The following is a 115,343-nucleotide window of genomic DNA, read 5'->3' as shown; positions in this document are numbered from 1 at the left end:
CAAAAGATACTGGCCATCACGATTGTCATCATGTCGATCAGTACCTTCTGTATCGGTCTGATTCCGTCTTACGCCTCGATTGGTATCTGGGCGCCGATTCTGCTGCTGCTGTGTAAAATGGCGCAGGGCTTCTCGGTGGGCGGCGAGTATACCGGTGCATCCATCTTTGTCGCTGAATACTCTCCCGACCGCAAGCGCGGCTTTATGGGCAGCTGGCTGGACTTTGGTTCGATAGCCGGCTTTGTCCTGGGCGCCGGCGTGGTGGTGCTGATTTCTAGCGTGGTGGGTGAAGAGAACTTCCTCAGCTGGGGATGGCGTTTACCGTTCTTCCTGGCTCTGCCGTTAGGGCTGATTGGTCTCTATCTTCGTCATGCGCTGGAAGAGACTCCGGCGTTCCAGCAGCACGTTGATACCCTTGAGCAGGGCGATCGCGAAGGGCTGCAGGAAGGGCCGAAGGTATCGTTCAGAGAGATTGCGACCAAACACTGGCGCAGCCTGCTGACCTGTATCGGTCTGGTGATTTCTACCAACGTGACCTACTACATGCTGCTCACCTACATGCCGAGCTACCTGTCGCATAACCTGCACTACTCGGAAGATCACGGGGTGCTGATTATTATTGCGATCATGGTTGGTATGCTGTTCGTCCAGCCGATTATCGGCATGCTCAGCGACCGCTTCGGCCGTCGTCCGTTTATTCTGATCGGTAGCGTGGCGCTGTTTACCCTGTCGATTCCGGCCTTTATCATGATTAACAGCAACATTATTGGCCTGATTTTCGCGGGTCTGCTGCTGCTGGCGGTGGTGCTCAACTGCTTCATCGGGGTAATGGCGTCCTCCCTGCCGGCGATGTTCCCGACCCATATTCGTTTTAGCGCTCTGGCCAGCGCCTTTAATATTTCGGTGCTGATTGCCGGTCTGACGCCGACTCTGGCGGCCTGGCTGGTGGAAACCTCGCAGAACCTGATGATGCCGGCTTACTATCTGATGGTGATTGCGGTTATCGGGCTGATGACCGGTCTGACGATGAAAGAGACGGCAAACCGCCCGCTGAAAGGGGCGACGCCTGCGGCTTCGGATATCCAGGAAGCGAAAGAAATTCTCGGCGAGCACTACGATAACATCGAACACAAAATCGAAGATCTCGATCAGGAGATTGCCGATTTGCAGGAAAAACGCTCCCGACTGGTGCAGCAGCACCCGCGTATTAACGAATAATCGGTTCTTGCGTTAAATCATGCCGCCGTGGGCTTCCCCGGCGGCATTTTTTATGCCAGTTTATGGCTGAGCGGGCGGCAGGCCCTGCCGGCGCTGCTGGCTGAGCTTACGATACTGCTGCGGCGGCATACCAACGTACTTGCTAAAGGTACTGTAGAAGCGGCTACTGGAGCGAAAACCGGCGGTCAGGGCAATGTCGAGGATCGTCTTATCGGTGTCGCTGAGCAGGGCGCGCACGTGGTTGATGCGCATCGCGGTAATGTACTGCTTCATGGTTTGCTGCATCACCCGCTGGAAAATGCCCATGGCGTAGTTGGGGTTCAGTTTGACATGCTCGGCGACGGCATCGACGGTCAGCGCCCGATCGTAGTGGGCGGCGATAAATTCAAGCATCTGGCTGACGTAAAACTGCGCATGCCGTGAGACGCTGTGTTTGTGGGTGCGTGAGGTTTTATTCACCAGGATCGGCTGCCAGCCGGAAAGGCTAAAGCGCTTAAGCATCAGCGCGATTTCATCGATCGCCAGCTGGCGAATCTGTTCGTTGTCGTGGTTGAGCTCCTGCTGCCAGCGCTGGACTTCAAAGACGCTGAGCTGCTGGGCGGAGAGCGATTTAATCACCATCCCGTGGGTAACGTTATTGATCAGTTCGCGATCCAGCGGCCAGGATAAAAACAGATGCATCGGCAGATTAAAGATAGCCATTTGCCGGCAATTGCCGGGGCGAGTCAGCTGGTGCGGCGTACAGGCCCAGAACAGGCTGATATAGCCCTGTTTGATGAGCACCGTTTCATTGTTAATCAGATACTCCACATCGCCGTCGAACGGCACGTTGACCTCCACCTGGCCGTGCCAGTGGCTGGTGGCCATCGCGTGGGGCGGGCGCAGCTCAATATCCATCCGCTGATATTCGGAATAGAGCGCCAGCGGGCTGCGGGGCTGTTTCTCATCGCTGCTGCTCATATGCGGGTCGTGGCGTGAAGGCGGGCGGTTTGGTTCCATGACGGCGTGGGTTCCTGAATCATCACACGTGCTGGTTTTTTGCACCGGTATGCCGTTATCTTAGCGGAATAAACGGCCCGTTTTCTCTACTTTTTCGCCGATTCGTTCCCATAAACTCAGATTTCGTGTTATCCCGCCGTCGATCTGAGTTTCCGGGAAGGCTCTGTCGGGAAGAGGGCAGCGGGAGGCGGCGCGGACATGCCACTCTGCAGGGGTTCAATGACCTGATGGAGAGAGCACTATGTCTGCCCCAAAAATTACGTTTATCGGCGCTGGCTCAACGGTTTTCGTCAAAAATATTCTCGGTGACGTTTTTCAGCGCCCGGCGTTGAAATCGGCGCACGTTGCGCTGATGGATATCGATGCGACCCGCCTGGAAGAGTCGCATATTGTGGTGCGTAAGCTGATGGATTCCGTCGGCGCCGACGGTGAAATTAGCTGCCATCGCGAGCAGAGAACTGCGCTGAAGGATGCGGATTTTGTGGTGGTGGCTTTTCAGATTGGCGGCTATCAGCCCTGTACCGTCACCGATTTTGAAGTCTGTAAGCTGCATGGCCTGGAACAAACCATTGCCGATACGCTCGGCCCGGGCGGAATCATGCGCGCATTACGCACCATTCCGCACCTGTGGCGCATTTGCGAGGACATGACGGAGGTGTGCCCGCAGGCGACCATGCTGAACTATGTTAATCCGATGGCGATGAATACCTGGGCGATGTATGCGCGCTATCCGCATATTAAACAGGTTGGGTTGTGCCATTCGGTGCAGGGAACGGCGGAAGAGCTGGCGCACGATCTCGATCTCGACCCGGCGGATTTACGCTATCGCTGCGCGGGCATCAACCATATGGCGTTCTATCTGTCGCTGGAGAAAAAACGCGCAGACGGCAGCTACGTCAGCATTTATCCGGATATGCTGCAGGCCTTTGCCGAGGGACGGGCGCCGAAGCATCGGGAGAACTCGCGCTGCCAGAATATTGTTCGCTATGAGATGTTCAAAAAGCTGGGTTACTTCGTGACGGAGTCGTCAGAGCACTTCGCGGAATATACGCCGTGGTTTATCAAGCCGGGGCGCGAAGATCTGATTGAACGCTATCAGGTGCCGCTGGATGAATATCCCAAACGCTGCGTGGAGCAGGTGGCCAACTGGCACAAAGAGCTGGAACAGTATAAAACCCGCGAGCGGATTGAGATTAAACCCTCCCGCGAGTATGCCAGCACCATTATGAACGCCATCTGGACCGGTGAGCCGAGCGTCGTGTACGGTAACGTGCGCAACGAAGGGCTCATCGACAACCTGCCGCAAGGGTGCTGCGTGGAAGTGGCCTGTCTGGTGGATGCGAACGGTATTCAGCCCACCAAAGTCGGGAAGCTGCCTGCGCACCTGGCGGCGCTGATGCAGACCAACATTAACGTCCAGACTCTGCTGACCGAGGCCATTCTTACCGAGAACCGGGACTACATCTATTATGCCACGATGATGGATCCGCATACGTCCGCGGCGCTGGGCATCGAAGAGATTTATGCGCTGGTGGACGATTTGATTGCCAGCCATGGCGACTGGCTACCGGAGTGGGTACATCGTTAGTCGGTTCTGTATGCGGCAGGGTGCTGCATTTCAGCCGGGCAGCGGCTAGCGCCTTGCCCGGCCGACAGGCTCTATGTCATCAAAGAATGTCGCGTCTTGTATCGACCTTGCCGGCCCGCGCAGGCGGGCCATGGCAGAAGAGCCTGCTGTGCTACAGGCTTAACTGTGCGCCAGAAAGCGGGCGAGCTGCTGCTGCAGCAGCCGGTTTTCGCGTGTCAGCCGCGCATTCTCATCCAGCAGCGTTAATGCCACCGCGATACCCGGCCAGTCCAGCTCCAGCTCCCGACGCAGGCGCATCGCACGGTGGACAATCATTACCGCGCTATCATCGAACAACCAGACCTCCGTCTGCGGCTGACGTGGCTCAATCACGCCCAGGCCGACGATCTCGCGCAGATCTTCTTCAGAAACGCCGGTATGCAGACAAAACTCCGTTATCGTAAAAGTCACTGCCATTTTAGCCATTATGCTTTCCCCCATGCTTGACGCGGCTCGAAGCCGGCCTCTGCATCGGCCAGCTGTTGCCAGAGCGCGCTGGCTTTCTCATTCGGTTTGGGCGGCATGACGATTTTAATCACGGCATATAAATCGCCGGTGGCCGTTTTGCTGGCCAGCCCTTTCCCTTTAATTCGTAAACGCTGTCCCGCCTGGCTACCCGGCGGGATGGTCAGCAGGATGCTCTCTTTGAGCGTCGGGATGGTCACTTTGGCGCCAAGCGCCGCTTCCCACGGTGCGAGCGGCAGAACGATTTCCAGGTTATGGCCCACAATATCGAACAGCGGATGCGGAGCGATGTGGATAACCAGCCACAGGTCGCCATTCGGCCCGCCGTTTTCTCCCGGCGTTCCCTGGCCTTTCAGGCGAATACGCTGCCCGTCGCTGACGCCGGCGGGGATTTTCACATTCAGGGTCTTCGGCGTTTCGCTTTCGACCATTCCGAAGACGTTATAGACCGGCAGTTTGTAGCTGATGGTACGCGTCTGCTCGGCCAGCGTCTCCTCAAGGAACACCGCGACTTCAATTTCTAAATCATGGCCGCGTGCGGCATGCTGGCGGCGGGACTGGTGCGCCTGCTGGCCAAACATCGACGAGAAGATGTCGTCAAAATCCTGCTGGCTGTAGCTTTGTTCACGGGAGTGCTGTTGACGGCCAAATTGCGGGTCGTTGCGGTGCTGCCAGAGCTGGTCATACTCTGCGCGGCGCTGTTCATCTTTCAGGACTTCCCAGGCTTCGGCGAGATCTTTAAATTGCGCTTCGGCATCAGTTTCTTTGCTGACATCGGGGTGATATTTACGAGCCAGGCGGCGGTAGGCGGTCTTAATTGTTTTTAGATCGTCTGTTGGCTTAACCCCTAGAATGGCATAATAATCCTTTAATTCCATGGCGTTATCTCATTTGACTTACTGCAGTGGTCACGACTTTCAGTCATAAGCTTAGGGCAAATGAGTGCAGGTGGGGAAGGAATCTGGCGGAAACTTGATGCCGTCGGGATTGACGGCGTCTGTCAGCGGCGGGCGTTCAGCTGGCCGGGCGTGCCCGGCCGTTGCGACGAAGTCCTTCCAGCAGCACCAGCGCCGCGCCGAGAGCGCCGGCGATAAGCGGTAGCGCATCGGGTGCCCGGGGAAACAGGCGTACGATGGTGGGGTCCGTAACCCACATCGAGCCGGCTATCCAGCCGATAAGGGCACCTCCCAGCAGGATAACAACCGGGAAGCGGTTAAGGATAGCCAGCACCAGTTTACTGCCTGCCACGATAATCGGAATGCTGATCAATACGCCCAGCGCGACCAGCAGCAGGTGGCCTTTCCCGGCGGCGGCGACCGCCAGCACGTTATCCATCGACATAATAACATCGGCCACCGTGATGGTGACGGCGGTCCGCCACAGGCTGCCTGAGCTGCCGATCTCTTCATCTTCATCCTGATGGGCAACCAGCTTGATACCGATCCACAGCAGCAGGAGCGCCCCGACAATTTTTAGCCACGGCAGAGAGAGCAGGTAGACGGCAATGGCCAGCAGCAGAACGCGGGCCAGAATGGCGCCGAAGGTGCCAATAACAATCGCTTTTGTACGCTGTTCGGGCGGCAGCTTGCGGCACGCCATGGCGATCACCACCGCATTATCGCCGCCCAGCAGCAGATCGATTGCGATGATTTGTAGCAAAATAACAACAACATCCCACTGATTAAATAGCGCGTTCATGCCTGACTCATATCATTTTAAAAAATGTATCCCCAAGGGAAAAACCGCAGCAAGCGTACCTCTGTTCTGGCGCATTGACCACCGCCCGGAAAAAGAGCGCGGGAGTTGCCCGTGCGCGATATTGAAAAATATAGTTACGAATCAATGCATCGTGTCGGGATGATTCACCGCAAAAGGATGGTACTTTGTTTTGTCAGATCCACCTGCCGTTTACTCATCGCAAGGATTATCCTCATGGCTGGTATGAAAAAAATATTGACTGGCGCGTTGCTGGGCACCACGCTTCTTCCGGCTTTGGCCATTGCCGCGCCGGCGCCCGCAGCAACCTTTACCCCGGAGCAGGAAGCCCGCATTGGCAAGATTGCCGCGGATTACTTAGTCGCGCATCCGGAGGTGCTGCTGCAGGCGAGCCAGAAGCTTCAGCAGATTCAGCAGGAACAGCAGGCGAGCGCGGCAACTCAGGCCGTGATTAAAAACCAGGCTGCGCTGACCCAGGATAAAAATACCCCGACCTACGGACCGGCGAATGGCAAGGTAACCGTGATCGAATTCTTTGATTATCAGTGCATTTACTGTAGCCGTCTGGCACCGGTGATGGAGCAGGTGATTAAAGAAAATCCGCAGACCCGGTTTGCATTTAAAGAGTGGCCTATTTTCGGCAGCCGTTGGGAAAGCTCGCTGACGGCGGCGAAGACCGGCCTGCAAATTTACCAGCAGAAGGGCGCAGAAGCTTACCTGACCTACCATAACGGGATTTATGCCACCGGGCATAACGAAGGGAAGCTGACGGCCGCGGATGTACAGCAGCAGGCGAAGAAGGTGAATTTCGACGCGAAGAAAGCGCCGGATGTTGAAGCTGTCCTCGAGAGCACCAACCAGCTGGCGCAGGAGATTGGCTTAAGCGGAACGCCGGGCGTGATCGTGATGCCGACCACCGGCGCGACCGAAGCCACGATCACCGTCTTCCCGGGACTGGCTGATAAAGATTCGCTGGATGCGGCGATTAAGAAGGCCGGCGGTAACTGAGGATTCAGAGCCGCAAGAGCCCACCTGGCGGTGAGTTCTTCACATCACGCTTTCGCTGTAAGGCGTCACGAAGAGTCCGTATTGCAGAAAGCAAAAAACCAGCCCTCAGGCTGGTTTCTTTAAATAAGTGGTGCCCGGACCCGGACTAGCGCCGCAGGCGTTGAACAGCGCGCTTGTCGCGCTGGCCCCGAAGGGGTGAGCGGCATGCCGCGAATAATCGAACCAAGGACACGGGGATTTTCAAAGTCCGTGTCAGATTTAGAGAGAAAATGTTAGAGATTTAAGCGTTGAATCATCCCCTGATGAGCAGGAAATTTTCAGTTTTTCATCTGGGTTTTCAACATTGTCGAGAACTCAAAATCAAAACTAGCTTCGTTACTGATAGCATTCGACATGAAATCCTGACAAGACCGAATTTCGATATATTCCTTTCGAGGAATTTTTCTCTGAGAAAATGAAGGTCCTTGGAAAATAATTGGGTGAGCTGGCTCGCATTGAAGGTGAAATGGCGATTCACATCAAGGACCATTTCAGTGAGTTATCTGATCTACTGAGTGCAGTTAAAGGTGTTGGGGCTGCGACTGTTGCTGTATTGCTGGCTGAAGTTCCTGAGCCTGGTTCGCTCTCTCGACGTGAAATTAGCGCTCTTATTGGGGTTGCTCCAGTAAACAGGGATTCCGGCACGATGCGCGGTCGCTGAACAGTATTCGGAGGGCGAGCTTCCGTGCGTACAGCTCTCTGTATGTCAGCTCTGGTTGGGACGAGGCACAACCCGGTAATAAAAGAGTTCTATACACGCCTGGTTGCCGTAGGAAAGCCTAAAAAAGTTGCACTGACGGCCTGCATCAGAAAATTGCTGACCATCCTGAACGCAATGCTGAAAAAGAATGAAGCATGGGATCCGATGTATCACCAGCATGCTTCGTAGTCGCGCTCGAAAGACAGTTGCTATGCTCAAACTATAGGGCAGGATTGTCTACCGGGGGGGCAGTCCAGACACACAAGCTCAGTGTGTTGATACCTTTGATGCGTTAAGTTTCAGGGAAAGAGTATATTTTTCCCTATTTTTTTGTGATTAACATCACCATTTTTAATAATTTTGATATATATCAGTGTATTAGTGATATCCTTTATTTTTGTAAGGAGAATATTTTTCTCCATTTTTGCCTGATTAGAGGGAAAATAGGTAAGATTTTCTTCCCTGCCTAATATACATTTTAACTGTGGTTGAAGGACGCAAATCACTATGTTGATGATGAAATGGCCATCTATTCTCTGGCTATTAAACGAGGTTTTGGTTGTTGTTTTATTCGCCAGCTTCGCTGACCACATAAATATAAGCTCACGATATTTTATGACTAATAATAGTTTGAGTGTACCCTATGAAAACCAGAACTAAAGATATTGCAACTCTGGCCGTTCACGCCGGAAATCAGTCCGATTCGGTAAATAACGCTATATTTACCCCAATTGTCACAGCCAGCTCATTTATACAACCTAATCTTCACGAAGGCGGTGATTTTTGTTATTCCCGTGTTTCTAATCCAACGAGAAAAGCCTATGAATCTGCTCTGGCAGAACTGGAAGGAGGAATTTATGCTACAGCCACGGCTTCGGGAATGGCTGCTACGAATATCGTGATGGAATTATTGCCTAAAGATGCCCATATTATTGCAATGAAAGGTGTCTATGGCGGAACCTGGCGGTTGTTTGAGAAACTAAAAACTCACACCACCGGCGCAACTATTTCCTATATTGATCTTAATGATGAGCAAAGCCTGGTTAACAGTATTCAGGAAAATACGGCCTTAATCTGGATTGAAACGCCAACTAATCCGTTGCTGGAATTAGTCGATATCGCGAAGGTTTGCTGTATTGCTAAAGAACATGCTATCACCACCTGTGTCGATAATACTTTTGCCAGCGCCTGGAACCATAAACCACTCGAAATGGGAGCGGATATAGTGATGCTCTCTACCAGTAAATATATCGGCGGGCATTCAGATTTAATTGGCGGTGCGGTAATTACCAATAATGAAGCTTTAGCGTCCCGACTCGACTTTATTAAAACGACTATCGGTTCTATTGCCTCACCTTTTGATGCCTATCTTGCCTTGCGCGGTATGAAAACGCTTGATCTGCGCATGGAACGCCAGTGCAGCAACGCTCATCGTGTTGCGGAATATCTGGAAAACCATCCGGCGATTGCCAGCGTCTATTATCCTGGCCTGCCATCGCATCCTCAGCATCAGTTGTGCAAGGCTCAAATGCGCTCAGGTGGTGCGGTGGTAACTGCGACGTTGAAGGGTGATATCCAGAGTCTTAAACGTTTTATCGGTGGGCTGCACTATTTTGTGCTGGCGGAGTCGCTGGGTGGGGTGGAAAGCATGATTAACCATTCGGCTTCTATGTCCCATGGTTCGATGTCAAAAGAAGAGCGGGAAGCCATCGGGGTTTATGACACTACGCTGCGTTTTTCCGTTGGCATTGAACATATCGATGATCTGCTACAGGACCTGGACATAGCCTTCGCTTCTATGGACATCACACAGGGTAACTATCATGCATGATTATGGAATCTGGACGATTATTACCCCGCTGGTCACCATTATTCTGGCGATCCTTACCCGCCAGGTGATCCTCTCGCTGCTTACCGGCATTTTCGTCGGCTACACGGTGATTAACCACAGTATTATTCAGGGGGTTGGCGGTACCCTGAACGGGATCATAGAAACATTTGCTTCCGCCGGTAATACGCGAACGATTGTGTTTATGGTGATGATCGGCGGCATTATGCGGCTGATTGTGGTGACTGGCGGTGTGCGTAAACTGGTGCAGTTTCTCTCGGAGAAAAATGATTTTGTCACTAATAAAAAGTCAGTACAGTTGCTGGCAATGGTGGTGACATCGTTAATATTTATCGAGAGTTCAATAAATCAGCTGATCGCTGGTGCATCCACTAAAAATCTTGCCCGACGCTACAAAGTTTCGCCAGAAAAGATGTCCTACATTATCCAGACCTCCTGCGTTTCCGTCTGCTCATCAGTGATGATCAACGGCTGGGGGGCGGCGATGATGGGGGTTATCGGCGTACAGATTGCGCAGGGTTATCTTACTGGCGAACCTTTTGAGGTGCTGGCCAGTTCGATGGTCTGGAATGTCATGGCCTGGTTCTCATTAGGTTCCGTTCTCTTTTACATCCTCTCTGGCTGCACCTGGGGACCGATGAAAAAGGCTGAAGTGAAGTTTGAAACTGCGCTGACGGAAATAGAACAAGAACATGGTGAAGAAGATGCAGATCCGGTGATTGACCACCCGGCATGTAATTCATTGCTGAACTTCTTTATCCCGATTCTTTCCACGGTATTAATGGTTCCTGTTGTTCTGTATATCACCGGTGATGGGCAGTTCTCCAAAGGCAGCGGCTCTATGTCGGTCTATTCCGGCGTAATGTTCGGTACCGTGGTCTCATTCATCTGGTTCAAAGTGCGCGGCATTCTCAACGTTGAGAACTTTTTCAAAGAGCTGTATATCGGCTATGCCAGCATGGTTAAAATTAGCTCAATCATGATTCTGGCCTTCCTGATGGGGCATATTTCTGCGGAGCTGAATACCGGGCAGTATATTGCTTCTATAACCTCCGGTGTGATTCCATCCGGCTTCTCCATCGGCTTTATCTTCCTGATTGCGGCGGTAATGTCTCTGGCAACAGGTACCTCATGGGGAACCTTTGCCATTATGATCCCGATTGGTGTTCAACTGGGTGTGTCATTAGGCATTGACCCGCATTTTATGATTGGTGCAGCTATTTCAGGATCAATTTTTGGCGATATGACTTCCCCCATCTCCAGCGATGCTATCGTCGCCTCAATGGCGACTAATTGTGACCATATTGAACATATTCGTACTCAGATGCCTTATGCGCTGGTGACCGGAGGACTTGCTCTCATTGTCTATTTAATTGTCGGTTTTACTCTTTAACCCAAACATTATTTAAGGATTGGCTATGACTGAGGTTATTACGACAGAACATGCTCCACAAGCAATTGGCCCCTACATTCAGGGGGCGCGAACCGGTAATTTTATTTTTACTTCTGGCCAGTTGCCCATTAATCCGCAGACGGGAAGCATTCCTGAGTGCGCCGAAGGCCAAACCCGGCAGAGCCTGGAAAATATTCAGGCTATTATTGAGGCCGGAGGACTGACGGTCGACAATATTTGTAAAATTAATATTTTTGTGAAAGATCTGAATGAGTTTGCCGCAATCAATAATGCTTATGCTGAGTTTTTCACCCGGCATAACGCTTCTTTCCCTGCGCGTTCTTGTGTAGAAGTCGCCCGGCTACCGAAAGATGTGAAAGTAGAAATTGAAGCAGTGGCCTGGCAAAGCTAATTCAATGTAAATACGACTCTACGGCGGCTCATCAGCCGCCGTTTTTATTTGAAGGGAAAGTTTATGTCTGTAAAAAACTATTTGCATAGCTTACCGCGCGTCTCGCTGGTGGGGGGCGTCACGCCCGTTCAGCATCTGAAGCGACTGTCGGAATATTTACAGCGAGATATTTATATCAAACGCGACGATGTTTCGCATCTTGGTATGGGCGGCAATAAGCTCAGAAAGCTGGAGTTTCTGGCGGCAGATGCCCTCAATAAAGGTTGCGATACGCTGGTGACCGCCGGGGCAATTCAATCCAACCACGTACGCCAGACTGCGGCAGTCGCCGCACATCTTGGGTTAAAATGCGTGGCGTTGCTGGACAACCCGATTCAAACCGCAGAATCTAACTATCTCTGGAACGGCAATCATCTGCTATATAGCCTGATGGGCTGTAAGGTTGAAATGGTTGATGAACTTAACGATCCAGACGCGCAGTTGCAGCAGTTTAGTGCCAGGCTTTCGGCAAATGGAGCGAAGCCCTATATTGTTCCTGTCGGCGGTTCAAACGCTCTCGGTTCACTGGGCTACGTTGAATGTGCGCTGGAGATAGCGGAACAGTGCGATCGGATGAATCTGAATGTGCAGTCCGTGGTGGTACCTTCCGGGAGTGCAGGAACGCATGCCGGGTTAGCCGTTGGTTTTGCCCATTTCCAGCCTGATGTGGAGGTCGTGGGCGTGACCGTTTCTCGCCTTGTTGGTGATCAGCAGCCCAAAGTGGAGAAGCTACAGCGCGAATTATCCGCGATGCTGGACGTGGCGTCATTGTTGCCTCTGACGCTGTGGGATGACTACTTTGCACCGCGCTACGGCATGCCGAATACCGAAGGGATGCATGCGGTGGAACTGCTGGCGCGTCTGGAAGGCATCATGTTAGACCCGGTATACACCGGTAAGGCGATGGCAGGTCTGATTGATGGCGTGAAAAAATCGCGCTTCAACGGTAGTGGGCCAGTGATGTTTATCCATACCGGCGGCGCACCAGCGCTCTTTGCTTACTATCCTCACGTCTGATTTACTGCTTTAAACGAGAATTCAAACCACTCCAGTGCCAGCGGGCCGGAGTGGTTTTTTTACGTGTCATGGTCAGGGAATATAAAACGGGGGAGTCTGAGGGGATTTCTGCCGGGCGACGACGGGCAACCTTGCCCGACCTGAAATATTTAGTGTCGCGCAAACAGTCTAATAACGCTTGTGCGCCATGATTTCGATAATTTGTCGGTCGGTGTGCTGCATGGCCTGTCCGGCGATAGCACAAAGATTACAAATGGAGTTTTCCACATCACGCTCGACAATCCCGTCGTTTCCGGAAACGACAGTATTATCCAGCGCCAGCAGAATTGCTTTCCAGGCAGAAGAGATACTGGTGGATACTTTCATTGAACAACTGCCAGAAGCACCATCGCAAATTATGCCGCTGACGTCGCCAATCATGTTATTGACCGCCATAGCTATGTTTTCATAACTGCCGTCCATTAACCAGATAATCCCCGCTGCAGCGCCCATACCGGCGGTTGTAGTGGCGCACAAAGCCGACAGCCGCGGAAGTTTACAGTGGATATAGATAGCCACCAGATGCGAGAGCGCCAGCGCACGGGCCAGTTGCTGCTGGCTGGCGTTAAGACGTTCAGCGGCCACCACTACCGGCATGGTTGCCGTTATACCCTGATTGCCTGAACCAGAGTTGGTCATTGCCGGTAGCGTTGCACCGCCCATTCGGGCATCAGACGCGGCGCTGGTCCGGTAGAGGATCTCGGTAAACAAATCATCGGAAACCAGCCCCTTGTCGACCTGGCGCTTCAGCGTCGGGCCGATATGCAACCCCCACTCCTTTGCGAGACCTTTTTTTGAAAGGGCGTTGTTCATCGATCCTGCGTCGAGAATAAAATCGAGCTCTTCCGGGGGAATATCACAAATGAAATTGTAGATATCACGCAGCGAGCTGCTGGCGACCCTGTCCAGCGGGTTAATAGTATCTTCGCAGGTATTGTTCTCTGGCTTGATAAACAGAGACTGCCCCATTTTTTCAATTGCCACCACGTTGGTATGGTCGCCAACGATAGTTACCGTGGCGTGCTGATCCCCGGCGTAAACTTTGGCACGAACGAAGATGATTTCATCACAGGGTTCCTGCAACGACACGCGCACAGCACCGACCTCCAGCAGAGCTCTGGCGGCGTTAATCTCACGCTTAGTTGCTTTTTTGAGCACTTCGAGTTTAGCCTGCGGATCGCCTGCAATAGCGCCTAAGGCGGCTGCTATGGGCAGACCGGTCATTCCCGTGCCCGGGATTGTCACACCCATACCGTTTTTCATTAAGTTTGGCGAGACTGCTACTTCGATACGCACAATTGCGCCTGGCAGCTGCTGCGCCGCTACGGCGCAGGCGAGGGCAACCGATACGGGTTCGGTACAGCCTAAAGCGGGTTTGACTTCCTGTTTCAGAGCATTAATAAACGCGTTCCATTCAACACGGTTTTCCCGGTGTGACATGACTGAGCCTCTGGGTCGGTACAGAAAAATGTCCGTCGAGTTATTGAGTGTGTTCTCGACCTTGATTTGCGTCTGCAGCCCGAGTTTGTCAGAACGACGTAGCTCCGAACGACAGAAACGATAGTAAGAATATTACCGCACCCGCCAGAGAAAAAAGTTGCATCTTTAGTTTGTGAATGTGCTTTGAGAGAGAAAAAAATTCTTTTTTATGGCTTTTTAGAGTCGTGACGCAAATTTAATGTTGTTGTGTTTTTTGTCTTCTGGGTGATTGATGGCAGGCATTGATGTAGTTCCTCCCCGTTGTTCTGAAACTCATGGTGTAATCCGAAGCGGTCATTCCAGTTCAGGCAGCTTTATCGCTGTAATTAATGCCTGAGACCTGACGGCGCTAACTTTACCTTCTATATGACCGAAGCCTGGTCTATGTCGCAGGCCTCAACCAGCCATGCTATCAGCAAAAAATACACCCAGAGAATAGAACGACATAATCTTAACCTGCTGGCTGCGGTCTGCGCGCAAGACCATCTGCTTTTCGAAGTCAGAGGCAATGCACAATAAGATCATTGGTGAGTGTAAGCATCCCTGTAACCCGCATCACTTACTGGAGAAGGGAGTAAGTTGATTGAAGGAGGGCTGGTAACTGATTGTATTGAGAACCGTGAACAAGGTTGGGAATCCTTCCCAGGGTTGTGAGGGGTTGAACAAGCCTGTCGGCACGGTAATGTTTTGCACATATCAGAATCGAAGCGATGATACTTTCCTACCCCAGACCAGACAAAGACCGGATTCTGCCTTGCTGTGATGAATCCACGAGATAGGCTATAAGTTGGAAATAGTGTTGATTGGCAGCGTGAAGACCAGCAGACGTTGGCACAGCGACCAGAAGAGCAGGGAGGTGCTAAAGGTAAAGGCTCAGGCGGCGAGTGGTGGTTACAGTGCTAAGGCGACCAGAAATCTACCGGAACCCCAGAAAGCAAAAAACCCGCCAAAGGCGGGTTCTTCTAAATAGTGGTGCCCGGACCCGGACTCACGCCGCAGGCGTTGAACAGCGCGCTTGTCGCGTTGGCCCCGAAGGGGTGAGCGGCGTGCCGCGAATAATCGAACGGAGTTCGATGGAGAGTCCGTATTGCAGAAAGCAAAAAACCAGCCCTCAGGCTGGTTTCTTTAAATAAGTGGTGCCCGGACTCGGACTCACGCCGCAGGCGTTGAACAGCGCGCTTGTCGCGCTGGCCCCGAAGGGGTGAGCGGCGTGCCGCGAATAATCGAACGGAGTTCGATGGAGAGTCCGTATTGCAGAAAGCAAAAAACCAGCCCTTAGGCTGGTTTCTTTAAATAAGTGGTGCCCGGACTCGGAATCGAACCAAGGACACGGGGATTTTCAATCCCCTGCTCTACCGACTGAGCTATCCGGGCAACGGGGCGCATTAAACCGTAATCCATCCTGTGCGTCAACCAAATTTCTTGATTTCCCTGCTGATTGCTTAACTTTGCGGCAGTTTTGCCGCGAAAGGGGCATTTTGCTGGTTCATCACATCATCCCGTTGTCACCTTCGCGGATTTTCCAGCCGCTGACGGCAGAGATAACGCGGCGCAATCCGGATACGGAGTAACCGCCGATGAGGTCTTCGTCTTCCCGCGGCGAGCCGATCATAATTTCCGCATCGACGCCGTGGCGGTAGGCGCCATGATGGCTGATGACGGTACCAATAAAGCATTTCCCACCGAGCCAGACGGGGATATAGGCCACCGTTTCATAGACGTAGTAAGAGGCGACGCCGCTGTAGTAGTTATCCGCTTCATCTGATGATGTACCGGGCGGGATAGGGCAGATGGGCCCGTCTTCCGCGTGACCTTTTTTATCTTTCAGCAGGTTGCTTTGCATCAGTTCCAGCGATTTGAGTAAATCGTCCCGCTCCTGTGCCGTGAGCGCCGGAGTCAGCGGCCGATCTTTTTCCGGTGAACTTAGCGTCTCCAGCCTGTAGCGATAGCGAATCGTCACGGCAGGACTCCTGTCCGTCGGGCTGAAGGGGCGCAGCAGATACAGGTTGTCTTCGCCGAACTGGCCGTTGTACCACAGTGCATACACCTGGCCGTTGATTCTGACCCACTGGTTCCACTGATTGGCGCCGCGGCCGTTGAGGGAAAACAGCGCCCCGGGTACGCCAGCATCGAAATCATCGTCGTCATCGGTATCGCTATGATCTACGGTATCAAACGTATTATCCCCCCGCCTCAGCACGCCGGTGTAGCTGAAGAGCCCGGTCCCGCCGATATAGCTGTCGATGATTAAATCGCGCTTACCGTCATTATCAAGATCGACCAGCGTGAAGCTGACCTTACCGTTTTCTGAGTCGGCGCTGATATCGGAGTGAAGAAAAGCCTGCCACTCATCGTCGCTGATATCGGCCGCGGGTTTGTTGGTCGATACCAGAGAGTCATCCGCGTAGGTCAGCGTAAAATTCGTGACGTGCCCGGTGAGCGGGAACTGCCCGGCAACTTTTTTCAACGCCAGTTCCGGGTTGCTCTTTTGCTCTTTCAGCACCGCGTTATACAGCGTCTTGAGCGCCAGATTATCGGCATCCTTCTGCTGTTTTGGCCGCACCTGACTGACGAACGTGGGCAGCATCCAGGTGCCGCCAGGCGTGATTTCACGGCACATACCGGTCGTGTATTTCAGACTCTGCACGAAGGTTCTGCCGTCCCACACCCGCTCCTCACCGTTGACGCAGTCGGCGATGCCGCGCCCTTTGGTGAAAAAGGTGATCACGCCATCGGCATAGCTGGATGCATCGGTGGTGATCGGCTGTGGTTTAGCGAGAGGGGTATTTTCCACCACCCACATTGCGTACCCGTCGTTATATGCGGCGCGCCAGCACAGGGCCTCGATGAGTGAATGGGTTTTATCGAGAGGGGTTGTGGTTATCTGCCGTTCCTGAGGCGGAATATCTTTATTTTGCCAGTCATCACAGCGGCTGTTCAGCAACGGGGTCAGTTCTGGCAGCAGCTTCTGCCGCTGTTTTGCCGTCAGCGGTTCGCTCTGGGCGTTGCGGAGCGTCGGGGCGGCGATAATTTCCGGAGCCGGAACGGCGCTGAGCGTGTTGTCATCGTCGGCATCGCCTTTTCGCACCAGCGCATCTGCGCTGCCCAGACGCTGCTGAAACTCATCAATCTTCAGAAACACCGCGCTGCTGCCCGCGCTGGAGAGCGGTTTACGCTGGCCGTTAAGGGCAATTTCGATACGATTATCATGCTCCAGCGCCTGAATCAGGGCGGCGGTTTGGCTGCTGTCGAAGCGAAAATGGCTGTCGTCTTTGGCCTCCAGCGTACCGCGATCCTGATTGTCGATCAGCAGGTTAACCGTGGCGTCCTGGGGAATATCATGATCGGTCTGGGCGAAGGTCACCTGAGCGCTTACGCGCTGTCCGGCGCCCGCATTACGGGTCAACAGGACGCTGATTTCCCCCATGTTGACGCCATAACCTGCGGCCCGACAGGTGCCGGTATTATCGCAGGCGACTTCCCAGTCTTTATGCGCGAAAGAAAAACCCTGAACAGGCGCGGCCAGGAGCGATGCAGGGCATAGCCCCATGATGGCAGCCCATAGGAGAGGACGCATATAAATCCCTGTAGACATATCGATGTAGGGGGAATTATACCCTTCGCACTTCAAGTTGCATCTCTGTTGACAACGGGTGCGGTACCTCATGACCTGCCGTAGGTCATGAGGACACGGCTGCCCTGACGCGTCCTCTTCCGGGGAGAGATGGGCGGCTTAACGTCGGTAAAAGCGCAATCAGGTTAAGGCGCCACCCGCCCGACATTGGGCAAAGCGCAGAATATCTTCTGCCAGGCGTTGGGCGGTATCGACATCGGCCTGACTGCGTTTTATCAGCAGACGGCTCAGGCAGCCTTCAACAATCAGCTCCATCTGTTTGGCCACCATTGCCGGGTCGTCCACTTCCAGCTGGGTCAGCAGTTCGTGGGTATTGGCCAGAGAAGCCTGCTTTTGTTGCTCCGCCAGCTGATGGATAGGGTGCTGGGCATCCGGATAAAAGGTGCAGGCGGCGATAAACAGGCAGCCGGGATAGCGATGGTTGCTCACGCATTGGGTTAATGCGCCGTAGCGCGCCAGCAGCTTTTGCTCCGGCGTGAGCGTGTCGTCGAGCAGCAGCTGACGGCGCCAGGCATCAACCTGATGACTGAGGTAACGCAGCGCATCGTACAGCAGCGCTTCACGATCGGGCCAGAAACGCTTGAGGTCAGCGAGCGGGTAAGAGACGCGTTCGGCGACCATTTCCAGCGTGGTGTTGGCAATACCTTCAATTTCGAGAATTTGTATGGCTTCACCCAGGACATCTTCACGTTGCACGGTCTTCTCCTCCATTTTTCCTCCTAAAGTGTCGTTCACGGTTGCCAATCGTGCAAATGGGCGCTGAATGTCGCCGCATCCATAAACCCGGTGACGCGCTGCGCGGGCTGCTCTTCGCCCTGCCTGTTAAAGAACAGAATGGTCGGCAAGCCGAGCACCTTCAGGTGTTTCAGCAGAGCCACATCCTCGGCGCTGTTCTTCGTCACGTCTATCTGCAACAGAACGGTCTCTTTCAGGGCCTGTTGTACTTCGGTCGTGCTAAAGGTGTATTTTTCGAACTCTTTGCAGGCGACGCACCAGTCGGCGTACAGGTCGAGCATAACCGGTTTACCCTTTGCCTGCGCCAGCGCCTGGTCGAGCTCCGCGATGTTACCGATCTGCGTAAAGGACAGCGGTGACTGCTGCCGGGCTACCGGCTCGCCAAAAGCCCAGTCCTGCAGCGGACGTGCGCTGACCAGCGCCGCACCGAGCATGATGATTTGCACGAGGCGCAGCCAGGGGCGGGATGCGCCGAGCGCGGTAATAAAAGCCCAGCTAAAGAAGGCCACGCCCAGCAGCGACCACAGGCGCAGGCCCCAGAGTTCGCCGACGATACGCTCCAGCAAAAAGACCGGAAGCGCCAGGATCACAAAACCGAATGCGGTCTTCACATGGCTCATCCACGGGCCGCTCTTCGGCAACAGACGGTTGCCAAATACGGTGACCAGGATCAGCGGCAACCCCATGCCCAGCGCATACAAATACAGCGTGCCGCCGCCGAGCCACAGGTTGCCGCTCTGGGCAATATACAGCAGGATGGCGCTCAGCGGCGCGGTGGTGCAGGGCGAACAGATCAGTCCGGCAATGGCTCCCATCGCAAAGACGCCGCCGGGTGAACCGCCCTGGCGTTTGTTGCTCATCAGCGTCAGACGGGTTTGCAGCGATGAGGGCAGCTGCAGCGTGAACAGACCAAACATCGACAGCGCCAGCAGGATAAAGACCGCAGACAGGCCAATCAGTACGTACGGATGCTGCAACGCCGCCTGAAACTGCAAACCGGCGGCGGCGACCACCAGTCCCAGCGCGGTATAGGTGAGCGCCATCCCCTGCACGTAGATAAAGGCCAGCAGCAGCGCTCGCCCGGTAGAGAGTCGCTGTTTTCCGCCGAGGACAATACCCGAGATCAGCGGATACATCGGCAGCACGCACGGCGTGAAGGCGATACCGATACCTATCAGCAGCGCCCATAGCGCGGAGAAGGGCAGGCTGGCTGGCGCATTCTCGCCGGCGTCGCTCTTCTCCTGCCGGGCAGGCTGCTCGGGTTTGGTCGCCAGCTCAGGACGCTTTTCAACCGGCAGCGGCGGATTAAATTTGGGTTGCCCGGACGAGGGGAGCGCCGGATGGGCGGGGACCGACTCGCCGTTGGATACGGCCAGTACCGTGCGAAGCGGCACCACTTTTGTCTCCGGCGGATAGCAGAAACCCGCATCGGCGCAGCCCTGATATGTCACGGTGAGCGTCGCGCCTTGTTCCGCCTCGCTCAGCGTGACCGGGATGGTGAGCCGCTGGCGGTAAATCTCACTCTTGCCGTAAAACTCATCCTCATGCCACGTGCCGGGCGGTAGCGCCGATGCGGCGAGGGTGGCATTCGCCGGCGTCAGTTTTATCTGCTGGCGGTAGAGGTAGTAACCCTCTTTGATTTGCCAGGTCAGGTTGACGTCCCGCTGGCTCTGCTGGAAATCAAAGGCAAAAGCCTGGTCTGCGGGAACAAAGTCAGAGCGCCCGGGGGCGTCAAATAATCCGGCGAAAGCGGATGTGCTGCAGAGCAGCAGAATCAGCGTAATGATGCGTTGAGCCATGAGAGGTAATCAGTGTCTCCGTGAGTGACGGGTAAAACCAGTAATTCGGGGGTTTGATACGGGTGATGGGACTTCAGGCAATCCAGTAACGCCTGCTGGTGAGCCCGGTCGGTTTTCAGCAGCATTTGCACTTCATACTCCTGCTCCAGCTTGCCTTCCCAGTAGTAGAGCGATGTCGCTCCAGGCAGAAGTGTGGCACAGGCGGCGAGCTTTTCGGCCAGCACTTTGGCCGCCAGATCCTGGGCGGTGGCTTCATCCGGCGCGGTACAGAGAACAACAACAGCATCAGGCGTAGTCATCGTGAACCTCGTATCAGCGAAAAGAGGCACTATAGCACGCACGATGAGGGGAATAATGAAACGGGCCAGGAAACTGGCCCGAATTTAAGCAGATTTACAGCATGATGCCGCCGATAATGAAACCCAGAATGACGCACAGGGTGATGGCAATCACCCCTGGGATCAGGAACGCATGGTTAAAGACATACTTGCCGATACGCGTTGACCCGGTGTCGTCCATTTCGACCGCCGCCAGCAGCGTAGGATAGGTTGGCAGCACGAACAGCGCGGAGACGGCAGCAAACGAGGCGATGGCGGTCAGCGGGGTGACGCCAAGCAGCAGCGCAGCCGGCATCAGCGCTTTGGTGGTCGCGGCCTGGGAGTAGAGCAGGGTCGCGGCGAAGAACAGCACCACCGCCAGCAGCCACGGATAGTTGTGCAGCAGGTCGCCGGCTACGGTCTGGATGTCGGTGATATGCGCTTTGACGAAGGTATCGCCCAGCCAGGCGACGCCCAGGACGCAGACGCAGGCGCTCATCCCGGATTTAAAGGTGCTGGCGTTGAGCACTTCGCTGGTGTCGATTTTGCAGGTGACGCTAATCAACGTGGCGATGGTCAGCATGAACACCACGATCGCTTCGTTACGCGGCAGCACCGGGTTCTGAATCAGCCCGACGGTATCGCTGATGGCGGTCGCGTAGAACATGACCGCCACGATGCCGATCAGAAACAGCAGCACCGAACGCTTTGCATGAGGTTTCAGCTCGAAAACCTGGCTCCCGCGCAGCTTCACTTCACCTTTTGCCAGACGTTCCTGATAAATCGGATCGTCTTTCAGTTCGCAGCCGAGGAAGTTACAGACCACCGCGGTGATCATTACCGCAATCAGCGTCACCGGAATACAGATGGCCAGCAGCGTCAGATAGCTCACGCCCAGCGGCTCGAGGATCCCGGCAAAAAAGACCACCGCAGCGGAAATCGGCGAGGCGGTAATGGCAATCTGCGAGGCGACGACGGCGATAGAAAGCGGACGGGACGGGCGAATGCCCTGTTCTTTGGCGACCTCGGTAATGACCGGCAGGGTAGAGAACGCGGTATGACCGGTTCCCGCCAGCACGGTCATAAACCAGGTGACCAGCGGAGCAAGGAAGGTAATGTATTTCGGATGGCGTCTGAGCATACGCTCGGCAAGGCTGACCAGATAATCCATGCCTCCGGCCACCTGCATTGCGGCAATAGCGGCGATAACCGCCATGATGATTTCAATGACGTCGAAGGGAATCGCGCCAGGTTTGATTTGAAAGAGGAGCGTCAGGACGAGGACGCCCAGACCACCGGCAAAGCCGATGCCGATACCGCCGAGCCTGGCTCCCAGGTAAATCGCCAGCAGGACAATCACGAGTTCTGCACCAAACATATACGCCTTCCTTGTTTTTTAACAAGTTGATATTGAATTGTTGTGATTTAGTAAACCTAAAAATGCAAAAAAGGCATGTCATTGCTGACATGCCTCTGGGTAGTTTAACCTGAAAGCTTACTGTTCGCTTTCATCGGTATAACGCTTCGCTTTATAGGCCGGATGCATCAGGTTTTGTGGCGAGAAAATATCGTCCAGTTCCGCTTCGGTCAGTAATCCACGCTCCAGAACCACTTCCCTTACGCTCTTGCCGGTTTCGGCGCAAATCTTGCCGACAATATCGCCATTGTGGTGGCCGATAAACGGGTTGAGATAGGTGACGATACCGATGGAGTTATACACATAGCCTTCGCACACCGCTTTGTTGGCGGTAATGCCGTTAATGCATTTTTCCAGCAGGTTATAGCAGGCGTTAGTCAGGATGTGGATAGATTCAAACATCGCCTGGCCAATAACCGGCTCCATGACGTTCAGCTGCAGCTGACCGGCTTCCGAGGCCATGGTCACCGTGGTGTCGTTGCCAATGACCTTGAAGCAGACCTGGTTGACCACTTCCGGGACGACCGGGTTAACTTTCGCCGGCATGATCGATGAACCCGCCTGCAGCTCTGGCAGGTTGATTTCGTTCAGACCCGCGCGCGGGCCGGAAGAGAGCAGGCGCAGGTCGTTACAGATTTTGGACAGTTTCACCGCCAGACGCTTCAGCGAGCTGTGTACCATCACGTAGGCGCCGCAGTCGGAGGTGGCTTCAATCAGATCTTCCGCCGGAACCACCGGCAGGCCGCTGACTTCCGCCAGTTTTTGTACCGCCAACTGCTGGTAGCCATCCGGTGTATTCAGGCGCGTACCGATGGCGGTGGCGCCGAGGTTAACTTCGAGCAGCAGTTCTCCGGTACGCAGAATGCTTTTGATTTCTTCATTCAGCAGCACATTAAACGCGTGGAACTCCTGGCCGAGCGTCATCGGCACGGCGTCCTGCAGCTGGGTACGCCCCATTTTCAGGACATCCTGGAATTCGACGGCTTTATTCTGGAAACCGTCACCCAGCTGGTTGATGGCGTCGGTTAATTTCAGCAGGGACGCATAAACCGCGATACGGAAACCGGTCGGGTAGGCATCGTTGGTGGACTGGCATTTGTTAACGTGGTCGTTCGGGTTCAGGTACTGGTATTCACCTTTCTGATGACCCATCAGCTCAAGGCCAATGTTGGCCAGCACTTCGTTGGTGTTCATGTTGACGGAAGTGCCTGCACCGCCCTGGAACACATCAACCGGGAACTGGTCCATGCATTTACCGTTATTCAGAACTTCATCGCATGCGGCAATAATGGTGTTCGCGACGCTTTTAGGAATGGTTTGCAGTTCCTTGTTGGCCATCGCGGCGGCCTTTTTGACCATCACCATGCCGCGCACGAACTCAGGGATATCGCTGATTTTGCTATTGCTGATGTAGAAGTTTTCAATCGCTCTCAGAGTATGAACACCATAGTAGGCGTCAGCTGGAACTTCCCTGGTACCCAACAGGTCTTCTTCGATACGAATGTTGTTTAACATGTGAACCTTCTTTTTCAAGCTGCCAATGAATTCACCAAATACGCAGAATTTATGGGATTTTGCGCATTTTCTTGCCGAAGATTATTTCCTTAATCGGCCCGGTGCCCACGATCATATGCTGATGATAGCGAATGTCAGCAACCTTGATCACTTATTATGTCGAGAAGGGTATAAGAATTATTAATCTGTGAAATGAGTCACCGCTTTGCCGTTCTTGAAAAAAAATAAGCGCTTCTGCCGATTGAAATGCGCTGTTTTAGCCCAATATTGATGTGATGCGAAAAGCACACCGATGACTGCGGGGGCCGATAGTGAACCCCGCTAATGAAGGAGACGCCAGTGCGTTGGATTCCGTTTATTGCCATTTTTTTATACGTTTACATTGAGATATCGATCTTTATCCAGGTGGCTCACGTGCTTGGCGTTCTGTTGACGCTGATTCTGGTGATCTTTAGCTCGGTGGTCGGTATGTCGCTGGTGCGCAACCAGGGCTTTAAAAACTTTATGCTGATGCAGCAGAAAATGGCGGCTGGTGAAAGCCCGGCTGCAGAAATGATTAAAAGCGTATCGCTGATTATTGCCGGTCTGCTGCTCTTGCTGCCGGGGTTCTTTACCGATTTCCTCGGCCTGCTGCTCCTGCTGCCGCCGGTGCAAAAACACCTGACCCTGAAGCTGATGCCGCACCTGCGCTTTAGCCGGATGCCCGGCGGTGGTTTTAGCGCCGGAACCGGAGGCGGTGAGACCTTTGACGGGGAGTACCAGCGCAAAGATGAAGAGCGCGACCGTCTGGATCACAAAGACGACCGCTAAGCCATCAGCCCCGGCATGGCCGGTCTGATACGGTAATAAAGATGATGAGCCGGATATGCGTTGCGCTATCCGGCTTTTTTTATGCGATGTTTCATTTCCGATGAGGGGAGGGCAGTGCTGCCGCACGGCGCTTTGGCAGCCACAGCCACAGCGCGGCCATAACCAGCAGGGCGTACAGGCTTTTCCAGCCGACCATCGCCAGTAACAACAGGCAGAGCAGGCTCCCGATGAACGCCAGAACCCGATAGCGCCCCCGCAGCAACCGGCAGCCCGCCAGCATGCACAGCAGATAAATCATAATAAAGATGCCGTTGGCATAGACGATCAGCGCATCAAGGTCGATATCCAGCCAGTAGATGCCTAGCGTGCTGATGACACAGCAGCCCAGCACCACGTTGAGCGCATTGCGTGGGATTTGCTGCGGCGAGAGGCGGGCGAGGTAGCTTTCTGGCTTGTACTGCGCCTGCGACCAGACCAGACGGGCAAAGCTCTGAATATAGATATTGAGGCTGGCGAAGCAGGCAAGATAGCCAATGACGCAGGCGATCCACAGCGCCTGCACGCCAAACAGACGCACCACGATATTGGGCAGCGATGCGGCGGCGGCCATATCGCTGCCGAAGGCGTGAAAATGCAGGACCAGTACGGTACAGGCCCAGTAAACGGAGCCCGCCAGCAGCAGACCGATCATTAGCGCACGGGGGAAATCGCGCTCCGGGCGTTTAAATTCCGATGCCAGGTGGGCGAAGGCTTCAAGGCCGACGAAACACCAGAACATCACCGACAGGGCGGCAAAAAGCCGGGAGCGATCGATATCTTCCGGCGCCGGAAAGGGAATTTGCGCCGGGCTAATCCCGCCGCGCCACCAGATAGCGGCGATCAGCGCGACGATCAGAACCGCTACCAGCGTTTGTAGATTCGCGCTGGAGCTTGCGCCCCGCGACCCGACCCACCAGACGATGGCCAGCGTACCCAGCTCCGCGAGCAGCAGCTGGCTGTCGTGCCAGCCAAACAACGCCTGACCGAAGCCGGTGGCGATATGCAGCGCCGCCGGTAGCCCAACCGGAATGACCGACAGGAACAGCCAGCCGGTGACGCGTTCCATATGGCCACCAAACGCCATATTGACGAAGTGCGCCACGCCGCCCGCGCTGGGGAAGTGGCGACCAAGAACGGCAAAGACGATCGCGATCGGGAAGACCAGCAGAATAAGCGCGGGCCACGCCCACAGGCTGTTATCTCCCGCAACCAGCGCGGCAAGAGCGGGAACGGCGAAAACGCCGGTGCCAAGTAGCGACGTAGAAAGCAGCCCCACTCCCTGAGCCAGACCTAACTCCTGTTTTAAACCACTCATGATGCCATCCTGCCGTGACAAAAGATCGATGGTATCACAATCGTTTTTGCTTATGACGGTGGCAGACCTGCATCTGTTTCTGTGCGTTAGCGCACGCGGAAAATTTTTTTTTAACTTCCCCCCTTGAAGCGCGAAAACCCACCCCCATCTCTCAGGCACTAGCCGGAAAACCGTATACGGGCCGGTGTCACCCATAACTGATAATGACTTTCTCAAAGGAGAGCTATCAATGAGTATTCGTCCGTTACATGATCGTGTGATCGTCAAACGTAAAGAAGTTGAAACCAAATCTGCAGGCGGCATCGTTCTGACCGGTTCTGCGGCAGCCAAATCAACTCGTGGCGAAATCATCGCTGTCGGTAAGGGCCGCATCCTGGAAAACGGAACTGTGCAGCCGCTGGACGTTAAAGTTGGCGACATCGTTATTTTCAACGACGGCTACGGTGTGAAATCTGAAAAAATCGACAATGAAGAAGTGCTGATCATGTCTGAAAGCGACATTCTGGCAATTGTTGAAGCGTAATTCGCGCGCGAAACTGAACGAATTTGAGGAATAGAAAAAATGGCAGCTAAAGACGTAAAATTCGGTAACGACGCTCGTGTAAAAATGCTGCGCGGCGTGAACGTACTGGCAGATGCAGTGAAAGTGACCCTGGGCCCGAAAGGCCGTAACGTGGTTCTGGATAAATCTTTCGGTGCACCGACCATCACCAAAGATGGTGTTTCCGTAGCGCGTGAAATCGAGCTGGAAGACAAGTTCGAAAACATGGGTGCGCAGATGGTGAAAGAAGTTGCCTCTAAAGCGAACGACGCTGCAGGCGACGGTACCACCACCGCAACCGTACTGGCTCAGGCTATCATCGCAGAAGGCCTGAAAGCCGTTGCTGCTGGCATGAACCCGATGGATCTGAAACGCGGTATCGACAAAGCTGTCGTGGCTGCCGTTGAAGAACTGAAAACGCTCTCCGTACCGTGCTCCGACTCTAAAGCTATTGCTCAGGTTGGTACCATCTCCGCTAACTCCGATGAAACCGTAGGTAAACTGATCGCGGAAGCGATGGACAAAGTCGGTAAAGAAGGCGTTATCACCGTTGAAGATGGTACCGGTCTGGAAGACGAACTGGACGTCGTTGAAGGTATGCAGTTCGACCGCGGCTACCTCTCCCCGTACTTCATCAACAAGCCGGAAACTGGCGCTGTTGAACTGGAAAGCCCGTTCATCCTGCTGGCTGACAAAAAAGTCTCCAACATCCGCGAAATGCTGCCGGTTCTGGAAGCCGTTGCGAAAGCAGGCAAGCCGCTGGTTATCATCGCTGAAGATGTTGAAGGCGAAGCGCTGGCAACTCTGGTGGTCAACACCATGCGCGGTATCGTGAAAGTCGCTGCTGTTAAAGCACCGGGCTTCGGCGACCGTCGTAAAGCTATGCTGCAGGATATCGCTACCCTGACTGGCGGTACCGTTATCTCTGAAGAGATCGGTATGGAGCTGGAAAAAGCGACTCTGGAAGACCTGGGTCAGGCAAAACGCGTTGTGATCAACAAAGACACCACCACCATCATCGATGGCGTGGGTGAAGAAGGCGCAATTCAGGGCCGCGTTGCTCAGATCCGTAAGCAGATCGAAGAAGCGACTTCCGACTACGACCGTGAAAAACTGCAGGAGCGCGTAGCGAAACTGGCTGGCGGCGTTGCGGTAATCAAAGTCGGTGCAGCTACCGAAGTTGAAATGAAAGAGAAAAAAGCGCGCGTTGACGATGCTCTGCACGCAACCCGTGCTGCGGTAGAAGAAGGTGTTGTTGCTGGTGGTGGTGTTGCGCTGGTTCGCGTTGCCGCTAAACTGGCTGGCCTGACCGCTCAGAACGAAGATCAGAACGTCGGTATCAAAGTTGCGCTGCGCGCGATGGAAGCTCCGCTGCGTCAGATCGTGTCCAACGCCGGCGAAGAGCCGTCTGTTGTTGCTAACAACGTGAAAGCGGGTGAAGGCAACTACGGTTATAACGCGGCAACTGAAGAATACGGCAACATGATCGACTTCGGTATCCTGGACCCGACTAAAGTGACTCGTTCTGCTCTGCAGTACGCTGCATCCGTTGCTGGTCTGATGATCACCACCGAGTGCATGGTGACCGACCTGCCGAAAAGCGACGCAGCCGATTTAGGCGCTGCTGGCGGCATGGGTGGCATGGGCGGTATGGGCGGCATGATGTAATCGTGCGCTATACCCCTTAGAAACAAAGAAACCCCCGGGCAGAAATGCTCGGGGGTTTTTCTTTTTCTCATCTTTTTAGTATAAGGTGTACATCCGGGCCAGCGCGTCCAGCTCATTGATCATGGGGAATAACATGCAGGTAAGATATTTAGCAGGGATTGTCGGCGCAGCATTATTGTTAGCGGGTTGCAGTTCCAGCAACGAACTGAGCTCAGGCGGACAGAGCGTACGCTTTGTTGAAGATAAGCCGGGTGCGGATTGCCAGCTGTTGGGGACCGCGACGGGCAAGCAGAGCAACTGGCTGTCCGGGCAGAACGGTGATGAAGGCGGCTCCATGCGTGGTGCAGCTAACGCGCTGCGCAACCAGGCTGCGGCGATGGGCGGCAACGTGATTTATGGCGTGAGCAGCCCGACGCAGAACCTGCTGTCGAGCTTTGTGCCAACCGATAGCGAAATGAACGGCCAGGTCTATAAGTGCCCGAACTGATGTGATTCCGGGCCTCTTCCGACGAGGGTAAGAGAGGCTCGGGCGATCTCCGCGCGTTCAGTCAGGCTGTGAATCGGAGGTCTGCCAGCTTTTCCCCGGCAGACCTTTTCACGAATGTTGTTTTAAGCCCAAATCCAGCGGCGTCTTACTTGGCTCACCGCCGATTTCCCGTGCCAGTCTTGGTACCATATAACCTGAAACCAACGTCAGCAGTTCGCGCATAATGGCCCGGGCCTCTTCATCTTCGACCATAAAATGGGCCGCGCCCTGGACTTTATCCAGCACGTGCAGGTAATAAGGCATGACGCCAGCATCGAACAGGGCATTGCTCAGAGCGGCCAGCGTGTGTGCATTGTCGTTGACGCCGCGCAGCAGAACGCTTTGATTCAACAGCGTGACACCGGCTTGACGCAAGCGCGCCATCGCAGCGCGGAAATCTGCATCAATTTCATTGGCGTGGTTAATATGATTGACCAGCAGCACCTGCAGCGATGAGCTGGCAAAGCGTGCGGCCAGCGCATCGGTAATCCGCGCCGGGATGACGACAGGCAGGCGGCTGTGAATGCGCAGACGCTTAATATGCGGGATAGCTTCCAGCTGGGTGAGCAGCCAGTCCAGCTCATGGTCTTTCGCCATCAGCGGGTCGCCGCCGGAAAAAATAATTTCATCGAGCTGCGGATGCGCGGCAATGTACTCCAGCGCCGCCTGCCAGTTACGCTTATTGCCTTGATTTTCGGCATAAGGGAAGTGTCTGCGGAAGCAATAGCGGCAATTTACCGCGCAGCCGCCCTTGACCAGCAGCAGCGCCCGGTTGCGGTATTTATGCAGCAGACCGGGTACCACGCTGTGCTGTTCTTCCAGCGGATCGGTGGAAAAACCCGGTGCTGAAATAAACTCATCTTGCGAGGTAAGTACCTGACGAAGCAGGGGATCGTTGGGATTCCCCGGCTCCATACGGGCGATAAATGCCCGCGGCACGCGCAGGGCGAAGAGGCGTTTTGCCTCGCGTCCCGCCAGCAAGTTCGCGTCAGCGTCTACATTTAAAAGATGCAGCAGTTCATCGGGACTGGTCACAACATCTGCAAGTTGCGTTAACCAATCTTCTCTGGATGGGGTATTTAGGGTTACAATATGCGCCATTTTGTGGCTTAGCTACCAATTAACAAATTTAGAGGGCCTTATGGCGACTTACTATAGCAACGATTTTCGTGCCGGTCTTAAAATCATGATGGACGGCGAACCTTATGCCGTTGAAGCCAGTGAATTCGTAAAACCAGGCAAAGGCCAGGCTTTTGCCCGCGTTAAGCTGCGCCGTCTGCTGACCGGGACTCGCGTAGAGAAAACCTTCAAATCTACCGATTCCGCCGAAGGCGCAGACGTTGTTGATATGAACCTGACCTACCTGTACAACGACGGTGAGTTCTATCACTTCATGAACAACTCCACTTTCGAGCAGCTGGCTGCCGATGCGAAAGCCGTAGGCGATAACGCAAAATGGCTGCTGGATCAGGCTGAGTGCATCGTGACCCTGTGGAACGGCCAGCCTATCTCCGTCACCCCGCCGAACTTCGTTGAGCTGGAAATCGTGGAAACCGATCCAGGCCTGAAAGGCGATACCGCAGGTACCGGCGGTAAACCGGCGACGCTGTCTACTGGCGCAGTGGTTAAAGTTCCGCTGTTCGTTCAGATTGGCGAAGTCATCAAAGTGGATACCCGCTCTGGCGAATACGTATCCCGCGTGAAGTAATTCATGCCATAGAGGGTTGGCGCAGCAGCGTGCTGCGCCTGCTATAGCCGTTAAGGAAATAGCCGTTAGGGAAACCGCAGGTCATTAACCGCAGGCAGGGAAGATGAACAACGCGATAAAACTTCTGCTGGTGCTCTCTCTGAGCGCAACGTTGCTTACCGGATGCAATACCGCCCGCGGCGTTGGCGAAGACATCCAGGGGCTGGGGCATGCGATTTCGCGTGCGGTCAGCTAAGCGCCTTTTTGGCCGATCTTTTGCTTTGATCACCGCTTCGCTGTACCGTTTCGCTTACACCTTCCGCTAATTCTCTCCTTTTCTCTTAAAAAACGCTGAGATTCCGCCATCCTGGGTCAGGTTGTCTATGCTTATAGGGCACGATAACTAAAACTGGTAATAAGGATGACATTATGGTGAAAAAAGCAATTGCAGCGTTCTTTACGGTTTTGGCCCTCTCTTCTGTGCTGACCGCATGTAATACAACACGTGGTGTGGGTCAGGATATTTCAGAAGGCGGCAGTGCCATTTCTGGGGCTGCGACAAAAGCTCAGCAATAGACCCTGACGGTACGGTGACTGGCCGTACCGTTCTTTCCATCGTCCCTGCTGCTGGTTATAATCTCCGTGCTTTCATCCACACCTTACGGGACGACCTGTAAGCGTATCGCATTCGGGGACGGCCCCATCAAGGGGGTTTTGTGTCCTGGTTTATCTTGTTTATCGCCGGTCTGCTGGAAGTGGTCTGGGCGGTTGGTCTGAAATACACCCACGGTTTTAGTCGCCTGGTGCCAAGCGTGATCACGATTGTGGCTATGGTACTTAGCATGGCGCTGCTGTCATGGGCGATGAAAACGCTGCCTGTCGGCACCGCCTATGCGGTGTGGACGGGAATTGGCGCAGTAGGCGCGGCGATCACCGGGATCGTCCTGCTGGGCGAGTCCGCCAGCGCCATGCGTATTGCCAGCCTGGCGTGTATCGTTGTCGGTATTATCGGGCTGAAAATCAGCGCGCACTGACTAATAGCGCTGGTTAACCCAGATAAGTTTGCTGACGTCGAAGCCCTGTCGGGTGGCGATGTCCAGCATCTGCTGTTTCACTTCCGGTGAGACTTTCGGCGAGCGGGCCAGTAGCCAGAGATAATCGCGGTCTGGCCCGCAGACCAGCGCGTAGCGATAATCTTTATCCAGGGCGATCACGTTGTAGCCGCCGTAGAAAGGGCCGAAAAAGGAGACTTTCAGCGCTGCTCGGGTCGGCTGGCCGGTGAAGTAGGCCACGCCATCGGTTTTCTGCCACATGCCCCGGTCGGGGTTATAGCCTTTGTTTACCACATCTAGTCCGCCATCATCGCGCAGGCTGTAGGTGGCGGTCACTTTTTCAAGACCACTTTCAAACTGATGGTCGAAGCGGGCTATTTCATACCAGGTGCCGAGATAGCGCTGGGTATCAAATGGACTGACCACCGTTACGCCTGGTGGCGGCGTTGGCGTGCTACAGGCAACAAGCAGAAACGAGGCGGCAACAACCGCAATAACAGGCAGCACACGCATAGCATTTTCCTTGCTGGCTTTTTAGCTAAGTGTAGATTCTGTCTGGAGAAAAGTGGGGATATTTTCTGCAAAAGAGAGCCCGATAACAGAATGCTACCGGGCTTCAGGGAGGTTAAATGAATAACACGCCAATCAGCGTCACAACGGTCAGGATCGCGGCCAGGCCGTAGAAGACCCACTTACCATTCGGAACGTGAATTTTCAGGTCGTGCATGGCGTGATGGATGCGGTGTAGCCCGCACCACAGCGGCAGGACGATCATCAGGAAGATAAAGGCGCGGCCCACAAAGCTCTGGGCAAAGCCCAGCACGCGTTCGTAGCTGAATGCATCGCCTGGCGCCAGGCCTAGCGGCAGCAGAATACCGACCAGTAGCACCATGACCGGAGCGACAATCGCGCCCCACATGCCACCTGCGCCAAACAGCCCCCAGAATACCGGTTCATCGGAACGTTTCGGGTTGGGATTGATCATTTCAGCCTCCTTACCAGAACAGGGCAACAAACAGGATCACCACGGTCACCAGCGCGGTCACCACCCAAAGCCCTTTAATCACCGGCTCTGGCCCCATTTTTTCACCCTTAATAATGATATTGGCGGCTTTCGGCGCCAGCTCAAACCAGGTTTTTGTGTGCAGCAGGGCGGCACACAGGGTGATAAGGTTCAGGACCACCACCACCGGGTTTTGCAGGAAGCCCACATAGCCAGCCCAGCTTTCTGCGCCATGCTTCAGGGCAAACAGACCGTAAATCAGCACGATACTGAACCATACCGTTGGCACTGCGGTTCCTTCACGCACCATATAGAAGCGATAAAACGGCAGTTTTTTCCACCAGGTGGACGTCATCGGCCGCACGTAGGGTTTGCGTTTAGTCGTCATCATGCACTCCTTAGCGTGGTTTCAGGGTCGCGATAAGAAAGTCTTTCGAGCTTTCTACCTTGCCCTGCTGAATGGCGGCTGCCGGATCGACATGCTTCGGACAGACTTCCGAGCAATAGCCCACGAAGGTACAGGTCCAGACGCCGTTCTGACCGTTAAGCTGCGCCATGCGCTCCTTCTTGCCGTGGTCGCGACTGTCTTCGTTGTAGCGATGGGCGAGGGTGATGGCCGCCGGGCCGATAAACTCCGGATTAAGACCAAACTGCGGGCAGGCGGCGTAGCACAGGCCGCAGTTGATACAGCCGGAGAACTGATGGTATTTGGCCATTTGCGCCGGAGTTTGCTTGTTTGGCCCCTGATCCGGTGTGCGCGGGTTGCCAATAATATAGGGCTTAATGGCCTCCAGGCTCTCGATAAAGTGGGTCATATCGACCACCAGATCGCGCTCAATCGGGAAGTTGGCCAGCGCCTCAACCTTAATGCCCTTGGTGTATTCGCGCAGGAAAGTTTTACAGGCCAGTTTCGGCACTTTATTGACCATCATCCCACAGGAACCGCAGATCGCCATGCGGCAGGACCAGCGATAGCTGAGATCCGGCGCAAGGTTATCTTTGATGTAACCCAGCGCGTCGAGCAGCGAGGTTTGCTCATCATAAGGCACTTCATAGAACGCGCTGTGCGGTGCGGCGTCCACTTCCGGGTTGTAGCGCACCACTTCAATTTTGAGGTTCTTCATCTCAGCCATTTGCCGTCTCCTTCTTCTCGGCTGCTTCCGCTTCTGCGCCATATACGCGTTTCGCCGGCGGCAGAGTGGTGATTTTCACCTCGCCGTACTCCAGGCGTGTGGTGCCATCTGCATCGCGGAAAGCCAGCGTATGTTTGAGGAAATTGACATCATCACGTTCGGTGCAGCCTTCATCCAGGCGCTGGTGCGCGCCGCGTGACTCTTTACGTGCAATAGCGGAGTGCGCCATACATTCGGCAACGTTCAGGCCATGGCCCAGTTCGATGGTGTAGAGCAGGTCGGTGTTGAAGACGCTGGAGTTGTCGGTAATGCGCACGCGCTTAAAGCGCTCCTGCAACTCCGCCAGCTTATCGATGGTTTTCTGCATCAGTTCCGGCGTGCGATAGATACCGCAGCCTTCTTCCATCGACAGCCCCATTTCATCGCGAATTTTCGCCCAGTTCTCGTTACCTTCCTGATTAACGAGATCTTTCAGTCGTTTTTCTACATCGGCGGCCTGCGCATCCAGCGCCGCAACGTTCATTTCACCGGCTTGTGCGGCGCGCTTCATCGCTTGTTCACCGGCGAGGCGGCCAAATACCACCAGCTCTGCCAGCGAGTTGGAGCCGAGGCGGTTGGCGCCATGCAGGCCGACGGAAGAACATTCGCCAACCGCGAACAGGCCTTTAATCCGCGTTTCACACTGCTGGTCGGTTTCAATGCCGCCCATCGTGTAGTGGGCGGTCGGACGGACCGGAATCGGCTCTTTCACCGGGTCAACGCCGACATAGGCTTTGGCCAGCTCGCAGATAAACGGCAGGCGTTCAAGCAGCTTTTTCTCACCGAGATGCCGCAGGTCGAGATAGACCACGTCGCCGCGCGGCGTCGGGATGGTGTTACCTTTACGCCATTCGTGCCAGAAGGCCTGGGAGACTTTGTCGCGCGGACCGAGCTCCATATATTTGTTTTTAGGCTCACCCAGCGGCGTTTCCGGACCCATGCCGTAATCCTGCAGATAGCGGTAGCCATTTTTGTTAACCAGAATACCGCCTTCACCGCGACAGCCTTCCGTCATCAGAATACCGGAGCCGGGCAGGCCGGTTGGGTGATACTGAACAAACTCCATATCGCGCAGCGGTACGCCGTGGCTCAGCGCCATGCCCATCCCGTCGCCGGTAACGATGCCGCCGTTGGTGTTGTAGCGATAAACACGTCCCGCGCCGCCGGTCGCCATAACCACCGCATTTGCGCGGATTTGGACCAGCGAACCTTCCATCATATTCATCGCCACCAGGCCACGGGCCTGACCATCGTCGACCAGAATGTCGAGGACGAAGTGTTCATCGAAGCGTTGGATTTGGGGGAACTGGAGGGAGGTCTGGAACAGGGTATGCAGCATATGGAAGCCGGTCTTATCGGCGGCAAACCACGTACGTTCGATTTTCATCCCCCCGAAGCGGCGCACGTTGACGCTACCGTCCGGACGGCGGCTCCACGGACATCCCCACTGCTCAAGCTGGGTCATTTCCGTGGGGCAGTGGTGGACAAAGTAATCGACGACATCCTGCTCGCAGAGCCAGTCGCCACCGGCGACGGTGTCGTGAAAATGGTACTCAAAGCTGTCATGATCCTGTGCAACGGCAGCAGAACCTCCCTCGGCCGCAACGGTATGGCTGCGCATGGGATAGACTTTTGAAATCAGTGCGATTTTGGCATGTGGATTTGCCTGCGCCGCGGCAATAGCGGCGCGAAGACCAGCTCCGCCAGCGCCAATAACAGCAAGATCGGCTTGAAAAGTTTGCACGACATTCCTCCAGTTTTTGTATATTTCGCCGCCGGACTGGCGAAAAAGTATCACTGCTCCTTTATAGGTAAAGGAGTATAGCCGTAGGGTTGATGGGGAAAATTGATGTGTTCGATTTTTTTGTCAATATGTGCGCCGGTTTATCAGTTCTGGTGATGAATTCTCTTCGGCAACACCTTTCCCGTCGGTCACAGGGGGGCCGGTTCGCACAAAATTTGTTTCACCCGACGGTTACGAGTAGACTTCGTGCCCTTGTATGAAATCGGAGAAAGTAACATGAGCGAGACGGCAACCTGGCAGCCGAGCGCGTCCATTCCAAACCTGTTGAAACGCGCGGCGATAATGGCGGAAATTCGCCGTTTCTTTAGCGATCGCGGCGTGCTGGAGGTGGAGACGCCTTGCATGAGTCAGGCAACCGTGACGGATATTCACATGTTTCCGTTCCAGACCCGTTTCGTCGGCCCTGGCTATTCGCAGGGGATGGATCTCTATCTGATGACCAGCCCGGAATACCATATGAAGCGCCTGCTGGCCGCGGGCTGTGGCCCTGTGTTCCAGCTGTGTCGTAGCTTCCGCAATGAAGAGATGGGGCGTCACCACAATCCGGAATTCACGATGCTGGAGTGGTATCGTCCGTGCTATGACATGTATCGGCTGATTAACGAAGTCGATGACTTGCTTCAGCAGGTGCTGGAGTGCCAGCCGGCGGAAAGCCTCTCGTATCAGCAGGCGTTCCTGCGTCATCTTGAGCTTGATCCGCTGTCGGCCGATAAGACGCAGCTGCGTGAAGCGGCGGCGAAGCTCGATCTGAGCAACATTGCCGATACGGAAGAAGACCGGGATACCTTGCTGCAGCTGCTGTTTACCATGGGCGTCGAGCCGCATATTGGTAAAGATCGCCCGACCTTTGTCTATCACTTCCCGGCCAGTCAGGCGTCTCTGGCGCAAATCAGCACCGAAGATCATCGCGTGGCGGAGCGCTTTGAGGTCTATTACAAGGGTATTGAGCTGGCGAATGGTTTCCACGAGCTGACCGACGCGCGTGAACAGCAGCAGCGTTTCGAGCAGGATAACCGCAAACGAGCGGCTCGCGGCCTGCCGCAGCAGCCTATCGATCGGAATCTGCTTGATGCGCTGGCCGCCGGACTGCCGGACTGTTCCGGCGTGGCGCTGGGGGTCGATCGCGTGGTGATGCTGGCGCTGGGCGCCGAAAGCATCGGCGAAGTGATTGCCTTTACCGTCGATCGCGCCTGATTTGCCCGGCCGCTTCCCTTACCGAACGGGCTAAGGGAAGCGTGGTGATGGGGGAACGGATATCGCGCCGTACCGGCGCGATGGGTCTTACAGACTCCCCGCCGTGCGGCTGGATTTCCCGGCCGACGTCAGCGCCCGACTGCTTTTTCTGCCATCAATGCTTTCCAGACGCATCTGGAACGGCGGGAACGGCATATCGATACCGTGTTCGCGGTAGCCGGCCAGAATCAGCTGGTGGAGTTCGTGACGCAGCGGCATGCGATGCCCCATTTCGGCGGCGTAGATACGCAGCTCGAAAATCTGAATCCCCTGCTGCAGGTCGACGAGGAACGCTTCCGGTGCCGGCGTATCGATTACCAGCGAACAGCGGTGGGCGGCGGCGATCAGGATCTGCGTGACCTCTTCGGTGTTGGCATCCGCCGGTGCCGGGATGGTTAACACCACGCGAGTGACCGAGTCAGAGAGCGACCAGTTGATAAACTGCTCGGTGATGAAGGCCTTGTTAGGCACGATAATCTCTTTACGGTCCCAGTCGCTGATGGTGGTTGCGCGGGTATTGATGCGGGTGACGCTGCCGGTCAGATCGCGGATCGTGACCGTATCGCCAATACGTATCGGCTTTTCAAACAGGATGATCAGGCCGGAGATAAAGTTGGCGAAGATCTCCTGGAGACCAAAGCCCAGCCCCACGCCGAGGGCGGCGACCAGCCACTGCAGCTTGGCCCATTCAATCCCAATCATCGAGAAGCCCATCAGGCCGCCAATCAGCATCAGCAGATATTTGGTGATGGTGGTGATGGCATACCCGGTCCCCGGGGTGAGATCGAGGTGCTGCAGAATCGCCAGCTCCAGCAGCGCCGGTAAGTTTCGCACCAGCTGGGTGGTGATAATCAGCACCAGAATGGCAATCAGCACGGCGCCGAGGGTAATCGGCTCCAGACTTTCAACGCCCTGCACCGTCGAGGTGACATCCCACAACGAGATATTCTCGAGGAAGCCGAAGGCAGAGTGAATTTCTGACCACAGGACGATGACCGAGACCAGCGCGATCAGCATCAGCAGCGAACGGACCAGGCGCAGGGACTGCGTACTGATCGCATCGAGATCGATTTCACTCACTTCGTTCTCTGCGGAACCCTCAGGACTGCTGGAATGGGCGACGTCATCTTCCCCGCGAGCACGCTGAGCGAGAATTTCCGCCCGTCGATGTTTCGCGCGGTCGAAGGCCAGCCGGCGGCGTTGGATCAGCATCCAGCGGCGAATGATGTGGTAGACCACCAGCAGCAGGAACCAGATAGCAACGGAGGTTTCCAGCCTTGCCAGCAGCGCCTGGGCGGTGGCCAGATAGCCGATCGCCGCCGCCAGCATGGCGATTAACGGCGCGCCGAGCAGCAGGTTCCACAGCATGCGGTTAACCATATTATCGCCGTTCCCGGCTTTATCGAGATAAAGCGGGATCCCGGCGTGCTTCAGGCTCAGGGTGACCAGCGCCAGCGCCCCGCAAATCAGCAGGAAGCAGAGGCGGCCGAGCGAAGCGGAAAACTCCCGGTCGTTAAGATTATCAAACATGATCAGCGCGATAATCAGCGGCACGATCAGGCCGATGCTCATCAGGTAGTAGCGCATGGCTTTGCTGACGCGACTGCGCGGCCAGCCGAAATGCGCGATAAACAGGCCGTTCGGACGTGCAAAGGTGGCGCAAACCATCACCACCCACAGCAGCGGTACCGTGGCAGTGACGCTTTCGCCGATCGCCACCGCCAGCGGGAAGGGCCATGCCGATTGCAGACCGTAGCCCAGCGTCATCCACAGTACGGGGAGGGGAGAGGCCACCAGAATCGACCAGAACACCGTGCGCAGCGTGAGCCAGAAATGATCCTGCGTGACTTTGCCGACGCGGGCGCTGGAGCGTTCGAGGAAACGGGTAAAGTGACGGCGCGAGCTGATGCTGAAGCCCACCAGGATCAGCGCGCCAAACAGCGGCAGCAGCGTCTCCTTGCTGGTTAACATCATGGCGCTGGCTTTGCCAAGCTGGCTGACGGTATCGAGAGAGACCAGGCGGCGCAGGTCGTGGACGATTTCCAGCGGCCACGAAAAACCGATCGGGCTGACGTCTGACGTCCAGAACAGATAGCGGTGCGTTGCTTCATTGATCTCTTTCAGCGCATCTTCCAGCTGACCGTTGGAGACTTTCAGCTTGGTCAGCTCCAGAATCAGCGTATCGCCGCCCTGGAGCAGCGAATTAAGCAACTCAGTTTGCGTGCGCAGCTGCGCTTCCAGAATGCGGCTTTGTTCGCTGGTGAGCGGCTCGCCGTCCGCCTGGCGAATCAGACGCAGCTGCGGCTGGCTGCTGAGCAGATCCTCATAATGCAGACGCTGCACCCGTAGCTGCGCCATCTCGGTATCCAGCTGCTGCGGCTTCGGCGTTTCCGGCAGACGGGCTACCTGGGCACGCAGGGCTTCGCCCAGCAGGTTGGAGGATCCCAGCCATTGCGACTGTTCGCGCAGGGTATTCAGCGCCTGGCGCACCTGCAGCGTCTGGTTGGCCGCCTGACGCTGCTGCGAGGCCACCAGATCCATACGCTGGGCCTGCTGGTTCAGCGCCTGTGACAGCTCACGGTTGACTTTAAACTGGGCCACGAGCTCCGGCGGCAGGTTTTCACTGTTCTCTGCCAGCAGCTCGGTGCTTTCCAGCGCTTTCTCCGCTTCACGTTGACGCTGGCTGTTGAGCTGATTACGCAGCGCCTGCAGATAGCCGTCGAGCAGCTTGCCCTGTTTCTGCGCCAGATCGCCGCGCATCCGCGACAGCTCCTGACGATTGTTCGCCGAGAGCTGGGCCAGATCCAGTTCGTTCACCAGCGCTTTCAGGCGCGCAGATTCCGCCTGCAGACCAAGATTCTGTGCCTGCGCCAGCGGCGTATTGCTGGTTTGCGTGCCGACGCGGCGCTCAACTTCATTGAGCTGGCGACGCGCGTCGCTCTGCTGCTGCGGAAGCTGGTTAAGCGAGTCGGCGATATCGCGGGCGCGTTCCTGCTCCTGCTGGGCCTGGCGACTGGCTTCGAGCAGCTGACTGCTGACCTGCAGGATTTCCTGGTTCAGCGCATCCGTGGAGAGGTTGGTTGCGACCTGGCGCGGCTCATCGGGCAGATTGCCGATCTGCGAACGCAGCGTCTGGAAAAGTTTGGGGAAATTATCGATAACCTGCTGGTACTGGCGCGCGCGCTCAAGGGAGGCGCTGCGTTCCTCGAGCGCGTTCAGTGCAGATTGTAAGGCTTCAACGGTACCAGGCTGAGCGGGTTTTGCCGCCTTCGCCTGTTCCAGTTCCTGAGCGATCTGTTTCGCATCGGGGGCTGTCGCTGCGTACGCCCCCAGACTGAGGCTCCAGGCCAGCAGGAAAATATATATCAGGCGCACGGCATAACCCTTTTTTGTCAGGAATTAACCTTCGTCTTGCGTCGCGTCGCTCAGTGGGCTGACGCCATCTGCGGTCGCGGACATCGTCTCTACGGCAGTCGCCAGCGGCTGGCCGAGTCGGGTGGCGGAGAGGCTTTGCAGCTGTTCAACCAGCTTTACTTTACCCGGAGCAAACAGGTTGATTACCGTAGAACCGAGCTTAAAGCGGCCCATCTCCTGGCCCTTCAGCAGCGCGACGGAACCTTCGCTGTCGCCCGCCGGCCAGGTCCAGCGTTTGATAACGCCTTCCCGTGGCGGGGTCACCGTACCGGACCAGACGGTTTCAATGCTGCCAACAATCGTGGCCCCCACCAGAATTTGCACCATCGGGCCAAATTCAGTATCAAACAGGCAGATAACGCGCTCGTTACGGGCAAACAGATTCGGAACGTTCTGTGCGGTCAGGTGGTTAACGGAGAACAGATCCCCCGGGACGTAGATCATTTCACGCAGGATACCGTTGCACGGCATGTGTACACGGTGATAGTCACGCGGCGACAGGTAGGTGGTGGCGAAGGTGCCGTTGCGGAACAGATCGGCCATCTGGTAGTTCCCTGCCAGCAGCGCTTCCAGCGTGTAGTTGTGGCCTTTGGCCTGCAAAATTTTGTCGTCTTCGATGGCGCCCAGCTGGCTGATTACGCCATCGGCAGGCATGACCAGCACGTTAGGGTCGGTATTCAGCGGACGGGCGTCTTCGCGCAGCGGGCGCACGAAGAAATCGTTAAAGGTGCGGTAGCTGGCGGTATCAGGCTTTTGCGCCTCTTTCATATCGACCTTGTAGCATTTCACGAACAGATCGATGACCAGCTTTGTCAGCCAACCCGCTCGTTTGCTCGCACCCCAGCCTGCGAGGCGGGTGAGCCACAGTTTAGGCAGAATGTATTGCAGTGAAAGTTTAAGATCGTTTAACAAGGTAGCCTCCAGGCCATGATTTGTCGTTCCTGACCCCGTCAACGTGCGGGGTCCTGAAAAAAGGGGACGATTCTAACGATGCTCAGCTTAAATGTCAGTCATCGGATGATGAAAAGCTTTTACGCGTTTTTACCTGTACCTGAGTCATGCTTTCCAGAATGCGGTGATAGTTTGCAAAACGGCTCTCGGCGATGTGGCCATTTTCTACCGCTTCACGAATGGCGCAGCCCGGATCGGTATCGTGCTTGCAGTCGCGATATTTACAACGGCCTAAATAATCATGGAATTCGACAAAGCCGTGGGTAATTTGTTCCGCCTCCAGGTGCCACAGACCGAATTCGCGAACGCCGGGGGAGTCAATGACATCGCCGCCGTGCGGGAAGTGATAGAGGCGCGCGGCGGTGGTGGTGTGCTGGCCAAGTCCTGAGTTGTCAGACACGTCATTGGTCAGGATCTGATCCTCATGCAGACCCAGCAGCGCATTCAGCAGGCTGGATTTCCCTACCCCGGACTGCCCGGCAAAGATACTGATACGGTCAGTGAGCGCTTCCTCAAGCGGCTTGAGGCCATCCTGAGTACGGCTGGAAACCATCAGCACGCGATAGCCGATGCCGCGGTAGATATCCATCTGCTCGTTCACGAAGGCCATGCCGTCGGCATCCAGCAGATCGGTCTTATTGAGCACAATCAGCGGTTCAACGTCCAGCGTCTCGCAGGCGACCAGATAGCGGTCGATAATGTTCAGAGACAGTTCGGGCAGGATCGCGGAAACAATGACGATTTGATCGATATTGGCGGCGATGGGTTTGACGCCATCGTAAAAGTCTGGACGGGTCAGGACGGAGGTGCGGTCATGTACCGCTTCGACAATCCCTTTCACATTGACGCCGTCGGCGGCATCTTTACCTGGTCTCCAGACGACGCGATCGCCGGTAACCAGCGAACGGATTGTGCGGCGAATGTTGCAGCGGTGAACGCTACCGTCGGCGGATTCGACATCGGCATGCATGCCAAAGCGGCTGATGACGATCCCTTCAGAGGTTTCACCAAACAGGTTGTCATCGTAATCGGCCTTCTCCGAAGTCGTTTTCAGGCGGCGCTGGTGGTTGGCCTTCACGCGGCGCTGTTGGCCTTTGGAGAGTTTATTTTTACTCAATCGGACTGGCTCCTGGTCGCCCTAAGTGGGCAAAACCTCTATGATACACGCTATCTAAGATGAATATCGACCCGTCATCTTGCAAGATGCTGGTACGTTGCTTTGCCTGCATCCTGAAGCTTTACGGGCCAGAATTGTAAAATTATGGGTGGAAAATAGCATGAGTGCAGATGAAAACAACCTGATTTGGATCGATCTCGAAATGACCGGGCTGGATCCTGAGCGCGATCGCATTATTGAAATCGCCACTCTGGTGACCGATGCGCACCTGAATATTCTGGCGGAAGGGCCGACGATTGCGGTTCACCAGTCCGATGCGCAGCTGGCGCTGATGGATGAGTGGAACGTGCGCACCCATACCGGGAGCGGGCTGGTCGAACGCGTTAAGGCCAGCACCCTGGGCGATCGCGAAGCGGAACTGGCCACCCTCGAATTTCTTAAACAGTGGGTGCCGGCGGGCAAATCACCGATCTGCGGCAACAGCATTGGTCAGGATCGCCGTTTCCTGTTCAAATATATGCCTGAGCTGGAAGCTTATTTCCACTACCGCTACCTCGACGTCAGCACGCTGAAAGAGCTGGCGCGCCGCTGGAAGCCGGAAATCCTTGATGGTTTTAAAAAGCAGGGTACCCATCAGGCGATGGATGATATTCGCGAGTCGGTAGCGGAACTGGCTTACTATCGCGAGAACTTTATCAAGCTGTAATGCCGGCGCCGGGGTCAGCTGGCCCCGGCGTTGCTATCTTATTTAAACCACTTCTGTTCCATCGCCTGGAAGTCAGGCGACGCCTTAACCACCTCCAGCGCGGCATTCATGGCATTGAGCAGCTCCGGATCGTCTTTACGTAGCGCAATGGCATATTGCTTGCCGTAATATTTCGGGTCGGTCGCTCGCTCATCCATCATGGCGTAGTCAGGATTCTCCTGCAGCCACGGGTCGAGGGTCGTCTGGTCGCCCATCACGGCATTCACGTTCCCCTCTTTCAGCGCGGCCAGAGCGCTGGCGTCATTGTCATACTCGATGACGTTGACCCCTTTTTGTTTATCGTGCAAATAACGCTGGTGGACGGTGCCTTTAACGACGCCGAGCTTCTTGCCCTTCAGATCGGCGAAGCGGTGGGCGGCCCCTTTTGTCGTCACCACCACGCCGGAGAGCGTTTGACGATAGGGCTGGGTAAAGGCAACCTGCTTTTCGCGCATGGGAATGACTTCAATACCGGCAATGATGGCATCGAATTTTTTAAAGCGCAGCGCGGGAATCAGCGTATTGAAGTCCTGCGGGGTAAATTTGCATTCGGCCTGCATCTGTTTGCACAGCGCTTTGGCCAGATCGATATCAAACCCCGAGGGCTGGTTTTTCGCATTCACGGTTTCAAAGGGCGGATTGGCCGTCGTGGTGCCGAAATGCAGCGTCGTCGCAGATGCTGTCCCTGCAGCAAGCAGCGTGGTCAGCAGCAGGACGGAAAGCGCTCTTGTCATCTGAATTTCCCTGTTTGTCATGGTTGTTGACCGTTAGCGGGTATCGCGACCCGGAAATCTGAGCGATTTTGCGCCTTTAGCGCGGTTGGAAAAAGTTATTTTGCCTTGTCCGATGCTTATTTGTACAATTTGGCGGTGTGTCTGGCGATAAAATGTCCATTCAGACAAAAAACACAAAAAAGTGTTCGCAGGGGGGTTGCAGGTAAATCGAATTCTCGTATAATGCGCCTCCCGTGACGAAGCAGAAATGCACATCACGGCGCCGTAGAAATATGGCAAGAAGTACGCGGGAATAGCTCAGTTGGTAGAGCACGACCTTGCCAAGGTCGGGGTCGCGAGTTCGAGTCTCGTTTCCCGCTCCAAAATTTGAAAGCACCATACCCAAGCGGGAATAGCTCAGTTGGTAGAGCACGACCTTGCCAAGGTCGGGGTCGCGAGTTCGAGTCTCGTTTCCCGCTCCAAAATTTGAAAGTCACCATACCCAAGCGGGAATAGCTCAGTTGGTAGAGCACGACCTTGCCAAGGTCGGGGTCGCGAGTTCGAGTCTCGTTTCCCGCTCCAAAATTTCTTCTCATCTCCAGTTTATCCACAGTGCAAAATCGCACCGGGGATGCTTTCCGCCGTCGCAAGAAAAATACTGTAAACAGAGTTATCCACAGGTTAAACGCTCGCCGCCTGACGTCGAAAAACTTCACTTCTTGAATGATATCTCTCTATCTATCTGATATTTAATAAATAAATTTCATTTCAAAGTGTTAATCCGATCACTTGACGAACGTCTGCGTGTTGAAACGCAATGTATTTTTGTTTTTATTCACAGCCTGTGAATGAATCAGGCATCCCTCGGTAACCCTTTCTCAATCACCCGGACCAGACGCTGTTTCTTCGGCAACTGCACTTCAATGACGTTGGCATTACGTTTCTCAATTTGTTGCGCGACCGCCCACTCAATGTGTTCATCGAGTAGTGGGTGCTCACCTCGGCGACTTTCCAGTGCCGTCAGATGCGCTTCATCCCAGGGCGCATTGCCCAATGCAACGGCAATATTCCGTAGCCAGCGCAGATGGCCAATCCGGCGAATGGCAGAACCCTCCGTCACCTTCAGAAAATGCGCTTCGCTCCAGGCAAACAGTTCTATCAGCGGCGGCGCATGCAGCGCTTTGCGAGGGCTGAAATCCGTTTCGTCCGTTAACTGCGAGAAGCGGTTCCACGGGCAAATCAGCTGGCAGTCATCGCAGCCGTAGATACGGTTGCCGATAAGCGGGCGAAACGCCTCGGGAATGGCGCCTTCCAGCTCAATGGTCAGATAAGAGATACAGCGACGGGCATCCACGGTATAGGGTTCGACGATCGCGCCGGTGGGGCAGATAGTCATGCAGGCCACGCAACGGCCGCACTCTTCCGTCACCGGGCTGTCGATAGGGAGCGGAATATCAACGAGCAGTTCGCCGAGAAAAAAGAACGATCCGGCATCGCGGTTGAGAATAAGCGAGTGCTTGCCGGTCCAGCCAAGCCCGGCTTTTTCCGCCAAAGGGCGCTCCAGAATGGGCGCAGAATCGACAAACGGTCTAAAATTGAGCGAAGCACACTGTTCCTGAATCATCTCTCCGAGTTTTTTCAGGCGGTTACGCAATAGCTTATGATAATCACGCCCGAGGGCATAGCGGCTGACGTAACCCAGCGAGGGATCTTTCAGGGGGCGGGCAAAAGCGGCGTTGGCGGGAAGATAGTTCATCCGCACGCTGATCACGCGTAACGTACCGGGCTGAAGCTCATGGGGACGGGCGCGCATCATTCCGTGACGCGCCATCCATTCCATCTCGCCGTGGTATTGTTTATCCAGCCATGCCTGCAGTTTAGGTTCGCTGGCGCTGAGATCGGTATCGGTAATCCCGACCTGCTGGAACCCCAGTTCAGTGCCCCACTGCTTGATTTGCTGCGCTAACTTATTGAGATCGAGGGGCTGAGACATGATGGACCATACGATGACGAAAAACCCTGTGAGTATACCACACTTCATCTGGCCTGCAGATGCGCTGCGGCGCGCGGAAAAAGCGGCGGCGGACAGTCTGGGGCTGACGCTGTTTGAGCTGATGATGCGGGCCGGGGAAGCGGCTTTTCAGCGGGCGCGAGCCGACTACCCTGCCAGCAAGCACTGGCTGATCCTCTGTGGTCATGGCAATAACGGTGGTGATGGCTACGTGGTGGCGCGCCTGGCGCAGGCCGACGGCATCGCGGTCACGCTGCTGGCCCTCGAGAGCGAGAAACCGCTGCCGGAAGAAGCCAGCGCCGCCCGTGATGCGTGGCTGAACGCCGGTGGAACCATCCACGCCGCAGATATTCCCTGGCCACAGGATATTTCTCTCATTATCGACGGGCTTCTTGGCACCGGGCTGCATAGCGCTCCGCGGGAGAACATCGCGACCTTAATCCAGCGAGCGAATGCGCATCCTGCGCCGGTTGTGGCGCTGGATATCCCCTCGGGACTCAATGCGCAAACCGGGACCACCCCCGGGGCGGTGATAGATGCGGCCTGCACGATCACCTTTATTGGCCTCAAGCCCGGGCTGCTGACGGGCAAAGCCCGGGATGTGGTTGGCCGTCTGCACTACCACGCGCTGGGACTCGAAAGCTGGTTGGCTGCGCAGACGGTGCCGCTGCGGCGATTCGATGCGTCACAGCTGGCCGACTGGCTCCCGCCAAGACGTCCGACGTCGCATAAAGGCGATCACGGGAAGCTGGTGATTATCGGTGGCGATCGCGGTACCGCTGGCGCTATCCGCATGGCCGGTGAAGCGGCGTTACGGGCGGGGGCGGGTTTGGTGCGAGTGCTCACTCACAAAGAAAACATTGCCCCTGTCGTCGCCGCCAGGCCTGAATTAATGGTCCACGAGCTGACCACGCAAAGTATTGATGACAGCCTGCAATGGGCCGATGTGGTGGCGATTGGCCCCGGCCTTGGGCAAAACGAATGGGGAGCCCAGGCCCTGCGCCAGGTGTGGGATTGCCGCAAGCCGATGGTATGGGATGCGGATGCGTTGAACCTGCTGGCAATCAATCCCGATAAACGTCACAATCGTGTGTTGACGCCGCACCCCGGTGAAGCCGCCCGTATGCTGAACTGTAACGTGGCAGAAATTGAAAGCGATCGCTTACTTTCTGCGCAACGTCTGGTAAAACGTTACGGAGGCGTGGTGGTGCTGAAAGGCGCGGGCACGGTGGTGGCCAGCGAAGCAGGCGAGATGGCTATTATCCATGCCGGCAACGCCGGTATGGCCAGCGGCGGAATGGGCGATGTACTGACCGGTATTATCGCCGCACTGTCAGGACAACGGCTGACGCCGTATGATGCTGCCTGCGCCGGCTGCGTGGCGCATGGCGAAGCCGCTGACCGACTGGCTGCCCGCTATGGCAGCCGCGGGATGCTGGCGACCGATCTCTTTTCCACGCTCAGGCGTGTTGTTAACCCGGATGTGATTGACCTGAACCATGATGAACCGAGTGATTCCTTTAGCCGATGAGCAGGCAACTTTAGACCTTGGTGACCGTATTGCGCAGGCCTGTACTGGCGCGACGGTTATCTATCTGTATGGCGATTTAGGGGCGGGGAAAACGACCTTCAGCCGCGGCTTTTTACACGCGCTCGGCCATCGCGGGAATGTCAAAAGCCCGACCTATACGCTGGTGGAGCCCTACACGCTCGACAATCTGATGGTGTACCACTTTGACCTGTATCGTCTGGCGGACCCTGAAGAACTCGAATTTATGGGGATCCGTGATTATTTTGCTAACGATGCCATCTGCCTGGTGGAGTGGCCCCAACAAGGTGCGGGTGTATTGCCTGAGCCGGATGTCGAAATCCATCTTGCCTATCAGGCACAAGGGCGTGAGGCGCGCGTAACGGCGGTCTCTGCATTGGGTGAGTCTATATTGACGCGTTTAGCCTGAAGGATAACGGGATGATCTATCGCATAACCAGTTGGCTGGCCGCGACGCTGATGCTGTTTAGCATTCAGGCCACTGCGGCAAGTTTATCCGATATCCAGGTCGCAAATGGAGATCAGCAGGCCCGTATTACGATTAGCTTTATCGGCGATCCAGAATATTCGTTCAGTCCACAGGGCAAGCGTACCGTGGCGCTGGATATTAAGCAGAGCGGTGTGCTTCAGGGGCTACCGCTGCAGTTTAGCGGCAACAACCTGGTGAAAAGCATTCGGGCGGGAACACCGCAGGATACTCAGACTCTGCGCCTGCTGGTGGACCTGACGGAAGATGGTAAAACCCGCGCGGTGAAGCAGCAGAATGGCTCAAACTACACCGTGGTTTTCACGATTAATGCCGATGCGCCGCCTCCGCCACCTCCGCCTCCGCCGGTAGTAGCTAAACGGGTCGAAGCCCCGCTGCAGCCTGTACGCCCGGCTGAGCCCGCACGGAATCCGTTCAAATCGTCGGGCAGCGAGCGACAAACGGCGATGACCAGCAGCCAGAGCGTGACGCGCCCGGTGAGCCGTGCGGTGGCGTCGGATGATAAGGTGATTATCGCTATTGATGCCGGTCACGGTGGGCAGGATCCCGGTGCGATTGGACCGAACGGCACCAAAGAGAAGAATGTCACGATTGCTATTGCCCGCAAACTGCGCGCGCTGTTAAATGCCGATCCACTCTTTAAGCCCGTATTGACCCGCGATGGGGATTACTTTATTTCGGTGATGGGGCGTTCGGACGTGGCGCGTAAGCAGAACGCTAACTTCCTGGTATCCATTCATGCCGATGCGGCACCGAATCGCGATGCTACCGGCGCGTCGGTATGGGTGCTCTCCAACCGTCGCGCGAACAGCGAGATGGCCGGCTGGCTCGAGCAGCATGAGAAGCAGTCTGAACTGCTTGGCGGGGCGGGCGATGTGCTGGCGAACAGCCAGTCCGATCCCTACCTCAGCCAGGCGGTACTGGATTTACAGTTCGGCCATTCCCAGCGCGTTGGCTATGATGTGGCAACCAACGTATTAAGCCAGCTGCAGCGGGTAGGCGATCTGCATAAACGCCGTCCTGAGCATGCCAGCCTTGGCGTATTGCGCTCGCCGGATATCCCGTCGATCCTGGTGGAAACCGGTTTTATCAGCAACACCGGGGAAGAGCGCCTGTTGGGCAGCGACAATTATCAGCAGCAGATTGCCGAAGCCATTTATAACGGCCTGCGTAACTACTTTATGCAACATCCGCTTCAGTCGGCACCGCGCGGAGAGACAGCCCAAACCGCCAGCGCCACTTCGCCTGGCAGGACGTTGATCAATTAAGGAGTCAGTCATGCCGATTCAGGTTCTACCGCCGCAGCTCGCCAACCAGATTGCCGCAGGTGAGGTGGTGGAACGTCCGGCGTCGGTGGTGAAGGAGCTGGTCGAAAACAGTCTCGACGCTGGCGCGACGCGCATTGATATTGATATTGAGCGCGGTGGCGCAAAGCTTATCCGCATTCGCGATAACGGCTGCGGGATCAAAAAGGACGAGCTGGCGCTGGCGCTGGCGCGTCATGCCACCAGTAAAATTGCCACGCTCGATGACCTGGAAGCGATTATCAGCCTCGGTTTTCGCGGCGAGGCGCTGGCCAGCATCAGCTCGGTTGCCCGACTGACGCTGACTTCCCGCACAGCGGAGCAGCAGGAGGCCTGGCAGGCCTACGCCGAGGGGCGCGATCAGGAGGTGACCGTCAAACCGGCGGCGCATCCGGTTGGTACCACGCTGGAAGTGCTGGATCTGTTTTACAATACCCCGGCGCGACGCAAGTTTATGCGCACCGAAAAGACCGAGTTTGGTCACATCGATGAAATTGTCAGACGCATTGCGCTGGCGCGTTTTGACGTCACCATTAACCTCAGCCATAACGGCAAAGCGGTGCGCCAGTATCGTGCGGTGCCTGAGGGCGGCCAGCGCGAACGGCGGCTGGGCGCGATCTGCGGCATGCCGTTTCTCGAACATGCCCTGGCGATCGAGTGGCAGCATGGCGATCTGACTCTGCGCGGCTGGGTGGCCGATCCTTTACATACCAACCCGACGCTGGCGGAAATTCAGTATTGCTACGTCAATGGCCGCATGATGCGCGATCGTTTAATCAATCATGCGATTCGTCAGGCCTGCGAAGATAAGCTGGGGGCCGACCAGCAGCCGGCATTTGTGCTTTACCTGGAGATCGATCCGCACCAGGTGGATGTTAACGTCCACCCGGCGAAGCATGAAGTCCGTTTCCACCAGTCGCGTCTGGTGCATGATTTTATCTATCAGGGCGTATTGAGCGTGCTCCAGCAGCAGCTTAACGCCCCGCTGGCAGAAGAACACGAAGCTGAGCCGGTGCGCCCGACGGTCCCGGAAAACCGGGTGGCGGCGGGCGGCAACCACTTTGCCCAGCCGGCGGCGGCTCGTGAGCCCGCCGCACCACGCTATAGCAGCGAGGCGCCGCGCCCGTCGCCGGGAGCCGCGGCTGCGGGCGCAGCCAGCTGGCCGCATGCGCAGCCCGGCTATCAGAAACAGCAGGGGGCGCTCTATCGCCAGCTGCTGGAAACACCGGCGGTGGAACGCAAAAGCAGCGCGCCGGCGCCTGCAGCGGACGGCCTCTCCGGGCACAGCCAAAGCTTTGGCCGCGTACTGACTATCGTGGCTGGTGATTGCGCCCTGCTGGAGCGAGACGGCAAGCTGGCGCTGCTGTCGTTGCCGGTTGCTGAACGCTGGCTACGGCAGGCGCAGCTGACGCCGGAGGTTGAGCCGGTGTGCGCTCAGCCGCTGCTGATCCCGCTGCGGCTGAAAGCGTCCGCCGCGGAGAAAGCGGCGCTGGATAAAGCGCAGTCGGCGCTGGCGTTACTGGGTATCGATCTGCAGTCTGACGCGCAACATTTGACGGTTCGCGCCGTGCCTTTACCCTTAAGACAACAAAATTTACAAATCTTGATTCCTGAACTGATAGGCTACCTGGCGCAGCAAAAGGCATTCGACGTCGGCAACATCGCGCAGTGGATTGCGCGTAATCTGGCGAGCGAACATGCGCAGTGGAATATGGCGCAGGCGATTACCGTGCTGGCCGACGTTGAACGTTTGTGCCCGCAGCTGGTAAAAGCGCCGCCGGGTGGTCTGTTACAACCTGTTGATTTACATTCGGCGATGACTGCCCTGAAAGATGAGTGATACCACCACGGCGAGCCTGCCTAAGGCAATATTTTTAATGGGCCCGACGGCCTCCGGTAAAACCGCCTTAGCGATTGCTTTGCGTAAAATTTTACCGGTAGAGTTGATTAGTGTTGATTCCGCCCTTATCTATCGAGGAATGGACATTGGCACTGCCAAGCCAGATGCCGCGGAGCTGAGCGCTGCGCCGCATCGGCTGCTGGATATTCGCGATCCGGCAGAGGCTTATTCCGCGGCGGATTTTCGCCGCGATGCGCTGGCTGAAATGGCGGAGATCGTCGCAGCCGGGCGTATTCCGCTACTGGTTGGCGGAACAATGTTGTATTTCAAAGCGTTGCTGGAAGGATTGTCGCCGTTACCGTCGGCGGATCCACAGGTCAGGGCTAAAATTGAGCAGCAGGCAGTAGAGCAGGGGTGGCACGCGTTGCACCGGCAGCTACAGGAGATCGATCCCGTTGCCGCCGCGCGTATTCATCCAAATGATCCGCAAAGACTTTCCCGGGCACTGGAAGTTTTTTTCATTTCGGGTAAAACTTTAACGGAACTGACGCAAACGTCAGGAGACGCTCTGCCGTACCAGGTGCATCAGTTCGCCATCGCCCCGGCGAGCCGTGAACTGCTCCATCAACGCATAGAGCAGCGTTTTCATCAGATGTTAGCTTCGGGTTTTGAAGCAGAAGTACGGGCGCTTTTTGCCCGCGGAGATTTGCATACGGATATGCCTTCCATTCGTTGTGTCGGATACCGCCAGATGTGGTCATATCTTGATGGCGAGATCCCGTATGATGAAATGGTTTATCGAGGTGTTTGCGCCACGAGACAGTTAGCGAAACGTCAGATGACCTGGTTACGTGGCTGGGAAGATATTCACTGGTTAGATAGTGAACATCCTGAACAGGCGCTCAACAAAGTATTACAGGTAGTTGGTGCGAGCCAGGACTGAACGTGTACAATTAAACGGTATCGTGCGTAATTTTTTTTAAGAATCGTAAGGTTCTGAGTACAAAACAAGCATACATATAAGGAAAAGAGAGAATGGCTAAGGGGCAATCTTTACAAGATCCGTTCCTGAACGCTTTGCGTCGGGAACGCGTTCCGGTTTCTATTTATTTGGTGAATGGTATTAAGCTGCAAGGGCAAATTGAGTCTTTCGATCAGTTCGTGATCCTGTTGAAAAACACGGTCAGCCAGATGGTCTACAAGCACGCAATTTCTACTGTTGTCCCGTCTCGCCCGGTGTCTCACCACAGCAATAATGCTGGCGGCGGTACAAGCAACTATCACCACGGTGGTAGCGCGCAGGGTTCATCTGCGCCGCAGCAAGACAGCGAAGACACCGAATAAGGTTGATGCTGTTTTTCCATGCCGGGGAGCCAGGTTTATTCGATGCGTTTCAGGTTGTAGAAAGGCGGCGCGTAGTGACTCCCCAGCCATTTGCGTAAGTAGATGACTGGGGTGAATAACAAATTTGCCAGGGGCAGATTTGAACGACGCGTGTGGCGGCCCGGCCAGAGTCGGGCAAGAAAGCCAACGTCCATGCGGCCTGAAAGACAACGGGTAACTGTGTTCCCCGCTGGTATTTTATAAGGGGTTTACGCTTGTTTGACCGTTATGATGCCGGTGAGCAGGCGGTGCTGGTACACATCTATTTTTCGCAAGACAAAGATATGGAAGACCTTCAGGAGTTTGAATCCCTGGTCTCCTCTGCCGGTGTCGAAGCAATGCAGGTGATTACCGGTAGCCGTAAAGCACCGCACCCAAAATATTTTGTTGGTGAAGGTAAGGCTGTCGAAATTGCGGAAGCCGTAAAAGCGACCGGCGCGTCAGTCGTGCTGTTCGATCATGCCCTGAGCCCGGCTCAGGAACGAAATCTGGAACGCTTATGCGAATGCCGGGTTATCGATCGCACAGGTCTTATCTTAGATATTTTTGCCCAGCGCGCGCGTACCCATGAAGGGAAACTGCAGGTTGAGCTGGCACAGCTGCGCCATATGGCCACGCGCCTGGTTCGCGGCTGGACCCACCTTGAAAGACAGAAAGGCGGGATTGGTTTGCGCGGCCCGGGTGAAACCCAGCTCGAAACTGACCGTCGACTCCTGCGCAATCGGATAATGCAGATCCTGTCGCGACTGGAGAAAGTGTCAAAACAGCGTGAGCAAGGACGGCGGTCACGGGCCAAAGCCGATATTCCAACCGTCTCGCTGGTGGGGTACACCAACGCCGGAAAATCAACGCTGTTTAACCAGATAACGGAAGCCGAGGTCTACGCTGCGAACCAGCTGTTCGCGACGCTGGATCCGACGCTGCGCCGCATTGATGTTACCGATGTCGGCGAGACCGTGCTTGCGGATACCGTGGGCTTTATTCGCCATCTGCCGCACGACCTGGTCGCGGCGTTTAAAGCCACTTTGCAGGAGACGCGTCAGGCGACGCTGCTGCTGCACGTGATTGATGCAGCCGATGTTCGGGTGCAGGAAAACATTGATGCAGTCAATACGGTCCTCGCGGAAATTGAGGCCGATGAGATCCCGATGCTGCTGGTGATGAACAAAATCGACATGCTGGATGATTTTGAACCGCGTATCGATAGAGATGAAGAGAATAAACCGATTCGGGTCTGGCTCTCCGCCCAGACCGGGGTTGGCGTACCACTGCTTTTTCAGGCTTTGACGGAACGGCTTTCCGGTGAAGTAGCGCAGCACACGTTGCGTCTACCGCCACAGGAAGGGCGACTGAGAAGTCGGTTCTATCAGCTTCAGGCGATAGAAAAAGAGTGGCTGGAGGATGACGGCAGCGTGGGTCTGCAGGTGCGCATGCCGATCGTTGACTGGCGTCGCCTCTGTAAACAAGAGCCAGCGCTGGTTGATTACGTGATTTGACCTTGCAGCTTGCCTGAAGATATTAACCCCTGTGGGGATATCAAAAACAAATATGGAGCATATACATGGCGTGGAATCAGCCCGGTAATAACGGACAGGACCGCGACCCGTGGGGGAGCAGCAATAACCAAGGCGGCAACTCCGGGGGAAATGGCAATAAAGGTGGTCGCGAGCAGGGGCCGCCCGATCTGGATGATATCTTCCGCAAGTTAAGTAAAAAACTTGGCGGTCTCGGTGGCGGCAAAGGGGGCCAGGGGAGCGGTAGCAGCTCTCAGGGACCACGCGGCCCGATGGGCGGACGCATTGTCGGCATCGTGGCGGCTGCCGCGGTTATTATCTGGGCTGCCAGCGGTTTCTATACCATCAAGGAAGCTGAACGTGGTGTGGTCACTCGCTTTGGTAAATTCAGCCATCTGGTTGAGCCTGGTCTTAACTGGAAGCCAACCTTTATCGATAACGTTCAGGCCGTTAACGTTGAGTCGGTACGTGAACTGGCGGCTTCTGGCGTCATGCTGACGTCCGATGAAAACGTCGTGCGCGTTGAGATGAACGTCCAGTATCGTGTGACCGATCCTGAGCGCTACCTGTTTAGCGTGGCCAGCGCGGACGATAGCCTGCGTCAGGCCACTGACAGCGCCCTGCGCGGCGTGATCGGCAAGTACACGATGGACCGCATTTTGACCGAAGGTCGTACCGTTATTCGTAGCGATACCCAGCGTGAGCTGGAAGAGACGATTCGTCCGTACAACATGGGGATCACCCTGCTGGACGTCAACTTCCAGACGGCGCGTCCGCCGGAAGAAGTGAAGGCGGCATTTGATGATGCAATTGCGGCGCGTGAGAACGAGCAGCAATACATCCGTGAAGCCGAAGCTTATACCAACGAAGTTCAGCCGCGAGCCAATGGTCAGGCGCAGCGTATCCTTGAAGAGGCGCGTGCGTACAAAACTCAGACCGTTCTTGAAGCGCAGGGTGAAGTTGCGCGCTTTGCGAAGATTCTGCCTGAGTATAAAGCTGCACCGGAAATCACCCGTGAACGTCTGTATATCGAAAGCATGGAAAAAGTGCTGAGCCATACCCGTAAAGTGCTGGTGAACGATAAGGGTGGCAATCTGATGGTTCTGCCTCTGGACCAGATGCTGAAAGGCGCCGGAGCCCCGGCGGCAAAGAGCGGTAGCAGTGGCGCGAGCGATCTGCTGCGTCTGCCGCCTGCATCCAGCTCAAGCAGTGCCAGCACCACGCCGACCACCACGGACGGCAACATTATGGACCAACGCCGCGCTAACGCGCAGCGTAACGACTACCAGCGTCAGGGGGAATAACGATGCGTAAATCTGTTATTGCGATAATTGTCATCGTGCTGGTAGTGCTTTACATGTCGATCTTTGTCGTCAAAGAAGGCGAGCGTGGGATTACGCTGCGCTTTGGTAAAGTTCTCCGCGATAGTGAAAACAAACCGCTGGTCTATTCTCCGGGTCTGCACTTCAAGCTCCCGTTTATTGAATCAGTGAAAACGCTGGATGCGCGCATTCAGACCATGGACAACCAGGCCGATCGCTTTGTCACCAAAGAGAAGAAAGACCTGATCGTTGACTCCTACATCAAATGGCGTATCAGCGACTTCAGCCGCTACTACCTGGCAACCGGCGGCGGCGACGTCTCCCAGGCCGAAGTACTGCTGAAGCGTAAGTTCTCTGACCGTCTGCGTTCTGAAATTGGTCGCCTGGACGTGAAGGATATCGTGACCGATTCCCGCGGTCGTCTGACGCTGGAAGTGCGTGATGCGTTGAACTCCGGTTCAGCGGGCACAGAAGACGAAGTCAGTACGCCGGCGGCCGACGATGCTATCGCTAAAGCGGCGGAGCGCGTATCGGCAGAAACCAACGGAAAGGTGCCGGTTATTAACCCGAACAGTATGGCGGCGCTGGGTATTGAAGTTGTCGACGTACGCATCAAGCAGATCAACCTGCCGGCTGAAGTGTCCGAAGCGATTTACAACCGTATGCGCGCCGAGCGTGAAGCGGTTGCCCGTCGCCATCGTTCACAGGGCCAGGAAGAGGCTGAGAAGCTGCGCGCAACGGCGGACTATGAAGTCACCAAGACGCTGGCTGAAGCGGAACGTCAGGGCCGAATCATGCGTGGTGAAGGTGATGCGGATGCCGCGAAGCTGTTTGCCGATGCGTTTAGCCAGGATCCGGGCTTCTATGCCTTTATCCGTAGTCTGCGCGCCTATGAGAATAGCTTCCAGAGCAATCAGGACGTGATGGTTCTCAGCCCGGACAGCGATTTCTTCCGCTATATGAAATCGCCGGATTCGGTTCGCAAGTAAGTTATATTGTGAGTAAAAAGGCGCCTTGAGAAAGGCGCCTTTTTTATAGGTGCGGGTTTATAAATAACTTGTAACACAATAAGTTATGGGCTTTTTTGTACGATACCAGTTCATAATGAACGTGAAATACCGGACAATGCCGCAAAAGGTCTGTTTCCGCATTGCTCTCCCGTCGATGCCTCTTGTGGGTGGGGACGCTTTCTTTCTAAGGGTCAATAATGAACGCAACAATCTGGCTGGCACTGGCGCTGGTTTTAGTACTCGAAGGGCTCGGGCCGCTGCTTTATCCGCGCGCCTGGCGTCGGATGGTCGCGACAATGAGCCAGCTGCCGGATAATTTATTACGCCGTTTTGGCGGTGGTCTTGTGGTTGCCGGGTTTGTCATCTACTACATGTTGACGAAATCGATGACTTGATCAAAAAGTGGTCAGACTTGCCTGGAATTGCCTGCAAAAAGTGCTGTAACTCTGAAAAAGCGATGGTAGAATCCATTTTTAAGCAAACGGTGATTTTGAAAAATGGGTAACAACGTCGTCGTACTGGGCACCCAATGGGGTGACGAAGGTAAAGGGAAGATCGTCGATCTCCTGACTGAACGGGCTAAATATGTTGTGCGCTACCAGGGTGGTCACAACGCAGGCCATACTCTCGTAATCAACGGTGAAAAAACCGTCCTCCATCTTATTCCATCAGGTATTCTTCGCGAGAATGTCACCAGCATCATCGGTAACGGTGTTGTGCTGTCTCCGGCTGCGCTGATGAAAGAGATGAAAGGTCTGGAAGACCGTGGTATCCCTGTTCGTGAGCGTCTGCTGCTGTCCGAAGCCTGTCCGCTTATCCTCGATTATCATGTCGCGCTGGACGTTGCGCGTGAAAAAGCACGTGGTGCGAAAGCTATCGGTACCACCGGTCGCGGCATCGGCCCTGCTTACGAAGATAAAGTCGCACGCCGCGGTCTGCGCGTTGGTGACCTGTTTGATAAAGCAACCTTCGCTGTCAAACTGAAAGAAGTGATGGAATATCACAACTTCCAGCTGGTGAACTTCTATAAAGCAGAAGCGGTTGACTATCAGAAAGTGCTGGATGATGTCATGGCGATTGCCGACATTCTGACGGCGATGGTTGTTGATGTTTCCGATCTGCTGGACCAGGCGCGTAAGCGCGGCGACTTCGTGATGTTCGAAGGCGCGCAGGGGACGCTGCTGGATATCGACCACGGTACCTATCCGTACGTGACCTCGTCTAACACCACCGCGGGTGGCGTGGCGACCGGTTCCGGTTTGGGGCCGCGTTACGTGGATTACGTTCTGGGGATCATCAAAGCCTACTCGACTCGCGTCGGTGCAGGTCCGTTCCCGACTGAACTGTTTGATGATATCGGCGAGTTCCTGTGCAAGCAGGGTAACGAGTTCGGCGCCACTACCGGCCGTCGTCGTCGTACCGGCTGGCTGGATATCGTTGCGATCCGTCGCGCGGTGCAGATCAACTCCCTGTCTGGCTTCTGCCTGACTAAGCTGGATGTTCTGGACGGCCTGAAAGAAGTGAAACTCTGCGTTGCCTACCGTCTGCCGGACGGCCGCGAAGTGACGACCACTCCGCTGGCTGCTGACAACTGGGAAGGCATTGAGCCGATTTATGAAACCATGCCGGGCTGGTCTGAAACCACCTTCGGCGTGAAAACGCGCAGCGGTCTGCCGCAGGCAGCGCTGAACTATATCGCGCGCATTGAAGAGCTGACCGGCGTGCCGGTTGATATCATCTCTACCGGTCCCGACCGTTCTGAGACGATGATTCTGCGCGATCCGTTTGACGCATAATCATCTCCTGGGGCGCCGCTAAGGCGCCCCTTGTTTTTGCTGTTCACCCGCCCCATTTCAAATAAATTAGCGGCCTGAGCGCTGGCTGGTTTATCATCAATACAGTATCAATACGGTCTTACCCGAGGATTAATACACACAAGCTTTCAGGATGCGTCCGATCGCACAACGCAGCAGTGACCTGAATGATGAGTGTATGCCGCTTTCCCCCTTACCCTGAGGTTGATGTGCAGTTAACGAGTTTCACTGATTACGGATTACGGGCGCTGATTTATATGGCCTCGTTGCCGGATGGAAGAATGACCAGTATCTCCGAAGTGACGGAGGTTTACGGCGTTTCCCGTAATCATATGGTAAAAATAATCAATCAGTTAAGTCGTGCTGGCTATGTCATGGCCGTGCGGGGTAAGAACGGGGGGATTCGCCTGGGTAAGCCGGCGAAAACCATTCGGGTTGGCGATGTCGTCCGCGATCTGGAACCGCTGTCGCTGGTCAACTGCAGCAGCGAATTTTGCCATATTACACCCGCCTGTCGCCTGAAAAAGGCGCTGGCTGAAGCGGCGCAAAGTTTTCTCAAGGAACTAGATAACTACACGCTGGCTGATTTGGTTGAAGAAAATCAACCGCTTTATAAATTATTACTGGTGGAGTGACATAAACTCTCATCAGAGATGACAACGGAGGAACCGACATGTCACAAGATCCTTTCCAGGAACGCGAAGCTGAAAAGTATGCGAATCCAATCCCAAGCCGGGAATTTATCCTCGATCATTTAGCAAAACGTGAAAAACCGGCCAGTCGCGACGAGCTGGCGACAGAACTGAATATCGAAGGAGAAGAACAACTCGAGGGGCTGCGACGCCGCCTGCGCGCCATGGAGCGTGACGGGCAGCTGGTCTTTACCCGCCGCCAGTGCTACGCATTGCCGGAGCGTCTCGACCTGCTCAAAGGCACCGTTATCGGCCACCGCGACGGCTATGGCTTCCTGCGCGTCGAAGGGCGTAAAGATGACCTTTATCTCTCTTCCGAGCAGATGAAAATGTGCATCCATGGCGATCAGATCCTCGCGCAGCCGCTGGGCGCGGACCGTAAAGGCCGCCGCGAAGCGCGCGTCGTGCGCATTCTGGTGCCTAAAACCAGCCAGATTGTCGGCCGCTATTTCACCGATGCCGGCGTGGGCTTTGTCGTACCGGACGACAGCCGTCTGAGCTTTGACATCCTGATCCCACCGGAAGAGGTGATGGGCGCGCGAATGGGCTTCGTAGTGGTCGTGGAGCTGACCCAACGCCCGACCCGACGTACTAAAGCGATCGGTAAAATCGTCGAAGTGCTGGGTGACAATATGGGCACCGGCATGGCGGTTGACATGGCGCTGCGCACCCATGAAATCCCTTACACCTGGCCGCCGGCGGTAGAGAAACAGGTTTCGGTGCTGAAAGAGCAGGTGCCGGAAGAGGCGAAAGCGGGCCGCGTGGATTTGCGCGACCTGCCGCTGGTGACTATCGATGGTGAAGATGCCCGCGACTTTGATGACGCCGTTTACTGCGAGAAAAAACGCGGCGGCGGCTGGCGTCTGTGGGTGGCGATTGCCGACGTCAGCTACTATGTCCGTCCTGGTACGCCGCTGGACGCTGAAGCACGCAGCCGCGGTACTTCGGTCTACTTCCCGTCTCAGGTCGTACCGATGCTGCCGGAAGTCCTCTCCAACGGCTTATGTTCCCTGAACCCGCAGGTCGATCGCCTGTGCATGGTCTGCGAGATGACCATTTCGTCCAAGGGACGTCTGACCGGCTACAAGTTCTATGAAGCGGTGATGAGCTCACACGCGCGTCTGACCTACACCAAAGTGTGGCATATGCTGCAGGGTGACCAGGAGCTGCGTGAGCACTATGCGCCGCTGGTGAAGCATATTGAAGAGCTGCATGCGCTTTATAAAGTGCTGGATAGCGCCCGTGAAGAACGCGGCGGGATCTCCTTTGAGAGCGAAGAAGCGAAGTTTATCTTTAACGCTGAACGTCGTATTGAGCGCATTGAGCAGACGCAGCGTAACGATGCGCACAAACTGATCGAAGAGTGCATGATTCTGGCGAACATCTCCGCCGCACGCTTCGTTGAGAAGGCGCTGGAGCCGGCGCTGTTCCGTATCCACGATAAGCCGAGCACCGAAGCGATTACCGCATTCCGTTCCGTACTGGCGGAGCTGGGGCTGGAGCTGCCTGGCGGCAATAAACCAGAGCCGCGTGATTACGCTGAGCTGCTGATCTCGATTGCCGATCGTCCGGATCATGAAATGCTGCAAACGATGCTGCTGCGTTCGATGAAGCAGGCGATATACGACCCGGAAAACCGCGGCCACTTTGGTCTGGCGCTGCAATCTTACGCGCACTTCACTTCGCCGATTCGTCGTTATCCGGACCTGTCGCTGCACCGTGCGATTAAGTACCTGCTGGCGAAAGAGCAGGGCCATAAAGGCAACAGTACCGAAACCGGCGGCTGGCACTACAGCATGGATGAAATGCTGCAGCTGGGGGCACACTGTTCGATGACCGAACGTCGTGCCGACGAAGCTACCCGCGAAGTCTCCGACTGGCTGAAGTGTGACTTTATGCTGGATCAGGTGGGTAACGTCTTTAAAGGTGTGATTGCCAGCGTGACCGGCTTTGGTTTCTTCGTGCGTCTCGATGAACTGTTTATCGATGGTCTGGTGCACGTCTCCTCGCTGGATAACGACTACTATCGTTTCGACCAGGTCGGGCAACGTCTGATCGGTGAGTCGGGCGGCCAGACTTATCGTCTGGGCGATCGCGTGGAAGTCCGCGTGGAAGCGGTCAACATGGACGAACGTAAAATCGACTTCTCGCTGATCTCCAGCGAGCGTGGACCGCGTAACGTCGGCAAGACCGCCCGGGAGAAGACGAAGAAGGCTAACGGCGCCAGCAATAATGCCGGCAAACCGTCCGGCCGTCGCCGTCAGGCCGGCAAACAGGTGAACTTCGAGCCAGACAGCGCGTTCCGTGGTGATAAGGGCAAACCGAAACCAGCGAAAGCGAAGAAAGAGAAGGGCGCGAAAAAACCGTCGGCCAAGACGCAAAAAATAGCGGCGGCGACGAAGGCGAAGCGCGCGGCGAAGAAAAAAGTCGCTGAGTAAGCGCCTCCGGCCCCTCAATCATTTGGGTTGCCGGGAAGCTCCGGCCACATCGATAACAATGTGGCCGGGGAAATGCCTGGCGCCAGCGTCCTGACAGCCCGAAGTATAACGGGTATATAACCCCTTCCAGCCGGAGGGGGTTATTCTTTTTTGCCGTAAGTCATTCCACAACAGAATAGATATTGTTCCTTTCCCCGCCTGTTTCCTGCTTAGTCTGTTTTCAGCAATCGTTATTTATTCTTTTTGATTAGCCATATTTTCTCACTGTGTATAGTGGATTTTACTTTCGCATCACCCCCTTTTTATGTGCAAGGAATCTATATGCATCTGGCCCGTTTTCCCCGTGTGTCACTTGGTCATTTCCCGACTCCGCTTGAGCCGCTGGATAATTTGTCGAAATTATTAGGCGGGCCAAAAATATGGATAAAGCGCGATGATGCGACCGGCCTGGCGAGCGGGGGAAATAAAACCCGCAAGCTGGAATTTTTACTGGCGGATGCGCTGGCGAAAAACGCGGACGTGGTGATTACCCAGGGAGCCACGCAGTCTAACCATGTCCGTCAGACCATTGCCGGCGCGGCGCGTCTTGGCCTGCAGGCTAAAGCGCTGCTGGAACAGCGGGTGACGGATTTTGGCGAGGATTATCAACGCTCCGGCAATGTGTTGCTGGATGAGCTGCTGGGTGGGGAGATCGTTGCTCATCTGCCGGGCGGCAGCGATATGCAGCAGGCGATGGAGGAGTATGCCGCCACGCTGCGTGAACAAGGACACACACCGTATATCATCCCCGGCGGCGGCTCTAACCCTATCGGCGCGCTGGGGTATGTCGCCTGCGCCGAAGAGCTGTTGTATCAGTCATCTCAGCTACGCCTGCGCATCGATCACGTGGTTCACGCCACGGGCAGCACCGGTACTCAGGCAGGGCTGGTGGCGGGCTTTACGGCGACCAACAGCCACGTTCCGGTGCTGGGCATCAGCGTGCGTGCGCCGAAGGCGAAGCAGGAAGAGAACGTCTGGCATCTGGCGGTGAGAACGCTCAACCTGCTGGGCGTGGCGGGCGAGCTACCGCGCAGCGCCGTGGTAGCCAATAGCGATTATGTCGGCGAGGGCTACGGTCTGCCCACCGCGGGAACGCTGGAAGCGCTGACGCTGCTGGCACGCCACGAGGGCATTCTGCTGGATCCGGTCTACTCCGCGAAAGGGATGGCCGGGCTTATCGATCTGATTCGTCAGGGCCACTTTCGTCAGGATGAGAACGTGGTCTTTATCCATACCGGCGGCTCTGCCGGACTGTTCGGCTACCGCCAGCTGTTAGAGGCGCAGACCCGCCATGACTAAACCGTTTCTGCTTGGTGTGCTGGGAGGGATGGGGCCGCTCGCCACCCTGGACTTTCAGCGGCGCCTGCTGGACGCCACGCCGGCGCAGAACGATCGGCAGCAGATCCCTTCGGTGGTGTGGAACGTCCCGCAGATCGCGGACCGGCAAAAGGCGCTGGCGGGAAGCGGGCCGTCGCCACTGCCGCAGCTTATCCATGGTATTGAAAAACTCAATCAGGCCGGGGCCAGCCATATCGCCATCCCTTGTAATACGGCGCATCACTGGTATGACGCCCTCAGTCAGGTGAGCGATGCCCCGATTCTGCACATCGTTGATGCGGCAATAGCCACGCTGGCGCAGCAGGCGGACAAACCCCAGCGGGTGGGGATTATCGCCACGCAAGGCACGCTGGAGGCGGGCTGGTATCAGCGCCAGCTAGCGGCGCAGGGGGTGGAGGTGGTTGAACCGACGGAGCAGGAGCTGGCCCGTTGGTTTGTCCCCGGCTGTTACGCGGTCAAACGCGGTGCGCTGGAAGAGGGGGGCGAGCTGCTGGTGCGCCAGGCCAACGCGCTGTTCACACGCGGCGCGCAAAAGCTGATTCTGGCCTGCACCGAGGTTCCCGTCGCGCTTGCGGCGGTGAAGGCGCCGTTTAATGACCTGACGTTCGATCCGGCCCAGGCGCTGGCCGAGCGATGTTCGCAATTATGGCAAGCCCGTTAAAATCTCACTGAATATGATTGAGTCCGGTTCTTTATCCGGGCGTGAAATTTCCGAACTTTCGAAGGGTAAATATAATGAAAAAAATTCTCTGCTTATTCCTTGCAGCGGGTAGTTTATGGGTCAATGTCAGCTTTGCCGATACCCCGGCCGAAGTCCGGGTGGCTTATAGCGGTGGCTCTCAGGTATTAATGTTGGCGAAGGCCGACGGCTCTCTGGATAAAGCGTTAAACAGTAAAGTGAAGTGGGTGCAGTTTGCCTCTGGCGCCGATGCGTTAAATTATTTCGCCAGCAATGCGATCGATATTGCTAATTTTGGATCCAGCCCGGCAGCGGCGGGGATTGTCAGAAAACTGCCGGTGGAGATTATTGGCGTCTCCGGCGTCATTGCCAGCTATGAGCGGCTGATTGGCAAACAGGGCATCAGCAGCCTTAAAGATATCGAAGGCAAGCGCGTGGCCTATCCACCGAACTCGACGGCGCAGTACGCCCTGGAAGCCGCTATCGAGGTCAACAAACTGGATCGCAGTAAGATCACCCTGCTGCCGCTGCGTCCGGCCGATATGGTCGCGGCCTGGAAGCGCGGCGATATCGATGCCGGCTACGTCTGGGCGCCGTTTGCCCAGGAGCTGGAGTCCTCCGGCGGACACCAGGTCTTCGCCACCAAAGATCTGCAAAAAGATGGCTACCTGATTTACAACAACTACGTGGTGCGTAAAGCCTTTGCCGAGCAATATCCCCAGGTGGTGACCGCCTTCCTGCGCGTTCACCAGCAAAAGGTTGACGAATTTAAGCAAGACCCGGAGCGCGCAGCGGCTATCGTGGCGAAAGAAGTTGGTGCCCCGGTGACCACCGCGGCGAATACGCTTGGCGGCCTGGAATACCCCACGCTGAGCCAACAAGGGACGGCGGCATGGCTGGGTAACGGGACGCAAACCTCCGATAGCGGGATCGGCAAAGCGCTGAGTAAAACCTCCGGCTTCCTCGCGGGGATTGGTGAAATCCGCAAACGCGATATTCCGGCGAACTGGGATGCTGCGATTGATTCACGCTATATCCGCGAAGCGGCGGTAGCCGCGCAATGAGATTGAGCCAACATATCGCTATCAGCATCGTCTCGGTGGCGGTTTTTTTTATCGTCTGGCAGGTGGCGGCGACGCGGCAGTGGGTCGACCCGCTGCTGCTGCCTTCCCTGACGGATATCGGCCTCACCACCGAAGAGCTGCTGGCGGATGGCTATCGTCAGGTGCCGCTGTGGGAGCATATCGCGGTGAGCCTCGCGCGCGCCCTCAGCGCCTTTGCGGTCGCAATTATCATCGGCATTCCGCTGGGGCTGCTGATGGGGCTGTCGGATGGCCTCGCCGCCGTGTTAAACCCGTTTGTGCAGTTCCTGCGTCCATTGCCTAAAATCGCCCTGATCCCGCTGGCCGTGGTCTGGCTGGGGATCGGCGAAGCCTCTAAATTCTTCCTGATATTTATCGCCACCTTTTTAAGCGTGGTGGTCGGAGCCTCTGCCGCCGTCGAGCGGATTGGCCGCTCGCGCATTCGCGTGGCGCAAACCCTCGGCGCTTCGCGTAAGCAAATTTTCCTGCGGGTGGTATTGCCGGATGCGCTCCCCGATCTCTTCACCACCGTCAGGCTGTCAATTGGTATCGGCTGGACCTCGCTGATCGCGGCGGAGATGGTGGCGGCCAGTTCGGGCCTGGGCTGGATGGTGATTAACGCCAGCTCCTATCTGCGTACCGACATCGTCATGCTTGGCATTCTGCTGCTGGGCGGCATTGGCTATCTGCTGGATTTATTGTTGCTGGGGCTACAGCGCCTGTTTGTGCCCTGGGCGGGGAAAGAATAATGAGCGCCATCACGCTGGAAAATGTCTCGCTCTCTTTTGCGGCCAGGCCGCAGCCGTTCACGGTGCTTGAGGATATCAGCCTGTCGCTGAATAAAGGGGAGTTTGTCGTTCTGCTCGGCCCTTCGGGCTGCGGGAAATCTACCATTCTCAACCTGGTGGCCGGGTTTACCCAACCGGACCGGGGGCGTGTGGCGGCGGGCGGCAAACCGGTACGCGCGCCGGGGCCGGATCGCGGCATGATTTTCCAGCAGCCGAATCTGTTCCCGTGGCTGTCGGTGCTGGATAACGTCACCTTTGGCCCGCGGCTAGGCAAATACCGCAAACAGGAGGTCAACGCGCGGGCGCTGGACTGGCTGGGGCGCGTGGGCCTGAAAGGGTTTGAGCATCATGCCCCCTGGCAGCTCTCCGGCGGCATGAAACAGCGCGTGGCGCTGGCGCGCGCCTGGCTACCCGGCCCGGAGGTGCTGCTGCTGGATGAGCCATTCGGCGCGCTGGATGCGCAAACCCGGCTGATGATGCAGGAGCTGCTGCGTGAGGCCTGGCTTTCGACCGGCACCACGCTGCTGTTCGTGACGCACGATGTCGAAGAGGCGCTGTTTCTCGCCGACCGCATTCTGATTATGTCAGCGAAACCGGGAAAAATTGTCGAAGAGATTATCCTGCCCTTCGACCGCGAACGGGATATCGAAACCCTGGCGGAACACCCGCGCTACAGCGAGATTAAGCATCACGTTTTGCACCGGGTGCGCCAGGAGGCAAAACGGCATTTAGGTTAAACGCGACGCCCGGCGGCGGGCAGTTTAATCGGACAAGAGTCGATTTGAACGCTATGTCGGTTATAATAGGCGCAAGTGAAGTGGTTCACGGCCCAATTAACCCGGCGCATACCGCCCCAGATGAGTACCTTTAATGAGTGAAATGATTTACGGCATCCACGCGGTGCAGGCCCTGCTCGAGCGCGCTCCAGAGCGTTTTCAGGAAGTTTATATTCTGAAAGGCCGCGAGGATAAACGCCTGCTGCCGCTGATCCATGCGCTGGAAGCGCAGGGCGTGGTGATTCAGGTGGCTAACCGTCAGTTTCTTGACGAGAAAAGCGAAGGTGCCGTGCATCAGGGGATTATTGCCCGGGTGAAGCCGGGACGTCAGTATCAGGAGAACGATCTCCCGGACCTGCTTGCCTCGCTTGAGCAGCCGTTCCTGCTGATCCTCGATGGCGTCACCGATCCGCACAACCTCGGCGCCTGCCTGCGTAGCGCCGATGCCGCCGGAGTACACGCGGTGATTGTACCGCGCGACCGTTCCGCCCAGCTGAACGCGACCGCGAAAAAAGTGGCCTGCGGCGCGGCGGAAAATGTCCCGCTGATCCGCGTCACCAACCTCGCGCGCACCATGCGCCTGCTGCAGGAAGAGAATGTCTGGATCGTCGGCACCGCGGGTGAAGCGGACCATACCCTGTTCCAGAGCAAAATGACCGGCCCGATGGCGCTGGTCATGGGGGCGGAAGGGGAAGGGATGCGTCGTCTGACCCGTGAACATTGCGATGAGTTAATCAGTATCCCGATGGCGGGCAGCGTCTCTTCATTGAACGTTTCTGTCGCGACCGGGATTTGCCTGTTTGAAGCGGTGCGCCAGCGTAGCTGATATGTTTGCCGGGTGGCGACTGCGCCTTACCCGGCCTCCAGAACCGTAGGCCCGGCAAGCTTGCGCCGCCGGGCAATTTTGTCACTCATCCAGCGACCGCAAATGGTCGTTTTTCTTCAGCGTCATCAGCGCGAAAATACTCACCACCGCCGTTGCCATCACGTAATAAGCCGGAATATCGAGGTTCCCCGTCTGCTTAATCAGACCGGTGATAATCAGCCCTGCGCATCCCGAGAAAATCGCGTTCGACAGTGAATACGCCAGCCCAAGCCCGGTGTAACGTACTTTGGTCGGGAACATCTCTGACAGCATCGCGGGTCCTGGGCCCGCCAGCATGCCGACTAATCCCCCGGCCACCAACACGACCAGCGCTTTTACCAGCAGCGTGCTGGATTCCGCCTGCAGAATTTTCAGCAGCGGGAGCGCCAGAATGAGCAGCAGCACGGCGGCAACCACCATCACGTTGCGGCGTCCCCATTTATCGCTAAGTATCCCGGCGGGCAGAATCGTCATGGCGAAACCAATATTGGAGATCACCGCAATCAGCAATGCCTGATTAAAACCGGTATGCAGCGAGGATTGCAGATAGGCGGGCATAATCACCAGATAGGTGTACCCCGCAGCGGACCAGACCATCAGGCGGCCAATGCCGGTCAGAATGGCCTTCAGCGTCTGGCCGACGTTCGCCGTGGGCTGCGGATACTGTTGTTGCTGCTTCTGCTGACGGAGAAAGCCCGGCGTCTCTTCCATCTTCACCCGTAGCCAGAGCGCCACGCCACCCATCGGTATGGCGAGGAAGAAGGGCAGGCGCCAGCCCCAGGCGTACAGCTCCTCCGGGCTCAGAACGACTGAAATCAACGCCACGATGCCCGCCCCCGCCAGCAGCCCTAATGCCACGGTAAAGGATTGCCAGGCGCCATACAGCCCGCGTTTGCCGCGTGGGGCGAACTCGGTCATCAGCGATACCGCGCCGCCATACTCACCGCCGGCAAACAGGCCCTGAAGAATGCGCAGTCCCGTCAGAATCAGCGGTGCTGCAATCCCGATACTGGCATAAACCGGCGCCAGGCCAATGGCTGTCGTCGCCAGGGTCATCATTACCAGCACGATAATCAGCGTGGGCTTACGGCCAATACGATCGCCGATCCGACCAAAAATAATGGCGCCTAACGGGCGGAAGAAGAAAGCGATCGCGAACGACGCGTAGGTCAGAATCAGGCCGGTCAGCGGCGCTTCCCCTGCAAGCTGAAAGAAGTTGCGGGCGATAACCGTCGCCAGGAAGCCATATACCGCGAACTCGTACCATTCAATAAAGTTGCCGATAGAGCCGGCGATCAGCGCGCGTTTATGCGCGCCCATTGTGGTTGTTACGGTCTGCATAAATCATCCTGATATGAGCAAAAAAGTTACAAATGAATAAACTATTCCATACATTTCCTATTATGAAATTTAAAATTCTTGTGGCTGTGATGGGCTTCACGAAGGGGCAGATGGTTTATTTGTGACCGGACTCGCGGGCGATGTCCGGTGAGGGTAGCCATACTGAATAGTAATGCCAATGACGCAAGGAGACAGTATGGCCTGGCAAACGCATACCGTGTTCAATCAGCCTGCGCCGCTGATGAACAGCAATTTATTTCTGTCGGATAGTGCGCTGCGTGAAGCCGTAACGCGCGAAGGGGCCGGATGGGACAGTGATTTACTGGCCAGTATCGGCCAACAGCTGGGGGCGGCGGAGTCGCTGGAGCTGGGGAGACTGGCGAACAGTAATCCGCCGGAGCTGCTGCGCTACGATGCGACCGGTAGCCGGCTTGATGATGTCCGGTTTCACCCTGCCTGGCACTTGTTGATGCAGGGGCTGTGTGCCAACCGGGTACATAACCTTGCCTGGCAGGAGGAAGCCCGCGCAGGCGCCTTTGTCGCGCGCGCCGCCCGCTTTATGCTGCATGCGCAGGTGGAAGCGGGGACGCTGTGTCCGGTCACCATGACCTTTGCGGCTACGCCACTGTTACAGCAGGCGCTACCCACACCTTTTAGCGACTGGCTGCCCCCCTTGCTGAGCGACCGCTACGATCCGCATCTGGCGCCGGGCGCTCAGAAACGTGGGGTGCTAATTGGCATGGGGATGACGGAAAAGCAGGGGGGATCTGATGTCCTGATCAATACCACCCGGGCGGAAAAAACTGCCGAAGGTTTTTATCATCTGGTCGGTCACAAATGGTTTTTCTCGGTTCCGCAAAGCGATGCGCACCTGGTTCTCGCTCAGGCGCCGGAAGGTCTCTCCTGCTTTTTCGTGCCCCGTCTGCTTCCCGACGGTCAGCGCAATGCGCTGCATCTGGAGCGGCTGAAAGATAAGCTCGGCAACCGCTCGAATGCCAGCAGCGAAGTCGAATTCGTTGAAGCCTGCGGCTGGCTGGTGGGTGAAGAGGGCGATGGCGTTCGGCAAATCCTCAAAATGGGCGGGCTCACCCGTTTCGACTGCGCGCTCGGCAGCCACGCCTTAATGCGTCGGGCCTATTCGGTGGCGCTCTATCACGCGCTGCAGCGCCAGGCATTCGGTAAGAATCTGGTCGATCAGCCGATGATGCGTCAGGTGCTGGGCCAGATGGCGCTGCGCCTTGAAGGGCAGACCGCCTTTCTATTCCGTCTGGCGCGGGCGTGGGATAGCCGTGATGACGCCAGAGAGGTCCTCTGGGCACGCTTATTTACGCCGGCGGCGAAGTTTGCCATCTGCAAATCCGGGATTCCGTTCGTCGCAGAGGCGATGGAGGTGCTGGGCGGGATTGGCTACTGTGAAGAGAGCGAGCTGCCGCGCCTGTATCGTGAGATGCCGGTCAATAGTATCTGGGAAGGCTCAGGCAATATCATGTGTCTGGACGTGATGCGGGTACTCGGTAAACATCCGGCGGCGCTGGAGCTGCTGGCGGCGGAGTGCGCAGAGGTGAAGGGGCAGAATCGCCATTTCGACCGTACGTGGCGGCAGTTGCACCAGCTGCTACGGCGGCCTGCGGAAGAGCAGGGTAGAGAGATAGCCCGCCGGGTTTATATGCTCGGCGTCGGTGCGCAGATGCTACGCTACGCCTCGCCGCCGCTGGCGGAGGCCTGGTGTCGCATGATGCTCGACACGCGCGGCGGTATGCGGCTGGATGAGCCGACGCTGGAGGATTTACTGCTACGTGCGATGGGGCGTGGACGTCAGGCGCCTCAGGCGTAAATAATGGCCTGGACTCGCCAGTTATCCGGCTGCTGCTCCTCGTACATCTGTACGATGCGATACCACGATGCGCCTTGTTCATCGGCCTTTACGGCGATGGCATGCTCGACGTCCTGCTGGCTGCCGGCAATATTATTGACCGAGATCAGGCCAATTTCATTGAGGCCGGTGACGCAGTCCGCGCTGGCGAATTCCGCTGACTGTGCGCAGGTGTTTGCTGTCGCTGTGGTCAGCAGCAGAGCGGGTAGGGTAAAAGATCGTTTCATCGTCGTCAGCTCCATTTCACGTAGTCCCGAGGGCAGTCCGTTGCTAACGTCCTGCCAGGTTGGCTGGCCGAACGTTATTATGCACAGGAGAACGTGAATGGACGCAAAGCAGTGTAAAGCTGGCTAAAAGACGGTGTACCGCTATTTACGGTACAGAATCGCTTGCGAATACCACTGGCCGGGAACCATGGTGTCATCAATCATGATGATGACGTAGTAATCCGCTTTAGCCGTTTCTGCCTTCGCTTTCAACGCCGCTTCGACATCCATCGGCGAACCGTACATCAACACGCTCACCGTCCCCATTTTTTGTAGCCCTGTCGTCTGGTTACGGTGAATCTCTTGCGGATGGTCGGTTGCGGGTGGTGGCGCTTCTGGCGTCCCTTGCAGGGCACTACAACCGCTCAGTGCGATAGCCAGAAACCACGGTGTTAACCTGCGCATAACCATATCTCGTTTCCTGATAGTCATAGTGTAGTGGTAGCCTGAATGTCATTTCCGGGGAATGTTCCCGAAGTGTTATCTCTGACGCGATTTTCGAAGGAAAATATCGTGAAAGCGTAACCGAGTTCTCAACATTATGAATCATGGCGAACCTGGTTTCTTGCTGAATATGTCAGCCTATGACATACCCTCATTTTAGTGAAAGGAGATGGTCAATGATTGCTCTCGAAATACGTCGTCTGGCGGGGGGCGAAGTGCTACATGCCTGCCCGCAGTATGCACTGGATAAGCCATTGCCCTGCATCATCTTTTATCACGGCTTTACCTCCTCAAAGCTGGTGTACAGCTACTTCGCCGTAGCGCTGGCGGAAGCCGGTTTTCGGGTCATTATGCCCGATGCGCCAGAGCATGGCGCACGTTACGATGGCGATGATCGCGGACGAATGCAGCGCTTCTGGCCGATTTTACTGCAAAATTTTGCCGAGTTTCCGGCCTTGCGCGAGGCGGTTATCGGGCAGGGCTGGGTTGAAGGGGATCGTCTGGCGGTCGCCGGGGCATCAATGGGCGGCATGACGGCGCTGGGAATAATGACCCACCATCCGGAACTAAAAAGCGTGGCTTGTCTGATGGGCTCCGGCTATTTTACCAAGCTCTCGCAGAGCCTGTTCCCTTCGCCTGCCGTCAGTGCCGAACGGTTGGCTGAGTGGGATGTCACTCAGCAGCTCAGCACGCTGGCCAACAGACCGCTATTGCTCTGGCACGGCGAGGAAGATGACGTGGTGCCGCCTGAAGGTACCTTCAGGCTCCAGCAGGCGCTGCGGCAAAACGATCTGGATACTCACCTGACCTGCATCTGGCAAAAAGGGGTTCGCCACCGGATAACGCCGGAGGCGTTAGCGGCGACGGTGGCATTTTTTCAGCGCAGCCTTTAAACGCGAATGACCTGAACACCCTGATCCTCAAGCTGCTTGAGGATCGCTTCATCCGCCTGTTTTCCGGTAATCACCAGGTCGATTTGCCCGGCCTGGCTGAACAGCATTCCGGCGCGTTCGCCAACTTTGCTGCTATCTACCAGCACCGCGAGTTTGCCAACGACGTTAAGCATTTTTTGCTCGGCCATCGCGGTAAGCATATCGGTTTTATATAGCCCTTCGGCGGTCAGCCCTTTGCCGCTGGTGAACATCCAGTGCCCGGCATACAGGCTATTTTCACTGCCCTGCGGGCTCAAGGTGATGGAGTGGCTACGGTTATACTGTCCACCCATAATGATGACGCTGTCGTGTTCCTGGTCGATCAGGTAATTGGCCAGCGGCAGATAGTTAGTAATGATCTGTACTGGCTTACCGCACAGCTCTTGCCCCAGCAGGAATGCGGTAGAGCCGCAGTTGATGACGATGCTTTCGCCCGGGTTAACCAGTTGCGAAGCCGCCCGCGCAATGCGTACTTTCTCGTCGTGGTTTTGGGCCTGGTGAATGTTCATCGGCGACCAGCGCGGGCGCTGCTCGCTGATGGCTTCAGCGCCATTGCGGACTTTTTTCAGCTTACCGCTTTCGTCGAGTTTATTGATATCGCGTCGTGCCGTTGCCGGAGAAATTCCCAGCCGGGAAATCACCTGCTCCACGGTGACAAATCCCGTTTGTGCCAGCAAATCCAGTAAAATTTGATGTCTTTGCGCTTCCGTCATGAGCAAATCCGATTAAAAGTGATAAGCAAAGATGATATTTGAAATCAGGTGAAAATACTAATGCTGACGGGATAATTTCCGGCGAGGGGGCAAGGACTTCCGCTCGCCGGATGAATCTTACAGGAATGACTTGAAAGGCAGGTCCGGTTCCATGGTAAAGCAGTCGTCGAATCCGCGCGGATAGTGGTATTCGAAGTTGTCTTTATCCAGTGGCCAGGTGAATTTCCCACCCACCTGCCAGATGAAAGGCTTAAAGCCATACTTCAGGCGGTCTTTCTTCATCTCCCACAGAACGCGTATTTCCTGCGGATCAGCCTGGAAATTTGACCAGATATCGTGGTGGAACGGGATGACTACTTTGGTGTTCAGAGACTCGGCCATGCGCAGGATATCGGCGCTGGTCATTTTGTCGGTGATACCACGCGGGTTCTCGCCATAGGACCCCAGCGCCACGTCGATCTGGTGTTCGTTACCGTGTTTCGCATAGTAGTTGGAGTAGTGAGAATCGCCGCTATGATACAGATTACCGCCCGGCGTTTTGAACAAGTAGTTTACCGCGCGCTCATCCATTCCGTCCGGCAGCACGCCAGCCGCTTTTTGAGCCGCAGGTAAGGTTATCAGGGCGGTACGGTCAAAAGCGTCGAGCGCGTGGATTTCAACATCTTTTATTTTTACGACATCGCCCGGTTTCATCACGATGCAGCGCTCTTTCGGGACGCCCCAGCCAATCCACAGATCGACGCAGGTTTGCGGGCCGATAAACGGCACGTCATCCGCACAGTTTTGCATGACGGCGGCAGCAACGTTTACATCAATGTGATCGTTATGATCGTGTGTGGACAGCACCGCATCAATCTGGCGAATAGCAAAGGGATCCAGTACAAACGGAGTGGTACGCAGGTTTGGCTGGAGCTTCTTAACGCCTGCCATACGCTGCATCTGATGGCCTGCTTTCATCAGTGGGTTCCCGTGGCTTTGTTTGCCGGTACCGCACCAGAAATCGACGCAGATATTGGCTCCGCCTTCGGATTTCAGCCAGATGCCCGTACAACCCAACCACCACATAGCAAAAGTGCCAGGCGCAACCTGCTCTTGTTCAATTTCTTCATTCAGCCAGCTGCCCCACTCTGGAAAAGTATTCAGGATCCATGACTCGCGGGTGATGGTTTGTACTTTACTCATTGATTTTTACCTCACGTTTTGTCAAAAGAAATCATTTGTTGATTCATTTTGATAAATACTGGCATCATTTTTTCAGGATTGCAATCCTGCATTTCGCCATCTACGAGATGTTTTTGGTAGGTGAATGGGAGGTAAATGCTTGTTTCATGATGCCTTCATGTCATCATTTAATTGATTTATATTGATTATTTTGTGATTTTAGAAAATGAGAATTAATACGGTAACGGTTTGAATGATTATTTGCGGCGTGTGTCACACTTAATCAAATATAATCTTGTTGTGATTACTTTTGATTATTAGAGTGATTGCAACAACAAACCCTGGGCGTAGCGTGCGTTCAGAGATTCCACCTTCTGGAGTGTGTTATGGAGATTCTCTACAACATCTTTACCGTTTTCTTTAATCAGGTGATGACCAACGCCCCTCTGCTGCTGGGGATCGTGACGTGCCTGGGCTATATCCTGCTGCGTAAAAGCGCCAGCGTGATTGTAAAAGGTACGATTAAAACGATTATCGGTTTTATGTTGTTGCAGGCAGGGTCCGGCATTCTGACCAGTACCTTTAAACCCGTCGTCGCGAAAATGTCTGAGGTTTACGGCATCAACGGTGCTATCTCCGATACCTATGCCTCTATGATGGCGACCATTGAGCGGATGGGGGAGGCCTACAGCTGGGTGGGCTATGCCGTGCTGTTAGCTCTGGCGCTGAATATTTGTTACGTATTGCTGCGGCGCATTACCGGTATTCGCACCATCATGCTGACCGGGCACATCATGTTCCAGCAGGCGGGGCTGATTGCCGTCTCTTTCTATATCTTCGGGTATCCGATGTGGACGACTATTATCTGCACGGCGGTACTGGTGTCTCTCTATTGGGGCATTACCTCCAACATGATGTACAAGCCGACCCAGGAAGTTACCGACGGCTGCGGATTCTCCATCGGACATCAGCAGCAGTTCGCCTCATGGATTGCTTATAAGGTCGCACCTTATCTGGGGAAAAAAGAAGAGAGCGTTGAAGATCTTAAGCTGCCAGGCTGGCTGAATATTTTCCACGACAACATCGTTTCCACGGCTATTGTAATGACCATTTTCTTTGGTGCGATCCTGCTCTCCTTCGGCATCGACACCGTCCAGGCGATGGCGGGAAAAACTCACTGGACGGTGTATATCCTGCAAACTGGTTTTTCGTTCGCCGTCGCTATTTTTATTATCACTCAGGGCGTGCGTATGTTCGTCGCCGAACTTTCCGAGGCGTTCAACGGGATCTCCCAACGCCTGATCCCCGGTGCCGTGCTGGCGATTGACTGTGCGGCGATTTATAGCTTTGCGCCGAACGCCGTTGTCTGGGGCTTTATGTGGGGCACCATTGGCCAGCTTATCGCTGTCGCTATCCTGGTGGGCTTCGGCTCTTCCATCCTGATTATTCCGGGCTTTATTCCGATGTTCTTCTCGAACGCGACTATCGGCGTCTTTGCGAACCACTTTGGCGGCTGGCGCGCGGCGCTCAAGATTTGTCTGGTGATGGGGATGATTGAAATTTTCGGCTGCGTCTGGGCGGTGAAGCTCACCGGTATGAGCGCCTGGATGGGCATGGCGGACTGGTCAATTCTGGCGCCGCCGATGATGCAGGGCTTTGCCTCTATCGGTATCGCGTTTATGACCGTCATCATCATTATTGCACTGGCATATATGTTCTTCGCAGGACGCACGCTGCGTGCTGAAGAGGACGCGGAAAAACAACTGGCAGATGCTTCTGCTCAATAAGGAGTTTTGACTATGACCGTACGTATTCTGGCTGTATGTGGCAACGGGCAAGGAAGTTCCATGATCATGAAGATGAAAGTGGACCAGTTTTTGACTCAATCAAATATTGATCACTCAGTGAACAGTTGCGCGGTGGGTGAATACAAAAGTGAATTAAGCGGCGCGGATATCATCATCGCCTCTACTCATATTGCCGGGGAGATTACTGTCTCCGGCAACAAATACGTGGTCGGCGTGCGCAACATGCTATCGCCTGCGGATTTTGGCCCAAAACTGCTGGAAGTGATCAAAGAACATTTCCCACAGGATGTGAAGTAAGGACGCCAAATGAAATTACGTGATTCGCTTGTCGAGAATAACTCCATTCTTTTGCAGGCAGATGCCAGTACCTGGCAGGAAGCCGTAAAGCTAAGCGTTGATTTATTGGTGAAGGCTGACGTGGTTGAGCCGCGCTACTACCAGGCCATTCTGGATGGCGTTGCCCAGCATGGGCCCTACTTTGTGATTGCGCCCGGTCTGGCGATGCCGCACGGACGCCCGGAAGAGGGGGTTAAGAAAACGGGCTTTGCGCTGGTGACGCTGAGGAAGCCGCTGGCTTTCAACCATGAGGATAACGACCCGGTCGACATCCTGATCACCATGGCGGCCGTTGATACCAATACCCATCAGGAGGTGGGCATCATGCAGATCGTCAATCTGTTTGACGATGAAGCGAATTTCGACCGTTTACGTGCCTGCCGCACCGTGCAGGAAGTACTGAATTTAATTGATAACGCCACGACGGCGGCCTTCTAAAAGGAGCATCAAATGTCATTACCTATGTTGCAGGTTGCGCTGGATAATCAATCAATGTCTTCCGCGTATGAAACGACACGCCTGATTGCCGATGAAGTGGATATTATTGAAGTTGGCACCATTCTTTGTATTGCCGAGGGCGTACGCGCCGTGCGCGACCTGAAAGCACTCTATCCCCACAAAATCGTGCTGGCGGACGCCAAAATTGCCGATGCCGGCAAAATTCTCTCTCGGATGTGCTTTGAAGCGCATGCCGACTGGGTGACTGTTATCTGCTGTGCAGATATCAACACCACCAAAGGTGCGCTGGATGTGGCGAAAGAATTTAACGGTGATGTACAGATCGAACTAACCGGCTACTGGACCTGGGAGCAGGCGCAGGAATGGCGCGATGCGGGCATTCAACAAGTGGTTTATCACCGTAGCCGCGATGCGCAGGCCGCTGGCGTAGCGTGGGGGGAGGCGGATATCAGCGCCATCAAGCGCTTGTCCGACATGGGCTTTAAAGTCACCGTTACCGGCGGCCTGGCGCTGGAAGATCTGCCGCTGTTCCAGGGTATTCCGATTCACGTCTTTATTGCCGGTCGCAGCATTCGCGACGCAGCTTCCCCGGTAGAAGCTGCACGGCAGTTTAAACGTTCTATTGCCCAGCTATGGGGCTAAGGAGCGGTTATGTTGTCGAAAAAAATTCCGCTCGGCATCTATGAAAAGGCGCTCCCTGCCGGGGGACGCTGGCTGGATCGTTTGCGACTGGCGAAAAAACTCGGTTTTGACTTTGTCGAAATGTCGGTGGATGAAACTGACGCTCGGCTGGAACGGCTTGACTGGAGCCGGGAGCAGCGCCTGGAGCTAGTCAATGCGATTGCTGAAACCGGGGTACGGGTGCCCTCTATGTGCCTCAGCGCCCACCGGCGCTTCCCGCTTGGTAGCGAAGATGACGCGGTACGGGCGCAGGGGCTGGAGATCATGCGCAAAGCCATTCAGCTGGCGCAGGATGTAGGCATTCGGGTGATTCAGCTTGCGGGTTATGACGTTTACTACCAGGAAGCCAACAACGAGACGCGCCGTCGTTTCCGGGATGGCCTGAAAGAGAGCGTCGAAATGGCGAGCCGCGCGCAGGTGACGCTGGCGATGGAGATTATGGATTACCCGCTGATGAACTCGATCAGTAAGGCGCTGGGCTACGCACACTACCTGAATAATCCGTGGTTCCAGCTCTATCCGGATATCGGCAACCTGTCAGCATGGGATAACGATGTGCAGATGGAGCTACAGGCCGGGATGGGTCATATCGTGGCGGTACATGTGAAGGATACTAAACCCGGCGTCTTTAAAAACGTCCCGTTTGGTGAAGGGGTCGTTGATTTCGAGCGTTGCTTTGAAACGCTCAAACAAACCGGCTACTGCGGACCCTACCTGATTGAAATGTGGAGCGAAACGACCGACGATCCGGCAGCGGAGGTGGCGAAAGCCCGCGATTGGGTGATGGCGCGGATGGCCAGTGCCGGGCTGGTGGAGGCGGCATAATGCAAAAAATTAAGCAGCAGGTTTTTGAAGCCAACATGGATTTACCGCGCTACGGCCTGGTGACCTTTACCTGGGGTAACGTTAGCGCGATCGATCGCGAACGCGGGCTGGTGGTAATTAAGCCTGGCGGTGTGGCCTATGAGACGATGAAAGTGAACGATATGGTGGTTGTGGATCTGCAGGGTAACGTGGTGGAAGGACGGTATCGTCCTTCTTCCGATACCGCCACCCATCTTGCGCTCTATCGCCGCTATCCGAGCCTTGGCGGCGTGGTGCATACCCACTCGACACACGCGACGGCCTGGGCGCAGGCCGGGCTGGCCATTCCCGCGCTGGGAACGACCCACGCAGACTACTTCTTTGGCGATATCCCCTGCACCAGGGCGTTGAGCCCGCGGGAAGTCGAAGAGGCTTATGAACTGAACACCGGGCTCGTGATCATCGAAACGCTGGGCGAGATAGACCCGCTCCTTACGCCGGGGATTGTGGTGTATCAACACGGACCTTTTACCTGGGGTAAAGATGCGCACGATGCGGTGCATAACGCGGTGGTGATGGAAGAAGTGGCGCGGATGGCGTGGATTGCTCGCGGAATCAATCCGCTGCTCAAGCCGATCGATAGCTGGCTGATGGACAAACACTTTATGCGAAAGCACGGACCAAATGCCTATTACGGGCAAAAGTAAGTCATGTGCTCCGGAGCCATTCATCTTGATGATGAATTAACCGGTCTGCTCCGGAGCCATTTTCGTATTGTTGGCAAACGCATGCCAGCAAGCGTCCGTTCACAAATTATCGCTTCGGCGAAAACGTCGAGGCGATGGCATTAAGACTTCACCCCGTGACGGGGCGAAGTCAAAGAGTCGGCTATTAGCGATAAATGGCTGCGCTGGCATGAATCACGCCGTTGCTTTCCGGTTCGTGAATCAGGATCGGCTGAAAATATTTTGCGCCTTGCGCATCGCTCAGCTGATTAAGTGCCCGATCGGCCTCTTGCTCAGTCGCCATATTATGGTTGATATAGATAACGCCCAGGCTCTGCACATCGTCCATGTTGCGTGCCTGGCGCCCATCGATTTTGATGGCTGCGAGCGCGTTGGCGCTCAGTAAAAGCGCAGCCATAGCGGCAATGATGATGTATTTCATACTCTACGCTCCTGACGTTCTGTCGGCCATGCTGGCGTTAAATCCGGGATCCTCCTGGGTTATCGATAGCTCTGATATAAGTGTAATCTCTGGCTACCGTGGGTATCGCGACCATTTCTGATGAAGTTGTTCAAAAAAGTGTCGCTGGTGCCGTTGATTAATTTTAAATCACTGACTTAGCGCGGCTTTACCGTTAGTGCGAATTATTTGCGCAATTTGCTTGTCTTAAAGGGGCGGCGAAAGTAGAATGACGCGTCAATTTTTCGGCCGCCCTTTAACACGTTCCTTGCCTCCATGGGCCGCGGCTGACCCAGACAGGAGGCTGAATAATCCGTAAGGAGCAATTCGATGCGTCATTACGAAATCGTTTTTATGGTCCATCCTGACCAGAGCGAACAGGTTCCGGGTATGATCGAACGTTACACTGGTGCAATCACTGCAGCAGAAGGTACGATCCACCGTCTGGAAGACTGGGGCCGCCGTCAGCTGGCTTACCCGATCAACAAACTGCACAAAGCTCACTACGTTCTGCTGAACGTTGAAGCTCCGCAGGAAGCGATCGATGAGCTGGAAACTAACTTCCGCTTCAACGACGCCGTTATCCGCAGCATGGTAATGCGTACTAAGCACGCTGTTACCGAAGCATCTCCGATGGTTAAAGCGAAAGACGAGCGCCGTGAGCGTCGCGAAGATTTCGCAAACGAAACCGCAGATGATTCTGAAGCTGGGGATTCTGAAGAGTAATCCTGATGACCAATCGTCTGGAGCTGTCCGGCATTGTTTGCAGGACGCCACTTCGTAAGGTCAGCCCGTCAGGAATTCCACACTGCCAGTTCGTGCTTGAGCATCGTTCAGTGCAGGAGGAAGCCGGTTTTCACCGGCAGGCATGGTGTCAAATGCCCGTGATTATTAGCGGACACGAGAACCAGGCCATTACTCACAGTATAACGGTCGGTAGCGCAGTGACCGTTCAGGGGTTCATCTCTTGCCACAAGGCAAAGAACGGCCTGAGCAAAATGGTTCTGCATGCCGAGCAGATTGAATTGATAGATTCTGGAGACTAGCCAAATGGCACGTTATTTCCGTCGTCGCAAGTTCTGCCGTTTCACCGCGGAAGGCGTTCAAGAGATCGACTATAAAGATATCGCAACGCTGAAAAACTACATCACCGAAAGCGGTAAGATTGTCCCAAGCCGTATCACCGGTACCCGTGCAAAATATCAGCGTCAGCTGGCTCGCGCTATCAAACGCGCACGCTACCTGTCCCTGCTGCCGTACACTGATCGTCATCAGTAATCGGTCACGGTCCATTAATACGACTTTGAGAGGATAAGGTAATGCAAGTTATTCTGCTTGATAAAGTAGCAAACCTCGGTAGCCTGGGTGATCAGGTTAACGTTAAAGCGGGCTATGCTCGTAACTTCCTGGTACCACAGGGCAAAGCTGTTCCTGCTACCAAGAAAAACGTTGAGTTCTTCGAAGCGCGCCGCGCTGAACTGGAAGCCAAACTGGCTGACGTTCTGGCCGCTGCTAACGCACGTGCTGAAGCAATCAACGCACTGGGCACCGTTACCATCGCGTCTAAATCTGGCGACGAAGGTAAACTGTTCGGTTCCATCGGTACCCGCGACATCGCTGACGCTGTAACTGCAGCTGGCGTTGCTGTTGCTAAGAGCGAAGTTCGTCTGCCGAACGGCGTTCTGCGCACCACCGGTGAGCACGAAGTGGACTTCCAGGTTCACAGCGAAGTCTTCGCGAAACTGGTTGTTAACGTTGTAGCTGAGTAATTTTTTACTCAGTTCGCGTCGAGACGCCGGCCTTGTGCCGGCGTTTTGCTTTTCTGCATTCCCCTTCTGTGGTTCTCTCCTGACACAATTGCAATATCAGGCCGTCAATGACCAATCCTTTGAGTGGGAGGCGTTGGTATGAGCGGACGCGACGTGGTACCAAATGAAGCGGGAAAAAGGGCTCGGGAGGGAGACGGGGCGCCTTTGCGCAGGCCGGGCGTGATACCCGGCATGACCCGTGGATTCTTTACGGCGATTAGCGCGCGCGAATAAAACTGCCGTTCGCCTGACGGGTAAACAGCACCTGCTGTCCGCCGCCGGTATCAATTGTCAGGCCGGTCACCACGCCATTCGCGTTCTGGCGAATTTGCACCGTCTGCCCGGTTTGCAGCGAACTGAGCGGTTTGCCCGGACCTTCTACCTGGGCCATCGCATAGACGTCGGTTGGCGGCAGATTATGATCGCGGAACAGCTGGGCCAGGGTTTTACCCGCTTCTATGCGATAGGTACGCCACTGCTGCTCAATTCCCGGTGCCGACTGCTGTTGCTGCGGCTGAGAGTAGGCCTGGCTTTGTCCCTGATCCACCGGTTCGTCCTGAACCGGCTCCGGCGCCACCGGCGCCATCTGATCGGCGTCATTCACCGTCGGCGTAGTGGTAATCGGTGGCAGCGGCATGGCCTGTTGGGAAGATTGCGGCTGGGACTGCGATTGCAGGTCGATATTGGCTTCGCGGCCACTTTGTACCGGGCTGCTGCTCTCCTCTGACGGGAGCAGTATGCCGATAATCACCAGCAACGCGCCGGCAATGATGCCCCGGCGATGCATGGGCGGCAGCGGATCCATAATGCGAATATGATCCGGGGCGTGCCAGATCTTCGCCAGGGTAGGTGTGATGTCAAAGCGCCCGGGCATGGCTTTCCTCCTGCTCCGCATATTTTTATCCTGCTCTCCGTAGAGTATAGATGGCTAACTTCCTGATGGCCGAGACAAAGATATGTTTCGTGAGGTTAACCTGATATCTCCTATTGTTTCTGTTTCCCTCAGATTTGTCATCATCTCCGCGACAAAGTTTTACCCATCGGACGATGGCTGATATGCTGCCCACCACTTTATGCTCGTCGCGCTTCGAGTTGCTGATGCGCTGGCTGCGCCTGCCTGCACTGACCACACTGTGGCCTGTCCTGCCGGTGAATCATCCGCATGCCGCCTTCTTGCTATCTGGAATCCGTCGAGTATGAAATTTCCCCCCCGAAAAATAAGGAAAGAAGATGGCAACCCCGACTTTTGACACTATTGAAGCGCAGGCAAGTTACGGCATCGGCTTGCAGGTTGGACAACAGCTGAGCGAATCCGGCCTGCAGGGGCTGCTGCCTGAAGCACTGGTTGCCGGCATTGCCGATGCGCTGGAAGGCAATCAGCCGCAGGTGCCGGTGGAAGCCGTTCACCGCGCGCTGCGTGAAATCCACGAACGCGCTGACGCGGTACGTCGCGAGCGTTTCCAGGAGATGGCGGCCGATGGCCAGAAATACCTGGATGAAAACCGCGAGCGTGAAGGCGTGAACAGCACCGAATCCGGTCTGCAGTTCCGCGTTCTGACCCAGGGTGAAGGCGCGATCCCGGCGCGTACCGACCGCGTCCGCGTGCATTACACCGGTAAACTGATCGACGGTACCGTATTTGACAGCTCCGTGGCCCGTGGCGAACCGGCTGAGTTCCCGGTGACCGGCGTGATCGGCGGCTGGATTGAAGCGCTGACCCTGATGCCGGTGGGTTCCAAATGGGAACTGACTATTCCGCACAACCTGGCCTATGGTGAGCGCGGCGCCGGTGCTTCTATTCCTCCGTTCAGCACCCTGATCTTTGAAGTCGAACTGCTGGATATTATCTAATCAGCAGGTGCTTCCTCTCCCTTAAGGGGGAGGGAGCGACTAAAAATAGCGCAAAATACTTAAGTTAGGAATTTGTTGGAATTTTATGTTGCGCTCAGGCTTTTTAGGTGTATTTTTGTGAGCTGTTTCGCGCTGCAGGAGTGATATAACACTCACTTTAAACATAAAATTAACATTATATCTAAATCATAGTATTCATCCCTCTGATTCTTACCTAATATCGATAAACCCTTTTTCAGGGTAATGACAAATGACGGGCCATCAGAGCCTGAACAACACAGACAGGTACAACAGGAAGAAAATCACATGGTAGATCAGGTTAAAGTCGCTGCCGAAGAGCAGGCTCCGACTGAACAATCGCTACGGCGAAATCTCACGAATCGACATATTCAGCTCATTGCCATTGGTGGCGCCATCGGGACGGGGCTGTTTATGGGATCCGGCAAAACCATCAGCCTCGCCGGGCCATCCATTATTTTTGTTTATATGATTATCGGCTTTATGCTGTTTTTCGTGATGCGCGCGATGGGCGAATTACTGCTGTCGAATCTGGAATATAAATCGTTCAGTGATTTTGCCGCCGACCTTCTGGGGCCGTGGGCCGGCTATTTTACCGGTTGGACCTACTGGTTCTGCTGGGTTGTGACCGGGATGGCCGACGTGGTGGCGATTACCGCCTACGCCCAGTTCTGGTTCCCTGGACTTTCCGATTGGGTCGCTTCGCTGGCGGTGATCCTGCTGCTGCTGAGCCTTAACCTTGCCACCGTGAAAATGTTCGGTGAGATGGAGTTCTGGTTCGCAATGATCAAAATCGTCGCCATTGTGGCGCTGATTGTGGTCGGCCTGGTGATGGTGATGATGCATTTCAAATCGCCGACCGGCGTGGAGGCGTCTTTTGCCCATCTGTGGAATGACGGCGGCTGGTTCCCGAAAGGTATCAGCGGATTCTTTGCCGGCTTCCAGATCGCGGTCTTCGCATTCGTCGGTATTGAGCTGGTAGGGACCACCGCTGCAGAAACCAAAGATCCGGAAAAATCCCTGCCGCGCGCGATTAACTCCATCCCGCTGCGTATTATTATGTTCTACGTCTTCGCCCTGATCGTGATTATGTCGGTGACGCCGTGGAGCTCCGTGGTGCCGACCAAGAGTCCGTTCGTCGAACTGTTTGTCCTGGTGGGCCTGCCGGCGGCGGCCAGCCTGATTAACTTTGTGGTGCTGACTTCGGCCGCCTCTTCGGCTAACAGCGGCGTGTTCTCAACCAGCCGTATGCTGTTCGGTCTGGCGCAGGATGGTCAGGCGCCGTCGATGTTTGCCAAGCTGTCGAAACGTGCGGTACCGGCGAAAGGGCTGACCTTCTCCTGTATGTGCCTGCTGGGCGGCGTGGTGATGCTGATGGTGAACCCGAGCGTGATTGCCGCCTTCACCATGATTACCACGGTATCGGCGATCCTGTTTATGTTCGTCTGGACCATTATTCTGTGCTCGTACCTGGTCTACCGTAAAAAGCGTCCGCATCTGCATGAGCAGTCCAAATATAAGATGCCGCTGGGTAAGCTGATGTGCTGGGTCTGTATGGCGTTCTTCGTCTTCGTGCTGGTGCTGTTGACGCTGGAAGCCGACACGCGCGAAGCGCTGATCGTCACCCCGCTGTGGTTTGTTCTGCTGGCGGCAGGTTGGTTCTTTGCCGGTAAGAAGCGTCTGGCGAAATAAAAAAATCTTCGGCAAAGATTTTTAACGTTGCTTGCAACGGCCCGTCATAAAAAAAGGCCACCGGGGTGGCCAATAAGACTGACAATGTCGAGGGCGCCTGCGGGCGCCTTTTTTATTTTCCGGCGAGGGCACGCGGAAACAGAACGTTGTTCTCCAGGCTGATATGTTCCATCAGATCGTCGATCAGTTGGTTAATGCCGTTGTACATCGCTTTCCACGTGGTGCAGGCTTCCGGCGGCGGGGTGACATTGTTGGTGACATGCTTAATCACTTCCAGCAGCTCGCCCGCTTCGTCGTGTTCGCTTTCCATGACGCTGATAGGGCCGGCGGCCTGAGTCCCCATGCCCTGTTTGATCATCGGGAACAGGATCTGTTCCTCTTTCATCATGTGGCTGGAGAGCTCCTGATGCAGCATGGTCAGGTATTTGGCTAAGCCGTTCGGCACGTTGGGCTTATCGGCATGCACTCGTTCAACTTTGGTCGCCTGCAGGATAAGCTCCGGCAGCTGTTCGCGATGGCGATCGTGGTAGCGAACGATGATATGGTCGATGATTTCGGCATACGGTGCGCTACGCCAGTCTTTCTCTACCGGCTCTTCCGCCAGTCTGGCCAGTTCGGCTTCGATCGCCGCGACGTCCAGCTCCTTGCGCGATGCGGCGCGTTCCAGCGTCTGTTTGCCGCCGCAGCAGTAGTCCATATCGTATTTACGGAACAGCGCGGAGGCGCGCGGAATCGTCAGCGCCAGCTCGCCTAAAGGTTGGTCACGAAAAGCCATAGCGAATACCTCGTCTTTAAAAATATAAGATGTATATTAAATGCATCTTATAGGCAAGGGAATACCCCTTTCGGATACCAGGCTATTTTTTATTCTCGCAGACCCGCTCCACGACCACCGGTTTTTGTGGTCGGGAACAGACCGCGTAGACCACGCCAACAACCAGTAGCAGGATGCCGCTGAGCGTCAGCAGCGGTGGCATGCTTTGTCGTAACAGGAAGGTATACAGCAGGCCCGCCAGCGTTTCGAAGACGATGAGCGGCCCGAGAATGACCGTTGGCAGCTTCTGGCTGGCGATATTCCAGCACAATGCGCCGACCCAGGAGCAGAGGACGGCAATGGCCAGCATCAGCGTTACGAAGAGCAGGGGGCGCGGGCCAAAGGGAAGCGGGAAGTCGACCTGCTGAGCATGCAGCCATCCGCAGGCAATCAGATAACCGGCCAGCGAGACCGGTAGCGTCACCAGCGCCTGCGCCGTCGCCCACATCATCGGATGCTTATCCGGGTTTTCCCGCAGCCAGCGCGCATTGCGCAACGCGTACCAGGCCCAGCAGGCCACCGATACCAGCGCCAGACCAATACCGGAACCGTAGCGCCAGATACTGAAATTGGGCAGTCCCTGGCGCAGTTCGGCAATATTGACGCACACCAGGCCGACAGCGATACAGGAGAGTGCCGGAAAGAGACGTCGCCACGGTAGCTTACCGTCACGCTGGCTGTAGAGCAGGTTAGCCATCACCGGCAGCACGACCGGAAGCGTGCCGATAATCATCGTCGATACCGGCGCGCCGGTGCGCTGAATGGCGCTGGCGAGACAAACGTAATAGATCAGGTTGCCCATCATGGTCAGCCCTAGCGCCGTCCACCAGTCTTGCCCGGAAAGCTGCCGCAGTCGCGCGCGACCGAGCCACGCCAGCGGCAGGGCAATCAACCCCAGCGCCAGATAGCGTCCCATGGATTGCAGTACCGCCGGGTATTCCGGCACCAGCACCGGGCCGACGAATATTAACCCCCACATCATCCCCGCCAGCAGGGCATACAACACACCACTAATCATCACGCCATCCGTACCGGTTTCAGTTGGCTAAAGTGTAGAAGAGGCCGCGTCGGGAATATTGTATGAGATTGCGCATTAGCGCCGGGCGACCTGCTTTTGATAGCGCACCGGGGTGATGCCATAGCGGCGGGTAAAGGCGCGGGTCAGGTGTGACTGATCGGTCAGACCGCTGGCGGCGGCCACTTCGGCAGCGGGCATTCCGTGGGTGAGGAAGGCTTTGGCGCGCCACAGGCGAATGGCCATCAGCATCTGATGGGGCGTGACGTGGAAATGCGCCTTAAACTGGCGCTGAAAGTGGTACGGGCTCAGGGAGGCAACCTGCGCCAGCTCATCAAGGGAGACGGCGTGCATATAGTTGTCATGCAGATAATCGCGCACGCGCTCGAAACGGTGGGTGGCTTCCGCGATAACCGGGGCGTGATGGGCCAGCGGGCGGAAGGTATCAATCACGTCGAGCAACAGACCCTGTTGAGCCAGCGGATCGTCGGTATGCCATAAGCCATAAATAAGCTGACAGAGCCGCTGCGAGCGCTGCGGATCCTGACGAACCACCTCACGGAACCACCAGTGGCGCACGCCGGTGACCTCTTCCAGCATCTGCGGTTCCAGATAGACCATACGGTAGCGCCAGCCGTCGGCGGTGGCCGCTTCTCCGGTGTGCAGTTCGTCAGGGTTCATGGTAACGATGGAGTTAACCGGAGCGACGTACTGGCTGCCGCGATAGCGAAAACGCTCGGCGCCGAGCTCAATTGCACCGATGCCGAAGGCTTCATGGGTATGGGGTTCGAAGGCGTAGCGGGAGATATGGGCATGGTACAACTCAACGCCAGGCAGCTGCGCCGGATGGCGAAAGCGCGCGCTGTCTCTCTCATCGTTGAACTGTTCCGGTACGCCCTGCATTGTGTTTCTCCCGACGGATATCCTTTTATTATTGGGGATGACCCGCCGGGAAGCTACAAAAATTAACCTTTTTGTAACCGTTACAGAATGCCTTTGATGCTCTCAGCCAGCGGTGTCGTCGGGCGACCAATCAACGCGCTCAGGGTGCGGCTGTCGTCAAACAGGCCGCCTTTGGCGGCGCCGACATCGGAGTCAGCGAGCATGTCCGCCAGCCCTGCCGGCAGGCCAACGCTCTTCAGCGCAGCGGCGAAGTCGGCTTCGCTCAGGTTCTGATACACCACGTTTTTACCGCTCTGCTTGCTCAGTGCGGCAGCCAGTTCGCTCAGGGTCCAGGCTTCATCGCCGGCCAGCTCGTACACTTTCCCGGCATGGCCCTCTTCAGCGATAACGCGTGCGGCGGCCTCGGCATAATCGGCGCGGGTCGCCGAGGCGATTTTTCCGTCGCCCGCAGCACCGATAAACACCCCATGCTCAAGCGCCGGCGGCGCGCTGGCGAGATAGTTCTCGGTGTACCAGCCGTTGCGCAGCAGAGCATAAGGGATACCGGAGTCGGCGAGCATTTTCTCGGTTTCAACATGCTCAACGTGCAGGCCAAGCGGCGATTTATCGGCATGCAGCAGGCTGGTGTAAGCGATAAATTTTACCCCGGCGGCTTTGGCGGCATGAATGACGTTACGGTGTTGCGGGGTACGCTGACCGACTTCGCTGGAGGAGATCAGCAGCAGTTTATCGACGCCCTGCAGCGCCGCGGTGAATGCCGCTTCGTCGGTATAATCGGCCTGGCGGACCACAATACCCTGCTGGCTCAGCGCTTCGGCTTTTGCCGGGTTACGCACAATGGCCACAATCTGGCTGGCGGCCGTGGTTTTTAACAGATTCTGTAGGACGAGGTGGCCAAGCTGGCCGGTCGCGCCGGTAATAGCGATCATCAGTCTTCTCCTTCGTGTTGCGTGACAGTTGTGGTAAGCTAACACCTTAACTAACTTTTAGTAAGTACGTACAAAAAGGTAAGTATGAAAATGGCGAATCCGACGCTGAGCGAAAAAATGCGCGACGGGAATCTGTTTGCCGAGCAGTGCCCGTCACGCGATGTGCTGAAGCACGTGACCAGTCGCTGGGGGGTATTAATCCTGGTGGCGCTGCGCGGAGGAACCCATCGCTTCAGCGAGCTACGCCGTAAAATGGGCGGGGTCAGCGAAAAGATGCTGGCTCAGTCGCTGCAGGCGCTGGAGCAGGATGGCTTTATCAATCGGGTCTCGCGACCGGTCGTCCCGCCGCACGTAGAGTATAGCCTGACACCGCTTGGCGAGCAGGTTAGCGCGAAAGTGGCGGCGCTGGCGGACTGGATTGAGCTTAATCTGCCCGCGGTTCTGGCGAACCACGAGCAGATGGCATAACCACGGCGAATGCCCGGGCAGCGGCCGAGGCTTTACCCGGGCGGTTTCCCGCCGGGTAAAGCCTCACGCCAGCGGGGAAGCGGCATTACGGCCGCAAATCCAGCTGGTAAATCGCAAAACCGATATCGTCGGTTGCGACCTGATGCATCGGGTACTGCGCTTTCTCTTTAATAAATGCCGCGGCTTTTGCACCCGGAGAGGTTTCAAAGCGGATGTCCAGCGGCACCTTGCTGTGGACCGGGGCCAGACGCCAGTTGTTGTCGGCCGCCGGGTGGATAGCGCCCGCTTTTTTCGACTCTGCGCCGATCCATGCCGCCAGCACCGAACGGTTCTCGTCAGGCGAGGCAAAAGCAATGTGGCTATCGCCGGTTCCGGCAAATTTACCGCCGTAGGCGCGGTAGTTATTGGTGGCCACCAGGAAGGTGGCCGTCGGGTCAATCGGTTTACCGTTAAAGGTCAGATCCTTAATGCGTTCCGCCTGCGGGTGAATCATCTGACACTCGCCGTCGTATCGCGCCGGCTGGGTAACATCAATCTGGTAGTTTACGCCGTCAATCACATCAAAATTGTAGGTGCGGAAACCGTCCCAGTTGATTAACGACTGCGGTTTGCTGCTGGTGGGGTCAATCTGGTTAAACTGCCCGGCGGAGCACTCCAGCCACTCTTTCACCTCTTTACCACTGACCTTCATCACCACCAGAGTATTCGGGTAGAGATAGAGATCGGCGGCATTGCGGAAGGTGAGCTGGCCTTTCTCCACCTCGACGAAGCTGGTCGGGTCGTTTTTGCGGCCGCCGACTTTAAACGGCGCGGCGGCAGAAAGTACCGGCAGCGTTGCCAGGTCCGGGTCGCCCTGAATAGCGTGTTCGACATAGGCTTTCTGCGCCATATTGACCACCTGCACGGTAGGATCGTCCTGCACCAGCGCCAGATAGCTGTACATGTTGTCTGAAGACTGGCCGATGGGTTTGCTGACGAACTCGCGGGTGGCGTCATGATCGGCTTTTAGTACCTTCACCATGTTCGCGTCTTCCGCCGCCAGGGATTTTTTCGCCACGGCGTCATAGACAGGGCGCGCCTCGGCTTTGGCCTGAGCGACCCGCCATTGACCGGCATCGTTGTTCAGCACCAGATCGACGACGCCAAGGTGGTCACCCCACATCCCGGGCATCACGGCCGGGATGCCGTTCAGGGTACCTTTGTCGATATCTGCCCCCTGAATGGCGGCAAAATCTTTTCCCGGGAACACCGCATGGGCGTGGCCGAACATAATGGCATCCACGCCGGGCACCTGGCTGAGGTAGTACACCGAATTTTCCGCCATCGCGTGGTAAGGATCGGCAGATAGTCCCGAATGTGCGACGACCACCACCACATCTGCGCCTTTTTTACGCATTTCCGGCACATACTGACGCGCGGTTTCGGTGATATCGTTGACGGTCACTTTGCCGCTGAGATTGGCTTTATCCCAGGTCATGATTTGCGGCGGCACAAAACCGATATAGCCGATACGCAGCGTCTGCGTTTTGCCGTCGCGATCCTGCACCGCCGTCTCTTTAATCAGGTACGGCGTAAACATCGGTTGACCGGTTTTGGTATCGATAATATTGGCGTTTACGTAGGGAAATTTCGCCCCGGCGAGCGCCTTGTGCAGGAAATCAAGGCCGTAGTTGAACTCGTGATTGCCGAGGTTACCTACCGCGTAGTCCAGCGTATTCATTGCCTTATATACCGGGTGGACATCACCGCTGTTGAGCCCTTTGGCGGCCATGTAGTCACCCAGCGGACTTCCCTGAATAACATCGCCGTTATCGACCAGCACGCTGTTTTTGACTTCCTGGCGGGCCATTTCAATCAGCGTAGCGGTGCGCACGAGGCCAAATTTTTCCGTTGCGGCGTCTTTGTAGTAGTCGAAATCCATCATATTGCTATGCAAATCGGTGGTTTCCATAATTCGCAAATCGACCGTCGCGGCGTTCACGCTGGCGGCAATCAGCGTGGCCAGTAACGTTGCGCTAAACTTAATCATCAGAGGCGTCCTTTTTATGAGCAATGGCACAGAAGAAAATGTATGTACATCCTGTTGCTTACAGAAATGTGAATCATGCCGAAAACTGGCTCATGAAACCGCCATCGTTATCACAGATAGCGGAACTCGCATCGATGCGATATAACTAAAACAACGAGTTAACGCCACTGTAACCAGATGAGGTGGAGAATGTTAGAACAAGTATGTCAACTTGCACGGATTGCAGGTGATGCCATCATGGAAGTCTATGATGGAAAGCAGCCGATGGACGTTGCCAGCAAGAAGGACGATTCTCCGGTCACCGCGGCAGATCTCGCCGCGCACAAGGTGATTATGCATGGCCTGCTGGCGCTGACGCCCGATATCCCGGTGCTCTCTGAAGAAGATCCCCCCGGATGGGAGGTGCGGCAGCACTGGCAGCGCTACTGGCTGGTGGATCCGCTGGACGGCACCAAAGAATTTATTAAACGTAACGGTGAATTTACCGTCAATATTGCCTTGATTGAAAAAGGAAAACCGGTTCTTGGCGTGGTTTACGCGCCGGTCTTAAAAGTGCTGTACAGCGCGGAAGGCGGCAAGGCGTGGAAAGACGAATGCGGCATGCGCAAGCAGATTCAGGTGCGGGATGCCCGGCCGCCGCTGGTGGTGATCAGCCGCTCCCACGGTAACGATCCGGAACTGCAGGAGTACCTGGAACATATTGGCGAGCATCAGACCACGTCGATCGGTTCGTCGCTGAAATTCTGCCTGGTAGCGGAAGGTCAGGCCCAGCTTTATCCGCGCTTTGGGCCAACCAGTACCTGGGATACCGCCGCTGGCCATGCCGTGGCGGTGGCTGCCGGGGCGCACGTTCACGACTGGCAGGGGCGCACTCTGGACTATACCCCGCGTGAATCCTTCCTGAACCCCGGCTTCCGGGTCTCTATTTACTAAGCAGTTTGTGCAGCAGGGCGACCACCTGCTGCACTTCATCCTGCGTGAGCGCGCCGTCTTTGGCCCACTGCACGCGACCGTCTTTATCCAGTACCACAATCGCTGAGCTCTCCTCCTGCAGCTGCCAGGCTTTACGGGCCAGGCCGTTGCTGTCGACAATAAACTGCGACCACGGGTAGAGCTGTTTGTTGCTCTCAATGCTGCTACGTACGAACATGCCGGAGCCTGGAATGGCGTCATCGGTATTGACGATGGTGGTGGTCTGGTAGCGGTCGTGCGGGAATTTGGCCGCCTTAATCGCCTCTATCAGAGTGGCATTTTTCTCTTTTGCCGACGTGCGTCCGGCGATGTGCTGCACCACGCGAACTTTTCCTGCCAGCAGCGAGCTATTCCAGTTTTTATAGCTAAACTTATCATTATCCAGAATTAATTCTCCCCGGTCGGCAATGCCAACCGGCGCGACGCGCTGGCCATCGACAAAATTATGCGCTGAGGCCATCAGCGGTAACAGGAGGCAGGAAACCGCCAGTAGCTTACGTAGGGTCATGATGAGTCCTTATTTTTATGCAGGTGATCCGACCACTTGGTCTCGTTTAAGCATAAATGCGATTTCCCGGCATTACACGCAATCAGGGTGCCAGTTTGCGTGTTAACGCACATATTCGAAGGAAATCGGCGACTTATACTAACTTCTACGTATGTTTGAAAAGAAAGTTCTTAATTATTGTCATCAAAAGGTAAATAAACTTATGCATGCTGGGTATTACAGAAGTTCTGGACTATAGTTTCAGGGCATTAAAATTTGCGCTCCCGAATCGTGGGCCAAGTGTGGCACCACAAGAGCGTAACCCTGGCAGGAGACAACAATGAAAATTTTCCAACGCTACAATCCGCTGCAAGTGGCGAAGTACGTGAAGATCCTGTTCCGTGGACGGTTATACATCAAGGATGTTGGCGCTTTTGAGTTTGATAAGGGCAAAATCCTTATCCCGAAGGTTAAAGACAAGCAGCATTTGTCTGTGATGTCTGAAGTCAATCGTCAGGTTCTGCGTCTGCAAACAGAGATGGCTTAACCTGAATAACGATATAGCTATGCGGTAAAAAAACGGCTCCTGATGGAGCCGTTGATGTTTCTGGCCTATCCCTTCATTTCCGCATAGCGTTTACGGTACTCGCCCGGCGGAATGCCGTTGTGTTTGCGGAAAATGCGCGTGAAATAGACCGGGTCTCCGTAACCGACCGACAGGGCGATTTTGTTAAGCGGCAGGGAAGTACTCTGGATCAGCCATCGCGCGCGGTTAATGCGTTGCGCCTCGCGCCAGGCGTATACCGTTTGCCCCAGCTCATTTTTGAACAGGTGCGCCAGTCGTGAAGGCGAGATAAAAACCATCGCTGCCAGGGTCTCAATCTTAATCTCCTGTGCAATATGCTCGTTAAGATAGTCACACACGGCGTTAATCCGCGGATCGTGAGCGTGGCGATTGCTGATCGGCTGTCGCTGAAAGCAGCTCAGGATCAGGCGCTCCAGCGCATTCATCGCCAGCGCTTCAGAAAGCGGGGCGGAAGCGGAATGATGGCGGATAACTTCATAGAAAAGATCGCGCAGATTTTGCAGCTGCTCAGGATCGTTGACCGTTGTTTTGCCGATGCCGTGGGTCGTTTGATCCCATTTCAGCCAGTCTATCCAGTAGGGCCGGGGGATAAAGTAGATCCATAAATGATCCCAGTGCTCGCTGTGTTCATCCCGTCCGTAATGGTGGGGAACTCCGGGCGGGAAGAGCAGCAGATCGTTTGCACGAAACAGCAGGGAGCCGTCGCCCGCTTTCGCGCGCGCCTGGCCGCGCAGGGTCAGATTGATGATGTAACCTTTCATCCCCTGCGGGCGGTTAATGTAGTAGTCCAGCTTTGACCCGCGGGTGATGGGGGTAAAGCCGGCGACGACCCAGGCGTTGAAGGTAAAAGTCTTCATCAATGGCGAGAAATTCAGTAGCTCATTGATATCCAGTTCCATCGTTTCTCCCGCCTGAACGCCGCTGCCGCTTAACTTTCGATGATACTAAATTCCCATGCCTTGAGACGCAACGGCTGGCCGCAGCTGACCTCATCCCCGCTCAACAGCGCGTTGCCCGATGTTTCGCTGATAAACTCCAGCGGCTCGCCGGAGTAGTTGAACAGGAAGTGGATGCGGTTGCCGTTGCGGTTGCGCATCTGTTTAACCACCAGCGGATAGCGGTACGCCGACGTGCGCGAGCGCAGATCCAGGCCGGAGGTGAGGAGGTCAAACAGCTGACTAATCAGCGTTTTCTGCGGCAGGAAGCCCACGTAAATCGCCCGACCCTGGCCGTAATCCGCGTCGGTGGCGGCGGCATATTCGCCCCATGCCGGATGCTGATAGCGCAGTAGCGTGCGGGTACCGGAGTCCGGCGTCAGCAGCTCCATCCACAGTTCGGCCTGATTGTCTTTACTGCAATCAATGTCTGCGCAGCATGAACACACCGTGGTCTCTTCCGGCAGGGTGAACTGGCTGTAGCTCACGCCGCAGCTCTCGCGCAAAATCCCCGGCTGCGCGCCGGTTCGCACCTTGACGTTTTCATCGCTAAAGCCTGATTTAAAGCCGATCAGCGCTCTGCCGCCTTGTTCAATATAGCGATTGATGCGCGTAAGCAGGCCGTCATCTGCGGCGTAAAGTCCGGGCACGATCAGCACGCGGTAGCGCGAGGTCTCCTCATTAACATCATGGATAATGTCGACACTGATATTGTGGTCGTATAGCGCATCGTGGAAGCGGCGAAAAATATCGTTATAAATATTGCCCTGCGTATCGCCGGGGCGGAACTGATTGAGGGCGTCCATGGCTTCATTGCTCACCAGCAGCGCGACGTCGTTTTCTGCTTTCAGCTCCGCCAGCTGCGGCGACAGGCGGGCGAAGTCAGCCCCGATAGTGGTCGCTTCCTGCCAGGTGGCATTACGCGAGAAGTCGTGGCTTAACAGCCCTTTCCAGTAGGTCTCAAACGAGTTATGAATCGAATGCCAGTGCCAGTAGGAGACCATCGCCGCACCTGAGGCCACGTGGCTAAAGGCCTGCAGGCGCAGCTGCCCCGGGAAAGGGGTCCACTGGGCGAAGCCCTGCGCCTGGGTTTCCAGTACGAAGTAGTTTTTACCCTGCTTGAGTGAACGGGTAATGGCGCCGCCAAACGCGATTTCCCGCCCGGTCAGGTGCTTTTGGCTCGGGTGATAGATGTCGACACCGGCAATATCCAGCGCCTGCGCCGCCGCAAAGTGGTCGACTCGCGGCTGCACGCCATAGGAGTAGCCGCGCCATTCAAAATCGAAGTTGTGGGTGACGAACTGATGCGGCTGGGCATATTCGCGCACGATGTCCGCCTGCCAGGCGAGGTACCCGGTTACCTGCTGGCGCTGGTAGCGGGAGAACGCGCAGGCGAGGCTGGCGTTAATGGTATTTTCGACCGGCGGAAAATCCTGCCAGCTATCGATGCGGTTGCTCCAGTAGTCCAGACCAAAATCTTTATTCAACCTGGCGAGATCGGGATAGTGTTCCCGCAGACTGCGCACAAATCCTTCCTGCATATAGCGGCCGATATTATCGTAATGCTTGGTTTCGTTATCCAGCTGCCAGCCAATAATCGCCGGATGATGCTGCACGTGCGCCATCAGAGTACGGATAATCTTTTCGGCATAGCGGCGAAAAGTCGGGTTAACGATATCCATGATCTGTCGCGGGCCATATTTTTGCTGTCCGTCGACGGTGGTGACCAGAATGTCCGGATGTTTAGCCGCCAGCCAGGCCGGGACGGCGTAGGTCGGCGTACCGATAATCACCGCGATCCCCGCTTCATGCATGGCGTCCAGCACCCGGTCGATATGGTAGAAGTTATACTCGCCTTCCTGAGGCTCCAGCGTACTCCAGGTTGATTCGGCAATCCGCACCACGTTAATGCCCGTTTCGCGCATTAAGGCGATATCTTTCGCTAATCGATCTTCCGGCATATATTCATCGTAATACGCTACGCCATAAAATAAATCAGACATACAGGTTACCTCCTTAAATTAATGCAAGGGTGCCGGCTGCGGGGAAAAAACGCGCGCTTTGTCCAGCGTAATAAATGAAATCAGCGTAAAGCACAGGGCGATACCGCCGAGTACGATATAGCTGCTGGTAAAGCCCATGCTCTGATACATATGGCCGATGCCGGTAGAAAGAAAAATAGAGCTAAAGCTTTTAGAGAACTGGAAGCCAATTAAGTAAACGGTGGCGGACAGCATTGGGTTGAAATTGGCGAAGATATATTTTAATGCCGCAACCAGCAGCACCGAGCTTTCAAAGCCGTGCAGCAGTTTAATCAGGCTAATGGACACCGGGCCAATAGCCCAGGCCGAACCGATAATGCGCAGGCTCATAATCATCCCGCAGTACAGCAGGGCATTTTTCGGGCCGATTTTATTTACGAACCATGGGGCAAAGAACATCACGACGGCATCCAGGAAAATCTGACCGGTGGTTAAATAGCCGAAGACCTCCGCGCCGCGCGCTTTGCTCTCAAAGAAGTGGCTGTAATAGATAGCGAACTGCTGGTCGTAGGTTTCATATACCGCGCCGACGCCAATCATATAGATGGCGAAGAACCAGAATTTCTTCATTTTCAGCAGCGATGCGGCGTCGCTCAAGGTGACCGGCGAGGCTTTCCCGCTCGGCATCGCGCCCTGTTTATCCGCGCTAATCTGCATTTTCCAGACAATCACCAGCAGGCAAACTCCCGCACAGCTGGCCAGCCAGAAAATCATATTCTGGTCGATCCCGTAGAGTTTACCTGCCGCAAAGGTGCCGATAGCCGCGCCAATACCGCCAAACATTCGGGCGCGACCAAACTCAAACCCGGACGCGCGGCTGACTTTATCAATATAGGCTTCGCAAATACCGCAGCCAGCGCCATAGGCCATACCAATATAGATACCGCCCGCCAGCGCTCCGAGAAAAACATTAATTTTTAATAATGGCGCAAAGACGTAAATCCAGTAGGGGGCAAATAAAGTGATAATGATTGCCAGCATCCACATAAGGTTTTTACGATAGACCAGTTTGTCGGAGATGAATCCGAATAGTGGCTGGACACAAACGGCAATAATCGCAGTAAAGGAATAAACCAGACCGACATCAGTGTAATTAATACCGATGGTTTCCGTTAACCACAATGATAAATAAGGATAGCAGCATCCCCAGCCAATAAAGAAGAACAGGAAGAACAGACAGCTTATATAGTAATTTTTATTTGATTCAATCATGGTAATCCTCGCTCCCGTTGAACAGGAATATGATCGTGTAGACGCGAGCAAAGTTACCTTTTTGCGCGAAGGGGAGTCATGAACGTTTCGCTATGGAGTAGTAAAAATCTGCTATCGGCTGAGAGGCGTGAGCCGCTTCACATTCGGGCAATAAAAAAGGCGGAGTTTTCATCCGCCTTTTATGTTCGACCCAATATCTTACGCCGGCTCTTTATCGCTATTGGCGGCGTCCGGCTGTTTCGGTACCAGCACGGTCGGTTTGTTGTCGATGCGCGTTACCAGCAGCTGGTCAATTCGGTAGTTGTCGATATCCACCACCTCGAATTTATAGCCGGAGAATTTCACCGCATCGGTGCGTTTCGGGATCTTACGCAGCATAAACATCATAAAACCGCCGATGGTCTCGTAGTTGCCGGACTGCGGGAATTCGTCGATATCCAGCACGCGCATGACGTCGTCAATCGGTGTACCGCCATCAATCAGCCATGAGTTCTCATCGCGAGCGACAATTTGCTCCTCCAGTCCCTGACCGACCAGATCGCCCATCAGCGTGGTCATCACGTCGTTGAGGGTGATAATCCCTACTACCAGCGCATATTCGTTCATGATCACCGCGAAGTCTTCACCGGCGGTTTTAAAGCTTTCCAGCGCTTCAGAGAGCGTCAGCGTATCCGGGACAATCAACGTATTGCGAATCTGTACGCCGCCGGTCAGCACCAGGCTTTGGTTCGCCAGCACGCGATTAAGCAGATCTTTAGAGTCCACGTAGCCGATGATGTGGTCGATATCTTCGTTACAGACCAGGAATTTGGAGTGCGGATGTTCCGCCACCTTGTTCTTCAGGCTCTGCTCGTCTTCGTGCAGATCGAACCAGATGATATTTTCACGCGAGGTCATGGACGACGGAACGGTACGCGATTCCAGCTCGAAAACGTTCTCAATCAGCTCATGTTCCTGCTTACGCAGCACCCCGGCCAGCGCGCCGGCTTCTACCACGGCGTAGATGTCGTCGGAAGTAATATCGTCTTTACGCACCATCGGTATTTTGAACAGGCGGAAGATGTTGTTAGCCATGCCGTTGAACAACCACACCAGCGGGCGGAAGACCAGCAGGCAGAAGCGCATCGGGTTGATGATACGCAAAGCAACGGCTTCTGGCGCAATCATACCGATGCGTTTCGGGGTCAGGTCAGCGAACAGAATGAACAGGCTGGTGACCAGGGTAAAGGAGATGATAAAGCTCAATTGCTCTGAAAGCTCAGCCGACATGTACTGGCTCAGCAGGCTGTGAAACGCCGGCGAGAATGCCGCATCACCGACGATACCACCAAGAATGGCGACGGCGTTGAGGCCGATCTGTACGACGGTAAAGAAAGTGCCCGGGTTTTCCTGCATTTTGAGAACGCGTTGGGCGTTCACGTTGCCGTCATCGGCCAGCAGTTTGAGTTTGATCTTACGTGAAGCTGCCAGCGAGATCTCCGATATCGAAAAAAACGCACTGACAGCGATCAGACAAAGAATAACTAAAATACTATTTAACATAGTTTATCCAGCCGTTGAGGCCAGATCCTCGGAAGGGAAGTTGATAACTCTATAGTGGAATACATAAAAAACCGGTCCGAAGGCTCTGGACCGGCTATAACACAGGGTAGTATAGCGTAAGCGACTGTAAAGCCGCCAGAGCGTTAATTATTCACCTCAGTGATAAACGGTATTATGCCTGCGGGGGCAGACAGACGCCAATGCCTCCGATACCGCAGTAGCCGTACGGGTTTTTGTGCAGGTACTGCTGATGATCGTCCTCAGCGTAGTAAAACGGCTTCGCCGTGGCAATTTCCGTGGTGATTGTGCGCGTGTCGTTGGCATCACGCATGGCGGCCTGGAAACGTGCCAGACTGGCCTTCGCCGCTTCATCCTGCTCTGGAGTCAGCGGATAGATGGCGGAACGATACTGGGTGCCATGGTCATTACCCTGCTGCATGCCCTGGGCCGGATCGTGGTTCTCCCAGAAAACCTGCAGCAGCTGCGCGTAGCTGATGACCTGCGGATCGTACACAATGCGTACGGCTTCGGCATGGCCGGTGTCACCGGTACAGACTTCACGGTAGGTCGGGTTCGGCGTATAGCCGCCGGTATAGCCCGCGGCGGTGCTGTAGACGCCAGGCAACTGCCAGAACAGACGCTCCACGCCCCAGAAACAGCCCATCGCGAACAAGGCAACTTCCATTCCGTCCGGGACATTGGTCATGGAGTGGCCATTGACAGCGTGGAGTGTTGCCACTGGCATAGGGGTGTTGCGTCCTGGCAGCGCATCCGCCTGGGCGACAAGATGCGTTTTATCAAATAGACTCACGGTTGGCCTCTCAAAACATAAGTCGTGGTTAAGGTTGTAACGAAGCGTGTCTTTTTACACAATAAACATGCCCGATACGTCTAGATTTAAACATAAGAATTATTTGGTTTAGCGTTTCTTTTTCAACCCTATGTCGTTGGGGTTTTATTAAGCCGTGGAACGGCGCTTTCGTTTCCTTCGGGGGGAAACAAGGATATTCAGGAGAAAACGTGCTACAAATCCGCCAGTTATGTATCACCAGCCTTTTGCTGGTCAGCGGGGTCGCTAGCGCCGCGAGCGTGCGTTTGCAGGTTGAGGGGTTATCCGGAGAGCTGGAAAAAAACGTCCGAGCTCAACTTTCTACGATCCAGAGCGACGAAGTGACGCCGGATCGCCGCTTTCGTGCGCGCGTCGATGATGCGATTCGCGAAGGGTTGAAGGCCCTGGGATACTACGAACCGACAATCGTTTTCGACCTCCGTCCGCCGCCGAAAAAAGGCCGGCAGGTGCTGATTGCCAAAGTCACGCCAGGTGAACCGGTACGTATTGGCGGCACGGAAGTCATCCTGCGAGGCGGGGCGCGCACCGACCGTGACTATCTGGATTTGTTAAAAAAGCGCCCGGCTATCGGCACCGTCCTGGATCATGGCGATTATGATAGCTTCAAGAGCTCGCTCACTCACGTTGCGCTGCGTAAGGGCTACTTTGACAGCGAATTCATCAAAAGCCAACTCGGGGTTTCTCTCGACCGTCATCAGGCCTTCTGGGATATCGACTACAACAGCGGCGAGCGCTACCGCTTTGGTCCGGTCACTTTTGAAGGCTCGCAAATTCGCGACGAATATCTGCAAAACCTGGTGCCGTTCAAGCAGGGCGACTACTACACCTCGCAGGATCTCGCCGAACTCAACCGCCGCCTGGCGGCAACCGGCTGGTTCAGCTCCGTCGTTGTGGCGCCGCAGTTTGAAAAGTCCCGCAAGACTAAAGTTCTGCCTTTGCAGGGCGTGGTCTCCCCGCGTAAAGAGAATACCGTGGAAACCGGTGTCGGCTACTCAACCGACGTCGGGCCGCGGGTCAAAGGAACGTGGAAAAAGCCGTGGATGAACTCCTACGGACATAGCCTGACTTCCAGCCTCAGCCTTTCCGCTCCTGAACAGCAGCTTGATTTCAGCTATAAGGTGCCGCTGTTAAAAAGTCCGCTGGAGCAATACTACCTGGTGCAGGGCGGCTTTAAACGTACGGACCTCAACGATACGAAAGCCGACTCAACGACCCTCGGGGTATCACGTTTTTGGGAGATGTCGAGCGGCTGGCAGCGCGCGCTTAACCTGCGCTGGAGCCTTGACCACTTTACCCAGGCCAACGTCACCAACACCACGATGCTTATCTATCCCGGGGTGTCGGTAAACCGTACCCGCTCCCGCGGTGGCCTGATGCCGACCTGGGGTGACTCCCAGCGCTATTCGGTGGACTACTCCAACACCATGTGGGGCTCGGATATTAACTTCATCGTCGCCCAGGCTCAGGATGTGTGGATCCGCACGCTCTACGACCGCCACCGTTTTGTGGTGCGCGGCAACCTCGGCTGGATTGAAGCCGATGACTTCAACAAAGTCCCGCCGGATCTGCGTTTCTTCGCCGGTGGCGACCGCAGTATTCGCGGCTATAAATACAAATCGATCTCGCCGAAGGATGACGATGGCAAACTGATTGGTGCCTCGAAGCTGGCGACAGGTTCGCTGGAGTATCAGTACAACGTCAGCGGAAAATGGTGGGGCGCAGTCTTCGTCGACAGCGGCGAAGCGGTGAGCGATATCCGCAAAAGCGATTTTAAAACCGGCGCCGGCGTCGGCGTGCGCTGGCAGTCGCCGGTTGGCCCGATCAAGCTGGATATTGCCGCGCCGGTCGGCGACAAAGACGAACACGGTTTACAGTTTTACATCGGTCTGGGGCCTGAATTATGAGTTTATGGAAGAAGATAAGCCTCGGGGTACTGATCTTTTTGGTTCTGCTGCTGGGGACGGTCGCGTTCCTGGTCGGCACGACCAGCGGCCTGCACCTGGTGCTGAAGGCGGCGGACCGCTGGGTCCCCGGTCTGGAAATCGGCAAGGTGACCGGCGGCTGGCGTGACCTGACGCTGCAAAACGTCCGTTTTGCGCAGCCGGGCGTCGCGGTCACGGCCGGTCAGTTCCATCTGGCGGTCAAATTACAGTGCCTGTGGGACAGCAGCCTGTGCGTGAACGATATTTCGCTGCGCGATATCTACGTGGCGATCGACACCAGCAAGATGCCGCCTTCTGCGCCGGTAGAAGAGGAGGAGACGGGGCCGCTGAATCTTTCGACGCCGTATCCTGTGACGCTGAGCCGCATCGCGCTGCAAAACGTGAACGTCAAAATTGATAATACCGCCGTTTCGGTGCGGGACTTTTCCACCGGCCTGAACTGGCAGGAGAAGAATCTGACCCTGACGCCAACCTCGCTGCAGGGGCTGCTTATCGCCTTGCCGAAAGTGGCGAAAGTGGCGCAGGAGCAGGTGGTTGAACCGAAGATCGACAATCCGAAGCCGGAAGAAAAACCGCTCGGCGAGACGATGAAAGCGCTGTTCTCCCAGCCGGTGCTGCCGGAGATGATCGACGTTCATCTGCCGCTGAACCTGAATATCCAGTCGTTCCACGGCGAGCAGCTGCGCGTCACCGGCGATACCGACATGACCGTCTACAGCATGCTGCTGAAAGTCAGCAGCATCGACGGACACATGAAGCTGGATACGCTGGATATCGATTCCGATCAGGGCAAGATCAATGCCGCGGGCACCGCACAACTGCAGGATAACTGGCCGGTAGACATCACCCTCAACAGTACGCTGAATATCGATCCGCTGAAAGGCGAAAAGGTGAAGCTGACCGTCGGCGGCGAAATGCGTAAAACGCTGCAGATCGGCGTGGATTTAGCCGGTTCCGTGGCGATGACGCTGCGTGCCGACGCGCAGCTGGCGGAAGCCGGACTGCCGCTGAATATGGAACTGAAGAGTAAACAGCTGTACTGGCCGTTCAGCGGAGAAAAACAGTTCCAGGCCGACGATGTGCTGCTGAAATTTAATGGCAAGATGACCGACTACACCATGGCGTTCAGCACCGCGGTGAAGGGGCAATCGCTGCCGCCGGCGAAAATCACCCTCAATGCCAAAGGGAACGAACAGCAGGTGAACCTCGATAAGCTGACCGTTGCGGCGCTGGAGGGGAAAACCGAACTGAAAGCGCTGCTGGACTGGCAGCAGGCTATCAGCTGGCGCGGCGAGCTGACGCTCGACGGCATCAACACCGCCAAAGAGGTACCGGACTGGCCGTCGAAGCTGAACGGGATGATTAAAACGCAGGGCAGCCTGTACGGCGGGAGCTGGCAGATGTCGGTACCGGAGCTGAAAATCACCGGTAACGTTAAGCAGAACAAGGTCGATGTCAGCGGTTCACTGCAGGGTAACAGCTACATGCAGTGGAAAATCCCCGGTCTGCACCTGGCGTTGGGTAAGAACAGCGCCGAGGTGAAGGGAGAGCTGGGGGTGAAAGACCTCAACCTGGATGCCACCATCGATGCGCCCAATCTGGATAATGCGCTGCCGGGACTGGGCGGCACGGCGAAGGGGCTGTTGAAGGTGCGGGGTACCGTTGATGCGCCGCAGCTGCTGGCGGATATCACCGCGCGTGCGCTGCGCTGGCAGGAGCTGACCGTTGCTCAGGTCAACGTCAAGGGCGACGTAAAGTCCAGCGACCAAATCGGCGGCAATCTTGATGTGCGCGTCGACCGGATCAGCCAGCCGGGGGTTAATATCAGCCTCGTGCAGCTGAATGCCAAAGGGAACGAAAAGCAACACGATCTGCAGCTGAAAGTGCAGGGCGATCCGGTTTCCGGGCAGCTGTCGCTGGCGGGGAGTTTCGATCGTAAAGAGGAACGCTGGAAAGGGACGCTGAGCAATACCCGCTTCCAGACGCCGGTAGGGCCGGTTTCCCTGACGCGCAACATCGCGCTGGATTACCGTAATCGCGAACAAAAAATCAGTATCGGGCCGCACTGCTGGGCTAACCCGAACGCCGAGCTGTGCGTGCCGCAGACCATCGACGCCGGTGCCAGCGGACGGGCGGTGGTGAATCTGAACCGCTTTGATCTGGCGATGTTGAAGCCGTTTATGCCGGAGGCGACCCAGGCCAGCGGCGTATTCAGCGGCAATGCGGATGTCAGCTGGGACACCACCAAAGAGGGGCTGCCGCAGGGCAAAGTGACGCTGAACGGTCGCAATGTCAAAGTCACCCAGATGGTCAACGATGCGCCGCTGCCGGTGGCCTTCGATACGTTGAACCTGACGGCCGAACTGCATAACAACCGTGCGCAGCTCGGCTGGCTGATTCGCCTGACCAACAACGGTCAGCTGGATGGCCAGGTGCAGATTACCGACCCGCAGGGGCGCCGTAACCTCGGCGGTAATGTGAATATCAATAACTTCTCGCTGGCGATGATTAACCCGATCTTCGCCCGCGGAGAGAAGGCGGAAGGGAAGCTCAATGCGAACCTGCGCCTCGGCGGCGATCTGCAAAATCCGCAGCTGTTTGGCCAGATGCAGTTGGGCGGTATCGACATCGACGGTAACTTTATGCCGTTTGATATGCAGCCGAGCCAGCTGGCGATGAACTTCAACGGCACCCGTTCAACGCTGCAGGGCACCGTGAATACCAAACAGGGCCAAATCAGTCTGAGCGGTAACGCCGACTGGACCCAGATTGACAACTGGCGTGCGCAGGTAGCGGCCAAAGGCAGCCGGGTTCGTATTACCGTGCCGCCGATGGTAAGGCTGGACGTTTCGCCGGATGTGGTCTTTACCGCTACCCCGAGTTTGTTTAGCCTTGATGGCAGCGTTGATGTTCCGTGGGCGCGTATCGTCGTCAACGATGTGCCGGAAAGTGCCGTTGGGGTCTCTTCTGATGAAGTGATGCTGGATAAAAATCTGCAGCCGATTCAGCAGCAGAGCGCCGGTATTCCCATCAACAGCAACCTGACGATTCACGTTGGTAACAACGTTCGTCTGAGCGCCTTCGGCCTGAAAGCGCGTCTGACCGGCGATTTGAAAGTGGCTCAGGATAAACAGGGGCTGGGACTAAACGGGCAGATTAATATCCCGGAAGGTCGCTTCCATGCCTACGGTCAGGACCTGATCGTACGTAAAGGCGAGCTGCTGTTCTCCGGTCCGCCGGATCAGCCGCTGTTGAATATCGAAGCCATTCGTAACCCGGATGCCACAGAAGACGACGTGATCGCTGGCGTTCGCGTCACTGGTTCGGCCGATCAGCCGAAAGCAGAGATTTTCTCTGACCCGGTCATGTCGCAGCAAGAAGCGCTTTCTTACCTGCTGAGAGGACAGGGTTTAAGCAGCGGACAGAGCGATAGTGCCGCAATGACTTCAATGCTTATTGGTATGGGGGTTGCACAAAGTGGTCAGGTTGTGGGTAAAATCGGCGAGACGTTTGGCGTAAGCAATCTGGCGCTGGATACCGAGGGAGTGGGCGACTCCTCCCAGGTGGTGGTCAGCGGCTATGTACTGCCAGGTCTGCAGGTAAAATATGGGGTAGGGATCTTTGATTCCCTGGCGACGTTGACGTTACGCTATCGCCTGATGCCTAAGCTATATATGGAAGCGGTGTCTGGCGTAGACCAGGCTCTCGATTTGCTCTATCAGTTTGAGTTTTAGCAATGCGAATATTTGTTTACGGCAGTTTACGACGCAAACAAGGCAACAGCCACTGGATGACCAACGCTCAGTGGCTGGGCGATCATAGTGTCAACGATTATCAGCTGTACAGCCTGGGCCACTATCCAGGCGCGGTGCCTGGCGAAGGCACAGTACATGGTGAAGTGTATCGTATTGACGCATCAACGCTGGCCGAACTGGACGCGCTGCGCACCAAGGGCGGTGAGTACGCACGTCACCTGATCCAGACGCCTTATGGCAGCGCATGGATGTATGTCTATCAGCGCCCCGTAGAGGGCTTTACGCTGATAGAGAACGGCAACTGGTTAGACAGAGACCAGTATTAACCACGACAACGCCACCTTCGGGTGGCGTTGTTTTTTTATGTCTGCCATTCACCTGGCACAGGACAATGGCAGACATAAAAAACCTTATTAACCGACCGGCGGAAAGGTCTATGGCACTGGCACCGTTTGTTCCCCGGTGGCGCTGTGCTTAGCGGGGCTACGGGTAAGGGCGGTGTTTGGGTTGGTTGCCCGGAGTGATGCTCTGGAGGCTGTGGCAGGCTGCGGCACTGGCACCGTTTGTTCCCCGGTGGCGCTGCGCTTACCGGGGCTACGGGTAAGTGCGGTGTTTGGGTTGGTTGCCCGGAGTGATGCCCTGGAGGCTGTGGCAGGCTGCGGCACTGGCACCGTTTGTTCCCCGGTGGCGCTGCGCTTACCGGGGCTACGGGTAAGTGCGGTGTTTGGGGTTGGTTGCCCGGAGTGGTGCCCTGGAGGCTGTGGCACTGGCACCGTTTGTTCCCCGGTGGCGCTGCGCTTAGCGGGGCTACGGGTAAGGGCCGGTGTTTGGGTTGGTTGCCCGGAGTGATGCCCTGGAGGCTGTGGCACTGGCACCGTTTGTTCCCCGGTGGCGCTGCGCTTAGCGGGGCTACGGGTAAGTGCGGTGTTTGGGGTTGGTTGCCCGGAATGATGTCTGCGAGTATTTGTAGCCCGGGTAAGGCGTGAGCCGCCACCCGGGAAATGGCTCGCGTCAGAAACAAAAACACCGCCCTGAGGCGGTGTTTTCGACAATCTGAGTGCGGCAGAATTACTTCTTAGCGCGCTCGAAGGAAGCAATGATTTCAGCTTTAGCCGCTTCAGCATTGTCCCAACCGTCAACTTTCACCCATTTGCCTTTTTCCAGGTCTTTGTAGTGCTCGAAGAAGTGGGTGATCTGTGCTTTCAGCAGTTCCGGCAGGTCGTTCACATCTTTGATGTGATCGTACTCTTTGCTCAGCTTGGTGTGCGGTACGGCAACCAGTTTCGCATCTTCACCAGATTCGTCGGTCATCTTCAGTACGCCAACCGGACGGCAGCGGATCACAGAGCCTGGCTCCAGCGGGTACGGCGTCGGGACCAGTACGTCAACCGGGTCGCCGTCCAGAGACAGGGTGTGGTTGATATAGCCGTAGTTGCACGGATAGAACATCGCAGTGGACATGAAGCGATCAACGAACAGCGCGCCGCTCTCTTTGTCGACTTCGTATTTGATTGGGTCTGCGTTAGCCGGGATCTCGATCACGACGTAGATGTCTTCCGGCAGATCTTTACCCGCAGGTACGTTGAGTAAGCTCATGTCTGTTTCCTTTAAAATGTATGGCAAACAAGTGCCTGGTATTATAGCCAACTCACATCGAATGTCTTGGCTTCTTTTTATTTTGCCCGCCGGTAATCAGTCTGAATTTCCCCCTGAAAAACAACCTGAAAATCCATAAACATAGCCGCATCCTGAATAAAACAATGTAACCGTTTACATTGCATCTGTTTGATTTCTCAACGTGCGCAAAATTTCACCTCATGCGTCGGCAGATGCGAGCTGCGGGAAGCCTTATCCGCTCTCAGCTGGATTAAATCACGGGAATTAACATTTAATTTACTTTTTCGAAGTGTGATGTAACGCATTCAGTTACATCACGAGTTGTCTATAGTTTGTCCGCAGATGACGGTTTAACCCAAAGTAACCCGATGAGGACCTTTTTATGTGGAAGCGCTTACTTCTTGTCACAGCAGTTTCCGCAGCTATGTCGTCTATGGCAATGGCTGCCCCTCTGACCGTAGGATTTTCGCAGGTCGGATCTGAATCCGGCTGGCGTGCGGCCGAAACCAACGTTGCGAAAGAGGAGGCCGCCAAACGCGGAATCACTCTGAAGATTGCCGACGGCCAGCAAAAACAGGAAAACCAGATTAAAGCCGTTCGCTCCTTTATCGCCCAGGGCGTCGACGCCATCTTTATCGCGCCAGTCGTGGCGACCGGCTGGGAACCGGTGTTGAAAGAGGCCAAAGAGGCCAAAATTCCGGTATTCCTGCTCGACCGCTCGATTGATGTCAAAGACAAAGATCTCTACATGACCACCGTCACCGCCAATAACGTGCTTGAAGGTCAGCTGATTGGTGACTGGCTGGTGAAAACGGTCGACGGCAAGCCGTGTAACGTGGTTGAGCTGCAGGGCACCGTTGGTGCCAGCGTAGCGATCGATCGTAAGAAAGGGTTTGCTGACGTTATCGCCAAAACGCCAAACATCAAAATCATTCGCTCTCAGTCCGGCGACTTTACCCGCAGCAAAGGCAAAGAGGTGATGGAGAGCTTTATTAAAGCGGAAAATAACGGCAAGAACATCTGCATGGTCTTTGCCCATAACGATGACATGGTTATTGGCGCGATTCAGGCCATTAAAGAAGCCGGGCTGAAACCGGGTAAAGATATCCTCACCGGCTCAATTGACGGCGTCCCGGATATTTATAAAGCGATGATGGCGGGGGAAGCGAACGCCAGCGTCGAGCTGACGCCAAATATGGCCGGCCCCGCATTTGATGCGCTGGAGAAATATAAAAAGGACGGCACGCTGCCAGAGAAGCTGACCATCACCAAATCGACGCTTTATCTGCCGGATACGGCGAAAGAAGAGCTCGAGAAGAAGAAAAACATGGGCTACTGAGTCCGTCGGGAGAAGCAATAACCAGGCGATGTGCCGCATCGCCTGAATGGCTCCCCGGCTAATGCTGGCGGTCCATCGATCCGCGCCTGTCGGTAGCCCGGTCAGCGTTGTGCGACCGGGAGCCGTCTTTCATCCTCTGAAGGTGAGACTGAATATGAACGCCGAGGTAAGCCAGGAAATCCTTCGCACGGAAGGGCTTAGCAAGTTTTTCCCCGGCGTCAAAGCGCTGGATAATGTCAATTTCAGTCTGCGGCGCGGTGAAATCATGGCGCTGCTGGGCGAAAACGGGGCGGGTAAATCCACATTGATTAAAGCCCTCACCGGCGTGTACCACGCCGATCGCGGGGCGATCTGGCTGGAGGGGCAGGAAATATCGCCGAAAAATACCGCTCATGCCCAGCAACTGGGCATCGGGACGGTTTATCAGGAGGTTAACCTGCTGCCAAACATGTCGGTGGCGGACAATCTGTTCCTCGGACGTGAACCCCGTCGTTTTGGCCTGCTACGGCGCAAAGAGATGGAAAAGCGCGCCACCGCGCTGATGGCCTCCTACGGTTTTTCCCTCGACGTTCGCGAACCGCTGAACCGCTTTTCGGTAGCGATGCAGCAAATCGTCGCGATTTGTCGGGCCATCGACCTGTCGGCCAGAGTGCTGATCCTCGATGAACCGACCGCCAGTCTGGACACCCAGGAAGTGGAGATGCTCTTCACCCTGATGCGCCAGCTGCGCGACGATGGCGTCAGCCTGATTTTCGTCACCCACTTCCTCGATCAGGTGTATGCCGTCAGCGACCGGATTACCGTTCTGCGCAACGGCGGTTTTGTCGGCTGCCGGGAAACCCGCGAATTGCCGCAGATCGAGTTAGTGAAGATGATGCTTGGCCGCGAGCTTGAGCACGATGCCCTGCATCGCGCGGGTCGTACTTTACTGAGCGACAAACCGGTCGCCGCCTTTGAGGGCTTTGGCAAGAAAGGCGTTATTGCGCCGTTTGACCTTCAGGTTCGTCCCGGCGAGATCGTCGGTCTGGCGGGACTGCTCGGATCCGGACGCACGGAAACTGCCGAGGTTATTTTCGGCATCAAACCGGCAGACAGCGGCACCGCGTGGATCAAAGGTAAAGCGCAGGGGCTGCGTTCGCCGCACCAGGCGTCAAGCCTGGGCATCGGCTTCTGTCCTGAGGATCGTAAAACCGACGGGATTATTGCCGCGGCATCGGTGCGGGAAAATATAGTCCTGGCGCTGCAGGCGCAGCGCGGCTGGCTGCGGCCGATTCCGCGACGCGAGCAAAATGACATTGCCGAACGCTTTATCCGCCAGCTCGGTATTCGCACCCCCAGCGCCGAACAGCCGATCGAATTTCTCTCCGGCGGCAATCAGCAGAAGGTGCTGCTTTCCCGTTGGCTGCTGACCAAACCGCAGTTCCTGATCCTCGATGAGCCGACGCGCGGGATCGATGTTGGCGCCCATGCGGAGATCATCCGCCTGATCGAAACCCTGTGCGCCGATGGTCTGGCGCTGCTGGTCATCTCCTCGGAGCTGGAAGAGCTGGTGGGCTATGCCGATCGGGTGATTATTATGCGCGATCGTAAGCAGGTAGCGGAGATCCCGCTAGCCGAGCTTTCTGTCCCGGCGATCATGAACGCTATTGCGGCATAAGGAGTAACCCATGATGCCTCGATCAGTTCCACAAACCGGCCAGCCAAAGCGGCGCTTCAGCTGGCCGAAAGGTATGCCGCAAATTATCGCCCTGATCCTCGTGCTGGTGGTGGATAGCTTCGTGGCGCCGCACTTCTTTCAGATTGTGTTACAGGACGGGCGCCTGTTCGGCAGCCCGATTGATATTCTCAACCGCGCGGCACCGGTGGCGCTGCTGGCGATAGGTATGACGCTGGTAATTGCTACCGGCGGAATCGATCTGTCGGTTGGCGCGGTGATGGCGATTGCCGGCGCGACAGCGGCCTCGATGACCGTTGCCGGACACAGTCTGCCGGTGGTGCTGCTGGCCTCCCTGGCGGCGGGGGCGCTGGCGGGCTTATGGAACGGTATTCTGGTCGCGATCCTGAAGATCCAGCCTTTCGTGGCCACGCTGATTCTGATGGTTGCCGGGCGCGGCGTCGCGCAGCTGATTACCTCCGGGCAGATCGTGACCTTCGATTCACCGCACCTGGCCTGGCTCGGGAGCGGTTCGCTGCTGCTGTTGCCGACACCGGTCCTGATCGCGGCCGCGACGCTGCTGCTGTTTTGGCTGTTCACCCGTAAAACGGCGCTGGGGATGTTTATCGAAGCGGTGGGGATCAACATTCGGGCAGCGAAAAACGCCGGCGTGAATACCCGGATTGTGGTGATGCTGGCCTATGTGCTGAGCGGTATCTGCGCGGCGATTGCCGGAATAATCGTGGCGGCAGACATTCGCGGTGCCGATGCCAATAACGCCGGGCTGTGGCTGGAGCTGGATGCCATCCTGGCGGTGGTGATCGGCGGCGGATCGCTGATGGGCGGGCGCTTTAACCTGCTACTTTCGGTGGTCGGAGCCCTGATCATCCAGGGAATGAATACCGGGATCCTGCTGTCGGGCTTCCCGCCGGAGATGAATCAGGTGGTGAAGGCGGTGGTGGTTCTGTGCGTATTGATCGTCCAGTCGCCGCGCTTTATTGGCTTACTGAAAGGAGTACGCGGCCATGATAAAACGTAATTTACCGTTGATGATCACCCTGGCCGTCTTTGTGCTGGGCTATCTGTACTGCCTGACCCAGTTTCCCGGCTTTGCTTCGACGCGGGTTATCTGCAACATCCTGACTGACAACGCCTTTCTGGGCATCATTGCCGTCGGCATGACCTTCGTGATCCTCTCCGGCGGGATCGATCTTTCGGTCGGATCGGTTATCGCCTTCACCGGCGTGTTTCTGGCGAAGGCCATTGGTGCCTGGGGCGTCGATCCGCTGCTGGCATTCCCGCTGGTGCTGGCGATGGGCTGCGGGTTTGGTGCGCTGATGGGCTGGCTGATCGATGCGCTGAAAATCCCGGCGTTTATTATTACCCTCGCCGGGATGTTCTTTCTGCGCGGCGTCAGCTATCTGGTGTCCGAAGAGTCGATTCCTATCGATCATCCGCTGTATGACACCCTGTCCGGGCTGGCGTGGACGATTCCCGGCGGCGGACGTCTGAGCGCAATGGGGCTGCTGATGCTGCTGGTGGTGGTGGCGGGTATCTTTATGGCCCATCGCACCCGCTTCGGTAACCAGGTTTACGCCATCGGCGGTAGCGCGGTCTCGGCGAACCTGATGGGCATTTCGACCCGCAGTACGACCATTCGAATTTATATGCTGTCCACCGGGCTGGCGACGCTGGCGGGGATCGTGTTTTCTGTCTATACCCAGGCCGGGTATGCTCTCGCCGGCGTTGGCGTTGAGCTGGATGCGATCGCATCGGTGGTGATTGGCGGCACGCTGTTGAGCGGCGGCGTCGGGACGGTGCTGGGAACGCTGTTCGGGGTGGCGATTCAGGGGCTGATTCAGACCTACATTAACTTCGACGGCACCCTGAGCTCATGGTGGACAAAAATTGCCATCGGGATTTTGCTGTTTGTTTTTATCGCCTTGCAGCGTGGTCTGACGGTGCTGTGGGAAAACCGGCAGAATTCCCCGGTTACCCGGGTGAGCGGAACGGCGCATCGTTAGCGGAAAACTCCCCTCCCGAACGGGAGGGGAAGGGAAGCGTTACGCGTCCGGGAACTCTTTAATGAAGTTCTCGACGTCTTCAACCATATGGTTGTTGCCGACGAAGAAAGAACGACGCTGGTGCAGGCTGGTTGGGATGATATCGAGAATACGTTCTTTACCATCGCTGGCTTTACCGCCCGCCTGTTCCGCGAGGAACGCCATCGGGTTGCATTCGTACAGCAGGCGCAGCTTACCGTCCGGGTGGCTGGCGGTGCTCGGATACAGATAGATGCCGCCTTTCAGCAGGTTGCGGTGAAAATCCGCCACCAGCGAGCCGATATAGCGCGAGGTGTAGGGGCGCTGGGTTGCGCTATCTTCTTCCTGACAGAACTTGATGTACTTCTTCACGCCCATCGGGAACTTGATGTAGTTACCTTCGTTAATGGAGTAGGTGTTGCCTTTCTCCGGGAAGCGCATGCGCTCCTGAGAGAGGCAGAATACGCCAAGAGAAGGATCGTAGGTGAAGGCATGTACGCCGCAGCCGGTTGTATAGACCAGCATGGTGGAAGAGCCGTAAACCACATAGCCTGCCGCGACTTGCTTGCTGCCCGGCTGCAGGAAATCTTCAACGGTGACCGGTGTTCCAACCGGAGTTATGCGACGGTAGATGGAGAAGATAGTCCCGACGGAGACGTTAACGTCGATGTTAGAGGAGCCATCCAGAGGGTCCATGAGCACCACGTATTTCGCGTGTTCACAGCCTTCAAAGACGACGATCTCATCTTCTTCTTCGGAGGCAATCCCTGCCACGATATCGCGCGCTCGCAGTGCAGCTTTCAATTTTTCATTGGCGAACAGGTCGAGTTTTTGCTGTACCTCACCCTGGACGTTTTCAGCACCGCTGGCACCCAGGATATCGACCAGACCTGCCTTGTTGATATCGCGGTGGATGATCTTGGCGCCTAACTTTATCGCCGACAACAAAGCAGTAAGCTCGCCGGTTGCGTGGGAGAACTCGTGTTGCTTTTCGACAATAAATTCACCTAACGTTTTCATAACCCGTTCCCTGCATGTTTATGTGAAGTAAAACGAACGCAACAATCTTAACAAAGAATAAAAAAAATACGCACAGGTGAATCGCGCCAGCAAAAAACGGATTCGCCTGAAATGCATTTCTCTGATGCCGTACATATGGGTAAAATGTGCCCCAGATTAAAAAGGGAAACGACGAATGCGCATTCATATTTTAGGTATCTGTGGCACGTTTATGGGAGGACTGGCGATGCTGGCTCGTTCTCTCGGTCATGAGGTAACGGGGTCGGATGCTAACGTCTATCCGCCAATGAGTACCCTGCTGGAAAACCAGGGCATCGATTTGATTCAAGGCTATGATGCCAGCCAGCTGGAGCCCCGGCCGGACCTGGTGATCATCGGTAATGCAATGACCCGCGGCAATCCGTGCGTCGAAGCGGTACTGGAAAATAACATTCCGTATATGTCCGGCCCGCAGTGGCTGCATGATTTCGTCCTGCGCGATCGCTGGGTTCTGGCGGTTGCCGGTACCCACGGGAAAACCACCACCGCGGGAATGGCGACATGGATCCTTGAAGCCTGTGGCTATAAGCCTGGTTTCGTGATCGGCGGCGTACCGGGTAACTTCGATGTTTCCGCCCGTCTGGGCGACAGCCCGTTCTTCGTTATCGAAGCCGATGAGTATGACTGTGCCTTCTTCGATAAACGTTCCAAATTTGTCCACTACTGCCCGCGTACGCTGATCCTCAATAACCTTGAATTCGATCATGCGGATATCTTTGACGACCTGAAAGCGATTCAGAAACAGTTCCATCATCTGGTGCGAATTGTGCCGGGTAAAGGCAAAATTATCCTGCCGGAAAACGACATCAATCTGAAACAGACGATGGCGATGGGCTGCTGGAGCGAGCAGGAGCTGGTGGGCGAGCAGGGCCACTGGCAGGCGAAGAAGCTCAACGCCGATGCTTCGCAGTGGGAAGTCTGGCTGGACGGCGAGAAAGCCGGGGAAGTGAAGTGGGATCTGGTCGGTGAACACAACATGCATAACGGCCTGATGGCGATTGCCGCGGCTCGTCATGTTGGCGTGCTGCCGGCCGATGCCGCCAATGCGCTGGGCGGTTTTATCAACGCACGTCGCCGCCTTGAGCTGCGCGGCGAAGCAAACGGCGTGACCGTGTATGACGATTTCGCCCATCATCCGACGGCGATCCTGGCGACGCTGCAGGCGCTGCGCGGTAAAGTCGGCGGAACCGCGCGAATCCTCGCGGTACTGGAGCCGCGCTCCAACACCATGAAAATGGGGGTGTGCAAAGACGATCTGGCGCCGTCCCTGGGCCGTGCCGACGAAGTGTTCCTGCTGCAGCCGCAGCACATTCCGTGGCAGGTTGCGGAAGTGGCGGACGCCTGCGTGCAGCCTGCGCACTGGAGCGCCGATGTCGATGTCCTGGCCGATATGGTGGTCAAAACCGCGCACCCGGGCGATCATATTCTGGTGATGAGCAACGGCGGTTTTGGCGGCATTCATCAGAAGCTGCTCGATAAGCTGGCCAGCAAAGCCGCCGCAGCGGAATAACTGCGCGGCCTGTCCCGTTCTGCCCTCCGCGCGAGGGCAGATCTCCTTTTGTGACTCTGGATTTGTCATGCTCACAGCGAAAAAAATCACCGCTATCGACTCGGTTTATTTTTCTGCCGTTGATGCGCTGTACGTCAAAGCGTTTCCGTGGCATGAACAGCGAGAACCGGCGGCAAAGCAGCAGGCGTTGCGCGATCCGCGCTATGCGCTGGAAGCGTGGTTTGACGGGGAGCTCTTTATTGGCCTGAGCGGCTGCTGGCAGTTTAGCGGCTACAGCTATATTGAACATCTGGCGATTGACGATACGCTGCGCTCTCGCGGCTATGGCAAACGCCTGCTGGCCGGGATCCTTGAACGCGCGCCGTTGACCATTCTGGAAATCGACCCGTTAACCAGCGACATTGCCCATAAGCGGCTGCGTTTTTATGAAACGATGGGCTTTCGCGCCAGTTCGTGGTCGCATTCTCACCCGAGCTATCATGCCGGCATCGCCGATCATGCATTGCTGGTGCTGGGCTACCCTCAGGCGGTTGATGAAGCGCAGTATCGGCGTTTTGCTGAGGATTTACGTCAGGTGGTGATGGCGTAGGCAGGCTGCCCGGGTCCAACGCGTTGGCCGCAACCCGGGGCATGCTTCAGGTGTTAAATTACTCCTTCGCGATAGGCGTTTCGTCTTCTGCCACTTTGGTATCACCCTGAATTGCGGCAATTTTCTTCTCAACGTCGGCAACCTGTTCGCTGCTGTGCAGCAGTGTATAGGTCAGGTCAAACTGCGTGCTGGCTCCTGGCTGAAGCTGTTTCACGCGTTTCTGTTCGCGCTCAATGGTGACCGGATAGGCATAGCTGGTGCCCGGCTCAATACCGGTGACGTAGCCCTGTTTTTCGCTGTCGGTGTTTTTCCACAGCGTCAGCACCGGTAGCTGGCGGGTATCAAACTGAATTGACGCCCCTTTATCTCCCGCCTTGTTAACCACCGCGGCCAGGGTCTGGTGGTTGTCATCCGCCAGCGGCTGAATATTGAATACCATCTCGTCGAACCCTTTGGTCGGCCCGGCGTAGGTTTGCCAGGTCTTCAGGCCCGCTTTGGCATAGTCGTTGAACGGACTGATGCTGGACATAGGTGCCAGAAAACGCGCTCCCTCTTCCAGAATCGGCGTACCGAAGTTGCTGTGATAAATGATCTGGTAATCATGCGGGTAATCCGCGTGGTTGGTTAAGACATCATGCAGGCTGAAGCTGTTGCTGCCGGGGACATAGCGCAGTTCGGTCATGGTCTGCAAATCGGCTTTTTTGAAGGTGCTCTCTTTCACCAGCCCGCGAATGCGGATCTCATACGGGGCGGTATCCGCCACTTCGACTTCCACCTGCGATGCCGGCGTATTCCCGGCTTTACCGTGCAGGGTATAAATTTGCCCGTCAGCAGCGACCGGGTGGCCGGTCCACTCATAGCCGCAGCGCACCATCATCTCATTGAAACCTTCCAGCCAGCCCAGCCCGTTCCGGCTTTCGAGGTTGATAAAGGCCGGATTGACGACCTCTTTCACCGGTGAATCCCAGCCCATTCGCGTGCCGAAACCTTCAATTTTCAGCAGGTTCATGCCCCGGGTCGGGCTGAGGGCGATAGTCAGGCCATCTTTACTGCGGATGACCAGAATTTTACTGCCTTCCTGTTTGCCGCCGTGGAGGACTTTTTGCTCAATGCTGAAATCGCGATCTTTTATCTTCAGCTGATCGCTTGTTATCTGCCAGTTTCCTTTGTCAGTGCCGCTTTCAGCGCTTGTCAGCACCCACGTTTTCGCCGCTACCTGACCGGAAATAAGCATGGAAATGGCCGTCAAAATCAGAGTCTTTTTCATTTTTCATCCCTTTTGCTGAATCGATTGTGTTTCCGATGAAGGGAATCTAATTGCAAGTGGCCGATTAAAACGTGAAGTGCCTCACCTGGTGAGTAAATGCGCATTTTTAAATTTTTAAATGCGATAAATATCGCTTTTTATAAGCAACATGAAATTAATTCGACTTTAAATATGTGAATTTAAGCATCATTAGCTTTAACGATTCAGCTTTTTGGGGAATGGTAAAAACCGGGCGAACGCCAGGGCGGTAATCAGGAAACAGGAAACAGGAAAC

General features: G+C 55.7%; 106 protein-coding genes, 4 tRNA genes and 2 pseudogenes (1 of these 112 running past the window's edge). 67 read left to right on the top strand and 45 right to left on the bottom strand.

Annotated features, from left to right (window positions below):
* Positions 1-1,218 carry the 3' portion of a glycine betaine/L-proline transporter ProP gene (gene proP / locus OQV00_RS24425; protein WP_004856599.1) on the top strand. Its footprint begins 285 nt before the window's first position, so the window shows 1,218 of its 1,503 coding nt (coding positions 286-1,503); the start codon falls outside the window, past its left edge; it ends in the stop codon at positions 1,216-1,218.
* Between the two features lie 60 nt (positions 1,219-1,278).
* Here the strand turns inward: proP and melR are convergent, their stop codons facing one another.
* A complete protein-coding gene (gene melR / locus OQV00_RS24420) occupies positions 1,279-2,217 on the bottom strand; it encodes a transcriptional regulator MelR (protein ID WP_004856602.1) in 939 nt (312 codons plus the stop codon).
* Positions 2,218-2,458: 241 nt separating this feature from the next.
* Between melR and melA the strand changes: the two genes are divergently transcribed.
* Entirely contained in the window at positions 2,459-3,805 is a 1,347-nt protein-coding gene (gene melA / locus OQV00_RS24415) for an alpha-glucosidase/alpha-galactosidase (RefSeq protein ID WP_004856603.1), read from the top strand.
* A 159-nt stretch (positions 3,806-3,964) separates the two neighbouring features.
* On the opposite strand, the gene cbpM is transcribed toward melA, so the two are convergent.
* The 3 genes from cbpM to OQV00_RS24400 form a co-directional block, all read right to left on the bottom strand.
* On the bottom strand, positions 3,965-4,270 hold the full coding sequence (gene cbpM / locus OQV00_RS24410) for a chaperone modulator CbpM (protein ID WP_004856606.1): 306 nt from the start codon (positions 4,268-4,270) through the stop codon (positions 3,965-3,967).
* Entirely contained in the window at positions 4,270-5,187 is a 918-nt protein-coding gene (gene cbpA, locus OQV00_RS24405; RefSeq protein ID WP_004856609.1) for a curved DNA-binding protein, read from the bottom strand. Before cbpA ends, cbpM begins: the two co-directional genes overlap by 1 nt.
* A 136-nt stretch (positions 5,188-5,323) precedes the next feature.
* Positions 5,324-6,007 (bottom strand): TerC family protein, encoded by a 684-nt coding sequence (locus OQV00_RS24400; RefSeq protein ID WP_266279556.1) that lies wholly within the window; start codon positions 6,005-6,007, stop codon positions 5,324-5,326.
* 234 nt (positions 6,008-6,241) lie between these two features.
* On the opposite strand from OQV00_RS24400, the gene OQV00_RS24395 reads away from it, so the two are divergent.
* The 6 genes and pseudogenes from OQV00_RS24395 (at position 6,242) to OQV00_RS24370 (ending at position 12,482) form a co-directional block, all read left to right on the top strand.
* Positions 6,242-7,033, top strand: coding sequence for a DsbA family protein (locus OQV00_RS24395; RefSeq protein WP_064359446.1), 792 nt, complete (start codon positions 6,242-6,244; stop codon positions 7,031-7,033).
* A gap of 481 nt (positions 7,034-7,514) precedes the next feature.
* Positions 7,515-7,961, top strand: a pseudogene (locus OQV00_RS24390) (transposase); the annotation flags it as partial.
* Between the two features lie 454 nt (positions 7,962-8,415).
* Complete coding sequence (locus OQV00_RS24385; protein ID WP_048025256.1) at positions 8,416-9,603, top strand: trans-sulfuration enzyme family protein; 1,188 nt, start codon at positions 8,416-8,418, stop codon at positions 9,601-9,603.
* Positions 9,596-11,014 carry a Na+/H+ antiporter NhaC family protein gene (locus tag OQV00_RS24380; protein WP_015585340.1) on the top strand — a complete coding sequence of 473 codons (1,419 nt, stop codon included), beginning with the start codon at positions 9,596-9,598 and terminating at the stop codon, positions 11,012-11,014. The genes OQV00_RS24385 and OQV00_RS24380 overlap by 8 nt, the downstream gene beginning before the upstream one ends.
* A 25-nt stretch (positions 11,015-11,039) precedes the next feature.
* A complete protein-coding gene (locus OQV00_RS24375) occupies positions 11,040-11,426 on the top strand; it encodes a RidA family protein (RefSeq protein ID WP_048025259.1) in 387 nt (128 codons plus the stop codon).
* Positions 11,427-11,489: 63 nt separating this feature from the next.
* Positions 11,490-12,482 carry a D-cysteine desulfhydrase gene (locus OQV00_RS24370; protein ID WP_015585338.1) on the top strand — a complete coding sequence of 331 codons (993 nt, stop codon included), beginning with the start codon at positions 11,490-11,492 and terminating at the stop codon, positions 12,480-12,482.
* Between the two features lie 168 nt (positions 12,483-12,650).
* On the opposite strand, the gene OQV00_RS24365 is transcribed toward OQV00_RS24370, so the two are convergent.
* Positions 12,651-13,961 carry an L-cysteine desulfidase family protein gene (locus OQV00_RS24365; RefSeq protein ID WP_015585337.1) on the bottom strand — a complete coding sequence of 437 codons (1,311 nt, stop codon included), beginning with the start codon at positions 13,959-13,961 and terminating at the stop codon, positions 12,651-12,653.
* A gap of 390 nt (positions 13,962-14,351) precedes the next feature.
* Between OQV00_RS24365 and OQV00_RS24360 the strand changes: the two are divergent.
* Positions 14,352-14,583: pseudogene (locus OQV00_RS24360) on the top strand (IS1 family transposase); the annotation flags it as partial.
* 715 nt (positions 14,584-15,298) lie between these two features.
* On the opposite strand, the gene OQV00_RS24355 reads toward OQV00_RS24360, so the two are convergent.
* The 7 genes from OQV00_RS24355 to aspA form a co-directional block, all read right to left on the bottom strand.
* Positions 15,299-15,374, bottom strand: a tRNA-Phe gene (locus OQV00_RS24355).
* A 115-nt stretch (positions 15,375-15,489) separates the two neighbouring features.
* On the bottom strand, positions 15,490-17,577 hold the full coding sequence (locus OQV00_RS24350; RefSeq protein ID WP_266279552.1) for a DUF1176 domain-containing protein: 2,088 nt from the start codon (positions 17,575-17,577) through the stop codon (positions 15,490-15,492).
* Positions 17,578-17,754: 177 nt separating this feature from the next.
* On the bottom strand, positions 17,755-18,330 hold the full coding sequence (locus OQV00_RS24345; protein ID WP_015585335.1) for a transcriptional regulator: 576 nt from the start codon (positions 18,328-18,330) through the stop codon (positions 17,755-17,757).
* Between the two features lie 35 nt (positions 18,331-18,365).
* Entirely contained in the window at positions 18,366-20,168 is a 1,803-nt protein-coding gene (locus OQV00_RS24340; protein ID WP_211843848.1) for a protein-disulfide reductase DsbD, read from the bottom strand.
* A complete protein-coding gene (gene cutA / locus OQV00_RS24335) occupies positions 20,144-20,467 on the bottom strand; it encodes a divalent cation tolerance protein CutA (protein WP_004856939.1) in 324 nt (107 codons plus the stop codon). Before cutA ends, OQV00_RS24340 begins: the two co-directional genes overlap by 25 nt.
* A gap of 94 nt (positions 20,468-20,561) precedes the next feature.
* Entirely contained in the window at positions 20,562-21,863 is a 1,302-nt protein-coding gene (locus OQV00_RS24330; protein WP_004856943.1) for an anaerobic C4-dicarboxylate transporter, read from the bottom strand.
* A gap of 117 nt (positions 21,864-21,980) precedes the next feature.
* Complete coding sequence (gene aspA, locus OQV00_RS24325; protein WP_004856946.1) at positions 21,981-23,417, bottom strand: aspartate ammonia-lyase; 1,437 nt, start codon at positions 23,415-23,417, stop codon at positions 21,981-21,983.
* Positions 23,418-23,756: 339 nt separating this feature from the next.
* Here aspA and OQV00_RS24320 point away from each other — a divergent pair, with 339 nt between their 5' ends.
* Complete coding sequence (locus OQV00_RS24320) at positions 23,757-24,227, top strand: FxsA family protein (RefSeq protein WP_004856948.1); 471 nt, start codon at positions 23,757-23,759, stop codon at positions 24,225-24,227.
* Positions 24,228-24,318: 91 nt separating this feature from the next.
* Here the strand turns inward: OQV00_RS24320 and yjeH are convergent, their stop codons facing one another.
* Positions 24,319-25,581, bottom strand: a complete 1,263-nt coding sequence (yjeH, locus tag OQV00_RS24315) for an L-methionine/branched-chain amino acid transporter (RefSeq protein WP_004856950.1) — start codon at positions 25,579-25,581, stop codon at positions 24,319-24,321.
* Positions 25,582-25,810: 229 nt separating this feature from the next.
* Here yjeH and OQV00_RS24310 point away from each other — a divergent pair, with 229 nt between their 5' ends.
* The 3 genes from OQV00_RS24310 (at position 25,811) to OQV00_RS24300 (ending at position 28,277) form a co-directional block, all read left to right on the top strand.
* Entirely contained in the window at positions 25,811-26,104 is a 294-nt protein-coding gene (locus OQV00_RS24310; RefSeq protein WP_003855929.1) for a co-chaperone GroES, read from the top strand.
* Between the two features lie 39 nt (positions 26,105-26,143).
* A complete protein-coding gene (groL, locus tag OQV00_RS24305) occupies positions 26,144-27,790 on the top strand; it encodes a chaperonin GroEL (protein WP_004856960.1) in 1,647 nt (548 codons plus the stop codon).
* A gap of 133 nt (positions 27,791-27,923) precedes the next feature.
* On the top strand, positions 27,924-28,277 hold the full coding sequence (locus tag OQV00_RS24300; RefSeq protein WP_004856962.1) for a DUF4156 domain-containing protein: 354 nt from the start codon (positions 27,924-27,926) through the stop codon (positions 28,275-28,277).
* Between the two features lie 108 nt (positions 28,278-28,385).
* Here OQV00_RS24300 and epmB read toward each other — a convergent pair whose 3' ends face one another.
* A complete protein-coding gene (gene epmB, locus OQV00_RS24295) occupies positions 28,386-29,417 on the bottom strand; it encodes an EF-P beta-lysylation protein EpmB (RefSeq protein ID WP_004856965.1) in 1,032 nt (343 codons plus the stop codon).
* 40 nt (positions 29,418-29,457) lie between these two features.
* Here epmB and efp point away from each other — a divergent pair, with 40 nt between their 5' ends.
* The 4 genes from efp to sugE all read left to right on the top strand — a co-directional run bounded on the left by efp (position 29,458) and on the right by sugE (position 31,037).
* Positions 29,458-30,024 (top strand): elongation factor P, encoded by a 567-nt coding sequence (efp, locus tag OQV00_RS24290; RefSeq protein WP_004856970.1) that lies wholly within the window; start codon positions 29,458-29,460, stop codon positions 30,022-30,024.
* A 103-nt stretch (positions 30,025-30,127) separates the two neighbouring features.
* Positions 30,128-30,259, top strand: a complete 132-nt coding sequence (locus OQV00_RS24285; RefSeq protein WP_004856972.1) for an entericidin A/B family lipoprotein — start codon at positions 30,128-30,130, stop codon at positions 30,257-30,259.
* Between the two features lie 173 nt (positions 30,260-30,432).
* Entirely contained in the window at positions 30,433-30,579 is a 147-nt protein-coding gene (gene ecnB / locus OQV00_RS24280; protein WP_004097935.1) for a lipoprotein toxin entericidin B, read from the top strand.
* 140 nt (positions 30,580-30,719) lie between these two features.
* A complete protein-coding gene (sugE, locus tag OQV00_RS24275; protein WP_004856976.1) occupies positions 30,720-31,037 on the top strand; it encodes a quaternary ammonium compound efflux SMR transporter SugE in 318 nt (105 codons plus the stop codon).
* Here sugE and OQV00_RS24270 read toward each other — a convergent pair whose 3' ends face one another.
* From OQV00_RS24270 to frdA, 5 genes are all read right to left on the bottom strand, one after another.
* A complete protein-coding gene (locus tag OQV00_RS24270; protein ID WP_004856979.1) occupies positions 31,038-31,568 on the bottom strand; it encodes a lipocalin family protein in 531 nt (176 codons plus the stop codon). It abuts the gene before it with no gap.
* A gap of 112 nt (positions 31,569-31,680) precedes the next feature.
* On the bottom strand, positions 31,681-32,040 hold the full coding sequence (gene frdD, locus OQV00_RS24265; protein ID WP_004856982.1) for a fumarate reductase subunit FrdD: 360 nt from the start codon (positions 32,038-32,040) through the stop codon (positions 31,681-31,683).
* 10 nt (positions 32,041-32,050) lie between these two features.
* Positions 32,051-32,446 carry a fumarate reductase subunit FrdC gene (frdC, locus tag OQV00_RS24260; RefSeq protein ID WP_004856985.1) on the bottom strand — a complete coding sequence of 132 codons (396 nt, stop codon included), beginning with the start codon at positions 32,444-32,446 and terminating at the stop codon, positions 32,051-32,053.
* 10 nt (positions 32,447-32,456) lie between these two features.
* Positions 32,457-33,191: a fumarate reductase iron-sulfur protein gene (gene frdB / locus OQV00_RS24255; RefSeq protein ID WP_004856988.1), complete on the bottom strand. Its 735-nt coding sequence runs from the start codon at positions 33,189-33,191 to the stop codon at positions 32,457-32,459.
* Positions 33,184-34,974 carry a fumarate reductase (quinol) flavoprotein subunit gene (frdA, locus tag OQV00_RS24250; protein WP_004856991.1) on the bottom strand — a complete coding sequence of 597 codons (1,791 nt, stop codon included), beginning with the start codon at positions 34,972-34,974 and terminating at the stop codon, positions 33,184-33,186. The genes frdB and frdA overlap by 8 nt, the downstream gene beginning before the upstream one ends.
* Positions 34,975-35,250: 276 nt before the next feature.
* Between frdA and epmA the strand changes: the two genes are divergently transcribed.
* Positions 35,251-36,228: an elongation factor P--(R)-beta-lysine ligase gene (gene epmA, locus OQV00_RS24245; RefSeq protein ID WP_004856995.1), complete on the top strand. Its 978-nt coding sequence runs from the start codon at positions 35,251-35,253 to the stop codon at positions 36,226-36,228.
* Positions 36,229-36,315: 87 nt separating this feature from the next.
* On the opposite strand, the gene mscM is transcribed toward epmA, so the two are convergent.
* The 3 genes from mscM to rsgA form a co-directional block, all read right to left on the bottom strand.
* Positions 36,316-39,642, bottom strand: coding sequence for a miniconductance mechanosensitive channel MscM (mscM, locus tag OQV00_RS24240; protein ID WP_015585332.1), 3,327 nt, complete (start codon positions 39,640-39,642; stop codon positions 36,316-36,318).
* A gap of 24 nt (positions 39,643-39,666) precedes the next feature.
* Positions 39,667-40,593, bottom strand: a complete 927-nt coding sequence (gene asd / locus OQV00_RS24235) for an archaetidylserine decarboxylase (RefSeq protein ID WP_015585331.1) — start codon at positions 40,591-40,593, stop codon at positions 39,667-39,669.
* A 94-nt stretch (positions 40,594-40,687) separates the two neighbouring features.
* The gene (rsgA, locus tag OQV00_RS24230) at positions 40,688-41,749 is read right to left on the bottom strand and encodes a small ribosomal subunit biogenesis GTPase RsgA (protein WP_004857004.1); all 1,062 of its coding nucleotides are present in this window, start codon (positions 41,747-41,749) and stop codon (positions 40,688-40,690) included.
* A gap of 160 nt (positions 41,750-41,909) precedes the next feature.
* Here rsgA and orn point away from each other — a divergent pair, with 160 nt between their 5' ends.
* The gene (orn, locus tag OQV00_RS24225) at positions 41,910-42,455 is read left to right on the top strand and encodes an oligoribonuclease (RefSeq protein WP_004857009.1); all 546 of its coding nucleotides are present in this window, start codon (positions 41,910-41,912) and stop codon (positions 42,453-42,455) included.
* Positions 42,456-42,493: 38 nt separating this feature from the next.
* Here the strand turns inward: orn and OQV00_RS24220 are convergent, their stop codons facing one another.
* Complete coding sequence (locus OQV00_RS24220) at positions 42,494-43,228, bottom strand: arginine ABC transporter substrate-binding protein (RefSeq protein WP_004857012.1); 735 nt, start codon at positions 43,226-43,228, stop codon at positions 42,494-42,496.
* Between the two features lie 286 nt (positions 43,229-43,514).
* On the opposite strand from OQV00_RS24220, the gene OQV00_RS24215 reads away from it, so the two are divergent.
* From OQV00_RS24215 to OQV00_RS24205, 3 genes are all read left to right on the top strand, one after another.
* Positions 43,515-43,590, top strand: a tRNA-Gly gene (locus tag OQV00_RS24215).
* Positions 43,591-43,613: 23 nt separating this feature from the next.
* Positions 43,614-43,689, top strand: a tRNA-Gly gene (locus tag OQV00_RS24210).
* A 24-nt stretch (positions 43,690-43,713) separates the two neighbouring features.
* Positions 43,714-43,789, top strand: a tRNA-Gly gene (locus tag OQV00_RS24205).
* Between the two features lie 271 nt (positions 43,790-44,060).
* Here the strand turns inward: OQV00_RS24205 and queG are convergent.
* Entirely contained in the window at positions 44,061-45,200 is a 1,140-nt protein-coding gene (queG, locus tag OQV00_RS24200; RefSeq protein ID WP_211843846.1) for a tRNA epoxyqueuosine(34) reductase QueG, read from the bottom strand.
* 13 nt (positions 45,201-45,213) lie between these two features.
* Here queG and nnr point away from each other — a divergent pair, with 13 nt between their 5' ends.
* The 19 genes from nnr (at position 45,214) to rlmB (ending at position 66,099) form a co-directional block, all read left to right on the top strand.
* Entirely contained in the window at positions 45,214-46,749 is a 1,536-nt protein-coding gene (nnr, locus tag OQV00_RS24195) for a bifunctional ADP-dependent NAD(P)H-hydrate dehydratase/NAD(P)H-hydrate epimerase (protein WP_266279548.1), read from the top strand.
* Positions 46,718-47,176: a tRNA (adenosine(37)-N6)-threonylcarbamoyltransferase complex ATPase subunit type 1 TsaE gene (tsaE, locus tag OQV00_RS24190; RefSeq protein WP_004857020.1), complete on the top strand. Its 459-nt coding sequence runs from the start codon at positions 46,718-46,720 to the stop codon at positions 47,174-47,176. The genes nnr and tsaE overlap by 32 nt, the downstream gene beginning before the upstream one ends.
* 11 nt (positions 47,177-47,187) lie before the next feature.
* Complete coding sequence (gene amiB, locus OQV00_RS24185; RefSeq protein ID WP_004857023.1) at positions 47,188-48,522, top strand: N-acetylmuramoyl-L-alanine amidase AmiB; 1,335 nt, start codon at positions 47,188-47,190, stop codon at positions 48,520-48,522.
* A 10-nt stretch (positions 48,523-48,532) separates the two neighbouring features.
* Positions 48,533-50,398 carry a DNA mismatch repair endonuclease MutL gene (gene mutL, locus OQV00_RS24180; RefSeq protein ID WP_015585327.1) on the top strand — a complete coding sequence of 622 codons (1,866 nt, stop codon included), beginning with the start codon at positions 48,533-48,535 and terminating at the stop codon, positions 50,396-50,398.
* On the top strand, positions 50,391-51,341 hold the full coding sequence (gene miaA / locus OQV00_RS24175; protein ID WP_075808948.1) for a tRNA (adenosine(37)-N6)-dimethylallyltransferase MiaA: 951 nt from the start codon (positions 50,391-50,393) through the stop codon (positions 51,339-51,341). Before mutL ends, miaA begins: the two co-directional genes overlap by 8 nt.
* 92 nt (positions 51,342-51,433) lie before the next feature.
* Positions 51,434-51,742 carry an RNA chaperone Hfq gene (hfq, locus tag OQV00_RS24170; RefSeq protein ID WP_004857035.1) on the top strand — a complete coding sequence of 103 codons (309 nt, stop codon included), beginning with the start codon at positions 51,434-51,436 and terminating at the stop codon, positions 51,740-51,742.
* 254 nt (positions 51,743-51,996) lie between these two features.
* Positions 51,997-53,277 carry a ribosome rescue GTPase HflX gene (gene hflX, locus OQV00_RS24165; RefSeq protein WP_004857038.1) on the top strand — a complete coding sequence of 427 codons (1,281 nt, stop codon included), beginning with the start codon at positions 51,997-51,999 and terminating at the stop codon, positions 53,275-53,277.
* Between the two features lie 65 nt (positions 53,278-53,342).
* Positions 53,343-54,599 (top strand): FtsH protease activity modulator HflK, encoded by a 1,257-nt coding sequence (gene hflK, locus OQV00_RS24160; RefSeq protein ID WP_004857040.1) that lies wholly within the window; start codon positions 53,343-53,345, stop codon positions 54,597-54,599.
* Positions 54,600-54,601: 2 nt separating this feature from the next.
* Positions 54,602-55,606 (top strand): protease modulator HflC, encoded by a 1,005-nt coding sequence (gene hflC / locus OQV00_RS24155; RefSeq protein ID WP_004857043.1) that lies wholly within the window; start codon positions 54,602-54,604, stop codon positions 55,604-55,606.
* 218 nt (positions 55,607-55,824) lie between these two features.
* Positions 55,825-56,022: a DUF2065 domain-containing protein gene (locus tag OQV00_RS24150; protein ID WP_004857046.1), complete on the top strand. Its 198-nt coding sequence runs from the start codon at positions 55,825-55,827 to the stop codon at positions 56,020-56,022.
* Between the two features lie 102 nt (positions 56,023-56,124).
* Positions 56,125-57,423, top strand: a complete 1,299-nt coding sequence (locus tag OQV00_RS24145) for an adenylosuccinate synthase (protein WP_004857049.1) — start codon at positions 56,125-56,127, stop codon at positions 57,421-57,423.
* A gap of 227 nt (positions 57,424-57,650) precedes the next feature.
* A complete protein-coding gene (nsrR, locus tag OQV00_RS24140; protein WP_004857051.1) occupies positions 57,651-58,076 on the top strand; it encodes a nitric oxide-sensing transcriptional repressor NsrR in 426 nt (141 codons plus the stop codon).
* Positions 58,077-58,114: 38 nt separating this feature from the next.
* Positions 58,115-60,571 carry a ribonuclease R gene (gene rnr / locus OQV00_RS24135; RefSeq protein WP_004857054.1) on the top strand — a complete coding sequence of 819 codons (2,457 nt, stop codon included), beginning with the start codon at positions 58,115-58,117 and terminating at the stop codon, positions 60,569-60,571.
* A 321-nt stretch (positions 60,572-60,892) separates the two neighbouring features.
* Entirely contained in the window at positions 60,893-61,909 is a 1,017-nt protein-coding gene (cuyA, locus tag OQV00_RS24130) for a D-cysteate sulfo-lyase (protein WP_004857057.1), read from the top strand.
* Positions 61,902-62,609, top strand: coding sequence for a cysteate racemase (gene cuyB / locus OQV00_RS24125; RefSeq protein ID WP_266279545.1), 708 nt, complete (start codon positions 61,902-61,904; stop codon positions 62,607-62,609). The genes cuyA and cuyB overlap by 8 nt, the downstream gene beginning before the upstream one ends.
* Before the next feature lie 74 nt (positions 62,610-62,683).
* Entirely contained in the window at positions 62,684-63,691 is a 1,008-nt protein-coding gene (locus tag OQV00_RS24120; RefSeq protein WP_077266794.1) for a taurine ABC transporter substrate-binding protein, read from the top strand.
* Complete coding sequence (locus OQV00_RS24115; RefSeq protein WP_004857068.1) at positions 63,688-64,458, top strand: ABC transporter permease; 771 nt, start codon at positions 63,688-63,690, stop codon at positions 64,456-64,458. Before OQV00_RS24120 ends, OQV00_RS24115 begins: the two co-directional genes overlap by 4 nt.
* On the top strand, positions 64,458-65,234 hold the full coding sequence (locus OQV00_RS24110) for an ABC transporter ATP-binding protein (protein WP_004857070.1): 777 nt from the start codon (positions 64,458-64,460) through the stop codon (positions 65,232-65,234). The genes OQV00_RS24115 and OQV00_RS24110 overlap by 1 nt, the downstream gene beginning before the upstream one ends.
* 133 nt (positions 65,235-65,367) lie before the next feature.
* Positions 65,368-66,099, top strand: a complete 732-nt coding sequence (gene rlmB, locus OQV00_RS24105; protein WP_004857074.1) for a 23S rRNA (guanosine(2251)-2'-O)-methyltransferase RlmB — start codon at positions 65,368-65,370, stop codon at positions 66,097-66,099.
* Between the two features lie 81 nt (positions 66,100-66,180).
* On the opposite strand, the gene OQV00_RS24100 is transcribed toward rlmB, so the two are convergent.
* Positions 66,181-67,479 carry an MFS transporter gene (locus tag OQV00_RS24100; RefSeq protein WP_266279543.1) on the bottom strand — a complete coding sequence of 433 codons (1,299 nt, stop codon included), beginning with the start codon at positions 67,477-67,479 and terminating at the stop codon, positions 66,181-66,183.
* A gap of 196 nt (positions 67,480-67,675) precedes the next feature.
* On the opposite strand from OQV00_RS24100, the gene OQV00_RS24095 reads away from it, so the two are divergent.
* On the top strand, positions 67,676-69,313 hold the full coding sequence (locus OQV00_RS24095; protein WP_004857079.1) for an isovaleryl-CoA dehydrogenase: 1,638 nt from the start codon (positions 67,676-67,678) through the stop codon (positions 69,311-69,313).
* On the opposite strand, the gene yjfN is transcribed toward OQV00_RS24095, so the two are convergent.
* Entirely contained in the window at positions 69,304-69,579 is a 276-nt protein-coding gene (yjfN, locus tag OQV00_RS24090) for a DUF1471 family protease activator YjfN (protein WP_266279541.1), read from the bottom strand. The genes OQV00_RS24095 and yjfN overlap by 10 nt on opposite strands.
* A 141-nt stretch (positions 69,580-69,720) precedes the next feature.
* Positions 69,721-70,029 carry a biofilm peroxide resistance protein BsmA gene (bsmA, locus tag OQV00_RS24085; protein WP_004857084.1) on the bottom strand — a complete coding sequence of 103 codons (309 nt, stop codon included), beginning with the start codon at positions 70,027-70,029 and terminating at the stop codon, positions 69,721-69,723.
* 209 nt (positions 70,030-70,238) lie between these two features.
* Here bsmA and yjfP point away from each other — a divergent pair, with 209 nt between their 5' ends.
* A complete protein-coding gene (gene yjfP / locus OQV00_RS24080; protein ID WP_015585325.1) occupies positions 70,239-70,955 on the top strand; it encodes an esterase in 717 nt (238 codons plus the stop codon).
* On the opposite strand, the gene ulaR is transcribed toward yjfP, so the two are convergent.
* Together ulaR and ulaG are read right to left on the bottom strand one after the other, a co-directional pair.
* Positions 70,952-71,707 (bottom strand): HTH-type transcriptional regulator UlaR, encoded by a 756-nt coding sequence (gene ulaR / locus OQV00_RS24075; RefSeq protein WP_004128109.1) that lies wholly within the window; start codon positions 71,705-71,707, stop codon positions 70,952-70,954. The genes yjfP and ulaR overlap by 4 nt on opposite strands.
* Before the next feature lie 117 nt (positions 71,708-71,824).
* Positions 71,825-72,889 carry an L-ascorbate 6-phosphate lactonase gene (gene ulaG, locus OQV00_RS24070; protein WP_015585323.1) on the bottom strand — a complete coding sequence of 355 codons (1,065 nt, stop codon included), beginning with the start codon at positions 72,887-72,889 and terminating at the stop codon, positions 71,825-71,827.
* A gap of 365 nt (positions 72,890-73,254) precedes the next feature.
* Between ulaG and ulaA the strand changes: the two genes are divergently transcribed.
* The 6 genes from ulaA to OQV00_RS24040 are packed head-to-tail and all read left to right on the top strand — an operon-like array spanning position 73,255 to position 77,663.
* Entirely contained in the window at positions 73,255-74,655 is a 1,401-nt protein-coding gene (gene ulaA / locus OQV00_RS24065; protein WP_015585322.1) for a PTS ascorbate transporter subunit IIC, read from the top strand.
* Between the two features lie 12 nt (positions 74,656-74,667).
* Positions 74,668-74,973 carry a PTS ascorbate transporter subunit IIB gene (gene ulaB / locus OQV00_RS24060; protein ID WP_004857097.1) on the top strand — a complete coding sequence of 102 codons (306 nt, stop codon included), beginning with the start codon at positions 74,668-74,670 and terminating at the stop codon, positions 74,971-74,973.
* Positions 74,974-74,982: 9 nt separating this feature from the next.
* On the top strand, positions 74,983-75,450 hold the full coding sequence (ulaC, locus tag OQV00_RS24055) for a PTS ascorbate transporter subunit IIA (RefSeq protein ID WP_266279539.1): 468 nt from the start codon (positions 74,983-74,985) through the stop codon (positions 75,448-75,450).
* A 12-nt stretch (positions 75,451-75,462) separates the two neighbouring features.
* Positions 75,463-76,113: a 3-keto-L-gulonate-6-phosphate decarboxylase UlaD gene (gene ulaD, locus OQV00_RS24050; RefSeq protein ID WP_015585320.1), complete on the top strand. Its 651-nt coding sequence runs from the start codon at positions 75,463-75,465 to the stop codon at positions 76,111-76,113.
* A gap of 9 nt (positions 76,114-76,122) precedes the next feature.
* Positions 76,123-76,977 carry an L-ribulose-5-phosphate 3-epimerase gene (locus OQV00_RS24045; protein ID WP_044349736.1) on the top strand — a complete coding sequence of 285 codons (855 nt, stop codon included), beginning with the start codon at positions 76,123-76,125 and terminating at the stop codon, positions 76,975-76,977.
* Positions 76,977-77,663, top strand: a complete 687-nt coding sequence (locus OQV00_RS24040; protein ID WP_004857111.1) for an L-ribulose-5-phosphate 4-epimerase — start codon at positions 76,977-76,979, stop codon at positions 77,661-77,663. The genes OQV00_RS24045 and OQV00_RS24040 overlap by 1 nt, the downstream gene beginning before the upstream one ends.
* 184 nt (positions 77,664-77,847) lie before the next feature.
* Here the strand turns inward: OQV00_RS24040 and OQV00_RS24035 are convergent, their stop codons facing one another.
* On the bottom strand, positions 77,848-78,123 hold the full coding sequence (locus OQV00_RS24035) for a YdgH/BhsA/McbA family protein (RefSeq protein WP_004857116.1): 276 nt from the start codon (positions 78,121-78,123) through the stop codon (positions 77,848-77,850).
* Positions 78,124-78,471: 348 nt separating this feature from the next.
* Between OQV00_RS24035 and rpsF the strand changes: the two genes are divergently transcribed.
* Genes rpsF through rplI form a run of 4 tightly spaced genes read left to right on the top strand, consistent with a single transcriptional unit; the run spans position 78,472 to position 79,910 of the window.
* A complete protein-coding gene (gene rpsF / locus OQV00_RS24030; RefSeq protein WP_004098001.1) occupies positions 78,472-78,867 on the top strand; it encodes a 30S ribosomal protein S6 in 396 nt (131 codons plus the stop codon).
* Positions 78,868-78,872: 5 nt separating this feature from the next.
* On the top strand, positions 78,873-79,187 hold the full coding sequence (priB, locus tag OQV00_RS24025) for a primosomal replication protein N (RefSeq protein ID WP_004857121.1): 315 nt from the start codon (positions 78,873-78,875) through the stop codon (positions 79,185-79,187).
* Positions 79,188-79,191: 4 nt separating this feature from the next.
* Positions 79,192-79,419: a 30S ribosomal protein S18 gene (gene rpsR / locus OQV00_RS24020; protein WP_000135199.1), complete on the top strand. Its 228-nt coding sequence runs from the start codon at positions 79,192-79,194 to the stop codon at positions 79,417-79,419.
* A 41-nt stretch (positions 79,420-79,460) separates the two neighbouring features.
* A complete protein-coding gene (rplI, locus tag OQV00_RS24015) occupies positions 79,461-79,910 on the top strand; it encodes a 50S ribosomal protein L9 (RefSeq protein WP_004857125.1) in 450 nt (149 codons plus the stop codon).
* Between the two features lie 256 nt (positions 79,911-80,166).
* Here rplI and OQV00_RS24010 read toward each other — a convergent pair whose 3' ends face one another.
* Complete coding sequence (locus tag OQV00_RS24010; protein ID WP_046853214.1) at positions 80,167-80,823, bottom strand: LysM-like peptidoglycan-binding domain-containing protein; 657 nt, start codon at positions 80,821-80,823, stop codon at positions 80,167-80,169.
* A 356-nt stretch (positions 80,824-81,179) separates the two neighbouring features.
* Here OQV00_RS24010 and fklB point away from each other — a divergent pair, with 356 nt between their 5' ends.
* Both fklB and cycA read left to right on the top strand, forming a co-directional pair.
* The gene (gene fklB, locus OQV00_RS24005; protein ID WP_015585317.1) at positions 81,180-81,800 is read left to right on the top strand and encodes an FKBP-type peptidyl-prolyl cis-trans isomerase; all 621 of its coding nucleotides are present in this window, start codon (positions 81,180-81,182) and stop codon (positions 81,798-81,800) included.
* A gap of 306 nt (positions 81,801-82,106) precedes the next feature.
* Positions 82,107-83,510: a D-serine/D-alanine/glycine transporter gene (cycA, locus tag OQV00_RS24000; RefSeq protein ID WP_004857136.1), complete on the top strand. Its 1,404-nt coding sequence runs from the start codon at positions 82,107-82,109 to the stop codon at positions 83,508-83,510.
* 112 nt (positions 83,511-83,622) lie between these two features.
* Here cycA and ytfE read toward each other — a convergent pair whose 3' ends face one another.
* The 4 genes from ytfE to OQV00_RS23980 all read right to left on the bottom strand — a co-directional run bounded on the left by ytfE (position 83,623) and on the right by OQV00_RS23980 (position 87,171).
* The gene (gene ytfE, locus OQV00_RS23995; protein WP_004857139.1) at positions 83,623-84,285 is read right to left on the bottom strand and encodes an iron-sulfur cluster repair protein YtfE; all 663 of its coding nucleotides are present in this window, start codon (positions 84,283-84,285) and stop codon (positions 83,623-83,625) included.
* Positions 84,286-84,367: 82 nt separating this feature from the next.
* Positions 84,368-85,342 (bottom strand): DMT family transporter, encoded by a 975-nt coding sequence (locus OQV00_RS23990; RefSeq protein ID WP_004857144.1) that lies wholly within the window; start codon positions 85,340-85,342, stop codon positions 84,368-84,370.
* Between the two features lie 75 nt (positions 85,343-85,417).
* Positions 85,418-86,242 (bottom strand): AraC family transcriptional regulator, encoded by an 825-nt coding sequence (locus OQV00_RS23985; RefSeq protein WP_044348250.1) that lies wholly within the window; start codon positions 86,240-86,242, stop codon positions 85,418-85,420.
* 80 nt (positions 86,243-86,322) lie between these two features.
* Positions 86,323-87,171 (bottom strand): SDR family oxidoreductase, encoded by an 849-nt coding sequence (locus tag OQV00_RS23980; RefSeq protein ID WP_004857148.1) that lies wholly within the window; start codon positions 87,169-87,171, stop codon positions 86,323-86,325.
* A gap of 84 nt (positions 87,172-87,255) precedes the next feature.
* On the opposite strand from OQV00_RS23980, the gene OQV00_RS23975 reads away from it, so the two are divergent.
* Positions 87,256-87,639 (top strand): winged helix-turn-helix transcriptional regulator, encoded by a 384-nt coding sequence (locus tag OQV00_RS23975; RefSeq protein ID WP_004857152.1) that lies wholly within the window; start codon positions 87,256-87,258, stop codon positions 87,637-87,639.
* A gap of 85 nt (positions 87,640-87,724) precedes the next feature.
* On the opposite strand, the gene OQV00_RS23970 is transcribed toward OQV00_RS23975, so the two are convergent.
* Positions 87,725-89,668, bottom strand: a complete 1,944-nt coding sequence (locus OQV00_RS23970; RefSeq protein ID WP_266279534.1) for a bifunctional 2',3'-cyclic-nucleotide 2'-phosphodiesterase/3'-nucleotidase — start codon at positions 89,666-89,668, stop codon at positions 87,725-87,727.
* 189 nt (positions 89,669-89,857) lie between these two features.
* Between OQV00_RS23970 and cysQ the strand changes: the two genes are divergently transcribed.
* Positions 89,858-90,601, top strand: a complete 744-nt coding sequence (cysQ, locus tag OQV00_RS23965) for a 3'(2'),5'-bisphosphate nucleotidase CysQ (RefSeq protein WP_004857157.1) — start codon at positions 89,858-89,860, stop codon at positions 90,599-90,601.
* Here the strand turns inward: cysQ and OQV00_RS23960 are convergent.
* Entirely contained in the window at positions 90,591-91,148 is a 558-nt protein-coding gene (locus OQV00_RS23960) for a YtfJ family protein (protein WP_004857159.1), read from the bottom strand. The two genes, cysQ and OQV00_RS23960, sit on opposite strands and share 11 nt — an antisense overlap.
* Positions 91,149-91,467: 319 nt before the next feature.
* Between OQV00_RS23960 and OQV00_RS23955 the strand changes: the two genes are divergently transcribed.
* Positions 91,468-91,674 carry a DUF1107 domain-containing protein gene (locus OQV00_RS23955; RefSeq protein ID WP_004857160.1) on the top strand — a complete coding sequence of 69 codons (207 nt, stop codon included), beginning with the start codon at positions 91,468-91,470 and terminating at the stop codon, positions 91,672-91,674.
* Positions 91,675-91,739: 65 nt separating this feature from the next.
* Here OQV00_RS23955 and araC read toward each other — a convergent pair whose 3' ends face one another.
* The 5 genes from araC to msrA all read right to left on the bottom strand — a co-directional run bounded on the left by araC (position 91,740) and on the right by msrA (position 98,255).
* Complete coding sequence (gene araC / locus OQV00_RS23950) at positions 91,740-92,612, bottom strand: arabinose operon transcriptional regulator AraC (protein WP_032718585.1); 873 nt, start codon at positions 92,610-92,612, stop codon at positions 91,740-91,742.
* 29 nt (positions 92,613-92,641) lie between these two features.
* Positions 92,642-94,651, bottom strand: coding sequence for a beta-galactosidase (locus OQV00_RS23945; RefSeq protein ID WP_015585311.1), 2,010 nt, complete (start codon positions 94,649-94,651; stop codon positions 92,642-92,644).
* An 18-nt stretch (positions 94,652-94,669) separates the two neighbouring features.
* Entirely contained in the window at positions 94,670-95,902 is a 1,233-nt protein-coding gene (locus OQV00_RS23940) for an oligosaccharide MFS transporter (RefSeq protein ID WP_065905695.1), read from the bottom strand.
* Positions 95,903-96,100: 198 nt separating this feature from the next.
* Positions 96,101-97,444 (bottom strand): polyamine export protein PaeA, encoded by a 1,344-nt coding sequence (paeA, locus tag OQV00_RS23935; RefSeq protein ID WP_004857167.1) that lies wholly within the window; start codon positions 97,442-97,444, stop codon positions 96,101-96,103.
* Between the two features lie 172 nt (positions 97,445-97,616).
* Positions 97,617-98,255, bottom strand: coding sequence for a peptide-methionine (S)-S-oxide reductase MsrA (gene msrA, locus OQV00_RS23930; protein WP_004857168.1), 639 nt, complete (start codon positions 98,253-98,255; stop codon positions 97,617-97,619).
* 209 nt (positions 98,256-98,464) lie between these two features.
* On the opposite strand from msrA, the gene tamA reads away from it, so the two are divergent.
* The 3 genes from tamA to OQV00_RS23915 are packed head-to-tail and all read left to right on the top strand — an operon-like array spanning position 98,465 to position 104,318.
* The gene (tamA, locus tag OQV00_RS23925; protein ID WP_004857170.1) at positions 98,465-100,198 is read left to right on the top strand and encodes an autotransporter assembly complex protein TamA; all 1,734 of its coding nucleotides are present in this window, start codon (positions 98,465-98,467) and stop codon (positions 100,196-100,198) included.
* Positions 100,195-103,971 (top strand): autotransporter assembly complex protein TamB, encoded by a 3,777-nt coding sequence (gene tamB / locus OQV00_RS23920; protein ID WP_266279531.1) that lies wholly within the window; start codon positions 100,195-100,197, stop codon positions 103,969-103,971. The genes tamA and tamB overlap by 4 nt, the downstream gene beginning before the upstream one ends.
* A 2-nt stretch (positions 103,972-103,973) precedes the next feature.
* The gene (locus OQV00_RS23915; protein ID WP_004857174.1) at positions 103,974-104,318 is read left to right on the top strand and encodes a gamma-glutamylcyclotransferase family protein; all 345 of its coding nucleotides are present in this window, start codon (positions 103,974-103,976) and stop codon (positions 104,316-104,318) included.
* A 742-nt stretch (positions 104,319-105,060) separates the two neighbouring features.
* Here OQV00_RS23915 and ppa read toward each other — a convergent pair.
* The gene (gene ppa / locus OQV00_RS23910) at positions 105,061-105,588 is read right to left on the bottom strand and encodes an inorganic diphosphatase (RefSeq protein ID WP_004857176.1); all 528 of its coding nucleotides are present in this window, start codon (positions 105,586-105,588) and stop codon (positions 105,061-105,063) included.
* A gap of 403 nt (positions 105,589-105,991) precedes the next feature.
* Between ppa and ytfQ the strand changes: the two genes are divergently transcribed.
* The 4 genes from ytfQ to yjfF all read left to right on the top strand — a co-directional run bounded on the left by ytfQ (position 105,992) and on the right by yjfF (position 110,626).
* Positions 105,992-106,948 (top strand): galactofuranose ABC transporter, galactofuranose-binding protein YtfQ, encoded by a 957-nt coding sequence (gene ytfQ / locus OQV00_RS23905; protein ID WP_004857179.1) that lies wholly within the window; start codon positions 105,992-105,994, stop codon positions 106,946-106,948.
* A gap of 154 nt (positions 106,949-107,102) precedes the next feature.
* Complete coding sequence (gene ytfR, locus OQV00_RS23900; protein ID WP_004857182.1) at positions 107,103-108,605, top strand: galactofuranose ABC transporter, ATP-binding protein YtfR; 1,503 nt, start codon at positions 107,103-107,105, stop codon at positions 108,603-108,605.
* Between the two features lie 10 nt (positions 108,606-108,615).
* Positions 108,616-109,641, top strand: a complete 1,026-nt coding sequence (gene ytfT, locus OQV00_RS23895; protein WP_004857188.1) for a galactofuranose ABC transporter, ATP-binding protein YtfT — start codon at positions 108,616-108,618, stop codon at positions 109,639-109,641.
* Entirely contained in the window at positions 109,628-110,626 is a 999-nt protein-coding gene (gene yjfF / locus OQV00_RS23890) for a galactofuranose ABC transporter, permease protein YjfF (RefSeq protein ID WP_004857190.1), read from the top strand. The genes ytfT and yjfF overlap by 14 nt, the downstream gene beginning before the upstream one ends.
* Before the next feature lie 39 nt (positions 110,627-110,665).
* On the opposite strand, the gene fbp is transcribed toward yjfF, so the two are convergent.
* On the bottom strand, positions 110,666-111,664 hold the full coding sequence (fbp, locus tag OQV00_RS23885) for a class 1 fructose-bisphosphatase (RefSeq protein WP_004857193.1): 999 nt from the start codon (positions 111,662-111,664) through the stop codon (positions 110,666-110,668).
* Positions 111,665-111,839: 175 nt separating this feature from the next.
* Here fbp and mpl point away from each other — a divergent pair, with 175 nt between their 5' ends.
* Positions 111,840-113,213, top strand: a complete 1,374-nt coding sequence (gene mpl / locus OQV00_RS23880; protein ID WP_004857194.1) for a UDP-N-acetylmuramate:L-alanyl-gamma-D-glutamyl-meso-diaminopimelate ligase — start codon at positions 111,840-111,842, stop codon at positions 113,211-113,213.
* Between the two features lie 67 nt (positions 113,214-113,280).
* Positions 113,281-113,802, top strand: a complete 522-nt coding sequence (locus OQV00_RS23875; RefSeq protein ID WP_004857197.1) for a GNAT family N-acetyltransferase — start codon at positions 113,281-113,283, stop codon at positions 113,800-113,802.
* Between the two features lie 58 nt (positions 113,803-113,860).
* On the opposite strand, the gene OQV00_RS23870 is transcribed toward OQV00_RS23875, so the two are convergent.
* Positions 113,861-115,069 carry an aldose 1-epimerase family protein gene (locus tag OQV00_RS23870; RefSeq protein ID WP_054829135.1) on the bottom strand — a complete coding sequence of 403 codons (1,209 nt, stop codon included), beginning with the start codon at positions 115,067-115,069 and terminating at the stop codon, positions 113,861-113,863.
* Positions 115,070-115,343 lie beyond the last annotated feature (274 nt).

The sequence above is a fragment of the Klebsiella sp. DY2415 genome, assembly GCF_026314315.1.
Classification (GTDB): domain Bacteria; phylum Pseudomonadota; class Gammaproteobacteria; order Enterobacterales; family Enterobacteriaceae; genus Klebsiella; species Klebsiella ornithinolytica.
Note: the sequence above shows the minus strand (reverse complement) of the source record. Positions and strands in the feature narration are given on the sequence as shown.

Coding starts and splice junctions, on each gene's coding strand:
- melR (WP_004856602.1), bottom strand. CDS start 2,217: ATGGAACCAAACCGCCCGCCTTCACGCCACGACCCGCATATGAGCAGC.
- melA (WP_004856603.1), top strand. CDS start 2,459: ATGTCTGCCCCAAAAATTACGTTTATCGGCGCTGGCTCAACGGTTTTC.
- cbpM (WP_004856606.1), bottom strand. CDS start 4,270: ATGGCTAAAATGGCAGTGACTTTTACGATAACGGAGTTTTGTCTGCAT.
- cbpA (WP_004856609.1), bottom strand. CDS start 5,187: ATGGAATTAAAGGATTATTATGCCATTCTAGGGGTTAAGCCAACAGAC.
- OQV00_RS24400 (WP_266279556.1), bottom strand. CDS start 6,007: ATGAACGCGCTATTTAATCAGTGGGATGTTGTTGTTATTTTGCTACAA.
- OQV00_RS24395 (WP_064359446.1), top strand. CDS start 6,242: ATGGCTGGTATGAAAAAAATATTGACTGGCGCGTTGCTGGGCACCACG.
- OQV00_RS24385 (WP_048025256.1), top strand. CDS start 8,416: ATGAAAACCAGAACTAAAGATATTGCAACTCTGGCCGTTCACGCCGGA.
- OQV00_RS24380 (WP_015585340.1), top strand. CDS start 9,596: ATGCATGATTATGGAATCTGGACGATTATTACCCCGCTGGTCACCATT.
- OQV00_RS24375 (WP_048025259.1), top strand. CDS start 11,040: ATGACTGAGGTTATTACGACAGAACATGCTCCACAAGCAATTGGCCCC.
- OQV00_RS24370 (WP_015585338.1), top strand. CDS start 11,490: ATGTCTGTAAAAAACTATTTGCATAGCTTACCGCGCGTCTCGCTGGTG.
- OQV00_RS24365 (WP_015585337.1), bottom strand. CDS start 13,961: ATGTCACACCGGGAAAACCGTGTTGAATGGAACGCGTTTATTAATGCT.
- OQV00_RS24350 (WP_266279552.1), bottom strand. CDS start 17,577: ATGCGTCCTCTCCTATGGGCTGCCATCATGGGGCTATGCCCTGCATCG.
- OQV00_RS24340 (WP_211843848.1), bottom strand. CDS start 20,168: ATGGCTCAACGCATCATTACGCTGATTCTGCTGCTCTGCAGCACATCC.
- cutA (WP_004856939.1), bottom strand. CDS start 20,467: ATGACTACGCCTGATGCTGTTGTTGTTCTCTGTACCGCGCCGGATGAA.
- OQV00_RS24330 (WP_004856943.1), bottom strand. CDS start 21,863: ATGTTTGGTGCAGAACTCGTGATTGTCCTGCTGGCGATTTACCTGGGA.
- aspA (WP_004856946.1), bottom strand. CDS start 23,417: ATGTTAAACAACATTCGTATCGAAGAAGACCTGTTGGGTACCAGGGAA.
- yjeH (WP_004856950.1), bottom strand. CDS start 25,581: ATGAGTGGTTTAAAACAGGAGTTAGGTCTGGCTCAGGGAGTGGGGCTG.
- OQV00_RS24310 (WP_003855929.1), top strand. CDS start 25,811: ATGAGTATTCGTCCGTTACATGATCGTGTGATCGTCAAACGTAAAGAA.
- groL (WP_004856960.1), top strand. CDS start 26,144: ATGGCAGCTAAAGACGTAAAATTCGGTAACGACGCTCGTGTAAAAATG.
- OQV00_RS24300 (WP_004856962.1), top strand. CDS start 27,924: ATGCAGGTAAGATATTTAGCAGGGATTGTCGGCGCAGCATTATTGTTA.
- epmB (WP_004856965.1), bottom strand. CDS start 29,417: ATGGCGCATATTGTAACCCTAAATACCCCATCCAGAGAAGATTGGTTA.
- efp (WP_004856970.1), top strand. CDS start 29,458: ATGGCGACTTACTATAGCAACGATTTTCGTGCCGGTCTTAAAATCATG.
- OQV00_RS24285 (WP_004856972.1), top strand. CDS start 30,128: ATGAACAACGCGATAAAACTTCTGCTGGTGCTCTCTCTGAGCGCAACG.
- ecnB (WP_004097935.1), top strand. CDS start 30,433: ATGGTGAAAAAAGCAATTGCAGCGTTCTTTACGGTTTTGGCCCTCTCT.
- OQV00_RS24270 (WP_004856979.1), bottom strand. CDS start 31,568: ATGCGTGTGCTGCCTGTTATTGCGGTTGTTGCCGCCTCGTTTCTGCTT.
- frdD (WP_004856982.1), bottom strand. CDS start 32,040: ATGATCAATCCCAACCCGAAACGTTCCGATGAACCGGTATTCTGGGGG.
- frdC (WP_004856985.1), bottom strand. CDS start 32,446: ATGACGACTAAACGCAAACCCTACGTGCGGCCGATGACGTCCACCTGG.
- frdB (WP_004856988.1), bottom strand. CDS start 33,191: ATGGCTGAGATGAAGAACCTCAAAATTGAAGTGGTGCGCTACAACCCG.
- epmA (WP_004856995.1), top strand. CDS start 35,251: ATGAGCGAGACGGCAACCTGGCAGCCGAGCGCGTCCATTCCAAACCTG.
- orn (WP_004857009.1), top strand. CDS start 41,910: ATGAGTGCAGATGAAAACAACCTGATTTGGATCGATCTCGAAATGACC.
- OQV00_RS24220 (WP_004857012.1), bottom strand. CDS start 43,228: ATGACAAGAGCGCTTTCCGTCCTGCTGCTGACCACGCTGCTTGCTGCA.
- queG (WP_211843846.1), bottom strand. CDS start 45,200: ATGTCTCAGCCCCTCGATCTCAATAAGTTAGCGCAGCAAATCAAGCAG.
- nnr (WP_266279548.1), top strand. CDS start 45,214: ATGACGAAAAACCCTGTGAGTATACCACACTTCATCTGGCCTGCAGAT.
- tsaE (WP_004857020.1), top strand. CDS start 46,718: ATGATGAACCGAGTGATTCCTTTAGCCGATGAGCAGGCAACTTTAGAC.
- amiB (WP_004857023.1), top strand. CDS start 47,188: ATGATCTATCGCATAACCAGTTGGCTGGCCGCGACGCTGATGCTGTTT.
- mutL (WP_015585327.1), top strand. CDS start 48,533: ATGCCGATTCAGGTTCTACCGCCGCAGCTCGCCAACCAGATTGCCGCA.
- miaA (WP_075808948.1), top strand. CDS start 50,391: ATGAGTGATACCACCACGGCGAGCCTGCCTAAGGCAATATTTTTAATG.
- hfq (WP_004857035.1), top strand. CDS start 51,434: ATGGCTAAGGGGCAATCTTTACAAGATCCGTTCCTGAACGCTTTGCGT.
- hflK (WP_004857040.1), top strand. CDS start 53,343: ATGGCGTGGAATCAGCCCGGTAATAACGGACAGGACCGCGACCCGTGG.
- hflC (WP_004857043.1), top strand. CDS start 54,602: ATGCGTAAATCTGTTATTGCGATAATTGTCATCGTGCTGGTAGTGCTT.
- OQV00_RS24150 (WP_004857046.1), top strand. CDS start 55,825: ATGAACGCAACAATCTGGCTGGCACTGGCGCTGGTTTTAGTACTCGAA.
- OQV00_RS24145 (WP_004857049.1), top strand. CDS start 56,125: ATGGGTAACAACGTCGTCGTACTGGGCACCCAATGGGGTGACGAAGGT.
- rnr (WP_004857054.1), top strand. CDS start 58,115: ATGTCACAAGATCCTTTCCAGGAACGCGAAGCTGAAAAGTATGCGAAT.
- cuyA (WP_004857057.1), top strand. CDS start 60,893: ATGCATCTGGCCCGTTTTCCCCGTGTGTCACTTGGTCATTTCCCGACT.
- cuyB (WP_266279545.1), top strand. CDS start 61,902: ATGACTAAACCGTTTCTGCTTGGTGTGCTGGGAGGGATGGGGCCGCTC.
- OQV00_RS24120 (WP_077266794.1), top strand. CDS start 62,684: ATGAAAAAAATTCTCTGCTTATTCCTTGCAGCGGGTAGTTTATGGGTC.
- OQV00_RS24115 (WP_004857068.1), top strand. CDS start 63,688: ATGAGATTGAGCCAACATATCGCTATCAGCATCGTCTCGGTGGCGGTT.
- OQV00_RS24110 (WP_004857070.1), top strand. CDS start 64,458: ATGAGCGCCATCACGCTGGAAAATGTCTCGCTCTCTTTTGCGGCCAGG.
- rlmB (WP_004857074.1), top strand. CDS start 65,368: ATGAGTGAAATGATTTACGGCATCCACGCGGTGCAGGCCCTGCTCGAG.
- OQV00_RS24100 (WP_266279543.1), bottom strand. CDS start 67,479: ATGCAGACCGTAACAACCACAATGGGCGCGCATAAACGCGCGCTGATC.
- OQV00_RS24095 (WP_004857079.1), top strand. CDS start 67,676: ATGGCCTGGCAAACGCATACCGTGTTCAATCAGCCTGCGCCGCTGATG.
- yjfN (WP_266279541.1), bottom strand. CDS start 69,579: ATGAAACGATCTTTTACCCTACCCGCTCTGCTGCTGACCACAGCGACA.
- bsmA (WP_004857084.1), bottom strand. CDS start 70,029: ATGGTTATGCGCAGGTTAACACCGTGGTTTCTGGCTATCGCACTGAGC.
- yjfP (WP_015585325.1), top strand. CDS start 70,239: ATGATTGCTCTCGAAATACGTCGTCTGGCGGGGGGCGAAGTGCTACAT.
- ulaR (WP_004128109.1), bottom strand. CDS start 71,707: ATGACGGAAGCGCAAAGACATCAAATTTTACTGGATTTGCTGGCACAA.
- ulaG (WP_015585323.1), bottom strand. CDS start 72,889: ATGAGTAAAGTACAAACCATCACCCGCGAGTCATGGATCCTGAATACT.
- ulaA (WP_015585322.1), top strand. CDS start 73,255: ATGGAGATTCTCTACAACATCTTTACCGTTTTCTTTAATCAGGTGATG.
- ulaB (WP_004857097.1), top strand. CDS start 74,668: ATGACCGTACGTATTCTGGCTGTATGTGGCAACGGGCAAGGAAGTTCC.
- ulaC (WP_266279539.1), top strand. CDS start 74,983: ATGAAATTACGTGATTCGCTTGTCGAGAATAACTCCATTCTTTTGCAG.
- ulaD (WP_015585320.1), top strand. CDS start 75,463: ATGTCATTACCTATGTTGCAGGTTGCGCTGGATAATCAATCAATGTCT.
- OQV00_RS24045 (WP_044349736.1), top strand. CDS start 76,123: ATGTTGTCGAAAAAAATTCCGCTCGGCATCTATGAAAAGGCGCTCCCT.
- OQV00_RS24040 (WP_004857111.1), top strand. CDS start 76,977: ATGCAAAAAATTAAGCAGCAGGTTTTTGAAGCCAACATGGATTTACCG.
- OQV00_RS24035 (WP_004857116.1), bottom strand. CDS start 78,123: ATGAAATACATCATCATTGCCGCTATGGCTGCGCTTTTACTGAGCGCC.
- rpsF (WP_004098001.1), top strand. CDS start 78,472: ATGCGTCATTACGAAATCGTTTTTATGGTCCATCCTGACCAGAGCGAA.
- priB (WP_004857121.1), top strand. CDS start 78,873: ATGACCAATCGTCTGGAGCTGTCCGGCATTGTTTGCAGGACGCCACTT.
- rpsR (WP_000135199.1), top strand. CDS start 79,192: ATGGCACGTTATTTCCGTCGTCGCAAGTTCTGCCGTTTCACCGCGGAA.
- rplI (WP_004857125.1), top strand. CDS start 79,461: ATGCAAGTTATTCTGCTTGATAAAGTAGCAAACCTCGGTAGCCTGGGT.
- OQV00_RS24010 (WP_046853214.1), bottom strand. CDS start 80,823: ATGCCCGGGCGCTTTGACATCACACCTACCCTGGCGAAGATCTGGCAC.
- fklB (WP_015585317.1), top strand. CDS start 81,180: ATGGCAACCCCGACTTTTGACACTATTGAAGCGCAGGCAAGTTACGGC.
- cycA (WP_004857136.1), top strand. CDS start 82,107: ATGGTAGATCAGGTTAAAGTCGCTGCCGAAGAGCAGGCTCCGACTGAA.
- ytfE (WP_004857139.1), bottom strand. CDS start 84,285: ATGGCTTTTCGTGACCAACCTTTAGGCGAGCTGGCGCTGACGATTCCG.
- OQV00_RS23990 (WP_004857144.1), bottom strand. CDS start 85,342: ATGATTAGTGGTGTGTTGTATGCCCTGCTGGCGGGGATGATGTGGGGG.
- OQV00_RS23985 (WP_044348250.1), bottom strand. CDS start 86,242: ATGCAGGGCGTACCGGAACAGTTCAACGATGAGAGAGACAGCGCGCGC.
- OQV00_RS23980 (WP_004857148.1), bottom strand. CDS start 87,171: ATGATCGCTATTACCGGCGCGACCGGCCAGCTTGGCCACCTCGTCCTA.
- OQV00_RS23975 (WP_004857152.1), top strand. CDS start 87,256: ATGAAAATGGCGAATCCGACGCTGAGCGAAAAAATGCGCGACGGGAAT.
- OQV00_RS23970 (WP_266279534.1), bottom strand. CDS start 89,668: ATGATTAAGTTTAGCGCAACGTTACTGGCCACGCTGATTGCCGCCAGC.
- cysQ (WP_004857157.1), top strand. CDS start 89,858: ATGTTAGAACAAGTATGTCAACTTGCACGGATTGCAGGTGATGCCATC.
- OQV00_RS23960 (WP_004857159.1), bottom strand. CDS start 91,148: ATGACCCTACGTAAGCTACTGGCGGTTTCCTGCCTCCTGTTACCGCTG.
- OQV00_RS23955 (WP_004857160.1), top strand. CDS start 91,468: ATGAAAATTTTCCAACGCTACAATCCGCTGCAAGTGGCGAAGTACGTG.
- araC (WP_032718585.1), bottom strand. CDS start 92,612: ATGGAACTGGATATCAATGAGCTACTGAATTTCTCGCCATTGATGAAG.
- OQV00_RS23945 (WP_015585311.1), bottom strand. CDS start 94,651: ATGTCTGATTTATTTTATGGCGTAGCGTATTACGATGAATATATGCCG.
- OQV00_RS23940 (WP_065905695.1), bottom strand. CDS start 95,902: ATGATTGAATCAAATAAAAATTACTATATAAGCTGTCTGTTCTTCCTG.
- paeA (WP_004857167.1), bottom strand. CDS start 97,444: ATGTTAAATAGTATTTTAGTTATTCTTTGTCTGATCGCTGTCAGTGCG.
- tamB (WP_266279531.1), top strand. CDS start 100,195: ATGAGTTTATGGAAGAAGATAAGCCTCGGGGTACTGATCTTTTTGGTT.
- OQV00_RS23915 (WP_004857174.1), top strand. CDS start 103,974: ATGCGAATATTTGTTTACGGCAGTTTACGACGCAAACAAGGCAACAGC.
- ppa (WP_004857176.1), bottom strand. CDS start 105,588: ATGAGCTTACTCAACGTACCTGCGGGTAAAGATCTGCCGGAAGACATC.
- ytfQ (WP_004857179.1), top strand. CDS start 105,992: ATGTGGAAGCGCTTACTTCTTGTCACAGCAGTTTCCGCAGCTATGTCG.
- ytfR (WP_004857182.1), top strand. CDS start 107,103: ATGAACGCCGAGGTAAGCCAGGAAATCCTTCGCACGGAAGGGCTTAGC.
- ytfT (WP_004857188.1), top strand. CDS start 108,616: ATGATGCCTCGATCAGTTCCACAAACCGGCCAGCCAAAGCGGCGCTTC.
- yjfF (WP_004857190.1), top strand. CDS start 109,628: ATGATAAAACGTAATTTACCGTTGATGATCACCCTGGCCGTCTTTGTG.
- fbp (WP_004857193.1), bottom strand. CDS start 111,664: ATGAAAACGTTAGGTGAATTTATTGTCGAAAAGCAACACGAGTTCTCC.
- mpl (WP_004857194.1), top strand. CDS start 111,840: ATGCGCATTCATATTTTAGGTATCTGTGGCACGTTTATGGGAGGACTG.
- OQV00_RS23875 (WP_004857197.1), top strand. CDS start 113,281: ATGCTCACAGCGAAAAAAATCACCGCTATCGACTCGGTTTATTTTTCT.
- OQV00_RS23870 (WP_054829135.1), bottom strand. CDS start 115,069: ATGAAAAAGACTCTGATTTTGACGGCCATTTCCATGCTTATTTCCGGT.